The organism is Salinisphaera sp. T5B8 (assembly GCF_040361255.1).
Taxonomy (GTDB): domain Bacteria; phylum Pseudomonadota; class Gammaproteobacteria; order Nevskiales; family Salinisphaeraceae; genus Salinisphaera.
Window position 1 is genome coordinate 1 of record NZ_APNG01000019.1, and the last position, 83,685, is coordinate 83,685.

General features: G+C 61.9%; 73 protein-coding genes and 1 pseudogene. 37 read left to right on the forward strand and 37 right to left on the reverse strand.

Features of this window, described 5'->3' with window-relative positions:
- On the reverse strand, nucleotides 1–414 hold a 414-nt coding region (locus T5B8_RS15530), incomplete at its 3' end, for a GNAT family N-acetyltransferase (RefSeq protein ID WP_353180199.1).
- Here T5B8_RS15530 and T5B8_RS15535 point away from each other — a divergent pair.
- Nucleotides 413–610 (forward strand): hypothetical protein, encoded by a 198-nt coding sequence (locus T5B8_RS15535; protein WP_353180200.1) that lies wholly within the window; start codon nucleotides 413–415, stop codon nucleotides 608–610. The genes T5B8_RS15530 and T5B8_RS15535 overlap by 2 nt on opposite strands.
- Nucleotides 611–627: 17 nt before the next feature.
- On the opposite strand, the gene T5B8_RS15540 is transcribed toward T5B8_RS15535, so the two are convergent.
- The 7 genes from T5B8_RS15540 to T5B8_RS15570 form a co-directional block, all read right to left on the reverse strand.
- Complete coding sequence (locus tag T5B8_RS15540) at nucleotides 628–1,641, reverse strand: DUF302 domain-containing protein (RefSeq protein ID WP_353180202.1); 1,014 nt, start codon at nucleotides 1,639–1,641, stop codon at nucleotides 628–630.
- Between the two features lie 31 nt (nucleotides 1,642–1,672).
- Nucleotides 1,673–2,722, reverse strand: a complete 1,050-nt coding sequence (locus tag T5B8_RS15545; RefSeq protein ID WP_353180204.1) for an ion transporter — start codon at nucleotides 2,720–2,722, stop codon at nucleotides 1,673–1,675.
- Complete coding sequence (locus tag T5B8_RS15550) at nucleotides 2,719–4,209, reverse strand: patatin-like phospholipase family protein (RefSeq protein ID WP_353180206.1); 1,491 nt, start codon at nucleotides 4,207–4,209, stop codon at nucleotides 2,719–2,721. The genes T5B8_RS15545 and T5B8_RS15550 overlap by 4 nt, the downstream gene beginning before the upstream one ends.
- Before the next feature lie 291 nt (nucleotides 4,210–4,500).
- Nucleotides 4,501–5,547 carry a ligase-associated DNA damage response exonuclease gene (locus tag T5B8_RS15555; RefSeq protein WP_353180207.1) on the reverse strand — a complete coding sequence of 349 codons (1,047 nt, stop codon included), beginning with the start codon at nucleotides 5,545–5,547 and terminating at the stop codon, nucleotides 4,501–4,503.
- A 24-nt stretch (nucleotides 5,548–5,571) separates the two neighbouring features.
- Nucleotides 5,572–5,784: a hypothetical protein gene (locus T5B8_RS15560; protein WP_353180209.1), complete on the reverse strand. Its 213-nt coding sequence runs from the start codon at nucleotides 5,782–5,784 to the stop codon at nucleotides 5,572–5,574.
- A 63-nt stretch (nucleotides 5,785–5,847) separates the two neighbouring features.
- On the reverse strand, nucleotides 5,848–7,650 hold the full coding sequence (locus T5B8_RS15565) for a tetratricopeptide repeat-containing sulfotransferase family protein (protein WP_353180211.1): 1,803 nt from the start codon (nucleotides 7,648–7,650) through the stop codon (nucleotides 5,848–5,850).
- Nucleotides 7,651–7,779: 129 nt separating this feature from the next.
- Nucleotides 7,780–9,240, reverse strand: a complete 1,461-nt coding sequence (locus T5B8_RS15570; protein WP_006914381.1) for a DcaP family trimeric outer membrane transporter — start codon at nucleotides 9,238–9,240, stop codon at nucleotides 7,780–7,782.
- 375 nt (nucleotides 9,241–9,615) lie between these two features.
- Here T5B8_RS15570 and T5B8_RS15575 point away from each other — a divergent pair, with 375 nt between their 5' ends.
- On the forward strand, nucleotides 9,616–10,506 hold the full coding sequence (locus T5B8_RS15575) for a 5'-nucleotidase (RefSeq protein ID WP_006914382.1): 891 nt from the start codon (nucleotides 9,616–9,618) through the stop codon (nucleotides 10,504–10,506).
- 7 nt (nucleotides 10,507–10,513) lie between these two features.
- On the opposite strand, the gene T5B8_RS15580 is transcribed toward T5B8_RS15575, so the two are convergent.
- Entirely contained in the window at nucleotides 10,514–11,113 is a 600-nt protein-coding gene (locus tag T5B8_RS15580) for a hypothetical protein (protein ID WP_006914383.1), read from the reverse strand.
- 69 nt (nucleotides 11,114–11,182) lie between these two features.
- Between T5B8_RS15580 and T5B8_RS15585 the strand changes: the two genes are divergently transcribed.
- A complete protein-coding gene (locus T5B8_RS15585; RefSeq protein ID WP_006914384.1) occupies nucleotides 11,183–12,004 on the forward strand; it encodes a M90 family metallopeptidase in 822 nt (273 codons plus the stop codon).
- Here the strand turns inward: T5B8_RS15585 and T5B8_RS15590 are convergent.
- Both T5B8_RS15590 and T5B8_RS15595 read right to left on the reverse strand, forming a co-directional pair.
- The gene (locus T5B8_RS15590; protein ID WP_353180213.1) at nucleotides 11,991–13,052 is read right to left on the reverse strand and encodes a saccharopine dehydrogenase family protein; all 1,062 of its coding nucleotides are present in this window, start codon (nucleotides 13,050–13,052) and stop codon (nucleotides 11,991–11,993) included. The two genes, T5B8_RS15585 and T5B8_RS15590, sit on opposite strands and share 14 nt — an antisense overlap.
- Nucleotides 13,053–13,086: 34 nt before the next feature.
- Nucleotides 13,087–13,905, reverse strand: a complete 819-nt coding sequence (locus T5B8_RS15595) for an SDR family oxidoreductase (protein ID WP_006914386.1) — start codon at nucleotides 13,903–13,905, stop codon at nucleotides 13,087–13,089.
- 115 nt (nucleotides 13,906–14,020) lie between these two features.
- Between T5B8_RS15595 and T5B8_RS15600 the strand changes: the two genes are divergently transcribed.
- From T5B8_RS15600 to T5B8_RS15640, 9 genes are all read left to right on the forward strand, one after another.
- A complete protein-coding gene (locus T5B8_RS15600; RefSeq protein WP_353180215.1) occupies nucleotides 14,021–14,722 on the forward strand; it encodes a histidine phosphatase family protein in 702 nt (233 codons plus the stop codon).
- A gap of 16 nt (nucleotides 14,723–14,738) precedes the next feature.
- Nucleotides 14,739–15,458 (forward strand): TetR/AcrR family transcriptional regulator, encoded by a 720-nt coding sequence (locus tag T5B8_RS15605; RefSeq protein WP_353180216.1) that lies wholly within the window; start codon nucleotides 14,739–14,741, stop codon nucleotides 15,456–15,458.
- 10 nt (nucleotides 15,459–15,468) lie between these two features.
- The gene (locus T5B8_RS15610; RefSeq protein WP_353180218.1) at nucleotides 15,469–16,533 is read left to right on the forward strand and encodes a phosphotransferase family protein; all 1,065 of its coding nucleotides are present in this window, start codon (nucleotides 15,469–15,471) and stop codon (nucleotides 16,531–16,533) included.
- Nucleotides 16,534–16,574: 41 nt separating this feature from the next.
- A complete protein-coding gene (locus tag T5B8_RS15615; RefSeq protein ID WP_353180220.1) occupies nucleotides 16,575–17,192 on the forward strand; it encodes a glutathione S-transferase family protein in 618 nt (205 codons plus the stop codon).
- A gap of 614 nt (nucleotides 17,193–17,806) precedes the next feature.
- Nucleotides 17,807–18,430: a methylthioribulose 1-phosphate dehydratase gene (locus T5B8_RS15620; RefSeq protein WP_353180222.1), complete on the forward strand. Its 624-nt coding sequence runs from the start codon at nucleotides 17,807–17,809 to the stop codon at nucleotides 18,428–18,430.
- Nucleotides 18,427–19,173 (forward strand): acireductone synthase, encoded by a 747-nt coding sequence (gene mtnC, locus T5B8_RS15625; RefSeq protein ID WP_353180223.1) that lies wholly within the window; start codon nucleotides 18,427–18,429, stop codon nucleotides 19,171–19,173. Before T5B8_RS15620 ends, mtnC begins: the two co-directional genes overlap by 4 nt.
- Nucleotides 19,174–19,227: 54 nt before the next feature.
- A complete protein-coding gene (locus T5B8_RS15630) occupies nucleotides 19,228–19,791 on the forward strand; it encodes a 1,2-dihydroxy-3-keto-5-methylthiopentene dioxygenase (RefSeq protein WP_353180225.1) in 564 nt (187 codons plus the stop codon).
- Nucleotides 19,792–19,815: 24 nt separating this feature from the next.
- The gene (locus T5B8_RS15635) at nucleotides 19,816–20,172 is read left to right on the forward strand and encodes a MerR family transcriptional regulator (protein ID WP_353180227.1); all 357 of its coding nucleotides are present in this window, start codon (nucleotides 19,816–19,818) and stop codon (nucleotides 20,170–20,172) included.
- A gap of 70 nt (nucleotides 20,173–20,242) precedes the next feature.
- A complete protein-coding gene (locus T5B8_RS15640; RefSeq protein WP_353180228.1) occupies nucleotides 20,243–20,647 on the forward strand; it encodes a carboxymuconolactone decarboxylase family protein in 405 nt (134 codons plus the stop codon).
- Here the strand turns inward: T5B8_RS15640 and mtnA are convergent.
- The 4 genes from mtnA to T5B8_RS15660 are packed head-to-tail and all read right to left on the reverse strand — an operon-like array spanning nucleotide 20,637 to nucleotide 24,916.
- Complete coding sequence (mtnA, locus tag T5B8_RS15645) at nucleotides 20,637–21,680, reverse strand: S-methyl-5-thioribose-1-phosphate isomerase (protein WP_353180230.1); 1,044 nt, start codon at nucleotides 21,678–21,680, stop codon at nucleotides 20,637–20,639. The genes T5B8_RS15640 and mtnA overlap by 11 nt on opposite strands.
- Entirely contained in the window at nucleotides 21,677–22,012 is a 336-nt protein-coding gene (locus tag T5B8_RS15650; RefSeq protein WP_353180232.1) for an NIPSNAP family protein, read from the reverse strand. The genes mtnA and T5B8_RS15650 overlap by 4 nt, the downstream gene beginning before the upstream one ends.
- A gap of 59 nt (nucleotides 22,013–22,071) precedes the next feature.
- Nucleotides 22,072–23,427 carry a phosphohexomutase domain-containing protein gene (locus tag T5B8_RS15655; protein ID WP_353180234.1) on the reverse strand — a complete coding sequence of 452 codons (1,356 nt, stop codon included), beginning with the start codon at nucleotides 23,425–23,427 and terminating at the stop codon, nucleotides 22,072–22,074.
- Between the two features lie 4 nt (nucleotides 23,428–23,431).
- Entirely contained in the window at nucleotides 23,432–24,916 is a 1,485-nt protein-coding gene (locus tag T5B8_RS15660; RefSeq protein WP_353180236.1) for a mannose-1-phosphate guanylyltransferase/mannose-6-phosphate isomerase, read from the reverse strand.
- Nucleotides 24,917–25,131: 215 nt separating this feature from the next.
- Here T5B8_RS15660 and T5B8_RS15665 point away from each other — a divergent pair, with 215 nt between their 5' ends.
- Together T5B8_RS15665 and T5B8_RS15670 are read left to right on the forward strand one after the other, a co-directional pair.
- Nucleotides 25,132–26,076 (forward strand): L,D-transpeptidase Cds6 family protein, encoded by a 945-nt coding sequence (locus T5B8_RS15665; protein WP_353180237.1) that lies wholly within the window; start codon nucleotides 25,132–25,134, stop codon nucleotides 26,074–26,076.
- A gap of 5 nt (nucleotides 26,077–26,081) precedes the next feature.
- Nucleotides 26,082–27,299, forward strand: a complete 1,218-nt coding sequence (locus T5B8_RS15670) for a L,D-transpeptidase family protein (RefSeq protein WP_353180239.1) — start codon at nucleotides 26,082–26,084, stop codon at nucleotides 27,297–27,299.
- 567 nt (nucleotides 27,300–27,866) lie between these two features.
- On the opposite strand, the gene T5B8_RS15675 is transcribed toward T5B8_RS15670, so the two are convergent.
- Complete coding sequence (locus T5B8_RS15675; protein ID WP_353180241.1) at nucleotides 27,867–28,511, reverse strand: thiol:disulfide interchange protein DsbA/DsbL; 645 nt, start codon at nucleotides 28,509–28,511, stop codon at nucleotides 27,867–27,869.
- Nucleotides 28,512–28,550: 39 nt separating this feature from the next.
- Nucleotides 28,551–29,468 carry a c-type cytochrome gene (locus T5B8_RS15680; RefSeq protein WP_353180243.1) on the reverse strand — a complete coding sequence of 306 codons (918 nt, stop codon included), beginning with the start codon at nucleotides 29,466–29,468 and terminating at the stop codon, nucleotides 28,551–28,553.
- A 174-nt stretch (nucleotides 29,469–29,642) separates the two neighbouring features.
- Between T5B8_RS15680 and yihA the strand changes: the two genes are divergently transcribed.
- A complete protein-coding gene (gene yihA, locus T5B8_RS15685) occupies nucleotides 29,643–30,257 on the forward strand; it encodes a ribosome biogenesis GTP-binding protein YihA/YsxC (RefSeq protein WP_353180245.1) in 615 nt (204 codons plus the stop codon).
- A 233-nt stretch (nucleotides 30,258–30,490) separates the two neighbouring features.
- On the forward strand, nucleotides 30,491–30,691 hold the full coding sequence (locus tag T5B8_RS15690) for a hypothetical protein (protein ID WP_353180246.1): 201 nt from the start codon (nucleotides 30,491–30,493) through the stop codon (nucleotides 30,689–30,691).
- 786 nt (nucleotides 30,692–31,477) lie between these two features.
- On the opposite strand, the gene polA is transcribed toward T5B8_RS15690, so the two are convergent.
- The 5 genes and pseudogenes from polA to T5B8_RS15715 all read right to left on the reverse strand — a co-directional run bounded on the left by polA (nucleotide 31,478) and on the right by T5B8_RS15715 (nucleotide 38,825).
- Complete coding sequence (gene polA / locus T5B8_RS15695; RefSeq protein WP_353180248.1) at nucleotides 31,478–34,210, reverse strand: DNA polymerase I; 2,733 nt, start codon at nucleotides 34,208–34,210, stop codon at nucleotides 31,478–31,480.
- 948 nt (nucleotides 34,211–35,158) lie between these two features.
- Nucleotides 35,159–36,421, reverse strand: a complete 1,263-nt coding sequence (gene lysA / locus T5B8_RS15700; RefSeq protein WP_353180250.1) for a diaminopimelate decarboxylase — start codon at nucleotides 36,419–36,421, stop codon at nucleotides 35,159–35,161.
- Nucleotides 36,422–36,517: 96 nt separating this feature from the next.
- Nucleotides 36,518–36,625, reverse strand: a pseudogene (lptM, locus tag T5B8_RS15705) (LPS translocon maturation chaperone LptM); the annotation flags it as partial.
- A gap of 137 nt (nucleotides 36,626–36,762) precedes the next feature.
- Nucleotides 36,763–37,617, reverse strand: coding sequence for an S-formylglutathione hydrolase (fghA, locus tag T5B8_RS15710; protein ID WP_353180311.1), 855 nt, complete (start codon nucleotides 37,615–37,617; stop codon nucleotides 36,763–36,765).
- A 98-nt stretch (nucleotides 37,618–37,715) separates the two neighbouring features.
- Complete coding sequence (locus T5B8_RS15715; protein ID WP_353180252.1) at nucleotides 37,716–38,825, reverse strand: S-(hydroxymethyl)glutathione dehydrogenase/class III alcohol dehydrogenase; 1,110 nt, start codon at nucleotides 38,823–38,825, stop codon at nucleotides 37,716–37,718.
- A 168-nt stretch (nucleotides 38,826–38,993) separates the two neighbouring features.
- Here T5B8_RS15715 and T5B8_RS15720 point away from each other — a divergent pair, with 168 nt between their 5' ends.
- Together T5B8_RS15720 and T5B8_RS15725 are read left to right on the forward strand one after the other, a co-directional pair.
- Nucleotides 38,994–39,656, forward strand: a complete 663-nt coding sequence (locus tag T5B8_RS15720; protein ID WP_353180254.1) for an alpha/beta hydrolase — start codon at nucleotides 38,994–38,996, stop codon at nucleotides 39,654–39,656.
- Nucleotides 39,653–40,225 carry a DedA family protein gene (locus T5B8_RS15725; RefSeq protein ID WP_353180256.1) on the forward strand — a complete coding sequence of 191 codons (573 nt, stop codon included), beginning with the start codon at nucleotides 39,653–39,655 and terminating at the stop codon, nucleotides 40,223–40,225. The genes T5B8_RS15720 and T5B8_RS15725 overlap by 4 nt, the downstream gene beginning before the upstream one ends.
- 381 nt (nucleotides 40,226–40,606) lie before the next feature.
- Here the strand turns inward: T5B8_RS15725 and T5B8_RS15730 are convergent, their stop codons facing one another.
- The 8 genes from T5B8_RS15730 to glnA all read right to left on the reverse strand — a co-directional run bounded on the left by T5B8_RS15730 (nucleotide 40,607) and on the right by glnA (nucleotide 54,793).
- A complete protein-coding gene (locus tag T5B8_RS15730; RefSeq protein ID WP_353180258.1) occupies nucleotides 40,607–44,500 on the reverse strand; it encodes a translocation/assembly module TamB domain-containing protein in 3,894 nt (1,297 codons plus the stop codon).
- The gene (locus T5B8_RS15735; RefSeq protein WP_353180260.1) at nucleotides 44,497–46,320 is read right to left on the reverse strand and encodes an autotransporter assembly complex protein TamA; all 1,824 of its coding nucleotides are present in this window, start codon (nucleotides 46,318–46,320) and stop codon (nucleotides 44,497–44,499) included. Before T5B8_RS15735 ends, T5B8_RS15730 begins: the two co-directional genes overlap by 4 nt.
- Before the next feature lie 208 nt (nucleotides 46,321–46,528).
- Nucleotides 46,529–48,496: a S9 family peptidase gene (locus tag T5B8_RS15740; protein WP_353180261.1), complete on the reverse strand. Its 1,968-nt coding sequence runs from the start codon at nucleotides 48,494–48,496 to the stop codon at nucleotides 46,529–46,531.
- Between the two features lie 13 nt (nucleotides 48,497–48,509).
- Nucleotides 48,510–49,274 carry an NRDE family protein gene (locus tag T5B8_RS15745; protein WP_353180262.1) on the reverse strand — a complete coding sequence of 255 codons (765 nt, stop codon included), beginning with the start codon at nucleotides 49,272–49,274 and terminating at the stop codon, nucleotides 48,510–48,512.
- A gap of 237 nt (nucleotides 49,275–49,511) precedes the next feature.
- The gene (glnG, locus tag T5B8_RS15750) at nucleotides 49,512–51,041 is read right to left on the reverse strand and encodes a nitrogen regulation protein NR(I) (protein WP_353180264.1); all 1,530 of its coding nucleotides are present in this window, start codon (nucleotides 51,039–51,041) and stop codon (nucleotides 49,512–49,514) included.
- Between the two features lie 75 nt (nucleotides 51,042–51,116).
- Nucleotides 51,117–52,193: a nitrogen regulation protein NR(II) gene (gene glnL, locus T5B8_RS15755; protein WP_353180265.1), complete on the reverse strand. Its 1,077-nt coding sequence runs from the start codon at nucleotides 52,191–52,193 to the stop codon at nucleotides 51,117–51,119.
- A 383-nt stretch (nucleotides 52,194–52,576) separates the two neighbouring features.
- Nucleotides 52,577–53,254: a DUF4124 domain-containing protein gene (locus T5B8_RS15760; protein WP_353180266.1), complete on the reverse strand. Its 678-nt coding sequence runs from the start codon at nucleotides 53,252–53,254 to the stop codon at nucleotides 52,577–52,579.
- A 129-nt stretch (nucleotides 53,255–53,383) separates the two neighbouring features.
- Entirely contained in the window at nucleotides 53,384–54,793 is a 1,410-nt protein-coding gene (gene glnA / locus T5B8_RS15765) for a glutamate--ammonia ligase (protein ID WP_353180267.1), read from the reverse strand.
- Nucleotides 54,794–55,052: 259 nt separating this feature from the next.
- Between glnA and glyQ the strand changes: the two genes are divergently transcribed.
- From glyQ to gmhB, 3 genes are read left to right on the forward strand one after another with little or no spacing between them, the layout of a single operon-like run.
- The gene (glyQ, locus tag T5B8_RS15770; protein ID WP_353180269.1) at nucleotides 55,053–55,949 is read left to right on the forward strand and encodes a glycine--tRNA ligase subunit alpha; all 897 of its coding nucleotides are present in this window, start codon (nucleotides 55,053–55,055) and stop codon (nucleotides 55,947–55,949) included.
- Complete coding sequence (gene glyS / locus T5B8_RS15775) at nucleotides 55,946–58,024, forward strand: glycine--tRNA ligase subunit beta (RefSeq protein ID WP_353180271.1); 2,079 nt, start codon at nucleotides 55,946–55,948, stop codon at nucleotides 58,022–58,024. Before glyQ ends, glyS begins: the two co-directional genes overlap by 4 nt.
- 35 nt (nucleotides 58,025–58,059) lie before the next feature.
- Nucleotides 58,060–58,620 carry a D-glycero-beta-D-manno-heptose 1,7-bisphosphate 7-phosphatase gene (gene gmhB / locus T5B8_RS15780; RefSeq protein WP_353180272.1) on the forward strand — a complete coding sequence of 187 codons (561 nt, stop codon included), beginning with the start codon at nucleotides 58,060–58,062 and terminating at the stop codon, nucleotides 58,618–58,620.
- A gap of 52 nt (nucleotides 58,621–58,672) precedes the next feature.
- Here the strand turns inward: gmhB and gyrB are convergent, their stop codons facing one another.
- The 4 genes from gyrB to dnaA form a co-directional block, all read right to left on the reverse strand.
- Nucleotides 58,673–61,093 (reverse strand): DNA topoisomerase (ATP-hydrolyzing) subunit B, encoded by a 2,421-nt coding sequence (gene gyrB, locus T5B8_RS15785; RefSeq protein ID WP_353180274.1) that lies wholly within the window; start codon nucleotides 61,091–61,093, stop codon nucleotides 58,673–58,675.
- A gap of 65 nt (nucleotides 61,094–61,158) precedes the next feature.
- Entirely contained in the window at nucleotides 61,159–62,232 is a 1,074-nt protein-coding gene (gene recF / locus T5B8_RS15790; protein ID WP_353180275.1) for a DNA replication/repair protein RecF, read from the reverse strand.
- A gap of 15 nt (nucleotides 62,233–62,247) precedes the next feature.
- A complete protein-coding gene (gene dnaN / locus T5B8_RS15795; protein ID WP_353180277.1) occupies nucleotides 62,248–63,348 on the reverse strand; it encodes a DNA polymerase III subunit beta in 1,101 nt (366 codons plus the stop codon).
- Between the two features lie 251 nt (nucleotides 63,349–63,599).
- A complete protein-coding gene (gene dnaA, locus T5B8_RS15800) occupies nucleotides 63,600–64,913 on the reverse strand; it encodes a chromosomal replication initiator protein DnaA (protein ID WP_353180313.1) in 1,314 nt (437 codons plus the stop codon).
- Between the two features lie 177 nt (nucleotides 64,914–65,090).
- Here dnaA and rpmH point away from each other — a divergent pair, with 177 nt between their 5' ends.
- From rpmH to T5B8_RS15830, 6 genes are all read left to right on the forward strand, one after another.
- The gene (gene rpmH, locus T5B8_RS15805; protein ID WP_006914433.1) at nucleotides 65,091–65,225 is read left to right on the forward strand and encodes a 50S ribosomal protein L34; all 135 of its coding nucleotides are present in this window, start codon (nucleotides 65,091–65,093) and stop codon (nucleotides 65,223–65,225) included.
- A gap of 10 nt (nucleotides 65,226–65,235) precedes the next feature.
- Nucleotides 65,236–65,583, forward strand: a complete 348-nt coding sequence (gene rnpA, locus T5B8_RS15810; protein WP_353180279.1) for a ribonuclease P protein component — start codon at nucleotides 65,236–65,238, stop codon at nucleotides 65,581–65,583.
- A gap of 62 nt (nucleotides 65,584–65,645) precedes the next feature.
- Nucleotides 65,646–67,394, forward strand: a complete 1,749-nt coding sequence (gene yidC / locus T5B8_RS15815; protein ID WP_353180280.1) for a membrane protein insertase YidC — start codon at nucleotides 65,646–65,648, stop codon at nucleotides 67,392–67,394.
- Nucleotides 67,395–67,404: 10 nt separating this feature from the next.
- Nucleotides 67,405–68,763, forward strand: a complete 1,359-nt coding sequence (mnmE, locus tag T5B8_RS15820) for a tRNA uridine-5-carboxymethylaminomethyl(34) synthesis GTPase MnmE (RefSeq protein ID WP_353180282.1) — start codon at nucleotides 67,405–67,407, stop codon at nucleotides 68,761–68,763.
- Nucleotides 68,764–68,800: 37 nt separating this feature from the next.
- Nucleotides 68,801–70,417, forward strand: coding sequence for an FMN-binding glutamate synthase family protein (locus T5B8_RS15825; RefSeq protein ID WP_353180284.1), 1,617 nt, complete (start codon nucleotides 68,801–68,803; stop codon nucleotides 70,415–70,417).
- A gap of 88 nt (nucleotides 70,418–70,505) precedes the next feature.
- Nucleotides 70,506–70,907 carry an ectoine synthase gene (locus T5B8_RS15830; RefSeq protein ID WP_353180286.1) on the forward strand — a complete coding sequence of 134 codons (402 nt, stop codon included), beginning with the start codon at nucleotides 70,506–70,508 and terminating at the stop codon, nucleotides 70,905–70,907.
- Between the two features lie 6 nt (nucleotides 70,908–70,913).
- On the opposite strand, the gene T5B8_RS15835 is transcribed toward T5B8_RS15830, so the two are convergent.
- Nucleotides 70,914–71,681 carry a glutaminyl-peptide cyclotransferase gene (locus T5B8_RS15835; RefSeq protein WP_353180287.1) on the reverse strand — a complete coding sequence of 256 codons (768 nt, stop codon included), beginning with the start codon at nucleotides 71,679–71,681 and terminating at the stop codon, nucleotides 70,914–70,916.
- 129 nt (nucleotides 71,682–71,810) lie between these two features.
- Here T5B8_RS15835 and T5B8_RS15840 point away from each other — a divergent pair, with 129 nt between their 5' ends.
- Both T5B8_RS15840 and T5B8_RS15845 read left to right on the forward strand, forming a co-directional pair.
- Nucleotides 71,811–72,671 (forward strand): formate/nitrite transporter family protein, encoded by an 861-nt coding sequence (locus tag T5B8_RS15840; protein ID WP_353180289.1) that lies wholly within the window; start codon nucleotides 71,811–71,813, stop codon nucleotides 72,669–72,671.
- Nucleotides 72,672–72,746: 75 nt separating this feature from the next.
- Nucleotides 72,747–72,953, forward strand: a complete 207-nt coding sequence (locus T5B8_RS15845) for a CsbD family protein (RefSeq protein WP_353180291.1) — start codon at nucleotides 72,747–72,749, stop codon at nucleotides 72,951–72,953.
- A gap of 114 nt (nucleotides 72,954–73,067) precedes the next feature.
- Here T5B8_RS15845 and T5B8_RS15850 read toward each other — a convergent pair whose 3' ends face one another.
- Nucleotides 73,068–73,739: a gamma-glutamyl-gamma-aminobutyrate hydrolase family protein gene (locus T5B8_RS15850; RefSeq protein ID WP_353180292.1), complete on the reverse strand. Its 672-nt coding sequence runs from the start codon at nucleotides 73,737–73,739 to the stop codon at nucleotides 73,068–73,070.
- A gap of 8 nt (nucleotides 73,740–73,747) precedes the next feature.
- Nucleotides 73,748–74,755, reverse strand: a complete 1,008-nt coding sequence (locus T5B8_RS15855) for an amidoligase family protein (RefSeq protein ID WP_353180294.1) — start codon at nucleotides 74,753–74,755, stop codon at nucleotides 73,748–73,750.
- Between the two features lie 141 nt (nucleotides 74,756–74,896).
- Between T5B8_RS15855 and aceE the strand changes: the two genes are divergently transcribed.
- The 8 genes from aceE to T5B8_RS15895 all read left to right on the forward strand — a co-directional run bounded on the left by aceE (nucleotide 74,897) and on the right by T5B8_RS15895 (nucleotide 83,642).
- A complete protein-coding gene (aceE, locus tag T5B8_RS15860; protein ID WP_353180296.1) occupies nucleotides 74,897–77,587 on the forward strand; it encodes a pyruvate dehydrogenase (acetyl-transferring), homodimeric type in 2,691 nt (896 codons plus the stop codon).
- 81 nt (nucleotides 77,588–77,668) lie between these two features.
- Nucleotides 77,669–79,483, forward strand: a complete 1,815-nt coding sequence (gene aceF / locus T5B8_RS15865; RefSeq protein WP_353180298.1) for a dihydrolipoyllysine-residue acetyltransferase — start codon at nucleotides 77,669–77,671, stop codon at nucleotides 79,481–79,483.
- A 69-nt stretch (nucleotides 79,484–79,552) separates the two neighbouring features.
- Nucleotides 79,553–79,807 (forward strand): addiction module protein, encoded by a 255-nt coding sequence (locus tag T5B8_RS15870; RefSeq protein WP_353180300.1) that lies wholly within the window; start codon nucleotides 79,553–79,555, stop codon nucleotides 79,805–79,807.
- Nucleotides 79,797–80,117, forward strand: coding sequence for a type II toxin-antitoxin system RelE/ParE family toxin (locus T5B8_RS15875; RefSeq protein WP_353180301.1), 321 nt, complete (start codon nucleotides 79,797–79,799; stop codon nucleotides 80,115–80,117). The genes T5B8_RS15870 and T5B8_RS15875 overlap by 11 nt, the downstream gene beginning before the upstream one ends.
- Before the next feature lie 60 nt (nucleotides 80,118–80,177).
- Complete coding sequence (gene lpdA, locus T5B8_RS15880; RefSeq protein WP_353180303.1) at nucleotides 80,178–82,070, forward strand: dihydrolipoyl dehydrogenase; 1,893 nt, start codon at nucleotides 80,178–80,180, stop codon at nucleotides 82,068–82,070.
- Between the two features lie 150 nt (nucleotides 82,071–82,220).
- Complete coding sequence (locus T5B8_RS15885; RefSeq protein ID WP_353180305.1) at nucleotides 82,221–82,475, forward strand: hypothetical protein; 255 nt, start codon at nucleotides 82,221–82,223, stop codon at nucleotides 82,473–82,475.
- A gap of 147 nt (nucleotides 82,476–82,622) precedes the next feature.
- Nucleotides 82,623–82,892: a HigA family addiction module antitoxin gene (locus tag T5B8_RS15890; RefSeq protein WP_353180307.1), complete on the forward strand. Its 270-nt coding sequence runs from the start codon at nucleotides 82,623–82,625 to the stop codon at nucleotides 82,890–82,892.
- Between the two features lie 45 nt (nucleotides 82,893–82,937).
- The gene (locus T5B8_RS15895) at nucleotides 82,938–83,642 is read left to right on the forward strand and encodes a HipA domain-containing protein (protein WP_353180309.1); all 705 of its coding nucleotides are present in this window, start codon (nucleotides 82,938–82,940) and stop codon (nucleotides 83,640–83,642) included.
- The last annotated feature ends 43 nt before the right edge of the window (nucleotides 83,643–83,685 follow it).

An 83,685-nucleotide genomic window follows, 5' to 3' on the forward strand; every position in this document is an offset into this window, starting at 1 on the left:
CGCTCGGCTCGAATTATCAGGCAAATTGGCGGGGTTTTTCAGCAGCCCCCTAAAGCCCAGATGCTTGTAGAATCCCAGCGCCTGCGCGTTTTGTTCATTGACGTCCACTTTCGTGCCGCCTTCGGTGCTTATTGCATGCTGGGCAAGTAACGCCCCGACACCCTGGCCCCGCGCTTGCGGTGCAACGAAAAGCATCTCGATATTGCCATCGCTCACACCGCAGAACCCCAGAATTTGGCCGTCCTCGCGCTTTGCAACACTCAGGCTGACGGCCTTGAAATACTCATTCAGGATCAGTGGCTTCAGTTCAATAAGGTCACGCTCAGCCAGAAAATCATGCGTCGCCCGAACCGAGGCTTCCCATATCTCGATAAGCTGGTGATGCTCTGCACTTGCTGCGCTTTCGATCTTCATGAACCGCACTCTTGGTTCAGCCGATTTTTCGAATCCCACGGCTTTCATGCGCAAATGTATGAACCGGGCCGGCTTTTATCAAGCAGGCGGATTGTCCGCCAATGAACGCGAAGACACGCGAATAGAGCTGTGGATCGGCGGACTGTTTCCGCACGAAAAACCGACGCCGGCACATTTGACGGCGCCCGGTGCGTGACAGCGATTCTGACGTTATTAGTCGGGCGTGCTGTCCTCGCTCACGCGCACGGATGATCCGGCGGCCTCGTCTGCGATGTCGGCGAGTAATTCGGCGATCGTGTCGACTTCGTCGTCCCGGTCGTCGATATCGTGGCGATCGGCAATAAAACCCGGATCGTTGTAATAGATCCGCACAGCGCCGTCGCTGGCCTGCACGACCAGCATCTTCTGGGGCAGGTCGATACCCACCGTCTGGTTCGAACGCATGAGCGGCGTGCCCACGCGCGGATTGCCGAAGATGAACAGGCGGCTCGGGCCAATGCCCGTGCCGGTGTCCTGGAAATCGATCGTATCGACTCGTGTAAGCGCATCGCGGCTGTCGATCGCATTGGCCAGGCGATTGACCACGGTATTGAAATCGTCGTCGCTGGCCACGGTTCTGATGCCCTCGCCTTCGGCAATACCGGCCGCACTGGCACGAATATCCAGATCGGCATTAGCGGCGGCGCTTACCACGGCTTCGAGATCGTCGTCGACGCCGTCGAGGGTCGCGTTTTCGACATCGTCGAGATCGTAACGGGCGTCCAGATAGGCTGCGTTGGTGAACGCCACGCCGGTATCGTCGTCGCTATCGCGATAGACGAGCACCCGCAGGGGCAAATCCAGTGCAACGCGCGCATCGGCGGTGAGCAGCGCGCGTTCGCGGTTGCTATCGCGGATGAACAACACCGTGGTCGGGCGCAGGCTCAGATTGGCCTGATTGGCGTTGGCCTGGTGGTCGACTTCCGTACGCACGCTCAGATTGGCGCGATCGGCAATCGCATCGCGCAAGGCCGTACGCGTGGCATCGAAGCCGCGCCCGGAGACCGCCAGACTCAAGCCCGGAATATTGGTTTCGGCCGCCGGCGGGGTGTTGTCGTTTTCGTCGCTGTCGTCGTCGCCATCGAGCAGGTCGCTCCACTCACAGGCCGAAAGGGCCACGACCAGGACGAGCAGGCACAGCAACAACAGGCTGCGCCGGGTTTTGCCAAACGATATGAACGTCATCATGAACCCTCGAACGAACGACCAAGCCTCGATCCTACTCGAAATGCTCACGCCAGCGCTGTACCGCGACTTGTTCCTTGACCAGATCCAGGATTTCGATAACCGCATCGCGCAACTCGGAATTCTGGCCGATATCGTCGGCGAGCAGGCGCGTGATCACGCTGTCGGTGACATTCTGTACCAGCGCGTCGAAATCCGCCGACGACAATCCATCGACGGCCTCATCGAGAATATTGTTGACGGTTTCGGTAATGGCATCGTCCAGCGCATGGGTGACGAAGCTGCCGAGCATGGGCACACGCTCGAGATTGCGTAGCGCGGTGTTGTTATTGACCCCGCGGTTGACGACATTGGCCACATAGGCCTGCAATTCGTCGCGATTGGCCTTGTAGGCAGCCATGATCGCGTTTTCGATATGCGTGCTGGTGGCATTGACCAGCCGCTGCTGGCGCGGCTGGATGACTTCGCGCACCACCCGATGCGACAGCTCCTGGCCGCCGCTTTCCAGTTCTTCCTGGGCGCCGGCGAGCACCTTGATGACCACGCGATCGGAAATCTCTTCGACCACGATGTCGTAGTAGACCATGAAGGTCTTGTAGACCGCCCAGTTGCGGATATCGATCACGCCCAGGCGTTGCAGGCGCATGAGGATCGTGACCACGCGCAGTACGCGCAGAAACCGAAAACCCGCCACCGGAATACAGCCGAGCACGTCGTACCAGCGCGCGAACGGATAGAAATACCAGCGGTAATAACGCTGCTGCACGATGGCCAGCACCCAGCCGGCCAGCACATCAGCCACGAAGATGGCCACGAAGGCGAGGTCGATGGCCACGAAGTTTTCGTGCACCGCGCTTTCATACCAGCCATGCATGCCCGGCGCGACCGAGGCGAACACATCGGCCAGCGGGCCGATGGCAAACAGGGCATCGAAGAGAATCAGCGCGAGATTGAGCGATACCAGCACGATGATCGCCAGATCCCAGAGCAGAAACAGCCGCTCGCTGAGCGTACGATCGCCGGTGACAACGGCGAATGGCCGCGGCGGGTGTTCTTCTTGTGCCTGCGGATCGCGCTCGCTCACGAGGCACGCGCCTGGGCTGCGTCGGAGAACAGGCTCACCGCGCGCAGCATTTCACGCACCTCGGGCATACGGGCGTCCATTTCCTGATAACCCCAGCCGACCGACAGATCGAGTGCGTCGGGACTGGGCACGATATTCAACGGCGACAGGGTGCGATCGAAGCGCACCATGGTATCGGCATAGACCCGGTTGACCCGCATCTGCATCTGTACGGTCTGGGTGATCGGCCACAGCCACAGATTCTTGGCATCCACGCGCGGAAAGAAACAGTCGAAGGCCAGATAGTAGGCATTACGGGTAGCCGCGCGTCCGGCCGCCACGCCGCGCCAGGCGGCGCGCGCCGGCACATTGTCGGCCACGCCCCCGTCGACGATCGCAGCCAGTTCGCGGGTGGCCATGAGCTCGGCGAAGATCTCGCGGGTCACACCGGCGCCGGGGCCCGGTTCGTATTGCAGAATGCTGGGCACGGCCGCGGAAAACCCGGCGGCGTCCACGGCGTGCACCTGGCGGGTGTCGGTATCGCGCCCGAGCACGATGGGTTCCACCACGTCGGCACTGAAAAACTGGAGTAGCCGGGCGAAACGCGCGGCCACGCGCATCCACATCGGCAACCAGCGCTCGGCGCCCTCGTTGGGCGAACGGACATCCGATGGCAGACGTTCGTAGGGCCTGCGACGGATGCCGGCGACCACGAGATCCAGCGGGATCTCCATTTCATCCAGCCGCAGCGGTCGGCGCAGATCGCCGGTGGACATGCGCTGATGCAAGGCGCGCAGGTGCAGATGCAACAGCCCCGGCAGACAGAATTCACTGCGCCGGCGGGCGGCAGTGAAGATATCGCCGTTCTTGAGCTTGCGGGCGAAATCCAGATAGTCGCCCACATCGGCATGCCGGCGCTGGGCCCGAAACAGGCCCAGAATCGCGCCAATCGAGTTACCGACCATATAGTCGGGAATCAGCCCGTCTTCCATGAGGCGGGCGAACGCGCCGGCGTAGACATAGCCAGCACCACCGCCCCCACCTGCCACGATGACCAGCGAGCGCTTGCCCGCCTCGCGATCGAGCGCTGCCGCGTCGAAGTCGTCGGCATGGGTGGCCAGCAGTTCCCGACGCAACTCGATACAGCGTCGTCGTGCCTCGGGCACGGCTTCATGGCAATACAGCAATTTCTGTTCGGCCGTGGCCGAGCCGCGCAGGCGATCGTAGAGATGTTCGAGCAGCCAGGCGCGCAGCGGCATGATGCGCGCGGCATCGACCTCGATATCGCGCCGCGTGCCGGGAATACGAAACACATGCAAACGCGCCATCCCCAGGGCATAGCGCAGGCATTCATAGTCGGTCTGCGACACGCCCGAGGGCGCGGCCAGCCAGGCGCGCACGAGTGAACGTTCCATGCGCTGGAGCTGCAGGCGTTCGCGCTCGTCACGATCGGCCGCGGCGTTCTGCCCGACCGGACTCGAGACATCGGCGCCCACCGAAGCACTCATCCGCGGTCCGGCCCGGCCTGCGAGGTGCCGACAAGACCGCGCCGGGCCTTCGCCAATGCAGCGGCGCAAACATGGCCGGCGATGCCTGGATTATGTAGTGCGCCCACGCCGCCCGAGGCGCAAGCCAGCGCGTTATCGAATCCAGCGAGCGCAGCCACGCCGGGTTGCGGCGCGGCGCGCTGCCTCGCGGCGGCCGTGATATGCGACATGCGTCTCGCCTTTTCGATCCTGCCTGACAATCTGACCAGCATAACGTACCCACAGGACATATCGGCAGACCATTCGCGCAACTCAACCCTCGTCAGTTTCAAGGCTGTCGGCATATTCGGTGACCAGGGGTGCCGCATCGAGGCCCCGCTCACGCAGATAGGCCACCAGTACGTCGGTACGCCCATGTGTGGCCAGCACGCGGCGGGCGCCGGTCTGTTCGATGGTCCGAATCAGGCCCGGCCAGTCGACATGATCGGAGAGCACGAAGCCGCGATCGTAGCCACGCCGGCGGCGGTTGCCGCGAATCCGCATCCAGCCGGAGGCGAAGCCGGTTTCGTGTTGCTTGAAACGCCGCATCCAGCGCGAACCGGCTGCCGAGGGCGGCGCCATGACCAACGCGCCGGCAAAATCGGCTTTTCGGTCCTGGGCGCTGACCGGTTCGGTAGGCAGCATGGCGATGCCGGCATCGCGATAGATCTGGGTCAGCGGTACCAGCGCGCCGTGCAGATAGACCGTTTCGTCGGTCAGGCGCGCCAACTCCGCCAGCAGCCGCTGCGCCTTGCCCAGGGAATAGGAAAACAGCACGCTGGTCTTGCCGGCCGCGGCATTGGCCTGCCACCAGGCATGGATATCGGCCGCCACGTCCGCGGTATCCGCCCAGCGATAGACCGGCAATGCAAAGGTGGCCTCGGTGATGAAGGTGTCGCAGGGCACGACTTCGAAATCGGCACAGGTCGGATCCGCATCGCGCTTGTAGTCGCCGGATGCGACCCAGACCTCGCCATCGACCTCGACCCGGATCTGCGCCGACCCAAGCACATGCCCGGCCGGATGAAACGAGACCCGCGCCGTACCGAATGTCAGTTCCTGGCCATACGCGACACCGGTGAGCGCGATCGCGCTGCCCAGCCGCTTGTAGAGAATCGGCGCGCTTTGCGTGGTGGCCCAGTAGTGGCCGTGCCCGCTACGGGCATGGTCGGCATGGGCGTGGGTGATCAAGGCACGCTCGACCGGACGCCACGGGTCGATATGAAAATCGCCGGCCGCGCAGTAGAGGCCCTTGTCGGTGAGTTCGATCACAGCGGCCATGGCCGTCTCCGGGTCGTCGCGTGGCACGGTCTTGCGCATGGATGAGCGCCCGCCCGCTTCGCTTCAGCAAACCTTTTGGCCGCCGATGAACGCGAACAAACGCCAATGCGGGGAAGCCAGATCGCTTGAAACGTGCGTGATCAACGCTTCAAGCCCCATGCTGACATGGGTGCCTGATCCATCATACAGAAAGCCCCCTGGCGCCCGGTGCGATCCAGGCACGGTCCAGGCGACACCCGCAAACATCGTCTCCCATTCGCGTTTCTTGGCGTGCATTCGCAAACCGTTGCAAAACGCCGCTCGATTAGGCGAACGGCACAACCGCAACGACGTCAGCGTTTACGCCCCGTCGGCCAGACTTTCGCGCAGCGGCCCCAGCCACGGCTCGTAGGCCTTCCAGCGCGCCAGCGAGGATTGATACACGGGCTGGCGTACCTGCCAGACACTGGCGGTACGTACGTCGCGGGCATGGTGATGAAAATCCAGACAACGCGCATCCCAGTCGAGGCCGGTGAATTCGATCAGCCGCCGCGATTCGCGCTCGGGATCGGCTACCAGGGCTTCATAATCGACCGTGAGCATGGGTAGCGGAAGATGCGTCTGCCAGTGCGTCATCAAGCGTTCGTGCTGGCGATAGACATGGCCGACATCGCCCAGATCGTAGGCGAATCGCAGCCCGCGGCTGAACAGCTGGAAATAACAGGACAGGGCATTGTCCATGGCCTCACGGCGACAATAGATCACCCGCGCATTGGGCAGAATCAACGCGACAAGCCCCAACCAGAGCATATTGAAAGGCATCTTGTCGGTCACCCGTGTAGCATCCGGGGACCGGGCTTCGAGCCCGCCCAGATAGCGCGCGGCCAGCGTCGCGGCATCGGCTGGCGATAGTCGCTCGAGACATTCCGGATAGCGCCGATCGGACCCGGTGACGGCCGGCAGTTCGCGGGCCAAACGCGCGATATCACTGAGTTCGCCCGCGCCGTAGGCCTGCGGATGGCTGGCGATGATCTGCTCGACCAGGCTCGTGCCCGAGCGCGGCATACCCACGATCAGCAGCGGGCGCTCGCTGGCATCGCCCATGTTCTCACGCGCGTCGAAGAAATCCTGCGTACAGCAGGCCACGATACGCTCGATACGCCTGTCGAACACGCGCCGGTCGAACGGGTAACGGCGCGCATGCAGGCGGTTGCCCGCCTCGAAATGGCCAAAGGCCTGCTCGGGGAGCTGCTGGGCATCGAAATACTGGCCGAGCGCGAAATGCATATGGCTACGTGCGATATCGTCGAGCTTCGGATCGGCCATCGCGCGCTGCATTGCCGCGCGGCGTGTGTCGGACAACACGTAGCGGCGATTGGTCATCAAGGCCGCATAGACCCAGCCCAGACGGTCATCCAGATCGAGCGCCCGTTCGAAATGCCGTGTCGAGGCCTCGAACTGACCCAGGCTCTGATAGGCGCTGCCCAGTCCCGCCTCGGCACGGGCATTAGCCGGCGCCTGAGCCAGCACCGCCTCGTAGCCCGCAGCCGCCCGCTCGTAGGCGCCAATGCCCGCCCAGGCCGCAGCAAGGTCGCAGCGGGTGTCGATATCCGGATCGAGCGCTGCTTCGGCCTGGTGCAGGCACGTGGCGGCGGCGTCGGGGGCACCCCGTTCGAATAGCAGGCCCGCGCTCTGTAAATAGGGTGCCAGCAGCGATGGGGCGGCTTCGCGTAATTCATCATAAACCGCCAGTGCGGCCTCGCTGTGGCCGGCCGTGGCGAGGACATCGGCCAGATCGAGGCCATTCTGGACGCGCTCGGGCTGCAGCGCCCAGGCCCGCCGGTAGGCTGCGATCGCGCCCGCCAGATCGGCGCGCGCACGCAGCAAGCCGGCCAGGCTATGGTGATAGATCGGATTGGCCGGCTGCTGGTCGACCGCGCGGCGCAGCAGCTTGACCGCCGCTTCGCCGTCGCCGCGCTGGTGGGCGAGCAGCGCACGCATACGCAGCGCTTCGGCATAGTCGGGATCACGCCGCTTGATACGCCGGTAACAGGCCTCGGCTTCGTCGAAGCGCCCGGAACGATGCAGCGCAATACCGTCGGCCAGTGCCGCGGACGGCGCGTGTTGTGCGTTTCGAGTGCGGGATACAAAACGACGACTCATGCGCTCATCCTAACCTGTCACTCGTCCCGGCGCGCCGGGACGTGCCGAACCGCGCCCACAAAAAAGCCCCGGCGAACCGGGGCTTCAAGGCGCCCGGCGCGAACGCTGGGCGCGTCATACAGTCACGATCTAGAAGTTGTAGATCGTGGAGAACTGTACGTTCTGGGCATCGGCGTCGACGCCGCCCTGGGTTTCGTATTCCACGCGGTTGTACTCGATACCGAAGGTCAGCGGATCGACCGGCGTGTAGAGCAGGTTCACGTGCGCCGACGACGAGCTGTCATGCAGAGCGTCCGTGCTGCCGACGAAATCGTCGGGATTCTCGGAGTAGGCCTTGCCGTAGATCAGATTCGTGGTGAGCGTCGAGGTGAGCTCCTGCGAAATCGTGGCGATGAAGCCGTAGCGCTCGAGTGCTTCCAGGTCGCCGTCGCTGGTCACATAGGCGTCGGCGCCGCCGGCCGGTGCATAGACGTACTTACCAATGCCCTTGCCATACACGCTCGACAGCATGAACGTGGTATTGGTCGGCAGCGACAGCGAACCACCGAGGTTCAGACCGTAACCGACCACGGAATCCTCGTCGGAACCATCGCCGTCCAACTGGTTGATATCGGTAGTAAGGTAGCGTCCGATAGCGGCAGCCTGGAAGCTGAAGGGGCCACTGGAAGTCTTGAGACGAACCACAACGTCCGGCAGCGTATTTTCGGTATCGGAGCCATCCTCCAAGCCACGAAAATTCGGATCGGCAGGAGTAGCGGCGACGTCGTCGGCAGTGCCATCAAGGCCATCCGGCCCCGCAGAAGCAGCAGTGCCACCATCACCAGCGAGCACGCTGCCGCCACCCGGATTTTCCAAGGCGAAATCGACACTGGTGTTTTCGCCGGCGTCCATGGTGTAGCGCACCTGCGCCTGGCGCTCGAACAGCTGCGCCTGCGGGCCGTAGAAGTTGAGCGTGGTGCCGTAGTTGAAGTCCGAGAAGGTCGACCAGTCGCGACCGATCAGCCAGTTGCCAAACGTCAGATAGGCACGACGCACACGCGGAGAAGGGGCGCTGTCGAACGACTCATCGTAGGGCTTGCCATAGAAGTCCATCTCGATATAACCGCCCAGATCGCCAAACTCAGTGGGAGTGGTGGTCGCGATCTTGAGACGGGTTTGCTTGACGGTAACGCCAAAATCGCCGTCACCGGGCGAGTCGGTGCCCTTGGCGTTGAGGGTGCCAATCGCATCAGACGGGCCCAGCAAGGCGTCGTGATCGTCTTCGAAATCATAGATGGCGTCGAACTTGAAGTAACCGTTGATCTTCACGTTGGTATCGCCAACCATGAAGCCTTCGCCGTCTTCAGACTTCGAAACCAGACGTTCTTCCGAACGCGGCGACTCCTGCGCCTGCTTCATTTCTTCCTGCTGCGACTGCAGCTCGTCGAAACGCTGCTGCATCTGCTGAATCTGATCGCGCAGCTGCTGCATCTGCTCTTGCTGACTTTGTGCCATCGCCGGCATCGCCGAAAACAGCAGCGGTACCGCAACGGCCGTACCAATCGCGCCACGCACAGACGCACGAACCTTGTTCGATTTGAACGTACTCATCCCTTTTCTCCCTGAGATAAAAGCTGGATCCCCCTGACCGTGTCCCACCACGATCCGGCTTGCCCTGTACGTTACCCCAGAAGGCTGGGACATTGCCAAGGCCGTGCCGGACCTGCGGTAGCGCGGCGCAGATCCGGCGTATAAGCAAACAACCTGCCAAGCGAATGCCGGCCCCTAAAGAGAAACGGAAGGTTTTCTTTTTATTTTCGATGGAATCAAGGTTTTGCCATAAAAAAATCGCGCTCGCGGTGGGTAGCGAGACCACCTTTCCGGCGGCCAAGTTCAGCGCTCGAACTTTAGTCTCAAGCGGTTAGGCGCACCACTTAAGAACACGCATTGCGCGCTCATCGCGCGCAATGGCGCTACACTGTGCGCATGAATACCCGGCCCGAAAAACTGGTCATTGGCATTTCTTCGCGAGCACTGTTCGATCTCGAGGAAAGCCATCGGGTGTTCGAAACCGATGGCCGTGAGGCGTACTGCAACTATCAGATCGAGCACGAAGAAAACGTGCTCGAGCCCGGCGTGGCCTTCGGGCTGGTTCGCAAGCTGCTGGCGCTCAACGAGGCCGAAAGCGAACGCGTGGAAGTGATCCTGCTCTCGCGTAACAGTGCCGATACGGGTCTGCGCGTGTTCAACTCCATCGCCCATCACAAGCTACCGATTACCCGCGCCGCGTTTACCAGCGGCAGTTCGCCCTATCGCTATGTGAGCGCCTTTGGTGCCGATCTGTTTCTTTCTGCCGATCCGGACGACGTACGCGCCGCGCTCAAGGCCGGCTGTGCCGCCGCGACTATCGTGCCTGGCCACTCGCTGGCGCATGAAGACGGCGAACTCAAGATCGCTTTCGATGGTGACGCCGTCCTGTTTTCCGATGAAGCCGAACGCATCTTCAAGGAACAGGGGCTCGAAGCCTTCGCCGCCAGCGAAGTCAGCTCTGCCGGCAAACCGCTGCCGGGCGGGCCCTTTAAGGCGTTTCTGGAAGCACTGACGCGGATCCAGGCCGAGTTCGACCCGGCCCGGTGCCCGATTCGTACCGCGCTGGTGACTTCACGCAGTGCGCCCGCGCATGAACGCGTCATTCGCACCCTGCGCGCCTGGCATATCCGAATCGATGAAGCGTTGTTCCTCGGCGGCATGACCAAGGCCGAGTTTCTGGAAGCCTTCGGTGCGGATATTTTCTTCGACGATCAGGCGACCCATATCGGTAGCGCTTCTCAACGTGTAGCCGCCGGCCACGTGCCCCACGGCGTCGCGAACGAATAACCCAGGGTTAGCTTTCGTGCCGATGACGGCGGCGCGCATCGACGATATAACGATTGAAGTCCTCGTTGATGCTGTCGACGATCGACTGCTTTGCGTACACCACCATCAATTTGCGGGTGTTAAGCAGGGTCGGATAGTCGATCACCAGCAAGCATTCCACGAAGTGCCATTTTGAGCTTTCGACCTGATTGGCGGTCAGCGCCCACATGCCCGCGCTCTGCGCCGGCAACTCCACGAAGTTTCGCTCGATGAGGCCCGCCTTTTCGTGGCATGTGATCACCGGATTGCGCCGCCGGGCGATAATGTCGTTCGGCTTGCGCGGGCGAACCACATCGCCGGTATCGCCGATATAGGCCAGACTGACGTGAACGTCGTCGTCGGTGATCAGACGCACATCGCGCACGGTCACCCGAACGCCGGTCGCGTTGGCACATACGATATGCACGCGGTCCTCGTCGGGTACGCTGCGCTCGGGCTGGATCAACTGCTTGAGCTTATGCTCAAGACTGCGATTACGCAGCACATAAAACGCGTAGACCAGAAACGACCAGATAATGAACGACGTTACGGTCGAAAATATGCTTAGCGCGACTTGAGACCAACTCACCGGGATCTTTCCGTCCTTTTTTAATCGACAATTCGCCGGGCAAACGCCGGGCGCCGGGATCGATACGTTATGAATACGATTGCCGCGCTTACCGTTCTCGTCGGTAGCCTCGTCGCAGCGGCGGGTATTATCGCTTATCCGCGCCTGCGCCTGCTCGTGCGTGGCCCGGCACGATTAAGTGAAGCCGAGCGCCGCCGGCTTTGGGCATTGCTGCCCTGGCGGGGTTTGCTCGACGCACGCCAGCGCGCACGCATGCCACGACTGGCGGCACAGCTGATTGCCGATGTGCGTTTCATCGGCTGCCAGGGCCTTGAAATCACAGACGATATGCGCCTCGTTGTCGCCGGCCAGGCCAGCTTGCTGTGTCTGGGCGCCACGCCGGGGGCCTTCACGTTACCAAGCGAAGTGCTGATCTATCCCGATGCCTTTTATATCCCGCAGACGTGGCCCGACGAGCAGGGACTGATGGACGATCTGCCATTACTGGCGTCGGGCGAAGCCTGGGACGACAGCCGCGTGGTGCTTTCCTGGGCCGATATCGAAGCCGCGCTGGCCGGCGCCGAGCACAATGTCGTACTCCACGAATTCGCCCATCTGCTGGACTTTGCAGCCCCGTCGCAAGAAGGCGCACCGCCACTCGATGACGCAGACGATTGGACGCATGTATTCGGCGCAGCTTTCGAGACGCTGCGCGAGCGCGGCTCACCGGCCATCGATATTTACGGCGCCGAAAATCCTGCGGAGTTCTTTGCTGTCGCGGTCGAGGCCTTCTTTCAACGCGGCGCCGAACTCGCAGCCGCACACCGCGACCTGTATCGCCTGATGGCGGCCTATTTCGATATCGACACGGCGCTCCAGCCGCCCGAATTCAGCAACGCTATTCCGAGCTGAGCTCGACGTTCGAACTGCCAGGCAGACGCTCGACGAGTTCCTTGCCGGCCAGTCGCGAGGGCGTGTAGCTGCCGCCTGCAGGCGCCTCGGTCAAGAGTTGTTTCACGATCGCCAGACTGGCATGCACGGTCACATCGTAGCCATTGGCCACGTGCACACGCGCAACCCGATGCTCACCACGCGCGTTCACGACCTCGCCCCATACATGGGTCGTGGCTTGCTCGCGCCGCGATTCGTCAGGGCCCGCGACCTTGGCGGCACGTTTTTTCAAAAGCGACTGTACCGGCGACAACCCCAGCAACGGGCGCACCCAGTTCAGACGCTGCACCTGTTTGATGCGTTTCGGTGACATCGGCATATAGACTTCGATATCGTCGATGCTCGTCGTATGCCAAGCGGTCGAGATATCCCCCCAGGGGATGGTCATCGCCTGTTTCGGGCCGTCGCCAAAATCGATCTCGCGCACACTGGCGGCCAGCGGTACGGTGGTGATGCGGCCATTGCGACGAATCTTGCCGCCGTCGGCCAGACCTTCGACCGACGTCTTGGCCGTACCCGGCGAAAAACCCGAGCGTGAGTCGAAACCCAGGGCGAGTTCCACGGCATCGGGCATCGCTTCGGCCAGATAGGCCGCAATACAGTCGGTGGGCACCACGTCGAAGCCGACACCACAGCACAGCACGACGCCCGCCTTCGCCGCATGGTCGTGACGGCTGAACGAATGCTCGAAAATATTGATCTCGCCAGTGATATCGAGATAGTGCACGCCCGCCCTGATACAGGCCGCCATAGCCTGCGGCGCGGTCGCCGAAAACGGGCCGGCGCAATGCAGCAGCACATCGATACCGTCCAGATGGGGCGCGATATCGGCGGCCTCGTGCATGCCGAAATCGCGATAGTCCAGCCCCAGTTCCTGAGCCAGCGGCGCCAGCGCCTCGGCACGACGGCCTGCCAGTACGGGAGTCAAACCTTCGGCTACAGCCTGACGGGCGATCAGTTCACCGGTATAGCCATAGGCGCCGTAGATCATGAACGTCGGTTGGGTCATCGTGAGTCTCTTGAATGCGGACACAGGCCACAGATCAGCCAGTAAAGGAACGTGTGGCCTTGCGGACAGCAGTAAAGAATCGTTCCGGCGACAAACGCTTGAAGCGATACTGCCAACGCGAATCGCGGTGCGAAATCACGAGGAAACGATTTTCGCGCACGGCATCATAGATATCGTTGGCCACATCTTCAGCACTCACGCGAGCACGCCGCATGAGTTTTTCCACCATGGCCCGTTGGCGGTCGTTCGTGCCACGAAACGAATCCAGCAGATTGGTGGCGAAAAAGGCCGGACAGGCCACGGTAACGCCGACGCCGTGACCATATTCCTCGCCGCGGATCGATTCCGACAGCGACAACACGCCGGCCTTGGCGACGTTATAGGCGCTCATCCCGGGGGCACTGGCGATCGCGGCGAAGGAGGCGATATTGACCAGATGGCCCCGACTTTCACGCAGCATGGGCAGTGCGGCGCGGGCGCCGCGTACCGCGCCCATGAGATTGATATCCAGCATCCAGTCCCAGTCTTCGAGCGGCGTATCGACCACGCTGCCGGCATTGGACACGCCGGCGTTGTTCACGAACACGTCGAGCCCGCCCCATTCCTCTCGGATTCGATCGAGCAGCGCATCGAAATCCTCTGGCTTGCGGGTATCCAACGTTTGCGCGATCGCATCGCCACCGGCAGCATTGACCTCGCCGGCCACGCGCTTCGCCCGCCCGCTCTGAAGATCAGTTACCGCCACACGCCAGCCTTCCCGGGCATAGCGCAGCGCAAGCTCGCGGCCGAGGCCGCTGCCGGCGCCCGTAATGGCAATACGTGACGTATTGGAATTCGGAGTTTTCTGGGTCATGAGTAGCCTGCAAGCTGTGGCGCACCGAGCGTGCGCGCGCGCACAGCATAGCGAAAATAGAACGAACGTCCGTTTTACATTGACCGTTCAAACATCGCCTGCCTATAGTCGCGCCATGACCCAGCTCGTACTCATCCGTCATGGCCAGGCCAGTTTCGGCACGGCCAACTACGACCGTCTGTCCGAAATCGGCGAACGTCAGGCCCGGCTGGTCGGCCGTCATTTGGCTGCCTCCGGCCAACGCTTCGACGTTCTAATCGCCGGCACCATGCAACGCCAGCAGCGTACCGCGGAACTCGTTAATGAAGCGTTCGACGACGCGCCCACGATACACACCGAGGCTGCGTTCAACGAGTATGACGCCGACGCGATCTTTGCCGCCTATACGCCGCGCGTTTTCGCCGACAACCCCGAACTGGGCGCCGCGCGCGATCAATTGAAGACCGATCGCCGCCTGTTCCAGAAGGTATTCGAACAGGTGACCCGGCACTGGCTCGCCGGCACACCACACGAACATGACAGCTGCGAATCCTGGCTGGATTTCAAAGCGCGTGTACAAACCGCGCTGGAAAAGCTGCGCGGCGAATACCCGAAGGATGCACGGATCGGCCTATGCAGCTCCGGTGGGCCGATAGCCATCTCGATCGCGACCGCGACCGGTGCACCCGACGCCAAAGCGATCGAGATCAACTGGAGCGTCTACAACGCAGCGGTTGCGGAACTGCGCTCGACCCGAGATGGCTGGCGCATGCTCGCCTTCAACGATATCGCCGCCCTGCACGCCGCCGGCGACGACAGCCTGGTGACGTTCCGCTAGCGCGGATCGCTTCGACATGGAACGGCGCAGCCTCGAAAGCTTTACCGCACGGCACCATCTGGATAGCCGCAGCCTGTGCGCGCAGATCCTCGAAGCGCGTGAAGGCGCAATTGCGGTACGCAGCGCCGAGGCGGCCACCGACAATCTCACCCGCATCATCGAAGCCACGCTCAGGCTGGCCAACCGCAAGGGCTTCGCGGCGATGACGCTACGCGAGCTGGCCCGCGAGAGCGGCCTCTCGCTGGGCGGCCTGTATGCCTATATCGGCAGCAAGGACGAGCTGGCACGGCTGATCCAGTCCTGGGTTTCGCGCACGCTGCGCCGTGTCATGGCCCATGTGCTGGAAGATATCCACGACAGCCACGCGCGTCTGGCAAGCGCCATCGAAGCCCATCTGCTGACTACCGAAGCGCTGCGCGAATGGTTCTTCTTTTTGTACATGGAAGCCCACCACCTGGCCGCCGATGAACGCCGCCAGGCCGTGGCGGCCGAGCGTAACTCCGAACAGATATTCGCCGACATCATCCGTCAGGGCCAGGCCGAAGGCCGCTACGGCGGGATGGATGCCGATATCGCCGCCGGGCTGCTCAAGGCCATGCTCCAGGACTGGTATCTCAAACGCCACAAGCACGGCGAACGCGGCCTCGACGTGAGCGCCTATGCCGATATCGTCACCGCGGCCGCCGAAGCCCTGCTCCAGGCAAGCGACAAAACGAAAACGACGACCCACGGTTGAGGAGACTTCCATGACTGCCATCGATCAGGCCCGCGATATTCGCGAGGGCGAAGGCATCGACGCCGCCGCGCTGACCGAGTGGTGTCGTACACACGCGCCGGTACTCGTGCCCGAACAGGGCGACATGACCATTCGCCAGTTCCCGGGCGGGGCGTCCAATCTCACCTATCTGCTCGCGGTCGACGACAAGGAATACGTGCTGCGCCGTCCGCCCTTCGGCAGTCAGGTGAAATCCGCCCATGACATGGGCCGCGAGTACGGCGTGCTGTCGCGCCTGCATGGCGTGTACGACTACGCCCCCGAGCCGATCGTGCACTGTACCGACGAGTCTGTGATCGGCGCCGAATTCTATGTGATGCAACGCCTGCGCGGCGTGATCGTACGCCGGGACCTGCCCGAGGGCGTGGACCTGTCCGAGGCCGAGGCCGGGCGTCTTTGCGAACAGCTGCTCGACGTACAGGCGGCGTTGCATACCACCGATATCGATGCCGCCGGCATGGCCGATTTCGGCAAACCCGAAGGCTATATCGAGCGCCAGATCACCGGCTGGAACAAGCGCTATCGCAATGCCCGCACCGATGACGTGCCCGACTGCGAAGCCCTCATGCAATGGCTTGAAGCGCGTATACCCGATGTGACCCGGCGCGCGATCATCCATAACGACTACAAGCTCGATAACGTCGTCTTCGATGAAAAGCTCAACGACATTATCGGCGTGCTCGACTGGGAAATGGCCACGCTCGGCGACCCGGTGATGGATTTCGCCTGTTCGATGGCCTACTGGGTGCAGGCCGACGATCCCCAGCCGATGCGCGCGATCCGCATGGGCCCGACCCATCTGCCGGGCATGCTCACCCGCGACGAAATGCTGGCCCGCTATCGTGAAAAGACCGGGCACACGATAGACGACTGGCCCTTCTACCAGGTCTTCGGCCTGTTCCGGCTGGCCGTGATCCTGCAACAGATTTACAAGCGCTATGTCGAAGGCAAGACCCGCGACAAACGCTTCGCCAGCTTTGGCCATGCCGTGAACGTATTGCATGATCAATGCGAGCGCGTGATCCGCTCGGCCTGAGCCCACGCCCGTATAACGACGAACCCACCGCGAGTATCGATATGAAGCTTTACCAGAGCGACCGTGCCCCCAACCCGCGCCGCGTACGCGTTTTCATGGCCGAAAAAGGCATCGATTTCAACGACATCGAGATCATCAATCTCGATCTCATGGCCGCGGAAAACCTGACCGACGAATACAAGCGCAAGAACCCGCTGGGCGGCGTGCCGACGCTCGAGCTCGACAACGGCACCTGTATCGCCGAGTCGATGGCGATCAGCCGTTATTTCGAGGAGATTTATCCCGAACCGCCGTTGATGGGCACCAGCGCCGAAGACAAGGCGATCGTGGAAATGTGGAATCGGCGCATGGAACTGGCCTTCCTGTTCCCGGTGGCCATGGCATTTCGCAATATCAGCGGTGCCTTCTCGGACCGCGAGAAATGCTCGCGCGAGTTCGGCGAGATCAGCCTCGAACGGGCCGGCAAGATGTTCGGCTTTCTCAACGAGCATCTGGCCAACAACGAATACATCGCCGGCGATTCCTATTCGGTGGCCGATATCACCGCCCTGTGCACCGTCGACTTCGCGCGCGTGGTCAAGCTGCGCATCGGCGAGGACCATACCCACCTCAAGCGCTGGCACGATGCGGTGTCGGCGCGCGAGAGTGCAAAAGCCTGAAACGGGTTGGCCACGTTCTTGTCGGCTTACGCTTCGCTAAGCCGACCTACAAAAAGAGCGACCTTGAGCAAGCGCCAGCGAGCTTGTCTGTATTCGGGCCCCTTGGGCGCAGCGCCGAGCAGCGCAGCCGGCAAGCGGCCTTGTTAATTGCCTAGGGACGGCCGGATGTTTGAGCGCAGCGAGTTTCCGGCCGTCCCGCTTGCCGGCTGCGATGGGAGGGAACCGATGCGCAGCATCGGCGCAAGACAGGGTGTCCTTTGCTTTGGTTACTTTCATTTGGACAAGCAAATGAAAGTCACTCGCGCAGCAGCGCGAAACCCCGGGCTCAAAGTTGCCCCAGCATTGGTTCTGAACCCGGGAGCCCGAGCTATCAGACTTTCGGCACTCCCGAGTTTGTCCAACCTCAGGTTTCGCACTGCTGTGTCCTTGTCGGCTTAATGCCGATGAAACGCACTTGCACGACAGAGCAAAACCCCAGATCTAATTCATCGCTTCCATTAGCTCAGAACGCGAGAAAGCGCGAGCACGGAGTTAATCGGCACGGCCCGGCATTGGCGAGGCCGCAGCCACAGCGCTAGCATGCGCGAATCAGGCCCGAATCGAGACGCCGACGAATGGATGACGCCGCTACCACCGCTGCCGCGCAGGCGCTGTGCGAAACCGTGCGCTGGTTTGCGTCGCGCGGCTATTGCCCGGCCACCGGCGGCAATTTCTCGCGCCGGCTGGATAGCGAGCGCGTACTGATTACGGCCTCGGGCGTGGACAAGACCGCGCTCACGCCCGCCGATCTACTGCCCATGACGACTCATGGGGAACTGCTTGCCGAGGGCAAACCGTCGGCCGAAACCGGACTGCATCTGGCACTGTACCGGCGCGATCCGGCGATCGGCGCAGTCCTGCATGTGCATTCGGTCGCCAATACGCTGCTTTCGCGTATCGACAAGCCGAAGCGGCTGGTCTTCGAAGGCTACGAAATGCAAAAGAGCATCACCGGCAACCCCACCCACGATGCGCGCATCGAACTGCCCGTGCTCGACAACAGCCAGGATATGGACACGCTCGCCGCCGCGCTGGAAGCACGCTTCGACGAAGCCGCGCCCGCGTTCGGTTTTCTGGTACGTGGCCACGGTATCTATGCCTGGGGCGCCGACCTTGTGACAGCACGGCGTCATCTGGAAGGCTGGGAATTTCTGCTGGCCTGCGAACTGCAGCGCCGGCAACTGGAGAACATGCAATGAGCGAATTCATGGGCGATCACGATCGCCTGCGCCTGGAAGAACCCACGCCGGACGTGCGTGCCGTGATTACCGATATCGAAGGTACGACCTCCGATATCGCCTTCGTGCACGAGGTGCTGTTCCCCTACGCACGCGAGTATTTGCCGCCGTTCGTACGCGCCCATGCCCAGGAGCCCACGGTCGCGGCCCTGATCGAAGACGTGCGCACCGAAGCCGAGGAACCGGACGCCGACCTCGATCGCGTGATCACCATTCTCGAAAAATGGATGGACGAGGACCGCAAGGCCACCCCGCTCAAGACCTTGCAGGGCTTGGTCTGGGAAAAAGGCTACACGGACGGCGATTTCACCGGCCATGTCTACGACGACGCGGTGGCCACGCTGCAGGCCTGGGCCGATGACCGGCGCGCGCTGTATGTCTATTCCTCCGGTTCCGTCGCGGCCCAGAAGCTGCTGTTCACCTACAGCGATCACGGCGATCTGAGCGATCTGTTTTCGGGCTATTTCGATACCCGTATCGGTGGCAAGAAAAAGATGCGCAGCTACAAGACGATCGCGGCCGAACTCGGCGAGCTGCCGGCCTCTTTGCTGTTTCTGTCCGATGTGGGTGAAGAGCTGGATGCCGCGGCCAACGCCGGCCTGCAGACCTGCTGGGTTGCCCGCGATGAAAACACCCAGGAAAAAGCTAGAATGAGCGAAAGACACCCGGTGGTGACCTCGTTCGAGGATATCGAACTCGTCTGAGACCGGGCCGCGTGCCGCGATGGGCCGGCGCGCCAGTGCACACAGGAGCCAAGCATGAGCCGACTGACCGTCTACAACGAAAACGATACCGACAACCCGTTGCTCGATACCGACGACGCTGAACGCATCGCCGCCGAAATGGACAAGGTCGGCGTATTGTTCGAGCGCTGGCCCGCCGAGCACGCGCTGCCGGCCGACGCGACAGCCGAACAGATTGGCGAGGCCTATGCCAGCGATATCGAGCGGTTGCAGGCCCAGTTCGGCTATGCGACCTGGGACGTCATCGGCCTGCACCCCGAGCATCCGCAGAAAGATGCCATGCGGGCCAAGTTTCTCGACGAACACACGCACAGCGAAGACGAAGTCCGGTTCTTCGTCGATGGCGCCGGCCTGTTCACATTGCATATCGGCGATCGCGTCTATGCCACGCTCTGCGAAGCCGATGATCTGATCAGCGTACCCGCCGGCACGCCGCATTGGTTCGACATGGGCGACAAACCGCATTTCAAGGTGATTCGTCTGTTCAACAACCAGGAAGGCTGGGTGGCCAATTTCACCGGCACCGATATCGCCAAGGATTTCCGTCCCGCGGGCGAGCAGATGCTGGGCCAGGGCTGAACGCACGCATACACGGTTCGCGTTTTGAATATCGGCGAATTCGCGGCGCGCACGGGCGTGTCGGCCGATACGCTGCGCTACTACGAAAAAGTGGGCGTACTGCGCCGGATTACACGCGATGCCAGCGGGCATCGCGTGTTCGACGACCGCGATCTGGACTGGATTGGTTTTGTGCTGCGCCTCAAGGCCACGGCCATGCCGCTAGCCGATATCCGCCGCTATGCCCAGCTTCGCGCCGAGGGCGCGGCCACCTTCGCCGAGCGCCGTCGCATGCTGGAACGCCATGCCCGGCATCTGCAAGACAAACTCGCGCGCGATCGCGACCATCTTGCCGGTATTCGCGCCAAGATCGCGTATTACGCGCAACACGATCCGACCTGAGCAAACGCTTGACTTGGAGTGTACTCCAAGCCGTAGGTTGCTAGCTCTCGTTTTTCTTCAGGAGCAGCGCATGGCAACCACACGTTACGAATCCGGTCTGGCGAAACTCAAGGAAATCGATGGGGCGGCAGGCGAAGCCGTCATCGACAATCTGCGTGAGATCGCGCCCGATCTGGCGCGTTACACCATCGAATTTCCGTTTGGCGATATCTATCAACGTCCGGGCCTGGATCTGCAAAGCCGCGAAATAGCCACGGTCGCCGCGCTGACCGCGCTTGGCCACTGCGCGCCCCAGCTCAAGGTCCATATTCATGGCGCGCTGAATGTGGGCGTGGCCCCCGAGCAGGTCGTGGAAGTCATTATTCAGATGGCGGTCTATGCCGGCTTTCCGGCTGCGCTCAACGGTATGACGGCGGCCCGAGACGTCTTCACCGAGCGCGGGCTTATCGAAACCGATGGCCCGGCTAGCCGTTGATCACCGCCGCGCCGCCGAACTGGAATACGCCGGCCTCGACTTCGAGCCGATCGAATACACCGCTATCCAGTATCCAGTGATCGATCAACGCCGCGGGCGTGACATCGAAGGCCGGGTTGGCCACCGCCGCATCGGCCGGCGCCCAGGCCAATTCGCCTGCGGCGCCGGTCACGCCGCGCACTTCGGCAGCGGCGCGTTGTTCGATAGGAATATCGGCGCCGCGGGCACAGCCGGCATCCACGCTCGTACGCGGTGCGACCACGCCAAAGGGGATGTCGTGATACTGCGCGAGCACGGCCAGCGAATAGGTGCCGATCTTGTTGGCAAAATCGCCATTGGCGGCGATGCGATCCGCGCCGACCAGCACCCGGTCGACTTCGCCGGCGGCCATGAAGCTGGCGGCCATGCTGTCGGTGATCAGTCGGTAATCGATGCCCAACGTGGCCAGCTCCCAGGCCGTGAGCCGGCCGCCCTGCAATAACGGACGGGTTTCATCCACCCACACGGAAATATTCTTGTCCTGTTCGTGGGCACGGCGGATCACGCCGAGCGCGGTTCCGATGCCGGCCGTGGCCAGACCACCGGTGTTGCAGTGGGTGAGAATCCGTTCGCCGGACGAAATCAGCGCCGCGCCGTGTTCCGCCATGGCATCGCAGAGCGCGCGATCGTCGTCGAACAACGCTTCGGCCGTTTCGACCACCGCCGTGCGCCAGTCGTCGTCTTCGAGCGCGCGGGCCAGGGCATCCATCGCATGCATGAGATTTACCGCCGTCGGGCGCGCCGCGCGCAGCCGGGCGATCGCCTCACCCACCGCGGCGTGATCGTCGCCGGCTTCGACGCGTACCGCCACGAGCAAGGCAGCGGCAATCGCGATCATCGGCGCACCGCGGGTTTGCAGGGCATGGATCGCCGCGATGAGCGTATTCACATCGTCCACCGCGAACCAATCCTGGCGATGCGGCAGACGTGACTGATCCAGCAGACTCAGCCGCCCGTCGCGTACGCACAGGGCAAGACACTCACGATCTTTCATACGACAAACGATTCCTGTGGCGCGGGCGCGTCGAACACCGGCCGCATGAAGCTGCGTTCATAGCGACGGATGCAACGCGTACGCTCGGCATAGGCGAAGGCGGCCTGGCACTCGGCATCATTCGCCGCGCGTTCGCGATAGCGTTCGTAAGCGGCGAGGTTGTCGAAGCTGAACAGGGCCACCGCAATATCACTGGCGCCTTCATGCGGCAGAAAATAGCCGTGATGCGTCCCGCCGAAGCGCTCGACCAGGGGGATCCACAAACGCGCATAGTGTTCGAATTCGCCGATCTTGGTCGGGTCGATCTCGTAGCGCAGATAGCAGGTGATCATGACAATCCTCCTGTTATTGAACGCGCGAACACGTCGAATACACGCCTGGACGCCCCCGGTCAGTGTTGCGCGAGACGCGCCAGCAATTCGTCGGTCTTGTCGCGCATGAGCTGGATATCGCCGCGCGCTTCCACGTTCAAGCGCACCACGGGTTCGGTATTGGATTTGCGCAGGTTGAAGCGCCAGTCGCCGAAGTCCATCGATAGCCCGTCGACATGTTCCACGGCCTTGGCGGTCGCCCCGTAATGCGCTTCCAGATCGGCCAGGGCGGCATCGGGATCGCCGATCTCACGGTTGATTTCGCCCGAGGCCGGGAACGCCGCGATGCGTTCTTCGACCAGGGTCGATAGCGGTTTGCCGGTTTCCGAAATCAGCTGCGCGAGCAGCAGCCAGGGCAGATGGCCGTTGTCGGCATAGGAAAAGTCGCGGAAATAATGATGCGCGCTCATCTCGCCGCCATAGATCGCATCGACCTCGCGCATGGTCTGTTTCATGAACGAATGTCCGGATTTGGACTGCACCGGCCGGCCGCCGTTTTCCTCGACCTGGGCGAGCGTGTTCCAGGTCAAACGCGGGTCGTGCACGATGGCCTCGCCCGGGTTCATCTTGAGCAGCGTTTGGGCGATCAGGCCGACGATGTAATAGCCCTCGATGAACTCGCCGCGCTCGTCGAAGAAGAAGCAGCGATCGAAATCGCCGTCCCAGGCCACGCCGAAGTCGGCGTTGTTCTCACGTACGGCAGCGGCGGTGGCGTCCCGGTTTTCGGGTAGCAGCGGGTTGGGAATGCCGTTGGGCAGCTGGCCATCGGGTTCGAAATGCACGCGCACGATATCGAACGGCAGATGCCCTTCCAGGGCCGCCGCGACCAGCCCGGCGCAGCCGTTGCCGGGATTGGCCACGATCTTGAGCGGTTTCATCTGCTCGGGTTTGATCTGGTCGAGCAGAAAACGCACATAATCGTCGCGCTGGTCCAGCGGCTTGCGCTCGCCGCACCGCGCGGGCTCGGGGAAGTCGTTGTCATAGGCCATCTTTTCGATATCGAACAGGCCGGTATCGCTGGAAATGGGCTTGGCCTGCTCGCGCACGAACTTCAAGCCATTGTAATCCTTTGGGTTATGGCTGGCGGTGACCATGATCCCGCCATCCGCATTCTGCGAAAACGTGCCGTAATAGACTTCCTCGGTACCGCACAGGCCGATATCCAGCACGTCGGCCCCGGCGGTGGTCAGCCCGTCGATAAGGGCGTCGGCGAGTTCTTCGCTGGACAGCCGCATATCGCGGCCGACCACGACCGTGCCCGCGCCCAGTTCGGCCACGAAGGCCCGGCCGATACGCCGCGCCAGATCGGCGTCGAGTTCGTCCGGCACCTTCGCACGTACGTCGTAGGCCTTGAAGAACGGATAATACTGGCCCATCGGGTTACTCCTTGGTTGAATCCGGACTTGCGCCGGCGGCGCCCGCCATCGGCTGCGGGTTGTCGGTGGCGGGTTCGTTGTCGCTGCGGCCGTAGACATCGTCCAGGCGCACGATATCGTCTTCGCCGAGATAGCTGCCGGACTGCACTTCGATCAGATCGAGATCGACCTTGCCCGGGTTTTCCAGCCGGTGCACCGCCCCCAGCGGAATGAAGGTGGATTCGTTTTCGGTGAGCAGGCTTTCACGCCCGTCGCAGGTGACCTTGGCGGTGCCATGGACCACCACCCAGTGTTCTGCCCGGTGGTGATGCTTTTGCAGCGACAGCCGGCCGCCGGGGGTCACACGAATATGCTTGACCTGGAAACGCTCACCCACGGCGATCTGTTCGTAGCTGCCCCAGGGCCGATAGGCCTTGCGATAGGCTTTCGCCTCGTCGCGGCCGTTTTCCACCAGTCGCGCGACCAGCTGGCGAATCTGCTGTTCGCTGTCACGATGCGCTACGAGCACGGCATCGGCGGTTTCGATGACGATGGTATCGCGCAAACCAATGGTGGTGACCAGTCGATCCTCGCTACGCACGATACAGCCCTGACTGTCCTCGAGCACGACATCGCCCTGTACGCTGTTGCCCCGGGCATCCGCGCCCTGGGCCTCGGCCACGGCCGACCAGCTGCCCAGATCGGTCCAGCCGGCATCCAGCTCGACCATCACCGCATCATCCGCGCCTTCCATGACGGCATAGTCGATGGATTTCGACGGGCTTTGTTCAAAGGCGGTTTCGTCCAGACGCAGGAAATCGATATCGATATGCGCGCCGGCATGCGCAGCACGCGCCGCGGCATGAATCGCCGGCGCCTGGCGCTTGAGTGAGGCCAGGTAGTCGCGCGCCCGAAACAGGAACATGCCGCTGTTCCAGTAGTAGTCCGGGTCGGCCAGATAAACGGCCGCGCGCGCCTTGTCCGGTTTTTCCACGAAGCTGCGTACCCGCCGGACGCCATCGGCAACGTTCGCACCGGCCTGGATATAGCCAAAGCCCGGCTCGGCGCGCGCCGGACGCACGCCGAACAGGGTCAGCCCGCCATCGGCAGCGCGTGCCCGTGCGCGCGCGATCGCCTGCTCGAAGGCCGATTCGTCGGCCACTGCATGGTCGGTGGGCAGCACCAGCAGTTCGGCATCCTCGCCGTGGCGTGCCAGGGCTTCGAAAGCCGCGGCAGCGACCGCAGGCGCGGTATCACGGCGCGCGGGCTCGATCACCACCTGCCCGGCCATCGTCGATGTACGCAGCTGTTCGGCCATGACGAAGCGATGTTCGGCATTGCCAATCAACAGCGCCGGCGCCACATCGGCCAGGCGCGACACACGCGCAAGCGTTTGTTCCAGTAAGCTGGACTGACCGTTAAGTGCGAGGAACTGCTTGGGCCGGCTTTCTCGCGACAACGGCCACAAGCGTGTGCCGACGCCGCCTGCGAGCAAGACCGGTACCAGCATCAGGTTTCTCCAAGTGCGCCGTAATAGGAATGAGATACTGCGATATCGTCTATCGTATCGCGGCTTTTATAACAAAAATGATGCCTTATCCGCGCCCGATGCGAGGGCAGGCTCGGCGTCTAGTATAATTTCTTGTAGTCGGGACCACGACCGGGCGATTCAACACGCAACGGCGTGCGCTCTCACGCTTACTCGCAGGACAGGACGATGCACCCGTGACACGACGCATAGCGACAAAGCCGTTCGCCGCCCTGCTGGGCGCGCTGCTTTTCGTGTCGTCGGTGGCCTCGGCGGTGACCCTCGACGAACTGCAGCACGAAATCGATACCGGCAAGTTCGATGCCGCCGCGCGTCTGTCCCAGACCTATCTGGAGGCCCACCCGGGCAATCGCGATGCGCGTTTCTTTCATGCGCGCGCGCTGGCTGGCCAGGGTCATGTCGACGAATCGATCGCCGAGTACGAAAAACTCGCCGCGGACTACCCGTTGCGCGTGGAGCCGGCGAATAACCTGGCCGTGCTCTACGCCGATCAGGGCGAATACGACAAGGCACGCAAATGGCTGGAAAAGGCGCTGGCGACCCAGCCGGCCTATGCGACCGCACACCGCAATCTGGGCGATGTGTATACCGCGCTCGCGGAACTGGCCTATCGCAAGGCGCTCGGTAGCGAGGACAACGACAGCAAACTACCGTTGACCATGCTCGATCGTCTATATTATGCACAGGAGTCGGTCGCGCCGGGGAACGCGCCGACGCCGGCGCCGGCGAAACGACCCGCCACGCCGGATTCGAACAACAATACGATCAGCGACCAGGCCAGTCGCAGCATTGTCCAGACCGTTCGTGCCTGGGCACTGGCGTGGTCCGCGCAGGATTTCGATGCGTACACCGATTTCTATGCCGATGGCTACGACCCGGGGGATGGCATGAGCCGTGCCGAATGGCTGGATTTGCGTAAGGCCCGCCTGGCCAAGCCCGAAGATATCCATATCCGGATCGAGGATCCCTCGATCACGCGGCTGGCCAATGGCGCCGTGCAGGTCGATTTCACCCAGGAATACGAGTCGCCGCGTTATAGCGACCGGGTCGACAAACAGCTGATTCTCACCCGTACGCCAGCCGGCTGGCGCATTTTGCGCGAAACCACCGGTACGAACTAGTTTCCATGGGTATGCGCCACGCCATTCAGTGCTTTTTGCTGGTCGCCTGCTGGGCGATGGGCGCGATGGCGTTCGCGGCCGGCACGGAAACCCAGGCGCCGGGGGCCGGCAAGGTCCATTCCAGCGCCGAGGCACAGCTGCTGGCCGTGCTCAATCTCGCCCAGAAGGGCGATTACGACAGCGCGATCAATGACCTCACCGACCTGATCGAGGCGCGCCCGAATTTCCGTCTCGCCCAGCTGGTCTACGGCGAACTCATGGTCGCGCGCACCGGCCGCAGCATCGACCCGGCCATCAGCGAAAAAATGCGCGATCAGCGCGATGCCCTGCTCGACGAGGCCAAAAGCCGCTGGGCACACCGCGTGTCGGCCGCCACCGACGGCAAGGTGCCGGATGTCATCCTGCAGCTGGGCCCGGAATACGAAAACGCGGTGGTGGTCGATCTGTCCAACAATCGCCTGTATCTTTTCGAAAACGAACAGGGCGTACCGCGGCTGGTGTCGGATTTCTATACCACCATCGGCCGGGGCGGCGCGGGCAAGCAGGTGGAGGGCGATATGCGTACGCCCATCGGCATCTATCACATCACCCGCTATATCGACGACAACCAGCTGCCCGAACTCTACGGCGTGGGCGCCCTGCCGGTGAACTATCCCAACGCGCTGGATCGGCTACGCGGGCGCACCGGCTATGGTATCTGGTTGCATGGCGTGCCCCGCACCACCTATTCGCGTACGCCGCGTGCCAGCGAAGGCTGCGTGGTCATCGCCAACGACGATTTCCAGTCGATTCGCGAGCACGTGAGCATCGGCAAGACGCCGGTGATCATGACCAGCGGCCTTAACTGGGTGTCGGCGGCCGAGATCGAGGCACAACGCAGCGCCATGCTCGCCGCGATCGAATCCTGGCGCCACAGCTGGCAGGCGATCGATACGAAATCCTATCTGGCCTATTACGCGCCCAGCTTCGTCAGCGACAAAGGGCTCGACAAGCAGGATTTCGCGATCGAAAAGAAGCGTATCAACGCGACCAAGACCAAGATCGAAGTCGATTTGAGCAATATCAGCATCATGCGCTATCCCGGCGAGAACAACATGATGAAGGTGATGTTCAACCAGGACTACACCAGTAATAACTACCACGCCGAAGATCGCAAGGTGCAGTACTGGCAACAGAACGACGACGGCGAGTGGCAGATCGTGCTGGAGACCGAACAGGACTGATCGCGCCTTTTCAGGCCTGCGCCCAACGCGCTCGCAGCGCCCCCTGCAGGCACCCCTCGGCGCGCAGCGCGCCCATCCAAGATAAGTCAGGCGCGCCTGTCGGTGCGCCGGCCGCAGCGCATCAACACCGGGGCGCACGCATGGCTTGCGCGGCCCATGCGTGCAGCACGGCCGTCTCGGACGCTGGCGCGAAGCCGGCGCCTGACCTATAACGCGTGGCCAGTGACTGCGTCCGTGCTTGGAAACCGGTTCGAACCGGCGTGCGGAGTATCTGTCTAAGCAAGATCTGTATAGCCTGTCAGGGTCGCGCTGGCGTGCTCTTTGCGCGCGATCGACAGACAGTGAGCGCATAGCGTGCCCAAGCCAATAACAGGTTGCACGGTAGCGAACACGGATGCCGATTAGGCGCGTGCAAAGCCCCGGCCGCTCAGCGGTTCGGCCTCACTGGAGGCTGCGGCTACGTTGCCGAACTTGACCTGCCAATGCGCCAGGCGCTGCGACCGGACGCTTTGGCGCAACGCATTCGAGCACTCGAACACGGCCCACGACAGGTTATGCAGCGTTTTCCTAAGGTTTGCGAGCGCGCTGTTGGGCGATGAGGTAGTCGGCCACCTCGAGCATCCGATCGTTGCTGCCAGCGGTACGGCCGGTGACATAGTAACGCCCGGCCACGGTGATACTCGGCGTCGCGGTCACCGGATACGCCTGCATGGCCTGGGCGGCTTCACGCAGCTTCGCGGTGATCTCGTCGCTTTCATAGATCTCGCTGAAGCGATCGCCGTCCACGCCTTGGGCCACCATGAAGTCGCGCATGGCCGACTCGCTGAGCAGGCGTCGGCCCTGTTCATGAATGGCCGCGAAGATCTTGTCGTGCACCTTGGCGAGCACACCCAGGGCTTCGGCCGTGTAGTAGAGCCGCGCATAGGGTTCGCCGCCGGCGCTGAACAATACCGGCACGCGTGAGAACACGACATCATCGCCCAGCGTCTCGCGCCAGGCGTTGAGATCGGGCTCCATGTGATAGCAGTGCGGGCAGCTGTAGAGGAAGAACTCGGTGACGTGAATCTTGCCGTCATCGGGTTGTTCGAGGGGCTGGCGCGCATCGAGATAATGCTCGCCTTCGACATAGCGCGAAATCATCAGTCCCTGCGCCTGGACCAATCCGGCCATCAGCAGCAGCAACAGACCCGTTGCGATGCGCCATGTCTTCATACGTTGCCTCGCCCTCGTTCGCGTGCAGCCCGCTCGCTACTACTGCGCCTCGGTGGTCTGCTGGTCTGCCCCGGCATCCATCTGATCATCGTCTTCGCCGTTCTCGGCGGCGTCGTTATCCGGGCTGCTGTCCTGGCCGGCCGCAGCGTCGGCTTCCTGCTTCGCGGCGGCATCGGCCGCCTGCGACTGCTGGGCGTTTTCCTCAGCATCTTCCGGCGCCGGCTGGCCTTCGCCATCGCTCGCGCCGTTCTGATCGCCTGCGCCTGCCGCGGCGCCGCCCGGTCCACCCGCATGCTGCATCAAGGCGCCGTAGTCCTCGCCATTGGTTTCGCCGGTGGCCGGACGCAGACCGGCCACATAGGATGCCAGGGCCTGAATATCGGCATCGGTGAGATTTTCGGCCACGCCGTTCATGATGGTGGCGTTGCGATAGCCCGAACGATCGCCGCTACGATAGGCCTTGAGCTGGGTGGCGATATATTGCGGCGACTGGCCCGACAGGCGCGGGAACTTGGCCGCGGCATTGCCCAGACCACTCGGCCCGTGGCAGCCGGAACACGCCGGTACGCCCTTGTCCGCGTTGCCACCGTGATAGAGCACCGCGCCCGCGGGGGCGACCGACACATCCGCCGCGCCGGGACGCGTTTGCTGGGCGGCGAAATAGACCGCCAGATTTTTCATGTCTTCGTCGCTCAGACCGGCGGCCTGGCCGGCCATGATCGCGTTCTGGCGCTCGCCCGACTTGAACAGCTTGAGCTGCTCGTAGATATAGGGCGCGCCCTGGCCGGCGAGCTTGGGAAACTGCTCGGACTGCATATTGCCCTGCGGGCCATGGCAGGCCGCGCACTGGGCCGATCGCGTCTTGCCGGCCTCGACGTCACCGTCCACCAATGGCTCGGCAGCGACGGCCCCGGCACAAATCATCAAGCCGAACAACACAAAAAAGCGCTTGGTCATGTCGTAGTCGTCTCCGACGCAAAACGGCAGCACAATGACGCTATCCGATGCCTACCGGATTTTGGCTGCCCACTGGATATAGCCTTTATTGTATACCACCCGCCAGCTGCGCCACAGTCTTGCACACGCGAGAGCCTGTTGCCCTGCGCCTGTGTCCCCGACGGTTCGTTGACCATGACAAGCATCACCCCTGCCGATTTCAAAGCCATGCGCTTTGTGTGCTCCGCGCCCAATGCGCGCGCCTTTCCCGAGCCGGACGGCGCGGAGATCGCGTTTGCCGGGCGCTCCAATGCCGGCAAGTCAAGCGCACTCAATGCCTTATGCGAGCGTACCGGACTGGCACGCACGAGCAAGACACCGGGTCGCACGCAGGCGATCAATTTCTTCAGCAGCGATCGGCTGCGCTTTGCCGACCTGCCCGGCTACGGCTTCGCCCGCGTGCCGCCGGCGGTCAAGGCCGCCTGGCAGTCGCTCATCGAAGGCTATCTGGCCACGCGCGCGCCACTGGCCGGGATCGTGCTGATCATGGATTCACGCCGGCCGCTGCTGGATTTCGACCGCCAGCTCATCGATTGGGGCATGCAGCAGGGGCTGGGTTTTCATCTGCTGCTGACCAAGGCCGACAAACTTTCACGCAATCAGCAGGTCAATACCTTACGACGCGTCGAGCGCGAGATGCCCGAGGCAAGCGCGCAGTTGTTCTCGGCGACCAAGCGCCAGGGCATCGACGAGGCACGCGCTGCGATCGCGGCGTTTGCCGACGGCGTGAACGAACAAGTGGTGGAATAGATGTAAATGAGAATTATTCTCATGTATGATCGAGCGACGTCCTTATCCACAGTGCATTGAAGAGCGCTTCATGTCCGGTTGATAAGGGCGTAGGCAAGCCTGTGCTCGCCGCGGCCATGGGTCGTGAAGTCTTCTAGAATAAAGACGGCCAAGCGCCGACCTTGATTCCTGAAGGCGTGGAAAGCAGCCGAGCAGCAGCTGTCTTATGCCTGGTTAACAAGGAGGGCCGACACATGGGATATGACATACGGGCCTGGCTCGATCGCCAGGGCCGCCCCCAGCTAGAGATCATCGACATCGATTCCGGCGACGTGCAGCTATCCTGGGATTGCGGCGGCGAACGCTCTCCCGCGATCAAGTCGCTGTTTCATGAGCTCATCCTGTTGAGCGTGCGCGAAGACCTCAACCGCCGCATGTCCGCGCATCCAAACTGACCGATCGTGATCGCCTGCACTACGCGGTCATCGACCGCTCATCGGAAAACCGGCCGTTTTAATCGACGCGCCGGTTTTTCTATGGCATAAAGTCTGCACGACAACGAATTGATTGCTCAGGGAATAAAAAAGCCCCGGCAGCAGGGGGAATACCGCCGGGGCGCCCGATCCGGCCTTGGGGGGAAACCGGATCGAAGTTACCGCTCAGGGAGAAAAGCGGGCAAGCATTGCGCTTGCATAAGGTCAGACCGGCATCGAATCGGTTTGTTCCAGAAATTTCGAAAAAAATTTTCGCGGACTTTTTTACGGTCGGTTCTGGGGAGAACGGACCAGGAAAACGCGCGGAATCGAGGCAAAAAAAAACCCCGATGGCTGGGGGAAAGCCGATCGGGGCAAGAGACCGGTTCTTGGGGGAAAACCGGATTCGGTTACCGCTCAGGGAGAAAAGCGGTCAAGCATCGCGCTTGTAACAGGTCAGACCAACGGCGGTGGCGCCAGGTTCCCGAACCGGGCAATTATTTTTTACGTTCCGCCAAACGCCTGTTTTAATGGCTATTATTGATACGGTACGGATGCGTCCGAAGCTGGGTCGAGCACAAAGAAAAAACCCCGACGGCGCGGGGGAACGCCGTCGGGGCAAGCAGTCCGGTTCTTGGGGGGAAAACCGGACTTCGGTTACCGCTCAGGGAGAAAAGCGGTCGAGCGTCGTAACGCTCATGGTAGGTCAGACCGGGCGTTGCGCGCCGAGTTCCCGTTATTCGAAAAAAATTTTCTCCCGGCCGGGTATCAATGTGCCTGTTGCCAATTCGCCGCGATGCCGGCTTCTGCGAGCAACGGCACATCGAGTTCGGCCACCGCGCCCATGCGCTGGCTGATGGCCTTGCCCAATCGCTCGGCCTCGTCGGTGGGCACTTCGAAGACCAGTTCGTCGTGTACCTGCATGATCATGCGCGCCGGCTCGCCGGTATCGCGCAGCCAGGCATCGACATCGATCATGGCTTTCTTGATCAGATCGGCCGCCGTGCCTTGTAGCGGCGCATTGATGGCGGCGCGCTCGGCACCTTGCCGACGCGCGCCATTGCGCGAATTGATTTCCGGTAGATACAGCCGGCGTCCGTACAACGTTTCCACGTAGCCATCGGCCTTGGCGAGCTTGCGTGTTTCGTCCATGTAGCGGCGAACCCCGGCAAACCGTTCGAAAAAGCGATCGATATAGGCACCGGCTTCTTCGCGCGAGGTTTCCAGCTGCTTGGCCAGCCCGAAGGCCGACATGCCGTACATCAGCCCGAAGTTGATCGCCTTGGCCGCGCGCCGCTGATTGGTGGTCACGTCGGCCAACGGCGTATCGAAGACTTCCGAGGCCGTGGCCGCATGAATATCGCGCGCTTCGTTAAAGGCATCGAGCAGGCCGCGATCGCCGGACAGATGCGCCATGATGCGCAGCTCGATCTGCGAATAGTCCACCGCGAGAATCTGCTGGCCTTGCGGCGCGATGAACGCTTCGCGAATACGCCGGCCGGACTCGGTGCGGATCGGAATATTCTGCAGGTTGGGATCGGAAGACGACAGGCGGCCGGTCGCGGCCACTGCCTGGTGATAGGAGGTATGGATGCGACCGGTCTGCGGGTTGATCTGGGTGGGCAGCTTTTCGGCATAAGTCGAACGCAGCTTGGAGAGTTCGCGCCAGGACACGATCAACGCCGGCAGCTCGTGCTGATCGGCCAATTCGCGCAGCACGTCTTCGGCCGTCGACGGCGCACCCTTGGGTGTTTTGCGAATGACCGGCAGGGCCAGCCGATCGAAGAGAATATCCTTGAGCTGGGCCGGGGAGCCGAGATTGAACTCGCCGCCCGCGGCCTCGAATGCCTGGGTCTGGATCTCGGCCATGCGCTCGGCCATTTGCTGGCTCACCCGCCCGAGCAGGTCGCGATCAACCAGCACGCCGTTGGCCTCGACCCGTGCGAGCACCGGCATGAGCGGCATTTCGATATCTTCGTACAGGGCTTTCAGGCGCGGGCTTTCGGCCAGTTCGCCATACAGCCGATGATGCAGCTGCAGGGTGATATCGGCATCTTCGGCCGCATAGGGCGTCGCCTGTTCCAGCGATACCTGATTGAAGGTGATCTGCTTGGCCCCCTTGCCGGCCACCTCTTCGAATTTCGTAGTACTGCGTTCGAGGTACTTCTGGGCCAGCGAATCCATATCGTGGCGGGTGGCGGTGCTGTTGAGCACATAGGATTCGAGCATGGTGTCGTGATCGGCCCCGCGCACATCGATACCGTGGCGGCGCAGCACATTGATGTCGTATTTGATGTGCTGACCGAGCTTGGCGATGGCCGGGTTTTCCAGCACGCCGCGCACGCGCTCGATGACGGTTTTCATCGGTAGCTGTTTCGGCGCGCCCATATAGTCGTGGCCCACCGGTACATACCAGGCCTCGCCCGGCGCGACCGCGAACGACAGCCCCACCAGATTGGATTGCATCGCCGACAGGGCATCGGTTTCGGTGTCCACGCAGATCAGTTCCGCGGCCTCGAGTTTGGCCATCATCGCCTCGAGCGCACCTTCGTCGAGTACTTCGTGATACTGCGTATGTTGCGGTGCAGCCGGCACATCGGCATGCGTATCTTCGGCCGGCGCATCCAGCTCGTCGAGAAACTTGTGGAATTCGTAGCCGCGGTACAGATCGGACAGCGCCTGGATGTCGGCTTCGCGACGCGTAAGCGCTTCGCCGACCGCGCCCAGTTCGAGATCACAACGGATCGTGGCCAGATCCTTGTACAGCGGCAGATCGTCGAGCGCGGCACGCAGATTGTCCGCCACCTTGCCGCCGATTTCGTCGGCATGGGCGATCACCCCGTCGAGGCCGTCGTATTGCAACAGCCATTTCGCGGCCGTCTTGGGCCCGACCTTGGCCACGCCCGGAATATTGTCGGAACTATCCCCCACCAGGGCCAGATAATCGGTGATCAGCTCAGGGCCGACGCCGAATTTCTCGTGCACACGGGCCACGTCGGTACGCTTGTCCTGCATGGTATCGAGCAGGTTCACACGCTCGTTGACCAGCTGCGCCATATCCTTGTCGCCGGTCACGATCAACACCTCGCCGGCATCACGCGTGGCGAGTGTGCCAATCACATCGTCGGCTTCGACGCCGTCGACCTGCAACAGCGGCAGGCCGAGTGCGACGACCACATCACGAATCCCCGCAAACTGGGCGGATAATTCTTCGGGCACGGGCGGGCGGTTGGCCTTGTAGTCGGCAAACAGCTCGTTGCGAAAGGTCGGCCCGCGCGGATCGAAGACCACCACGATGCGATCGGCGTCGTACTCGCGCAGGAACTTGCGCAACATGTTGGTCATGCCATAGATGGCACCGGTGGGCTCGCCGGCCGCATTGGTCAGCGGTGGCAGCACGTGATACGCGCGATACAACCAGGACGACCCGTCAATGAGAATCAACGGCCCGCGCGGCGTGGCGGGGTCTTTCGTGGCAGAAGTGTTGGCAGAATCGGACATGGCATTAACCGGCAAACGAGCGGCCCCACGCATGAATCGCGTGGCGGCCACAAACAAGAATCGATCCGCAGATTAACGCAGATGGCAATGGATTAAGACCCATCCGGCTCGGTGTACCCAAAGCCGGCACTTGGAACATGATCACAACGCGCATCGCGCCGCGTTCTTCGAAGACGTAACCGCAGATCGGCGCAGATTCACGCAGATCAAAGGCGGGCAGCTCAGCTTATGCGTTACCCAAGCCACCCAACATTGTGTTCTTGTCTGCGTTGATCTGTGTCGATCTGCGGACAAATACGCGCTAACGCCGCCGCGGCCGTCTTCAGTGTCTTTTAACCTGCGTAATCCGTTTTCAAGGAACCAAGGCATTTGAAGTCGACGTATCGGTTTACGCCGGGCGCTGTGTTTATCGAAGAAGTATCCGCAGATCGACGCAGATTCACACAGATCAAAAGATCGGTCGCGCAGCGCAGGCACCACTGTAGCGCGGATAGCGCACCGATCAATCGTTTGCCCTTGTCTGCGCCGATCTGCCGATCAAGCAAGCGCTAATACCGCCACGCCCGTTTTCAGTGCCTTCGAATCTGCGTAATCGGCGTCATCTGCGGATAACCGATTTCAAGGAACACGCCGCCGAGCATTTGAAGTCGAGGTATCCATTCCGGACGGGTGCCACGTTCCTCGAAGAGTAGTCCGCAGATCAACGCAGATTCACGCAGATGAAAAGCGCACAGAGCCGTCAGTGCTCGGCCAGGCACGCAGACACCATGCACAGCCGGCGCCAGCCCCCCCCCCTGTTCAGATCTGCGTTGATCTGTGCCGATCTGCGGACAAAATACCCGCTCGTGCCACCACGTCGACGTATGCCTTTTCGGCGCCTTTTAATCTGCGCAATCGGCGTAATCTGCGGATAACCGCCTTTAACGGAGGCGAAGATACGCCTGAATATCAGGCAAACGGCAGGCGTTTTTCGCCGCGCATGAGGTCGGCGACGGTTTCGCGGGCACGGACTTCATGGGGCGTATCGCCGTCGACCATGATTTCGGCCACGCGCGGGCGGGCGTTGTAGCTCGATGCCATGGTAAAACCATAGGCACCGGCGCTGCGGACCGCCAGCAGATCGTCCGCGGCCAGGGCCAGTTCGCGGTCATGGCCGAGGAAGTCGCCGGTCTCGCAAATCGGCCCGACGATTTCCCAACGCTGGGCGGGCATATCGCGGCGCGGCTCGACGGCCACGATTTCGTGCCAGCCGCCATAGAGCGCCGGTCTGAGCAGATCGTTCATCGCCGCATCGACGATGGCAAAGTGCTTTTCGTCCGTGGCCTGGCCGGGCTTGAGCAGTTCCACCCGGGTGAGCAGCACGCCAGCGTTGCCGACCAGCACCCGGCCCGGCTCGAACACGAGTTTGAGATCGCGCCCTTCGACCAGATCGCGGATGTTTTCCGCGTACGCAGCCGGCGAGGGCGGGGTTTCGTCGTGATAGCGAATGCCCAGGCCACCGCCCACGTCCAGATGATCGATCATGATACCGCGCTCGGCCAGCCGGTCGATGAGCGCCAGTACGCGCGTTACGGCATCGCGAAACGGCGCCAGCTGAGTCAGCTGGGAACCGATATGACAATCCACGCCGCGAATGGTCAGGCCCGGCATTTTGGCGGCCTGTGCATACAGTGCCTCGGCGCGGGCGATATCGACGCCGAACTTGTTTTCTTTCAGGCCCGTGGCGATATAGGGGTGGGTCTGAGCATCCACATCCGGGTTCACGCGCAGCGAAATCGGTGCCGTAGTACCCAGGCGTTGCGCGATCGCATCGATACGCGCGAGCTCGACTTCGGATTCCACATTGAAGCAGGCAATGCCCACTTCCAGCGCGCGCTCGATTTCGTCCGTGCGCTTGCCCACACCGGAGAACACCACCTTGGCCGGGTCGCCGCCAGCGGTGATGACCCGTTCGAGCTCGCCGACCGAGACGATATCGAAACCGCTGCCCAGATCGGCCAGCAGGCCGAGCACGCCGATATTGCCGTTGGCTTTGACCGCAAAACAGATCTCGTGGTCGATACCGGCCAGCGCTTCGTCGAACACCCGGTAGTGGCGTGCGATCGTCGCCGCGCTATAGACATAGCAGGGGGTACCAAAGCGTGCAGCGATGTCGGACAGCGCTACGCCTTCGGCGTGCAGGACGCCGTTGCGGTATTCGAAATGATCCATCTAATCGGCGGTATTGTCGGTGGCTTCAGACGTCTGGTCAGACGCGCCCTCGTCGTCGGTCGCGGTGTCGTCGTCCATACCGAAGGGCCCGTCGGTCTGCGACTCGGGCGCATCGCCCGGCAGATACAACGGCCCGGTCTGGCCGCAACCCGCCAGCGCGAGCGTTACGAATAGCCCCACCAATGCAGTCGAAAGCGCCTTCATCATCCGCTCGCCACCGTGAATTGAGCGCCTAGTCTAGGGCCTGTTGACGTTTCATACGAGCCCGGCCAACGCTACCAGCCTTTCGTACGACACCGCCGCCACGCCCCCGTGACCGGGGGAATAGACCCTGCGCTTTACTAGTTCGACGCGCCCATATGCTCGGCCAAAAACCGCAGATGATCTTCGATGAAGCTGGCGATGAAGAAATAGCTGTGGTCGTAGCCTTCGCGGCGATGCACCGTGACATCGGCGCCCACCTCGTCTGCGGCCTGCTCGATACGATGCGGGTGCAGCTGTTCTTCGAGGAAATTGTCGGCCAGGCCCTGCTCGATACGAATCGGCGGCAGCGCTTCGGGGTTGTCGGCATTGGCCAGCAGGTAGGTGGCATCGTAGGCATGCCAGTCCTGCTTGTCGTCGCCGATATATTTCGAAAACGCCTTGTGGCCCCAGGGCACCTCACTGGGCGCACAGATCGGCGAGAACGCCGAGATGGCAGCGAATCGGTCGATATTGCGCAAACCGATCACCAAGGCGCCGTGGCCGCCCATGGAATGGCCGCAGATTGCCTCGCGCGACAGGTCCAGTGTGGTGCCGAACTCGTCGGCAAGCAGACCGGGCAACTCGCTGACCACGTAGTCGTACATCTGATAGTGCCGTGCCCAGGGCTGCTCGGTGGCATTCACATAGAAGCCGGCGCCCTTGCCCATGTCGTAGCTGTCCTCGTCGGGCACATCCTCGCCACGGGGGCTGGTGTCGGGTGCCACGATGGCAATGCCCAGCTCTGCGGCCACGCGCTGGGCGCCGGCCTTGGTGACGAAGTTTTCATCGGTACAGGTCAGCCCCGACAGCCAGTAGACCACCGGCACGCGACGGGTATCGGCCAGCGGCGGCAGATACAGCGCAAAGGTCATATCGCAATTGCAGACCTTCGAGGCGTGGGTATAGCGACGTTGTACGCCGCCGAACGATCGGTGTTCGTCAATCTTTTCCATCATGGGCTCCGCGCAAATCGAGACAGTCGTTCCAGTGTGCACGACATCGCCGTGATGTCATGTGCGACACCACGGCGACGCCGTTTCATGCACCGAATCTAGAAGTGCAGCACCGAACGAATGGCCTTGCCTTCATGCAACAGGTCGAATGCTTCGTTGATCTTCTCGAACGGCAGATCGTGGGTGACGAAGTCGTCGATATTGATCTCGCCGTTCATGTAGCGGTTGACGTAATCCGGCAGCTGGGTGCGGCCCTTGACGCCACCGAAGGCGGACCCGCGCCACACACGGCCGGTCACCAGCTGGAACGGACGGGTAGAAATCTCTTCGCCCGCGCCGGCGACGCCAATGATGGTGGATTCGCCCCAGCCCTTGTGGGCACATTCCAGCGCTGCGCGCATGATGTTGACGTTACCGATGCACTCGAAGGAATAATCCACGCCGCCATCGGTGAGTTCGATGATCACCTGCTGGATCGGATCGTCATAGTCCTTCGGGTTCACGCACTCGGTCGCGCCCAGCTGCTTGGCGAAATCGAACTTCGACGGGTTGATATCGATGGCGATGATACGGCTGGCATTGGCCATGCGCGCGCCCTGAATCACCGACAGGCCGATCGCACCAAGACCGAATACGGCCACGGTCGACCCTTCTTCCACCTTGGCGGTATTGAATACCGCACCGATACCAGTGGTCACGCCACAGCCGAGCAGACAGACCTTGTCCAGCGGCGCTTCCTTGTTGACCTTGGCCAGCGACACTTCCGGCACGACCGTATATTCGGAGAACGTCGACGTCCCCATATAGTGATAGAGCTCGGTGCCGTCCTTGGAAAACCGGGTGGTGCCATCCGGCATCAGGCCCTGGCCCTGGGTTTCGCGGACCGCGCCACAGAGATTGGTCTTGCCGGATTTACAGAACTTGCACTCGCCGCATTCGGCGGTATACAGCGGGATCACGTGATCGCCCGGCGATACGCTGGTCACGCCTTCGCCGACTTCCTCGACCACACCCCCGCCTTCATGGCCGAGAATGCGCGGAAAGAACCCTTCCGGGTCGGCGCCCGAGAGGGTGAATGCGTCGGTATGGCAGACCCCGGTCGCCACGATCCGCACCAGTACTTCGCCGGCTTTCGGCGGCGCGACTTCAATTTCCTCGAGTGTCAGCGGCTTGCCTGCTTCCCAGGCCACGGCGGCACGACTTTTCATGGCATCTCCTCGCTATGAGATGAATCCGTCGGACTCATCCTTGTATAAAACACAGATCTGGGAGTCTAGCGCATTGCTCCTGCGCGTACGCAAGCGAAGAATTGCTTGCGCCCACGGCCGTGGCTGGCCAGACTTCGCCTTCTCGTTTGCTCATCTTCGCGATCAAGCATGCTCGACTGTATCGAGATCGAACCCAAAACCAGCGCCCGCGCCAGCGTGATCTGGCTGCACGGGCTCGGCGCCGACGGTAACGACTTCGTACCCATCGTCGACGAGCTCGGCCTGGGCGCGGACCACGGTATTCGGTTCGTGTTTCCCAATGCCAAGACCCGGCCGGTGACCATCAACAACGGCATGGCCATGCGTGCCTGGTACGACATCAAGGGTATGGCGATCGCCGACAAGCAGGACGCCGAAGGCATTCGCGACAGCGCCAGCGAAATCGAACAATTGATCGCGCGCGAAGCCGAACGGGGCATCGCGGCCGAGTCGATCGTGATCGCAGGCTTTTCCCAGGGCGGGGCGATCGCGCTGCATACCGGCGTGCGCCATGCCGAGCGCCTGGCCGGCATCATGGGCCTGTCGACCTATCTGCCGCTGGCCGAGACGCTGGCGAACGAGGCCAGCCAAGCGAACCGGCAAACACCCATCCTGATGGCCCACGGCAGTCAGGATCCCGTGGTGCCGGTCCAGCTCGGCCAGGCCAGCCGTGATCACCTGCTGGATGCCGGTTACGACGTGGCCTGGCACGAATACCCCATGCAGCATCAGGTGTGCATGCCCGAGATCGCGACCATCGGCCGCTGGTTGGGCGAGCGTTTGCTGCGATGATCGAAACGCTACAGGGGCTGATCGCCGATTTCGGCGCGTTCGCGGTCGCCATCGGCTGCCTGTTCGAAGGCGAAACCGCAATTCTTCTCGGCGTGTTCGGCGCACACCGCGGCTGGTTTTCGCTGGAAAGCGTCATGATCGCGGCCGCGATCGCCACCATCATTGGCGATAATCTGTGCTTTCATATCGGCCGGCGCATGGGCCGCCCGGCCCTGGAGCGACGCCCTGGCTGGCAGCCCAAGATCGCCCGTATCGAACGCCTGCTCGAGCGCTACGGAGCGCCGGTGATGATCGGTTTTCGGTTTCTCTACGGGTTGCGCTACGTCACCCCGTTCCTGCTCGGCTCGCTGGGCGTTTCGCCGGTACGCTTCTTCGTGCTGGCCAGCATCGGCACCGTGCTGTGGGTGGGCACCGTTACGTTCATCGGTGTGCATCTGGCCGGCGCGATCGAACATGCCCTGGCCCATATTCACGACGCAGAACAGATTCTGGTCGCCGCCGTGCTCGTGGCGGCCGGGCTGGGTATTGCCATCTACTGGATGCGCCGCCACACCACCGCCCAGCGCTGACGATCCCCGTAGCGCTTCGGCCGATCCATCATCTGCGCGAACCGCTACGGTGGCCTCGAACGCCCGGGTGGCGCGTTCTTTAAAAGACGGTTAACCACAGATTTACACAGATTAAAGCGCTATTAGGATAGTGTTACGCGGCCACCATTTTGTCCGCAGATCGACACACATCAGCGCAGATCAAGACAAGTTATTGGATGTGTCGGGTTCGCTTGCTGCCCACGCCTCGGCGAGTGCCCGCAGCGCGCCCCAGTTTTTCATCTGCGTGAATCTGTGGAATCTGCGGATACTTCTTCGAGAAACATAGCCCCCAGCTCAAGCCGATACATCAGCGCATCGAAGCCGCACTGCTCTTCGCGGCAGTTTCGAGATAGATCGCGCTTAGCGGTCGATCGAGTAGATCAGATCGCCACCGGTTGCCACACTGCTGGACTCGGTTTCCAGGCGCCAGCGAGAACTGAGCGTATAGCGCAGCGACAGCGTCGATACCGGGTTGAACAGACCGATGCCGTAGCTAACATATAGCTTGGGCGACAGATACTTACCGACGGTAAAGGCGGCATTGTCGCTGGACTCACCGGCGCCTGCGCCGATACCGATTTCATCCAGGCCCAGTCGATCGCCCACGTTTTCCAGCGTCTGATTGGCGCGATTGTTACCCAACGCGAGCGCCGCGCGTGCGACCAGGCTGGACTGCTGGCTGTTTGCGCCGTTGAGCGGCCGGCCGAGCAGCAGCCACGACAATTGTTCGGACTGGCTCATGGCCGGTTCGGAAAACAGCGTCAGCTGCGGTTTGTCGATATTGCCGCGCACTTGCACGCCGACCGTGATGTCTTCGGCCGGGTAACGTGCCGCACGGATATCCAGCCCCGGCTCGCTGACCGGCCCGCCGGCAAACAGAATCCGGCCTTCCTGGATATCCAGGTTCTGACCATACGCCCGATAGGCACCATCGACGATCTGAATCTCGCCGGTGCCGGTGGTGACATCGCCGGGCTGCTGAACCACGCGCAGATCGCCGGTGAGATTGGCTTTCAACCCGAAACCTTCGATACGCACCTTGTCGCCCAGCACGACCTGCACATCGGCATGAATGGCCCGGCTGATCGCCTCGGCAGCCGGGGTGGATTCGTCGTCGGTCACGATCACCTGATCGCCGGACACCGTGGTCACCCCCGACGCCGGCAGATCGCGCGGCGTGATTGCGGCCTGGGGCACATTGACACGCCCGCGCACATCGACCCGTGTGGGGGTAACCGCCACCTGCAGATCCGGGCTGACATAGGCCGTGGCATCGGGAATATTGACGACCTGAAAACGCTCGCCGCGAATCGCCAGATCCACATCCTGGCCGTCGTCGTTGAGGGCGATCGCACCATTGGCGGATAGCGTACCGCCTCCAGATTTCGCGCTCGCATCGATATCGATGGCATCGCCGCGCCCAGTCGCCGCCAGACGCACATCGGTGAGCACCAACCCGGGTGTGACCAGCACCAACCGTGACGCATTCAAGGCAATATCACCGCGCACGGTCGGGCGCGCGATCGTGCCGCCCAGATCGAGCTGGCCGGCGATCGTGCCGTCGAACTCGTCGACTTCCGGCGAGAGTTTCTCGATCATCGCCAGACGTTGAATATCCAGGTTCAGCGAACCGCTGAGCGCACGCTCGGTCAGTGGCGCCGCGCCCGGGGCGACCGCAACATCGGCCTTGATCGCGCCGGTGCGCCCGAGCGGCAGATCGATGGCCCCGTCCAGGGCCGAACGCTGCATGCGCAGGGTAATCGTGCCCGGCTGCATATCCACGATCCGCACCACGCTTTCGTCGGCCTGGGTCATCGACACGCTGCCGGCACTGGTATTCAGACGCGCATCCACATCCGGATCACCGCCGGTCGGCAATCGCGCATCGATGGTGCCGGATACCGTGCCGTCGATATCCAGGCCCTCGGGGAAATAGATGCGCGCATAGTCGTAGGCAAAATCCGACAGTTCGACATGCGCGACACTGGCTTTGGCGTCGTGTTGACCGCGCAGACATACGCGCGCCTCGCCCGAGGCGAGACAGGCATTGTCGATCGACTGGCGGCGCGCCGAAACCGAACCACGTGCGGTGGTGGTCAACGTCCAGGGGGCGAGTTCACCGTAGGCGGCCTTGAGCTGCTTGAGCGAATAACGCCAGTCCATGTTGTTCTTGTCGAGCGCGCCGTCTAGGCCGATGTCGGCGGTGGCGATTTCGGAATCCACGTTCGCGCTGATCGAATGCGCTTTGGGCGTGCCGTTCATGCGCAGCGCCACGCTATCGATCGTCTGGCCGGCAGCGTTCACACCGGCGATATCGAGCACCACATTGGAACGGCTGTTGCCCGACCAGTCGACCTTCGCATTCAGATCGGCACGGGCAACGCGATTGTCGTCGAAGGCGATATTGCGCGCAGTGAGCGTGGCATCGACATCGGGCGCAGCCACCCGACCCTTGACCGTGCCGCGGCTTTTCAAGCGGCCGGCCAGCGTCGGCCAGGCCGTGGACAGGTCGCTGGAATCGATCGTCCAGCGCCCGTCGAGCGCAGCATCGGGCGTCCAGCCGAAGCGGCCACTGATCTTGGCGTCGGTCGCCCCGGAGACCAGATCGAAACGATCCACCAAGACGTGATCGCCCAGATACTCGGCCTTGGCATCCAGACGTAGCGGTTGGCCACGCAGCCTGCCGCGGGCGGTGAGGGTATCGATATTCGCGATGACCCGCTCGCCGTCCTGTTTGGCGCGGATATCGGCCACGAGATTGAAATCGCCCGGTACGTCGGCGACAACCGCGCCCGGATTGATATGTTCGCCGTCCAGATGCGCCGTTACATCCAGCGCCGGCGCCCAGCGAATCGCGGCATTGCCCTTGATATCGCCGGGCCCGCCGGTAATAGCGAACTTGGCCAGCTCGAAGGCCTGCATACTGCCGTGGCCGTCGAGGCTGAGCTTGCCGGCGGTCTGGCCCACCACCTGCCAGGCGAGATTCGTGGCCAGTTGATAGTCGCTGATCTGGCCGGTCAGGCGCACCGTGCCGTTTTGCGAACGGTAGGCCGGCGTGCCGGACAGTGGCCATTGCAGATCGGCCCAGTCGACCGACAGATCCATGGCATTGCCTTGGGCCAACGCCACCTGGCCCTTGGCGTCGAGCGTGCCGGGCATGTCCGGGCTGGACAGGTTCAGTCGTTCGACAACGACCGTATCGCCGGTATAGCGCAACGCGCCCGCCAGCGCCGCGCGCCCATACTCGGCGCTATCCGCATCGACATCGATAGCGACCGCCAGCGCATCGATCGGCCCCTTGGCGCCGATCGTCGCCGTGAAGCCGGCCGCGGGCAGATCCGCGCGGATCGCCTGCAGGCGCGTATTGTCGAGCTTGAGCGTCGCATCGACGGCGGGCTTGTCCAGCGCATCGGTGACCTGGCCATCGACGGCAAGGTTATAGGGCGCGGCTACGCGTGCACGCAGGCCGAGATCGGCCAGATCGCCCTCGATCTCGGCATCGGCGCTAATCGGAGCCAGATCGGGCAGGCGCAGGTCTGCATTGAGCGATAGATTGGTGGCATAACCGCCACGCGGGTCAAGCTGGGCCTGGGCATCGACATCGAACATCGGCCCGTGGCCGGTCAACGATTCGATACGCCAGTATTCATCGTCGAGACGCGCGTTTTTCAGGCGCGCAGTATCGACCACGAACGCCTCGGCCTCGGGGGCGGTGATCGCCGAAATATTGTCGAGGGCAACGTTATCGATTTGCACCGTCACCGGCAGATCGATCGCATCCGGCAGGCTGAAAGGCTCGGATGGCTGTTCGGGCTCGGGCGTGTCCACCACTTTCGTGACTTCGTAATCCACGCCGCGCACGCCCAGATTGCGTACATGCACGGTGGCCGAGAACAGTTCGCTGGCCACCCAGTCGAGATCGACAGCATCGACCGAGAGCTTCATGGTCTCGGTTTCGACGTTCACCCCGCGTACTTCCAGCGGGCCGATCAACCGGCCTTCGACGCTGGCGACTTCAATACCCTCGGGCAGGCGCGGGCCGATCTGGCCCCAGGCGAAGTCCAGACCGCTGCGCGTGGTCGCGACCCAGGCGATCAGGCCCACCAGCACGAGTACCACCACCAACAACACGAGCAGCGTCCATTTGACGATACGCCAGGCGCGCGAACGTTTTTTGGGGGCCGGTTTGTCTGGCGCCGTCGGTGCCCGATTGTGTTCAGGCTGGGCGTTGGGGGCGTCGTCGCGTTCGCTCACAGATCGGGGCCAAGACTGAAGTGGATACGAAAATCGCTGTCCGGATCGTCCAGCGGATGCGCCAGATCGAGCCGAATCTGGCCGACCGGCGAAGCCCAGCGAAAGCCGATGCCCACGCCGCGCTTGAGATCGAAGCTCGTGGTATTGGCCACGTCACCGGCGTCGAAGAAGGCCGCGATGCCGTAGTCCTTGTAGACCTTGTAATCGGCTTCGATGCTGCCCACCACCAGATAGCGCCCGCCGATATTGTCGCCATCGGCGTTTTCCGGGCTGATCTGCTGATAGCCGTAGCCACGCACGGTCCGATCGCCGCCGGTAAAAAACCGCTGCGAGGGCGGCAGTTCCTCGAAATCGTCGACTTCGATCGCACCGAACTGGCTACGCAGCAACAGCCGTGATTTCGCGGTCAGCGGCAGTACCGCATTGCCGCTGACCTTGGCCTGGAAAAAATCCACACTCGAGGCCAGCGATTCGCTGCCGCCATGTACATCCAGCGATGCACTCACGCCCTTGCGCGTATTGAGCAGGTCATCGGCTTTCTGCAACGTAATGGTATAGCCCGGATACAGCAGCGTGGCGGTCCGGTCGCCCACGTCGTCGCCCAGATCGTAGGTTTCGCGCTCGAGATTGATATAGGCCCGCTTGCGCCCGAGCGACCAGGCGGTATCGCGTACCGCGCCGATACCGTAGTTGATCGAGGTGATATCGCCGAAATCCTCGTTGGAGACATTGGCGGTAAAGCTGAGCTTGTCGCTGGCGACATTGGCGATGGGAATATCGTAGGAGGCTTGCAGCGCCTGCTGCACCGCCGACAGGCGCAGGTCGCTACGAAACTGATGCCCGCGCTTGTTCAGATGCCGGAACTTCACGCCGAAACCCACCCGCGGGCCGGTATCGGTCCCGTAGCCACCGGAGATTTCGTAGCTCTGGGGTTTGCTGGCCTCGGCGTTGACCATAACCGGTACCTCCAGGCGACCAATACTGATCAACGGGTCGTCCGGCGGGTAGAGAATATCGAACAGCCAGTCTTCGATGGGGGCCTGGCGTTCGGCCTCGCCGCGCTGGGCCTGAATCGCGATCTTGTTGAAATAATCGGTATCCGAGAGGATCAGCTGCAGATCCACCAACCGATCGGCATTGAACGGCTCGCCTGCCTTGAACGGCACAAAACGTTGCACGAAGTTGTCGTTGAGCACGTCCTGATCGAAGGTCACATCGCCAAAGTAGTAGCGCTCGCCGGTATCGAGTACCAGATCGATCGCGGCGGTATTGTCATCCGGACGTACCCGAATCGCCGACTGGCTGAAACGCGCATCGAGATAACCCGCATCGTAGGCCGCGGTATACAGCGCATTCTTGGTCGCGGTGTACTGCGAATGGATCAGGCGCTTGCCCGTGGCCAGGTTGGTCGCGCGCAACGCTTCGCGGATTTCAGGCAGTTCGTCACCCGGCCCGCGTACGGCCAGATTGAGCGCGGTTACGGTTGTCTGCGGCCCGTGGTCGATACGAAAACGCACCTGCCAGGTATCGCTGTCGTGCGCCGGCTCCTTGAGCGTCTGCTTGATGCTCGGGTTGTAATACCCGTACGGCGCAAGCGCGCTCTTGATCTCGTTGGGCGCCAGCCGATACAGGCGGCGAATCTTGCCGGCCGACCAGGGCGCTTCGTGCTCGGCGGCCACCGACAACGAATTGCGTACGTTGGCAAGCAACGGCTCGTCGATGCCGTCGATACGGATATTGACCGTGTCGGCCGCGGCCGGGCGTACGAGCACACCGGCGAGCGCGATCACCAACACCAGCGGCAGATGCCGCCGTTTCAAGACTCTGCGATAGCGCCCGATCACGATACTCGAATACCCACCCGAAAATTCGCTTGTCCCAGCAGGGCCATTGCCCACGCTTGCCCTGCCGAACCCTGTAGCCCTTGCCAACTAGGTTACCGCAAACGCCTGATGGGCCACGCCAACAACATCACGGCCCATGCGTTCGTCCTAGTACGTCGCCGACGCAACTCGCGATGCCGGGTTGTTAATCGGCCGGGGGCGCGGCTTCGAAATTGTCGATCGCCAGCTGCATACAGTTGTCAACGCCGGCGATACCGAGTACGCGCGTATAAAACGCCCGCTCGGATTCGATCGCGGTGCGGATGTTGGCCGCATCGCGAAAACCGTGGCGCTCTTCGGCAAACACGACATAGGCCACCGGCACGCCGCGATCGCGCAATGCCGCAGCCATGGTTTCGGCCTGATCGGGCGGCACCACCTTGTCCTTGAGCCCCTGCAGGAACAGCACCGGACAACGCAGCTGCTCGGCATGGGCCAGCGGCGAGCGCTGGGTGCGCAGCGCATCGTCGGCGCCGATGAGCCGGTGCAGATAGCGCGACTCGAACTTGTGCGTCGAGGCCATTAACCGGCGCAGATCGCCGATGCCGTAATAGCTCGCGCCGGCGGCCGCGATATCGGTGAACGTGAGTACGCACAGCACGGTATAACCCCCTGCGCTGCTGCCGGATATGAGTACACGCTGGCCGTCGACCAGCCCGCGTTCGGCCAGATACCGGGCCCCGTATTCGCAGTCGGCGACATCGGCCACGCCCCAGGCCCCGGTGAGTTTCTGGCGATAGCTGCGCCCGTAGCCGGTACTGCCGCGATAGTTCACATCGAGTACCGCATAGCCGCGCGAGGTCCAGTACTGAATCCGGGCATCCAGTGCCGTGCTGGTCGCCCCGGTCGGCCCGCCGTGGCATTTGAGAATCAGCGGCGGGCGCTCGTTGGCGGGCGCCCGGCAGCTATGGCTGGTGGGCGCATAGTAGAGCCCGTGCGCGTTATCGCCATCGGCAGTGGGCCAGCTCACCGGCTCCGGCATGGCAAGCGCCGCATCGGCAGGCAGGCCGTCGGTCGCACGCAAGACCCGCGACACGCCCTCGCGATCGATCGCCACGAGCTGCTTGGGCGTGCGGGCATCGGCGGCCACCACCACGATGTCATCACCCAGCGCCTGGATCTGTTCGTAGAAATCCCAGGCCAGCGGCCAGGGCCTGAACTCACCACTGTCTTGATCGACTTCGCCGATACGCCAGACGCCCGCCGCGCTGGCGAGCGCGATTAGCCGGCCATCGTCGGTAAAGGCATAGGTACTCTGGCCGAACACCCATTGCGGCACACCGAATTCGGCGCGTTCGTGGGTCAGTGCTTCGAAGCCGGTCGTATCGCGACGTTCACGATAGATATTCCACCATTCGTTTTCGTCGCAGACGATATGCAGCCGCCCGCGGCGATCGAACCGTGGGCCGAACAACGACGCATCGGCCGGCGCCCACAGACGGTGGGGAGAGCCGAAACAGCCATCGGCCGCGATGTCGGCCTGCCAGAGTTCGCTGGCATCCCAGGGCATATCGGGATGATTCCAGGCAAGCCAGACCAGTCGCTTGCCATCCGGGGCCAGCCGCGGGCTGGCATAGAAATCGTGGCCCTCGGCAACGACCTGGCGGGTGCCGTCGGCGGCGATGGTTTCGATGGTGGCCTTCGGCTCGGCATCGGCGCGCGGTGTTTCGGCCACCACGAACAGCCGGGCATGGTGCGGATCGTATTGCAGATCGGCAAAACGCGCGGCGTCATCCGGCGCACTGACCGGCGTGATCGTGCCATCGACAGCGCGACGATAAATGACCTGATCGGCCGCGTTGACGAACCAGAGTATGCCGTCATGCACGGTAAACGCCGCGCCGCCGTATTCGTGTACCGCGCTACGCGCGCTCAGCGGCGCGTCGAGCAGCGAGACGGCCGCGCCCTGGGCATCCAGCGCCATGATCGTATTGCGCCCGGCTTCTTCCGGGCGGCTTTCAATCCAGTACAGCCCGGGCGTTGCACGGGCGCGATCGATACAGACATCGCTGAGCTTGCGCCCGGCGGCGGCGACATCATCGGCGGTAATCGCCGATGGCCAGCTGCCGTAGGGTCGTATGTCGCGTTCACCGGATGGTTGTGATTGGGTCATGACTACAAGATTCTCAAAAGCTGCGCCAGTGTTCGTCGATCGTATGCGTCGGCTGCGCATCGGCATCGAAACCGCGTTCGTGGAAGGCCACCGCGCCGTCGTAGCCGCGTTTGATCACAGTCGATGCACGCGTGCCGTAGTGTCCGCTGCGAATGAAAAGCGGGGAGAGAAAATGTTCACGCTCCGTGTCGATGCCGGTATCCGGCAGGGCATCACGCGGCGCCGTATCGGTATCGGCCAGCAGGGTGAACAACGACTCGACCTGAAGATCGCCGGCTTCGATACGCGTACGCAGCCGGGCTTGCGCGGCTTCGGTCTTGGGCCAGTGATCGCCCCAGCTGCCGTTGGAGATGGCATGCACGCCGGGGCGTAGTGACAACTTGCGCACCGGCCCACGGTTGGAGACGAACCAAAGCTGTTCGCGATCGCCAACCAACAGATTGAACGGCCCGTATTCGGCGCCGGTTTCATGCACGCGCGCCGCCCATTCGCCGGCATCGCGCCGAGCGGCGAAATAATCGCGTACCAGCAAACCACGCGAGCGGGCCGGGCCTTCACGCGTGGGCTCGCGCACATTGGTCACCGCGGCAAACCGTCCCTGGCGATCGGCCGCGCACCAGGCCCCACCGGCCTGCAGGTCGCGCCCGCCGAATACGTCGGCCGGTGGTTGCCACCAGTGCGCGGGCTCGGTCGGCCGGGCATGAAACTCATCGCGGTTGGCGGCGACGATCAGATCGAATTCGGCATGGGCTTGCCAGGCAAAGGCGATCAGACACATCGCATGCATTCCGATGCGGCGCGCCGACAGGTAGACGCGCGATAGCCGACCGGCGGGCGTTCCTGCATGGTTTTAAGCTTCGACATGACCTTGAGCGCAGGGTGTTTGGCGGTCGTCGAGCTTAACAGTGATGGCTGAGCCGCAAAGTGCTACGGACCGGAGATGGATCGCAGTACCGGCCACGATTCACGTGAAACCCGCGCGCCGCCAGCGCGGTCGCGCGGTCAGCGCCCGCGATCAGGCCGTTTCGGACTCCATGCCCAGCTCCTTGATCTTGCGGGTGAGGGTATTGCGCCCCCAGCCGAGCAGCCGTGCGGCTTCCTGGCGATGACCATCGGTGCGCGCCAATGCTGCGCGAATCATCACCCGTTCGAGGCTGGGGATGGCTTCATCGAGCAGATGGTCGGCGCCCTCGGCCAGACGGGCTTCGGCCCACTGAGCAAGCTGATCGTCCCAGCCGGTGGCCGTCGCTAGGGCCTCGACGCTGGCCGTGGCCGGTGGCGTATCCGTCGATGGCATGGCCGGCTCGGGCTCGGCGGCCGTCGCGGGGCTCACCATTGGCGTGGCTGCGCCGGCGGCTGGCATGGCGCTGCCGTCGCGTAATTCCTGGGGCAGGTCCTCGAGTACCACTTCACGCCCCGGCGCCATCACCGTGAGCCAGCGGCACAGGTTTTCCAGCTGGCGCACATTGCCGGCCCAGTCGAGCGCGCTCAAAAACTGGCTGGCCTGCTTGCTCAGGGTCTTGAGCTCCATATTGAGTTCGCGCGCAGCACGGCCGAGAAAGAATTCCAGCAATAGCGGAATATCCTCACGGCGTTCGCGCAGCGGCGGCACACGCAGACGGATGACATTGAGCCGGTGAAACAGATCCTCACGGAAACGGCCCTTGCGCACCTCTTTTTCCAGTTCCTGGTTGGTGGCGGCGATAATGCGCACATCCACCGACACCGGCGTGTGCCCACCCACGCGGTAGAACTGGCCGTCCTGGAGTACGCGCAACAAGCGCGTTTGCAGATCGGCCGGCATATCGCCGATTTCGTCGAGAAACAGCGTACCGCCGTGGGCCTGTTCGAAACGCCCGCGCCGCTGCGCGGCCGCGCCGGTGAACGCGCCTTTCTCGTGCCCGAAGAACTCGGACTCCATCAGATCCTTCGGGATCGCGGCCGTATTCACGGCGATGAAGGGCCGACTCGCGCGCGGACTGTGCTCGTGCAGGGCATGGGCGACCAGTTCCTTGCCGGTGCCCGATTCGCCGGTGATCAGCACCGTGATATTCGATGCCGACAGGCGCCCGATCGCACGAAACACCTCCTGCATCGCCGGCGCTTCGCCAATGATGATCGAAGCCTGCGGTTTGGCGGCTTCGCTTTCGGGTTCGTCTTCACGGGCCAGGCGCGCCGCGCGCGTGACCAGCTCGACGGCTTCATCCAGATCGAACGGCTTGGGCAGGTATTCGAACGCACCGCCGCGATAGGCCGATACCGCGCTGTCCAGATCGGAATGCGCGGTCATGATGATGATCGGCAGATCGGGCTTGATCGCGCGGACACGATCGAGCAGATCCAGGCCGGAAATACCCGGCATACGGATATCCGTGAGCAATACGTCGGGGGTGTTTTCCTCGATGGCATCGAGCAGTTCCGCGCCGCCGGGAAAACTGCGTACATCGATATCGGCACTCTTGAGGGCGCGTTCGAGCACCCAGCGAATGGATTCATCGTCGTCGACGATCCAGGCCGTCAGTGTGCCGGTGTTGGCAATACTCATCGCAGGCTCGCCGGGGTGGCCGTAATGGGCGCTGCCGCATACACGGCAGGCGGTCGCATGCACAGGAAAACTCGCCTAGTCATCACTGGCCTCCAGGGGCAGGATTACGCTGAATACGGTCTGACCCGGGCGGCTTTCGCATTCGATGAGCCCGTGATGCAGATGAATGAGATATTGCGCGATCGGCAATCCCATGCCGGTACCTTCGGCACGCGAACTGACCATCGGATGAAAAATGCGCGGCAATAGCTCGCGGGCAATACCCGGGCCGTTGTCGATGACATCCACGCGCACGACCAGCCGATGCTGGGTGCCGCCGATGGTGAACAGACGCTGGGTGCGTGTACGCAGTACGATGTCGCCGCTGCCTTCGAGCGCGGTGACCGCATTGCCGACCAGATTGAAAAACGTCTGAATGAGCTGCTCGCGATCGGCCTTGATTTCGGGAATGCTGGGGTCGAAATCGCGCTTGAGGGTAATATCCGGCGGCAGATCGGAATTGATCAATGCCCGCACATGCTCGAGCGGCTCGTGGATATTGAGCGGCTGCTTGTTGGGTGGTCGCCGCGGGCCGAGCAGACCATCGACGAGGTTCTGCAGCCGATCGGCTTCACGGATGATGACCGTGGTGAATTCCTTGAGCTCCTCGTCGTCGATTTCGCGCTCGAGCAGCTGGGCTGCCCCGCGCAAACCGCCGAGCGGGTTCTTGATCTCGTGGGCGAGGCCGCGAATCATTTCGCGGTTGGCCAGATTCTGAACCCGCATCTGATCGTCGCGCGAAATACGCAACTGACGATCGAGCGAGAGAAACTCCAGCAGCAGGGCCGCCGCGCCGTTGCGGTCGGTAAACGGGGTCACCGTGCAGTCGACGGTCAGCGGATCGCCGCCGCCGGCGCGCAGATACAGTTCGCGCTCGGTGAACGCCGCGCCTTCCATCAGGGCCGATTCGAGTTTTTCACGATGGTCGGCCAGATAGGGCAGCGCCCGATCGAACGGCTCGCTGCCGCAATGACGTGCCGACACACCAAACAGCATTTCGCTGGCCGTATTCAGATACGTCACCCGCAGGCGCGAATCCAGACACACCACCGCGGTTTTGAGGTTGTCGAGAATGGTGTCGGGGCGAACGCCGATACTGTCGCGTGAACTCATGAGGCAGCTAAAAGCAAGACTCGGGCCAGTGCCGGGCGCGCGTACACGCACAGACCCGGCGACGTCTATGCACCAGCATAGTGCACAACGCGGTAAAACGGGTCGTGACTTTTATCGCCGCCGACCGACGGGCCATGCACGGTCTTCACTCGTGCGGCTATGCCGCTTTCAGCCGTACGTTCGGCAAGGCCACGCTTGCGTATGTATGAAACTCAGTTGGCTCTTCTCAAGCAGGCAGCTTGGGCACACATGAACGTCAAAACACGCGAATAACGCGAAAGACAGACGGTGCGAAGCACAGGGACTCTGATGCGCACGCGTCATGCTGAACTTTGTACCTAATCGAGAGGCGCTTGCCCCCATACTCGCCCGTGCGGGCCACTTCAGCTCGGTGGCGGGGCGCTCGGGGTGGCGTTGAGCTTGGGCGTGCCGGGCGCGCCGCCGACATTGCCGGCCGATGGCGCGGCCGTTGTGGTGCCGGAGGGCTCGCCGGCATCGCCATCCGTGTTCTGATTATTGTTGACCGGTGAAATCGCCGAGGGCGGTTTCATGTAGAAGGTCACCGGGTCGGTACGCCGGATTTCGGTGCCCTGATAGAGCAAGGCGGCGCTGAGCGTATGCATGCCACGCGGGACGTTGCCAAGCTCGAGCTGGGTCGCATCGGTGGGCGACTGCGGGATCGGGCTACCATCAAGATAGTAGGTGATCTGCTCGCCATCGCGCAGCTCACCCGTGCCGCTGATGCTTACCGACACCGGCACGATACCGCGCGCATCGCGAAAGGTCTGTTCCGGCTCGGGGCTGATCAGCTCGGGCATGCGCGAGCCTGCGGTCTGTTTCTTCGCGCGTGCTCGATCCGAAGCGGCCTGAAGCTGCTGGAGCGCATCGGGATTACCATCGACTGACTGCAAGCCGGGCAGGTTGGCGCGTTTGGCACCGGTTCCTGCCGCACTGTCGCTGTAATGGCGCACGCCCTGAGCATCCACCCAGGTATAGACATCGGCCTGTGCACTACCCACGGCGGCAAACAGGAACAATAACGGCGTAAGAAAGATTTTCATGGGTTCAATCTAGCGCGAAGCGCGGCCATAAAAAAGGGCGCATCCGATAAACGGACGCGCCCTGCCGGCCAGAGGCGTCGCGCGGCTATGCACGCAAGCCCCGGCCTCCCCTGAAGCGGGGGTCCTGCCTTAGCAGGAGTAGTACATGTCGAACTCGGCCGGATGCGTGCTCATCTTCATGCGCAGCACTTCTTCCATCTTGAGTTCGATATAACCGTCGATCAGGTCGTCGGTGAACACGTCGCCCTTCTTGAGGAAGTCGCGGTCGTCGGAGAGCGCCTGCAGCGCTTCTTCCAGCGACTGGGCGACGGTCGGGATCGCTTTTTCCTCTTCCGGCGGCAGGTCGTAGAGATCCTTGTCCATGGCTTCGCCCGGATGGATCTTGTTCTGGATGCCGTCGAGACCGGCCATCATCATCACCGCGAAGGCGAGATAGGGGTTGGCGGTCGGATCCGGGAAACGCACTTCGATACGACGTGCCTTCGGGCTGGAGACCCACGGAATACGGATCGAAGCCGAACGGTTACGGGCCGAATAAGCCAGCAGTACCGGCGCTTCAAAGCCTTTGACCAGACGCTTGTAGCTGTTGGTCGAGGCATTGGCAAAGGCGTTGATCGCCTTGGCGTGCTTGATGATGCCGCCGATGTAGTACAGCGCTTCCTCGGACAGGCCGCCGTATTCTTCACCCGAGAAGATGTTCTTGCCATCCTTGGACAGCGACTGATGCACATGCATGCCGGAGCCGTTGTCGCCGACCAGCGGCTTGGGCATGAACGTCGCCGTGCGGCCGAAGCTGTGGGCCACGTTGTGCACGCAGTACTTGTAGATCAGCGTCTCGTCGGCTTTCTTGACCAGCGTATTGAACAGCATGCCGATCTCGCCCTGACCCGCGGTGCCCACTTCGTGGTGATGCACTTCCACGGTCAGGCCCATTTCTTCCATGGCCAGACACATGGCCGAGCGCATGTCCTGATGACTGTCCACCGGGGGAACCGGGAAATAACCGCCCTTGATGCCGGGGCGATGACCCATGTTGCCTTCCGGATACTGCTTGGCGCTGTTCCAGTAGCCTTCTTCGGAGTCGATGGCGAAACCGGCGCCCTTCATTTCGTTCTGCCAGGTGACCGAATCGAACACGAAGAATTCGGCTTCCGGGCCAAAGTAGGCGGTATCCGCGATACCGGTCGAAGCCAGATAGGCCTCGGCACGCTTGGCGACGGTACGCGGATCGCGCTCGTAACCCATCATGGTGTTGGGTTCGAGTACGTCGCAGCGGATGATGACCGTGGGTTCTTCGAAGAACGGATCCAGCACGGCGGTGCTGTCATCAGGCATGAGCACCATGTCGGACTCGTTGATGCCCTTCCAGCCGTCGATCGACGAGCCGTCGAACATCTTGCCTTCTTCCATGAACTCTTCGTCGACCACATGCGCCGGCATGGTGACGTGCTGTTCCTTACCGCGCGTATCGCAGAAGCGGAAGTCAACGAACTTCGCCTCGGTTTCCTTGATCAGCTTGAGCGCTTCGCTACTCGCCATTGATGACTCCTTGTATGTAGAACCCGGTTGAACTGTCTGGTGCAGAGCAACGAGGATAGCCACTATAAAGGCAGAATCCGTGCCACGTCATCTTTGCCTGTTTTCGGGTCACTGCGGCGCTCAGCGCACTAAAACAGGACGTATACCGCACTCAAATAGTGCAATTGAAGATCTATGCACTTTGATTGGGCGGTGGCGCGCAAGACCCGGTGGCTGGCCTGTTTCGTTATACTCCGCGCTCGAACACAGGACAGTTTGCATGGATTTCCAACAGCTCATCTTTAGGCTGCAGCAGTTCTGGGCCGAGCAGGGGTGCGCCATCGTGCAGCCCTTGGATATGCCCGTCGGTGCCGGCACCTTCCATCCGGCGACGTTTTTACGCGCGATCGGCCCGGAGCCGTGGCGCGCGGCCTACGTACAGCCCTCGCGCCGGCCGACCGACGGCCGCTACGGCGACAACCCGAACCGCCTGCAGCATTACTATCAGTTTCAGGTACTGCTCAAGCCGTCACCGGACAATATCCAGTCGCTCTATCTGCAGTCGCTGGAAGCGCTCGGCCTGGATATGTCGATTCACGACGTACGCTTCGTGGAAGACAACTGGGAGTCGCCGACACTTGGCGCCTGGGGGCTGGGCTGGGAAATCTGGCTCAACGGCATGGAGATCACCCAGTTCACCTATTTCCAGCAGGCCGGCGGTCTGGATTGTCGGCCGGTATCGGGCGAGATCACCTACGGGCTGGAGCGTATCGCCATGTATATCCAGAACGTGGAGAGCGTCTACGATCTGGTCTGGTCGGACTCGGCAGCCGGCACGCTCTATTACGGCGATGTGTTTCACCAGAACGAAGTCGAACAGTCGCGCTACAACTTCGAACAGGCCGATGTCGCCGCGCTGTTCACGCATTTCGATGCCCTTGAGGCCGAGTGCCAGCGCCTGGTCGCTGCCGAACTAGCCCTGCCGGCCTACGAACGCATGCTCGAGTGCTCGCACACCTTCAACCTGCTGGACGCACGTCACGCCATATCGGTGACCGAGCGCCAGGGTTACATCCTGCGTGTACGCACACTTGCCCGCGCCTGTGCCCAGGCCTATTACGCCGCGCGCGAGGCGCTTGGTTTTCCGCTGCTCAAGAACGACGACGAGGCTGCATGACCGCTACGCTACTCATCGAAATCGGCGTCGAAGAACTGCCGCCCAAGGCGATGCGCAGCCTCGCCGATGCGTTTGCGCAGGGTGTCACCGATGCCCTGTCGCAAGCCGGACTCGCGCTTGGCGCGAGCACGCGTTTTGCCACGCCGCGACGCCTGGCGGTCGCGATTGCCGATGTCGCCGCAGCCACCGAACCCAGTGCAGTCGAAAAGGCGGGGCCAACGCTGGCCATCGCCTACGACGACGCCGGTAAGCCGACCAAGGCAGCCGAGGGTTTTGCCCGCTCGCTGGGCACCACGGTGGACGCGCTGGAAACCCAGGATAGCGACAAGGGCGAGCGACTGGTCTACCGAGCCACCGAACCGGGCCAGCCGATCGCGACGCTCGTGCAGCCTGCGGTCGACCAGGCGCTCAAACGCCTGCCCATTCCCAAGCTCATGCGCTGGGGCAACAGCGAGGCCGCATTCGTACGCCCTGTGCACTGGGTCACGGCGCTGCACGGCGCGGATATCCTGCCGCTGCAGGTGTTCGGACACGGTGCCGGTCGTCAGACGTACGGCCATCGTTTTCACCACCCGGGGCCGGTCGAGCTGACCCAGGCCGACGACTATGCCCAGGCACTATATAAAGCCCAGGTCGTGGTCGACCCGGATGCGCGCAAGCAGCGCATCGTCGAACAGGTCGAACAGGTCGCGGCCGACTTTGGCGGGCACGCGTTGATCGACGATGCACTGGTCGAAGAAGTGACCGCGCTGGCGGAATGGCCGGTGGGTATTGCCGGTCGCTTCGACGAGCGCTTTCTGGTGCTGCCGCGCGAGGTCTTGATTTCGACGTTGCAGGAACACCAACGCTATTTCCCGATCGAGAACGACGCGCACGAACTGCTGGCCGGTTTTATTACCGTCGCGAATATCGAAAGCCGCGATGTGGCCCAGGTAATCGCGGGTAACGAACGCGTAGTCCGCCCGCGCCTGTCCGATGCGCTGTTCTTCTGGGATCAGGACCGTGGCCAGGGCCTGGCGCATCATGTCGACGGGCTGGCCCGAGTAACCTTTCAGCAGTCGCTGGGTTCGCTGGCCGACAAGAGCGCGCGTATTGCAGCACTCGGCAAGCGTCTGGTCGAACCCACGGGTGCGAAATCAGACATCATCGAACGTGCAGCGGTTCTGGCGAAGACGGATCTGCTCACCGAGATGGTGGGCGAGTTCCCCGATCTGCAGGGCCTGATGGGCTATTACTACGCCCGCGAAGACGGCGAGCCCGCTGCCGTGGCGGATGCGATTGCCGAACAGTATGCGCCCGCGCGTGCCGGCGCAGATATCGCCGCGACGCCTGCTGGGCGCGCACTCGCCCTGGCCGACCGACTCGACACGCTTAGCGGCATTTTCGCCATCGGTCGGCGCCCGAGTGGCGACAAGGACCCATTCGGCCTGCGTCGTGCCGCCCTTGGCGTGCTGCGTACGGTCATCGAGGCCGGCCTCGTTCTCGATCTGCGCGCAGAACTGGGGGCGGCGCTGGCCAACCAGCCGGTCGATGCCGACCCCGATACGCTCGATGCCTTATGGATGTTCCACATGGAACGTTTGCGCGGTTACTACGCCGAGCAGGGCATCGCCGGCGATCGCTTCGACGCTGTGGCCGATCTTGGCCTGACCGATCTGGTGGATTTTGATCGGCGTATCCGCGCGGTTGATGACTTCGGCCGCGATGCCGACGCGCAGATCGTATGCGGCGCGCACAAGCGTATTCGTAACATTCTGCGCCGCAACGCCGATGAAGCCGACGACCGTCGCTTCGACAGCAACACTCTCCAGGAGTCGGCCGAACGCGAGCTCGCCGAAGCCTACCGCACACAACGCGAAGCGGTCGCCGAGGCGATGGCCGCGAACGATCCGGCCGGGGCGTTGCGTGCGCTATCCGCGCTGGCTCGGCCGCTGGACGGCTTTTTCGACCAGGTCATGGTCATGGCCGAGGACGAGACGCTACGCCGTAACCGGCTTGCCTTGCTGGGCGCGCTGGATCGGCTCTGCCGGCAGGTCGCGGATATTTCCTGCCTATCGCTCGAACACAGCGATTAGACTGAAAGACCCGACACACGGTCCGGCTGGGCAGCATGAAACTCATCATTCTCGATCGCGACGGCGTCATCAACGAGGACAGCGACGACTACATCAAGTCGCCGGCCGAGTGGCGCCCGATCCCCGGCAGCCTTGAGGCTATCCTCAAGCTCAAGAACGCGGGTTTTCGGGTCGTGGTGGCAAGCAACCAGTCCGGGTTGGCCCGAGGCCTGTTCGATTACGACACGCTGTTTGCCATCCACGACAAGATGACCCGAATGCTGGCCGATATCGGCACCCATCTGGACGGCATCTTCTTCTGTCCCCACGGACCCGACGACAACTGCCACTGCCGCAAGCCGGCGACCGGCCTGCTCGACGATATCGGCAAGCGCTTTGGCCGCTCGCTGACCGACACGCCCTTGGTGGGCGACAGCGCGTCCGATATCGAGGCCGCACGTGCCGCGGGTGCGACACCGATGTTGGTACGGACCGGCAAGCCGGTCGACCCGACCGATCCCGCACTGGAAACAGTGGCCGTCTACGACGATCTGGCAAGCGCGGCCGAGTCCATCATTGCCCGGGACACTGCCCGCCGACATAAAAAAGGCGGCTAGCAAGCCGCCTTTTTCTTCGCCCGCGGCCGAGATGCCCCGGCCTTGTCCAAAGCTAGATATCCAGATTGGACACCATCAGCGCATTGCGCTCGATGAATTCGCGCCGTGGTTCGACGTGATCGCCCATAAGCGTGGTAAAGATCTGATCGGCACCAACCGCGTCGTCGATCTTGACCTGCATCAGGCGCCGCGTGTTCGGATCCATCGTGGTTTCCCAAAGCTGGTCCGGGTTCATCTCGCCCAGGCCCTTGTAGCGCTGTACATGCTGACCGCGCTTGGCCTCGGCCAACAGCCACTCATACGCCTGTTCGAAGGTCTCGACCGCCTCGGAACGCTCGCCACGGCTGACCTGTGCGCCGTCGCCCATCAGCGCGAGCAACTCGTTACCGAGTTTCGCCATGCGCTGGTATTCCTCACCGGTGAAGAAATCCTCGTGCCAGACAAAGGTATGCGGAATGCCGTGGCTATAACGAGTCACCTGCAGGTGCAACGGGCGTTGTTCGTCGGCGGGCTTGATCTGGACTTCGTAGCGATGACGCGCTTCGTTGCGCGCATCCAGGCGGCTCTGTAGCTGGGCCGCCCAATCCTGCATATAACTCGCGTCGGAAAAGGTTTCCGGGGTGACCGGGGGAAGATAGGTCATTTCCTTGAGGGTGGCCGGATCGAAGCGACGGGTCAGCCGGTCGATATCCTCGAGCATGCCCATATAGCGATGCGCCAGGCTCGCCAGCGCATCGTCGGACACCGGCGGCGTGTCGGCCTCGACCCGTAACTCGGCCTTGCTCAGCGCCAGACGCAGCAGATAGTTGCCCAGTTCCTTGTCGTCCTTGACGTAGTACTCCTGCTTGCCGCTTTTCACCTTGTACAACGGCGGCTGCGCGATATAGACATAACCCGCTTCGATCAACTCGAACATCTGCCGATAGAAGAACGTCAACAGCAGCGTTCGGATATGCGAGCCGTCCACGTCGGCGTCGGTCATGATGATGATGCGGTGATAACGCAGCTTGGCCGGATCGAACTCGTCGCGACCAATACCGCAGCCCAACGCGGTGATCAAGGTACCGACCTCGACCGACGACAGCATCTTGTCGAAGCGCGCTTTCTCGACGTTCAGAATCTTGCCCTTGAGCGGCAGGATGGCCTGATTGTGACGATCGCGCCCCTGTTTGGCCGAGCCACCGGCCGAGTCGCCCTCCACCAGGAACAGTTCGGAACGCGAGGGATCCTTTTCCTGGCAGTCGGCGAGTTTACCGGGCAGACCGGCCACATCCAGCGCGCCCTTGCGACGGGTCATGTCGCGCGCACGGCGTGCCGCGTCGCGGGCGCGTGCGGCTTCGATCACCTTGCTGGCGATGACCTTGGCATCCTTCGGATTTTCAAGAAGAAAATCGCTCAGATGCTCATTGACCGTCGATTCGACCACGGCGCGCACTTCGGAAGAGACCAGCTTTTCCTTGGTCTGGGAAGAGAATTTCGGGTCCGGAACCTTGACCGAGACAACCGCCGTGAGACCTTCGCGCGCGTCGTCCCCCGCCGGCGCGACCTTTTCCTTCTTGGCCAGGCCTTCGGATTCGATATAGCCATTCAGCGTGCGCGTAAGCGCGCCACGAAAACCCGCCAGATGGGTACCGCCATCGCGCTGCGGGATATTGTTGGTATAGCAGAACACGCTCTCCTGATAGGAGTCGTTCCACTGCATGGCGACCTCGACGACGATATCGTCGCGTTCGGCCGTGAAATAGCACACGGTTTCGTGCAGCTGTGTCTTGTTCTCGTTCAAGTTCTCGACGAAGGCACGAATACCGCCTTCATACTCGAACACGACATCGCGCTCGCTGGCCTCTTCCCGCAGCCGAATACGCACGCCGGAGTTCAGAAACGACAGCTCACGGAGCCGCTTGGCAAGAATGTCGTAGCTGTACGCGATATTGGCGAATACATCGGCACTGGGATGGAAATGGATCGAGGTGCCGGTACGGTTGGTTTTCTCCGTTGCGGTCAACTCGTCCAATGGCTCGCCCATGGAGTACGTCTGGCGATAACGCTGACCATCGCGATGGATATCCAGTTCGAGACGATCGGAAAGGGCATTGACCACGGACACACCCACGCCATGCAGGCCGCCCGACACCTTGTACGAATTGGCATCGAACTTCCCGCCGGCATGCAGCACGGTCATGATCACTTCTGCCGCGGGCTTGCCCTCGCCCTCGTGCATATCGACCGGAATCCCGCGACCATCATCGGTGACGGTAATACTCTGGTCGCGATGGATGATGACCTGAATTTCGTTGCAATAACCGGCCAGGGCTTCGTCGATCGCATTGTCTACGACCTCGAAGACCATATGATGCAAACCGGTACCGTCGTCGGTATCACCGATATACATGCCAGGGCGTTTACGAACTGCCTCAAGGCCCTTGAGTACCTTGATACTGCTGGAATTGTAATCGCCGTTAGATTCCGCCATGAGTCACCGCGTCGTAGGCTGTAGAGGTGCGAGTCAACCTATGGATTCTAGCATGTCCGGCGCGATCAGCCGCGGGTGACTACCCCATGTTCCACGTGGAACATGGCACCGCCGCGTACGGCCTCGGGTACGAGGCCGGGCTCGAGAAAAGTCAGAAAACACTGGCCGCCGAGGGCGGCGATTTCTTCGGCGAGCACCTCACGATAACGCCTGCCCAATTCGGCGGCCATATCATCGATCAACAATACCGGCCGCACATGGCGCCGAACATAAAGCAGCTGCGCCTGCGTAAGCAGCATTGCTGTAGTCAGTATTTTCTGTTGCCCGCGGGAAACCCAATCCCGTGCGGACGCACTTGCAATAGAGACGCGCAAATCTGCGCGATGTGGCCCCTGTTGGGTAAACCCTGCCCGTAGATCCTGATCGAGTCCAGCTGCCAGGGCCGCGCCATAGCCGTGATCACCACGCCAGCCGCAGTCGTAATCCAATATGACTGGTTCGTTGCCGAGTAAACGTGCCGTGCGGCTTGGCAGGTTTTCGTACAAGTGGTCGATATAAGCCCGGCGCGAGGCGTCCACGATTTCCGCCGCGCGTACCAGCTCCGCATCCCAGACGATGATATCCGGCTTCGGGAGCCTTGCTTTGAGGGCGCGGTTGCGTTGTTTCAGTGCGCGCCGGAAACGACGCCATGCTGGAAAAAACGCGTGTTCCACGTGAAACACACCCCAGTCCAGAAAATGACGGCGATAACGTGGGCCCTGTTCGAGCAGCCGATGGACGTTCGGGTCGACCATCTGTAATGGGAGCGTGTTGATTAAATCGATACGGCTCGTATCGGCTTCGCCGTCCTTGCGATAGCGAATACCTCGCTTGTCGCGGCTTACGCCCAGACGGTGGGCGCGTCCGTCGGGTACAGCGATTTCCCCGGTAACAGTGAACGCATCCGCGCCCGCTCGAATCGCCGGGCGGGGTCCGGATTGCCGAAAGGATTGTCCGCGCCCTAAAAAATAGATCGCCTCGAGCAAGGTTGTTTTGCCCGAGGCATTGTCACCGGTAATGACGTTGATTGTTGGCTCAGGCTGTATTTCCGCAGCCTCGAAACAACGAAAATCATGCAAGCGTAAACGCGTTAGATGCATTCCGTGCCGATCGGCCTACAGCCGCATCGGCATCACGACATACCGTGTAGCCGGGTCGTTTACGCTCTGTAGTAGGCCGCTGCTATCAGGCCCGGATAAGGACAGCGTGAATTCACCGCTATCCATGGCCCCGAGTGCCTCGAGCAGGTAATTGACATTGAACCCGATTTCGATCGGGTCGTTGTCGTAGGTGACCTGTATTTCGTCTTCGGCTTCTTCACGTTCAACGTTCTGGGCCTGCAAGCGAAGACTATGTTGTTGTAAACCCAGTCGTACACCGCCGAATTTTTCGTTCGAAAGAATTGCGGTGCGTGAGAGTGCCTGCCGGATGGTGTCGCGATCGGCATGCATTTGCTTGTCTGCCTGATCGGGAATCACCCGCTCATAATCCGGGAAGCGGCCGTCAATAAGTTTGGTCGTGAATACGAGGCCCGGCAATTGCAGACGCAAATGCTTGGTCGACAGTTGCAATGTGATTTCCGCCTCGCTGGTATCCAGCAATCGAACAAGTTCGGTAATCGCCTTTCGCGGAACGATCGCCTGGATTGGTTCGTCGATTTCGATATCGAGTGCTGTATCGCTCAACGCGAGCCGATGGCCATCGGTAGCCACGCAACGTGCGCGGTCGTTGCGCAGTGCCAATAACAAACCGTTCAGGTAATAGCGTACGTCCTGATGCGCCATGGCGAAGTGGGTGCGATCGAGTAGGCCCTTGAGTACGCGTTCCGGAATTGCGATCTGCTGACCGGTTTCGACTTCATCCAGATAGGGCCAATCCTGGGCTGCCATGGTCGATAGCGTGAAACGAGAGCGTCCGGACTGAACACGTGTTTGCTGACCATCGTGCTCAAGCGTTATCTCAGCGTCGTCGGGCAGACCACGACAAATATCGAGCAACTTGCGTGCAGGAATAGCTGCTGCCCCGGGTTGGCTGATGACCGCGGGTGTATCGGTAATCAGTTCGAGCTCGAGATCCGTTGCAGTAATCACGATGCGATCGTTTTCTGCCTTGATCAGAACGTTCGACAGGATCGGCATGGTCTGACGGCGTTCGACAACGCCGATAACGGTCTGAAGGGCAGTGAGCAAATCCTTGCGCTGCACAGTGAATTGCATGGCGGTCTCCCGAAGCAGTCAGCCTTGTTGTCTTTTAAGGCTTAAAAAAGTTAGTCGTAGTAGTAACTACGGTGGTCAAAATCTGTTAAGAAAGTCTTTTATTTCTTTTAAATCAATTGCTTGCGACAATGACAACCTTGTTGCGAAGCGTGCTGGCATGCTGTGACTGGTATGTGGATAACATGTGGCATGTTTTTGCTCCGACGAGGCGTTTTCGCGTTGACATAATGTCGCCCCCAGCTTATCCACAGTTAGGTTGTGAGTATCCGGCTCAAGTTCGCATAGTCTTCTTCCATGCGGGCGTCGGTTTCGCGTAGTTCCTTGACCTTGCGACAGGCGTGCAGAACGGTCGTATGATCGCGTCCACCGAAGCCCTGGCCGATTTCCGGCAGGCTGTGATTGGTCAGTTCCTTGGCAAGCGCCATGGCGATCTGGCGCGGACGGGCGACCGAGCGTGTGCGTTTTTTGCCCAGCAGGTCGGCCAGTCGCATCTTGTAATATTCGGCGACCGTGCGCTGAATGTTCTCCAGCGTGACCAGACGATCGTAGACCGCCAGCATGTCGTAGAGCGCCTGCTTGGCGAAGTCGACCGTGATCGGGGTGCCGGTAATCTGGGCGGAGGCTTTGAGTCGGTGCAGTGCGCCTTCCAGATCGCGTACGTTCGAACGCACCCGCTTGGCGATGAAAAAGGCGACCTCCTGCGGCAGGGTAATGCCGTGGTAGTCGGCCTTCGATAACAGGATGGCCACCCGTGTTTCCAGTTCCGGCGGTTCGACCGCAACCGACAGCCCCCACGAGAAACGCGACTTGAGCCGATCCTCCAGGCCTTCGACTTCCTTGGGAAACCGATCGCAGGTGATTACGATCCGTTGATTGGATTCCAGCAGGGAGTTGAAGGTATGAAAGAACTCCTCCTGGGAGCGATCCTTGTTCGCGAAGAACTGGATATCGTCGATCAGCAGCGCATCCAGCGAGCGATAGTGGGCCTTGAACCGGTCCATCCGGTTATGGCGAATGGCGGTGATCATTTCGTTGACGAAATGTTCCGAACGCACATAGGCCACCTTGGCGCGCGGGTTGGTGTCGAGTAGCCGATTACCCACGCTCTGCATCAAATGGGTCTTGCCCAGGCCAACACCGCCGTAGATAAGCAACGGGTTGTAGGCCATGTTGTCCGGATTGGCGGCCTGCTCGGCGGCCGCGCGCGCGATCTGGTTCGATTTGCCTTGAACGAAGCTTTCGAAGGTGTAGCGGCTATCCAGATTGTGTCGTGAGGTGGGTGCCGGCGCCGGGGCTTCGCTGGTCGTGGCGCGGGGTTTCTGGCCCCCACCCACGAGTACGCGTATGCGTTTGGGCACCGCGCCCAGATCGTTGAGCGCATTGGCGATGGGGGTACGCAGTTCGCGTTCGACCTGGTCGCGCACCACCTCGTTGGGTGCCATCAGGTCCAGACCCTCATCGGTAAAATCCGCTTCGAGGGGGCGCAGCCAGAGGTTGATGTCCTTTTCGGGCAGCCGCGCCTCGATGTGCGTCAGACAACGTTGCCAGAGCGTGTCAGCCAAGATTGCGTTACTCCGTAGCGAAAAAAGCGTGGCATCAGCCAGCGCTGGCGCCTTACCCTAGCGTACGGGCCACAAGTTATCCACAGCATTTTTCATGCTTGCAAGAGGGGGGCGCAGGCGACTAGAATCCGCGCTCTTTAGCGTGAAGTGCGCCCTGTGTGGCGCCAGAACGAGATCGTCATGAAACGTACCTATCAGCCCAGTAATCTGCACCGCAAGCGCACCCACGGCTTTCGTGCGCGCATGGCCACCAAGAACGGTCGTGCCGTGTTGTCCGCCCGTCGTGCCAAGGGCCGCAAGCGCCTGACGCCGTAAGGAAAAAGCCGTGCCGCAGGCAGCGTTCCCCGCGACTGCGCGCCTGAGGCAATCGGCAGAATTTCGCGCCGTGTTCGCACATGGGCGCAAGTTCGTCAGTCCGGGATTCGTCGTCATCGCCGCCGAAGGTTCAGCCGATCAGGCCCGCCTCGGACTGGCCCTGGCCAAGCGCCGCATTGCGCGCGCTGTCGACCGTAACCGGGTCAAACGTGTATTGCGCGAGTCGTTTCGTTTGCATCGTGATCGGCTGGCGACGGTCGATATCGTGGTGCTGGCGCGTAGCCGTACCGCGACCATGAGCAACGCCGTGCTGTTCGACCAACTCGCCGCGTTGTGGCCCCAGCTCGAGCGCGTATGATCGCGCGCATCGCTTGCCCGCCCGTCGAGTGGCAGCCGTTAACCGAAGGACATTAACCGCGCATGGAAAATATTCGCTTCGGACTGCTCTGCGCTGTCGCCGTCATCTGCTTTTTCCTGTATCAGGCCTGGCAGAACGACTACGCGCCCACCGAGGCCGACGCCACGTCGGCAAGTAATCAGACCAGCGCCCAGCAGGATTACGCGGCCGGGGATGACGACGTGCCGTCGCTGGATTCCGCGCCCACGGCCGAAAACGATGGCGGCCCCGAGCAGGGCGCCCGCCAGGCCAGTGCCGAGCAGCGCGGCGCCGATAATGCACCGGTGGTCAGTCAGGGCGACCAGGTCCATGTGGTCACCGACAAGCTCGATGTGATCATCGATACCCGGGGCGGCGATCTACGCAAGGTGGAACTGCGTGGCGTGCCGGTATCTTCGGAAAAGCCGGATACCAACCTGCGCCTGATCAACGATAGCGCGCCCAATTTCTTCATCGCCCAGAGCGGGCTCGTGGCGGCCGGGGCCAAGGCGCCCGATCATCGCTCGCGGTATCGCGCCGAGCGCAAGGAATACAAGCTCGCCGACGGTCAGGATACGATCGAGGTGCCGCTGACCTGGACCAACGACGCCGGCCACGAAGTCACCAAGGTTTATACCTTCTATCGCGACAGCTACCGCATTGGCTTGCGCCACGACGTGGTCAACAACGCCGGCGACGACTGGAAGCTGTCCCAGTACGTACGGTTCTGGCGTGCCCCCTACGAAATTACCGGCGACGTGCCCTTCGCCCAGGCGTTTTTCGGTATCGGTTGGTACGACCGCAAGGATGGCGGCGACAGCTATCGCTACGAAACCGAAAACCACGATGACCTGGCCGAGAACCCGCTCGAGCTGACCCAGCAGGGTGGCTGGGTCGCCATGATCCAGCATTATTTCATCGGTGCGGCCATTCCGCCGCAGGATGCCAAGGTGCGTTTCTTCGGCCAGCCCAAGGACGTGCCCAATGCTGCTGGCGGTTTTGCGACCGGCTTCATCGGCGCCCAGCAGTCGATTGCCGCAGGCACGCAGACCACGCTGGAAACCACCCTGTTCATCGGTCCGAAACTCCAGGATCAGCTCGACGCCGTGGCCCCTGGCCTGGGTCTGACCGTCGACTACGGCTGGCTGACCGTGCTCGCCAAGCCGATCTTCTGGGTGCTCGAGCACCTGCATGCTCTGGTGGGCAACTGGGGCGTGGCGATCATCCTGCTGACGTTCTTGATCAAGCTGTGCTTCTACAAGCTTTCGGAAACCCAGTACCGGGCCATGGCGCGCATGCGCAAGTTCGCGCCGCGCATGCAGCAGCTCAAGGAGCAATACGGCGACGACCGCCAGAAGCTGCAGGCCAAGATGATGGAGCTCTACAAGAAAGAGGGCTTCAATCCGCTGGCCGGCTGCTGGCCGATGCTCGTGCAGATGCCGGTATTCATCTCGCTGTACTGGGTGCTGCGTGAATCCGTGGAGCTGCGGCATGCGCCGTTCATGCTGTGGATTCAGGACCTGTCGGCGCCGGACCCCTACTACATTCTGCCGGTGATCTTCGGGCTGACCATGTTCCTGCAGCAAAAGCTGACTGCGAACGTGACCATGGACCCGATGCAGCAGCGCATCATGCAGATCATGCCGGTGGGCCTGGCCGTGTTCTTTGCCTTCTTCCCGGCGGGTCTGGTGCTGTACTGGTGTACCAACAACATGCTGTCGATCGGCCAGCAGTGGTACATCTACCGCAAGCTCGACGCCGAAGGCCTGGGCCACAAGGCCGCCAACAGCTAATCGATAACCTGTGACCGGCGTGCCCGGCGACACCATCGCCGCGCTGGCCAGTGGTGCGGGCCGTGCGGGTGTGGCCGTGGTGCGTATTTCCGGGCCGCGCGTGCCCGCCGTGGCCGAGGCGTTGATCGGCGGCCTGCCCCGCCCGCGACAGGCGCGGGTTTGCGCCTTTGTCGATGCCGATGGCCTGGCCATCGACCGCGGTGTAGCGCTCTATTTTGCTGCCCCGGCCTCGTTTACAGGCGAGCATGTGCTCGAGCTGCAAGGCCACGGCAGTCCCGTGCTGGTCGATATGCTGCTCGCGCGCCTGCTCGAGCTGGGCGTACGTCTGGCCGAGCCGGGCGAGTTCTCGCGGCGGGCCTTTCTCAACGACAAGCTCAGCCTCGATCAGGCCGAAGCCATCGCCGATACCATCGAGGCCGGCAGCAGCGCGGCCGCGCGTGCGGCCATGCGCTCCCTCGAGGGCGTGTTCTCGCGCGAGATCGATACGCTGGTCGAAGCGCTCATCGCGCTGCGTGTGTATACCGAAGGCGCGATCGATTTCCCCGACGAGGATGATGTCGACTTTCTCGGCGACGGCGAAATCGAGCGGCGCCTGAATACGATCACCGAACGCCTGGCGCGCCTGCGCGCCCAGGCGGCGCAGGGCGCGAGCCTGCGCGAAGGCCTGCGTCTGGTCATCCTCGGCTCGCCCAACGTCGGCAAATCCAGCCTGCTCAATCGGCTCGCGCGCCGGGATACGGCGATCGTGACCGATATCGCCGGCACCACCCGCGATGTCCTGCACGAACAACTCTCTATCGATGGTCTGCCGCTCACACTCGTGGATACGGCCGGCCTGCGCGAAACCGATGACCCGATCGAGGCCGAGGGCGTACGCCGCGCGAAGGCCGAAATCCAGCATGCCGATCGGGTGCTGCTGGTCATCGACGACCGCCACGGCCTGGGGCGCGACGAGCAGGCGGTGCTGACCGAGATCGATGCGCGCTGCCCGGTGACGGTCATCGCGAACAAGATCGACCTCAGCGGTGGCGAAGCCGGCCTCAGAGCCGGGTTCGACGGCGACTGGATCGGCGTGTGCGCAACCACCGGCGCCGGCTTCGATGCGCTGGCCGCCCATCTGAAACAGGCCGCCGGACTAAACGCCGACACGACCCCTGCCTTCGTTGCACGGCGTCGACATCTGGATGCGCTGGCACGCGCTGCCAACGCCCTGGAAACCGGCCGCGAACGGCTTGTGGTCGATGCGGCAGGAGAACTGCTGGCCGAGGAACTGCGCCTCGCACAGCACGCTCTGGGCGAAATTACCGGCACGTTCACCAGCGACGACCTGCTCGGTGCGATCTTTTCGAGCTTCTGTATCGGCAAGTAGGTAACCGTGCTTATTGAGTCGCCGCGATCGGCGATGCATGCTGCATGCACGGTGGCAATCAGGTGTGTGGATGTTCGGTTACCCGAGACTCATTTATTTCGGCTTCGTTGTGTTGACCGCTGTGCTGGGTATCGTGCTCGCGCTGTGGTGGCCACCTGGGTTATGGGCCTCGCTCGTGCTGGCAGCGCTGGTGGTCGTGGGTGCACTGGATCTGCGTTCGCGCCACAACGTATTGCGCAACTTTCCGGTCATCGGCCATTTGCGCTACATGCTCGAATTCATGCGTCCGGAGTTGCGCCAGTACTTCTTCGAGTCTGAAACCAGCGGCCGGCCGTTCAATCGCGAACAGCGCGAAATCGTCTACAAGCGCAGCGCCGGCGCGCCGGATACCGCCCCGTTCGGCACCATGCGTGACTTCGAGGATGCCGGGTTCAATTTCGCCCAGCATTCGATGGCGCCCAAGGACGTCGATGAGCGCCATGCCCGCCTGATCATCGGCGGCTCGCAGTGCCGCCAGCCCTACGATTCCTCGCGCCTGAATATTTCGGCGATGAGCTTCGGCTCGCTGTCGGGCAATGCCGTGGCCGCGATGAATCGCGGCGCGAAGCTCGGCAATTTCGCCCAGGACACCGGCGAGGGCGCGATCAGCGACTATCACCGCGAACACGGCGGAGACCTGATCTGGGAAATCGCCTCGGCCTATTTCGGCTGCCGCACGAAAGAAGGCCGTTTCGATGCCGACGAATTCGCGAAAAAAGCCAATACCGATCAGGTCAAGATGATCGAAATCAAGATCTCGCAGGGCGCCAAGCCCGGTCATGGCGGCCTGTTGCCGGGCTCGAAGGTCACCGAAGAGATTGCCCGGGTACGCGAGATCGAGGTCGGCGAGGACTGTGCCTCGCCAGCGTCACACCCGGAATTCGATACGCCGCGGGGCCTGCTCGCGTTCGTCGACCGGTTACGCCAGCTCACCCATGGCAAACCGGTGGGCTTCAAGCTGTGTCTGGGGCGCCAGGACGAATTCATGGGCATCTGCAAGGCGATGATCGAAACCGGCATCTATCCGGATTTCATCACCGTTGATGGCGCCGAGGGCGGTACCGGGGCCGCGCCCACCGAGTTTCAGGATTCGCTGGGCACCTATATCAACGAGGCGTTGCCGTTTGTCGACAACTGCCTGCGCGGAATTGGCCTGCGCGACGAAATCCGTGTGATTGCCAGCGGCAAGGTGGTGATGGGTTTCGATATGGTGGTCAAGATCGCGCTCGGTGCGGATATGTGCAATGCCGCGCGGCCATTCATGTTTTCGGTGGGGTGTATCCAGGCGCGTCGCTGTCATACCGATACCTGCCCCACGGGTGTGGCGACCCAGAACCCGCGCCGCTCGGCGGCGATCGACGTACTGGGTAAGTCGCTGGCGGTGCGTAACTTCCACGACGCCACCATTCGCTCGTTTCTCGATATCACGGGCGCCATGGGCTGCGATTCCCCGGAACAACTCGGGCGCGGGCTGATCTTTCATCGCCCCGAGCATGGGCCGGCGTGCACCTTTGCCGAGGTGCATCCGGTGGTCAAAAGCGGCGCGTTCCTCAATGGCGACCTGCCCGAAGCCTATGCCGGCGCCTGGGCGCGGGCCAGTGCGCAGGCCTTTTAGTCCGTAATCGGCCGGATTCGCGCAAGGCTCGACATCGTTACCGTGCGCGCCAAGTCACGCATTGGTATCGACACACAGGAGCAAGCCCATGATCGTAAGAGATCACGAAGACGCCAAGAACAACGCCGTCGACGAAGACAAATTCATCAGCCGCCGCTATACGCTGCGCGCCGACGGCATGGGGCATTCGTTTCACGAAACCTATGTGAAGCCGGGTTGCGCGCTGCATATGTGGTACAAGAACCACAAGGAAACGGTGATCTGTATCGAAGGCGAAGGCCAGATCGAGGATCTCACCGAAGGCGGCAAATGGGACCTCAAGCCAGGCGTGCTCTATGCGCTGGACAAGCACCAGCAGCATATTCTCTCCAGCGAAAAAGGCATGACCGTGCTGTGCTGTTTTTCGCCGTCGCTGGTCGGCCCGGAAGACCACGACGAACAGGGCAGCTATGCGTTGCTGGATGACGACGGCAGCGTGCTGCAGCGCTAAGCGGCCCTATCGCGGGCTCGCGGTCTGCGCGATGTCGGCCGGTGCGGCCACGCTGAACAGCCTCGGCCAGTACTTGCCGGTGAGATAGATCCGCCTGTGCTCGCCATCCCAGGCGATGCCGTTGAGCACGTTCGCGTTCGCGCCCCGCTCGCCAAGGGCCGTGCGTAGATTGCGGGCATCAAGCCAGGCCCGTACGGCCCCCGTGGCCGGGTCGATACGCGCGATACGGTCCGAATACCAGATATTGGCCCAGATCTCGCCGTCGATATATTCCAGCTCGTTGAGCTTGTCGATGGCGTGATCGCCGTCGTGTACGGCGATACGGCGGACCACGCAAAAATCGGCCGGGTCGAGCACACGCAGGGTGGCGCTGCCGTCGCTCATGATCAGATGGGCGCCGTCGTAGGTCAGCCCCCAGCCCTCGCCTTCGTAGGTGCGTGTGCCCACGCGCTCGAACGTGTCGATATCGAATACGAACGCCTGCTGTGCCTGCCAGGTCAGCCAGAACAGCCGATTGCCGACACGGGCCAGCCCTTCCCCGAAATAGCGCTGCGGCAGCTGTATCTGGCGGGTGATTTCACCGCTGGTCGGATCCACCCGTCGCAGGCGCGAATGGCCGCGCTTGCCGGTGGTCTCGAACAGTGCGCCGTCGTAGTAGAGCAGGCCCTGGGTAAAGGCAGATTCGTCGTGCGGCAGCTCGCCGGTGATCTGTGCAAGGGGGGTGGGTTGCTCGGCACAGGCGCAGGAACCCAACAGCAGTAACGCCGCGGCCACAAGCGAAAAAAAGCGGCGCAACCCTCGATGATATGGCGCACAATTCAATCGTGCGAAACCGTCTCGACTGCGTCGTTGCAGGCTAGCGCATATCATCATCGATCATCACCGCTACGGAACACGCCAAGTATGGCCGAACAGCAACATACAGAACATGATCTCGATTCCAGCCAGAAACGGGATGCGCGCCGACGCGAAGCGCCGAGCGCGGCGGTGGTCTATGAAGCGATCCGCCGCGAGGCCGAATCCGAACTCACCCGGCCGTTGCCGGGCTTGGCTTTCTCTGGCCTGGCTGCCGGGCTGTCCATGGGGTTTTCCTTCATCGCCCAGGCGCTGCTTTACAGCTACACGCCGGAATCCGCCTGGCGGCCGATCATCGCCAGTTTCGGCTATTCCATCGGTTTTCTGTTCGTCATCCTCGGGCGCCAGCAGCTGTTTACCGAGAATACGTTGACGCCGGTACTCGAGGTCTTGCGCGTACGGCGTATTTCTACCGTCTTGCGTACGTTCAATCTCTGGATCGTGGTATTGATCGCCAATATCGTCGGTACCGCGATATTCGCCTTCATGATGTCGCACTTCGATGTGCTCGACCCCAAGATCAACGGGGCCCTGGCATCGATCGCCGCCAAGGAGTACGAAAACGGTTTTGCCACCATGTTCGTACGCGCCATCTTCGCCGGGTGGCTGGTCGCGCTCATGCTCTGGCTGATGCCGTTTGCCGAAACGGCGCGCGTGGCGGTGATCATTCTCGTGACCTATGTCATCGGCCTGGCCCATTTCCCGCACATCATCGCCGGCTCGGTCGCGGCCCTTTACGGGGTGTTTACCGGCGGGCACGGGGTGATGGAGTTCTTCAGCGTTTTCTTCGTGCCCACCATTCTCGGCAACGTACTGGGCGGCGTGGCCATGGTGGCGGCGGTCAACTATGCCCAGGTCGCTTATAGCGATTCCGACCGCGACGACAGCGATGTCGATCGCGGCGACTGAAACGCTATCAGCGTTGGCTGGCAAAGTTTTTCCAATACGGTATAGTCAGATCACCACTCAAACGGAAAATCTGTCATGGCAGAATCCGACGACAAATGGGAAGGCCGCTGGGATCGCGTCAAGGGCAAGGCTCGCGAGCATTTCGGGCGTCTGACCGACGACGAGGTCGAAGAAACCAAGGGTAAACGCCAGAACATGCTGGGTAAGATCCAGGAAAAGTACGGCGAAACCAAGGAAAAGGCCGAAGAGATGCTCAAGGAATTCGAGCACAAATATCTCTAGCGTCATGGCATGAGGAAAAAGCCGCCCGCTCGGGCGGCTTTTTTTTATCGCGCGACCGAGTGAACCAAAGCGCAGTTGAACGTCACGTGATAGTCGCGTCGTCTGCTGGCCCGATCAGTCGCCCCGACAGGCAGCAACCAGGGCACGAAAAAGCCGACGCTGCGAGCTCTGGTAGCACAGATATTCCGGGTGCCACTGCACACCGATGACAAAGCCCTGCGTTCTTGCCTCGATTGCCTGCACGAAGCCGTCAGCATCGCGTGCGGTGGCGCCGATGCCCTCGCCCAGGGTGAGTACCGCTTGATGGTGCAGGCTGTTCACACGCAGCCGTAACCGGCCAAAAATCGTGGCCAGCCGACTCCTGCGTTTGATGGCAACCGGCTTGCACGCAAAGATATTCACGCGATTCGATGTCGAGCGCCGCAACGAACTGATATCGCTATACAGCGTGCCGCCCGCGGCTACATTGATCAGCTGGGCGCCACGGCAGATGCCGAGTATGGGCTTGTTTTGCGCCAGCGCTTGCTTGATCGCGGTCAGTTCGAAGGCGTCGCGGGCACGGTCGGCCGTATTGTCGTAGGCCGCGCTCGCGCCGTAGAGGTCGGTGGCGATATCGTCACCGCCGCCGATCAGCAGACCGTCGATAGGCGCCGGCATGGCATGGCGCGGCGTCGCCCGCACCGCCCGCCCGCCGGCCAGGGCGATGGCAAGCCATGCAGCCCACCAGCCCGGCGCCCAGCGGCTGGCCTTGCCGGTGACGGCGATGATCGGACGAACGCGCGCCATGCGGGCGTTCAGCGCTGCAGGTATTGTTCGAACACATGGCTCCAGCGGCCGAACCAGTCGCCGAAGGGCCGGTCGAGCGCTTCGCAGTAGTCACGACAGATTTCGTTGAGCCGCTCGGGCTCGGCCGCGAGCTCCTCGATCACCAGCCAGTGATTCCAGGCCGGGTGCAGATCCCAGCCGGGTTGCTCGATTTCGCAGTTGGGCAGTCGGTAATGCAGCGTCGGCCGGGCCTTGATCAGGCCATCGGATACGGCCGCGCGTACGCGCGCCTCGTCGAGATGGGCGAATACGGGCAGCATGTCCAGCGCCCGGTTGCGGCTGGCGTTTTCGGCCAGGTAATCATCGATGAGCTGATCCCGCGTGGGCGCATACGCCGGGTCGCATACCTTTCGGACATACGCCTTGGTATACGGCTGGATATACGGAAATACGCGCCGGCTGATATCGATTTCGCTGACCCGCTTGAGCCAGTCGAAGGCGACCGCGAACGCGCGGATGTAGCCCAGCAACGTGTCGGTTTCCAGATCCGGCAGTTCCGGGTTCAAATGTAGCCCGAAGGCGTAGATCGCCGATTGGCTGGTGCCGCGCGCGCCTGCTTCACGCAGGGCCGCGATGAGCGGGTTGACCGCATGCAGTTCGCTAATGGGAATCGGCGGGCCGACGATTTCGAAAGGCACCACGCGTTTGGCCACCGCGCCCAGCACATCTTCGGAAACGCGCTCGATCTCGTCGAGCAGTCCGGGCTGGCTTTCGCGCCGGCCACGTTCCTTGAGAAAGGCATAGTCGAGTTCGATGGCGAAATCGCCCAGCGGCGTGTTCGCAACGGTATATTCATACGCGCTATGCGGGCGGATTTCGCCGCCCAGCGCATGCCGCACGATTTCGCCGATGCGCTCGATCGAAAGCCCGGTAAATTCAAGTTCCACGCCGACACGACGCTCACCGTTCGATACCGTATGGCGGCGTGATGGCAGGCGCAACGGGGCCTTGGCCGCAGCGGCGTCGGTAGTGGTCATTGTATAGTGCAACGCAACATAATCGAGATAGGGGCCAAGCATGCCACTCACGCGTGGCCGCGGCCAGTTGTCTAGCCTCGAAATGCGGGCGTAGTATCGCTTGCAGACAGTATTCAACCGACCTGTTTCAAGGAGCGCCTTATGGCCCAGGCGAGCCCGCACCCCGAGCACGCCGACGACGTCGAAGACGTCGATCCGCAAGAATCCGCCGAGTGGCGTGACGCGCTCGATGCCGTCATCGAGATCGAAGGGCCCGAACGGGCTCACTACCTGCTGGAAATGCTCATCGAGCGTTCGCGCCGATCGGGCGCGTATATTCCGTATTCGCCGAATACGGCCTATATCAATACCATTCCGCCGCATCTGGAAGAGCGCTCGCCGGGCGATCCCGCCATCGAGTGGCGGATTCGTTCGATTATCCGCTGGAACGCGATGGCCATGGTCGTACAGGCCAATCGCCACCACGAAGGCGTGGGCGGGCATATCGCCAGCTATGCCTCGGCGGCCACGCTCTATGAAGTGGGCTTCAACCACTTCTGGCATGCGCCCAGTGAAGATCACGGCGGCGATCTGGTTTATATCCAGGGCCATTCCGCGCCGGGGATTTATGCGCGTTCCTATCTCGAAGGGCGCATCAACGAAGATCAGCTCTACAACTTCCGTGCCGAATCCACCGGCAAGGGTCTGTCGAGCTATCCGCATGCCTGGTTGATGCCGGATTACTGGCAGTTCGCGACCGTGTCGATGGGTATCGGCCCGATCAACGCGATCTACCAGGCGCGCTTCATGCGCTACATGCAGAACCGCGGCGTACAGGACAACGAAGGCCGCCACGTGTGGTGCTTCTGCGGCGACGGCGAAATGGACGAGCCCGAATCCATGGGCGCCATCGATATCGCCGCCCGCGAAGGCCTGGACAACCTGATTTTCGTGGTCAACTGCAACCTGCAGCGCCTGGACGGCCCGGTACGCGGCGACTCCAAGATCATCAACGAACTCGAAGGCGCCTTCCGCGGCGCCGGCTGGAACGTGATCAAGGTCATCTGGGGTGCACTCTGGGACGGTCTGCTCGCCCAGGATCACGACGGCAAGCTCATCGAGCTGATGAACGAAACCGTCGACGGTGAATACCAGGCCTTCAAGGCCAACGGCGGCGACTACACCCGCGAGAACTTCTTCGGCAAGTATCCGGAGCTCAAGGAAATGGTCGCCTCCATGTCCGACGAGGACATCCGCCGCCTCAACCGCGGCGGCCACGACCCGCACAAGGTGTTTGCCGCTTATCACGCAGCGGTGAACCAGAAGAACGGGCGCCCGACCGTGATCCTGGCCAAGACGGTCAAGGGTTATGGCATGGGCGAGGCCGGCGAAGGCCAGAACATCACCCATCAGCAGAAGAAGATGGGCGAGGACGCGCTCAAGGAATTCCGCGATCGCTTCGAAATTCCGGTCGACGACGACAAGATCGCCGATGCGCCCTTCTACAAGCCGGACGAAGACTCCGAGGAGATGAAGTATCTCCAGGCGCGTCGCAAGGAACTCGGCGGTTATCTGCCGCAGCGACGCAAGCAGGGCGATGCGCTCGAGATTCCCAAGCTCGAAGCCTTCGATAAGCTGCTGCAAGGCTCCGGCGATCGCGAAATGGCCACCACCATGGTGTTCACGCGCATCCTGCAGATCCTCACCCGCGACAAGAACATCAAGGACCGCATCGTCCCGATCATTCCGGACGAGGCGCGTACCTTCGGCATGGAAGGCATGTTCCGCAGCCTGGGCATCTACTCGCCGGTGGGCCAGCTGTTCGTGCCCGAGGATTCGGACCAGCTCGCTTTCTACAAGGAATCGGTCAAGGGTCAGATCCTCGAGGAAGGCATTACCGAAGCCGGCGCCATGTCGTCGTTCATCGCGGCGGCCACGGCCTACTCGAATCACGGCAAGACGATGATCCCGTTCTATGCCTTCTATTCGATGTTCGGCTTCCAGCGCGTGGGCGACTTCTGCTGGGCGGCCGGCGACATGCGTGCCCGCGGGTTCCTGCTGGGCGGTACCGCCGGGCGTACCACCATCAACGGCGAAGGCCTGCAGCATCAAGACGGCCATTCGCATGTGCTGTTCGACTGCGTGCCCAACTGCCGTGCGTATGATCCGACCTTCTCCTACGAGATGGCCGTGATCATGCATCGCGGGCTGGTAGAGATGTTCGAAGAACAGCGCGACGTCTACTACTACCTCACGATGATGAACGAAAACTACGCGCATCCGCCGATGCCGGAAGGCGTGGAAGACGACATCATCGCCGGCATGTACCAGTTCTCGCAGTCGGGCGCCGACAAGAACCTGCAGGTCAATCTGCTCGGTTCCGGCACCATTCTCAACGAAGTGATTGCCGCAGCCGAAATGCTCGAAAACGAGTTCGAGGTGGGCACCACGGTCTGGAGTGCGCCGAGCTTCACCCAGCTCAAGCGTGACGGCGCCTCCGTGGAGCGCTGGAACATGCTGCATCCGGAGGAAGAGCCGAAGCAGAGCTTCGTGGCGAAGAAGTTCGCCGATGCCAAGGGCCCGGCCATCGCCGCCACCGACTATGTCCGCGGCCTGCCGGAAATGATCCGCCCCTATTTGCCGGTCGCGTATCACACGCTTGGCACCGACGGGTATGGCCGCTCGGATACGCGCGAAGCGCTGCGCGAGTTCTTCGAGGTGGACCGGCGCTGGATCACCGTCTGTGCCCTCAAGGCCCTGGCCGACGAAGGCAAGATCGAACGCAAGGTCGTTGGCGAAGCCATCCGCAAGTACGGCATCGACCCCGACAAGCCGGAGCCGATCACGCACTGATCGGTTTCACGGCCGGGTAGGCAGCAACGATAGACACGGCGCAGCGGCGAGCCGCTGCGCGAGCAGCCAAGGAAACGCTTTATGGCGGCGCAGGAAATCAAGGTCCCGGATATCGGCGACTTCGACTCGGTCGAAGTCATCGAGGTACTGGTATCCAAGGGCGACACGATCGAGCAGGAACAGCCGATCATCACCCTCGAATCCGACAAGGCGACCCTCGAGGTGCCTTCCACCATTGCCGGCAAGATCACCGAAATGAAGGTTTCGGAAGGCGATACCGTCTCCGAAGGCGACGTGATCGCGCTCGTGGAAGCCGCTGAAGAAGGCGACGACGACGACTCGGATGACGAGGGCGAGGACGACGCCTCCGACGAAGGCAAGAGCGACGAAGCTGATGCCGAAGAGGACGACTCGGAGGCGGATGACGACGACAGCGAAGACGCCGACGAGGATGACGAGGACGACGGCGAAGAAGACGATGCCGACGATGAAGACGTCGGCGGTCAGACCATCGAGGTGAAAGTCCCCGATATCGGCGATTTCGACTCGGTCGAAGTCATCGAAGTGCTGGTCTCCGAGGGCGATGAGGTCGAGGAAGAACAGCCGCTCATTACGCTGGAATCCGACAAGGCCACGCTGGAAGTGCCCTCGTCCGCGGCCGGCAAGATCACCGAAATGAAGGTTTCGGAAGGCGATACCGTCTCCGAAGGCGACGTGATCGCCCTGCTGCAAGGCGCAGGCGGCAAGTCCGGCGGCGACAAGAAGAAGTCGTCCAAGCAGGACAAGGCGTCGAGCAAGCAATCCGGCGACGACGACCGCGCCAAGAAGGATAAGAAGTCGGACAAGAAAGACGACAAGGCCGACAAGAAAAAGGCCGAAGACAAGTCGTCGAAGAAAGAGCCGGCATCGAACAAGCAGATGCCCAAGGACAGCGGCGATTCCTCCAAGCTCGACAAGGTCGACGAAGAACGCTTCGGCAAGGCCCACGCCTCGCCCAGCGTGCGCAAATATGCGCGTGAACTCGGCGCCGATCTCGGCCGCGTGGAAGGCTCGGGCCGTAAGGGCCGGATCACCTTCGAGGACGTCCAGTCCTATGTGAAGCAGGCCCTGTCGCAGAGCCAGAGCGGCGCGTCAGCCGCGGCCCCGGCCGGCGGTGGCGGCGGCGTGCCCGCCCAGCCGGATATCGACTTCAGCCAGTTCGGCGAAGTCGAAACGGTCGAGCTCGAGCGTATCCGCAAGATCTCGGCCAAGGCCGTCCACAAGAACTGGCTGCTCATTCCGCATGTCACCCAGTTCGACAACGCCGATATCACCGATCTGGAAGAATTCCGCCAGGCGAACAAGGAAAAAGCCAAGGCCGAGGGCGTCAAGCTCACGCCGCTGGCCTTCCTGCTCAAGGCCTCGGCGGCCGCGCTCAAGGCCTTCCCGGACCTCAACAGCTCGCTCACGGCCGACGGCGAGTCGCTGGTGCACAAGAAGTACGTGAACATCGCCGTCGCGGTGGATACACCCAACGGCCTGCTCATGCCGGTGATCAAGGATGTCGACAAGAAAGGCATCTACGACATCGCCCGAGACCTCGACGACGTGTCGTCGCGTGCCCGCGAAGGCAAGATCAAGGGCGACGACATGAAAGGCGCCTGTTTCTCGATCTCCAGTCTCGGCGGCGTCGGCGGTACGGCCTTCACGCCCATCGTGAACTCGCCGGAAGTCGGCATTCTGGGCGTGTCCAAGCACAGCTGGCAGCCGGTCTGGAACGGGTCCGAGTTCGTACCGCGGCTGATCCTGCCGCTGTCGTTCTCCTACGATCACCGCGTGATCGACGGGGCCAAGGCGGCACGGATTACCGGCTTTATTAGCGAGAAGTTGTCGGATCTGCGAACGCTTCTGCTATAGGTCGGCAAACCGGCGGAATGCCAGCGGAATGCTATAGATTAGAGAACGCTTTCGAGGCAGGAGTGCGTAATGGCGCGGTCGGTAGAGCAAATCGAGCACGATATCGAGGGGCTTAGCAGAGCCGATAAGGAGCGTGTGTTCAAGCACCTCTTGGCCGACTTTGATCGCGGTGACGAATCCAGCGCAACCGCGGCCGAGATCGAAGCCGAATGGGTCGCGGTCGCTGAACGGAGGCTAGCAGAGCTTGAAAAAGGCACCGTAGAGGCGGTGCCGCTCGAAGACGTGATGCAGCGGCTGCGTCAGCGCCTGGATCGTGAACGTTAAGCTTCATCCGGGCGCTGAAGACGAGTTTGTGGCGCAGGTTGATTTCTACGAGTCTCGACAACCCGGGCTTGGCGAGCGGTTTGCCCGCGCCATTTACGCGACGTTTGAGCGTTTGATCGAAAACCCGGGCCTCGGTAAACCGGCGGGTGAAAGAATGCGCCAGCTGTCGCTTCAGCAGTTTCCGCACTCGGTGATTTATCAGCATGGCCAGCACGGACTCTTCGTACTGGCAATCGCGCATCAAAAGCGCAGAAGTGGCTACTGGCGCAACCGGTCGTCAGATGAACACAGCGGTTCCGTCTCGGCTTGAGACGAACCGACAATCGAAATTGGCAGCTGCCCACAGGGCGGTTCAAAGGTAGGTAAGACGATGGCACAAGAAATAAAAGTCCCCGACATCGGCGATTTCGACTCCGTCGAGATCATCGAAGTGCTCGTCGCCGAGGGCGACACGGTCGAGGAAGAACAGCCGCTCATTACGCTGGAATCCGACAAGGCCACCCTCGAAGTGCCGTCCACGGTCGCCGGCAAGATCACTGAACTGAAAGTCTCGGAAGGCGATACCGTCTCCGAAGGTGACGTGATCGCGCTCATCGACGCCGCCGACGAAGATGGTGGCGACGATGAAGGCGACGACGATTCGGACGACGCTGAGGCGGATGACAGCAACGCAGAATCCGAAAGCGACGACGACAAGGACGAGGACGCCAAGTCGGCCAAATCCGACAAGTCCGACGACAAGAAATCGTCTTCAAAATCCGATAAGCAGTCCGCGTCCAAGGACAAATCGGCCGACAAGAAACAGTCGTCCGACGCCAATCAGTCGAAAGACAAGGCCAAAAAGCCCGCCGGCGGCGATCACGACTACGATTGCGACGTGCTGGTGCTCGGCTCCGGCCCCGGCGGCTACACCGCCGCTTTCCGTGCGGCCGACATGGGCCTCAACGTCACTCTGGTCGAGCGCCACAGCGTGCTGGGCGGTGTGTGCCTCAACGTCGGCTGTATCCCGTCCAAGGCGTTGCTGCACTCAGCCAAGGTGATTGAAGACGCCGCCAATATGGCCAACCACGGCGTTACCTTCGGCAAGCCCGAGATCGATCTGCCCAAGCTGCTCGACTACAAGCAGTCCGTCATCGACCAGCTCACCGGCGGCCTCAAGTCCATGGCCTCCAAGCGCAAGGTGAATATCGTTAACGGCACCGGCACCTTCGCCGGTGCCCACACGCTGAAGGTCGAGGGCAACGACGATACCGACCAGATCACCTTCAACAACGCTATCATCGCCGTCGGCTCCGAGCCGGTCATGCTGCCCGGCTGGCCCGAGGACGAGCGCATCTGGACCTCGGAAGAAGCCCTCTCTCCCGACGAAATCCCCGGCTCGCTGCTGGTCGTCGGCGGCGGCATCATCGGCTGCGAAATCGCCAACGTCTATGCCGCCCACGGCACCGATGTTGACGTGGTCGAAATGACCGACAGTCTCATCCCCGGCGCCGACAAGGACCTCATCAAGCCGCTCACCAAGCGCATGAAAAAGCGCTGCGGCAATATCTGGGTGTCCACCAAGGTCACGGGCCTGGAAGCCGGCGACAAGCTCACGGCGAGCTTCGAAGGCGACGATGCGCCCAAGTCCAAGGACTACGACCGCGTACTGGTCGCCATTGGCCGTAAGCCCAACGGCGCCAAGATCGGCGCGGATGCCGCCGGCGTAAAGGTCGACGACCGCGGCTTCATCGCCATCGACAAGCAATGCCGCACCAACGTCGACAACATCTTCGCCATCGGCGACGTCTCCGGCGAACCCCAGCTCGCCCACCGTGCCACGCACCAGGGCAAGGTCGCCGCCGAATGCTGCGCCGGCGAGAAATCTGCGTTTGACGCCAAGGTCATCCCCTCCGTCGTCTATACCGACCCGGAAGTCGCCTGGACAGGCGTCACCGAAACCCAGGCCAAAAAAGACGGCATCGAATACACCAAGGGCGCCTTCCCCTGGGCCGCCAACGGCCGGGCCATCGGCCTGGACGCCACCGACGGCAACACCAAGCTGCTGTTCGGCTCGGATGGGCGCATCATCGGTGCCGGTGCGGTGGGTTCGGGCGCCGGCGACCTCATCGCCGAAACCTGTCTCGCCATCGAAATGGGCGCGAATGCCGACGACATCGGCCTGACCATCCACCCGCACCCGACGCTCGCCGAAACGGTCGGCATGGCCGCCGAGGCCGAAGCCGGGACGCTGACGGATTTGTATATTCCGAAGAAAAAGTGACGTTGTTCCCTGTGGAACATTCGGAAAGGCCGGCCGCTGTGCCGGCCTTTTTATGCCTGTCGGTCTTCGTCTTCTGTACGGCCGGTTGCGCTAATATAAGTTTCGTCGTACCCAAAGGTTCGATATGAGCCAATCGGTTTTAAATGTGCAATGAGCGTAGCGCGCTTCTTCCCGACCATCATCAAAACGCTTATCGCTGTACTCGTCGTATTTACGCTCAATGTTTTGAGAATCCTCCTACAGGCGTTTCATGCCGGAGCAGCGGGCCTTAGCTTGGCTAACGTCGATGCAGTGTTTGTGATAGCCCTTCAAGATACGGTGATGCTGATCATCTACCTCGTTCCATTGCTCCTGTTGGCCTACATCATCTGGGCGAATCGCTCAAGGAAACCGCGCGACAGCTAGCTTAATGTTTGAGGCAGCAGCGCAGACTCTCGCACGCCGAGCAGCATATCGGTTGGACCATTAGCAACGGCGGGTCTTTTTTGTATGCCATGACTGTCGGGCTGCCGCCCCGGTTTAGATCGTCGACTACCACTAGCGGGTGCACCGATGACCGAAATAGCAAACATTCACCCCGGCGAAATTCTCCTTGAGGAGTTTCTCAAGCCGATGGAACTGAGCCAAAACCGTCTGGCCCGAGCGATTGACGTACCGCCGCGTCGTATCAACGAGATCGTGCTGGGAAAGCGCGCGATCAGCGCGGATACCGCGGTACGGTTGGCATGGTATTTTGGGACGAGCGAAAAATTCTGGATGGGTTTACAGGCCGATTATGATCTGGAAGAAGTACATCGAGCCCAAGTCGCCTGGTCAGCATAGATAAGTATACTGTCCCAGGGTGCCGGGTGCCGACTGACTAGAATCGTGAGACAAGAAAAAAATTTTCCCATAACGGCTGTCCATTCGGAATGGATAATAGATGATGAGCCTATGGGGTCAAAAAACAAGTTTTGGATCGAGATTCCAGGGGACCGCCACCCGTGGCTATTTAAATATACCCGTACAAATGATGATCGATCTACTGGGGAGCATTGGGCAGAGAAAGTCGCCGCAGAAATTGCCGGAAAGCTTCAATTACCTCATGCTGAAGTTGAACTAGCGGAGTTCAATGGGTGCTTCGGTAGTCTGTCACGGAGATTTGAGAGGTTGGCGGACGATGGGGTAGAGCTTGTTCATGGCAATGATTTGCTGTCGGGACTACTCCAAAATTACGACAGTCAATTAGTAAGGGGGCAGCAGGAGCACACTCTTAAAAACATTTTGAACGCGATCGGGAACGCCATAGGCCGGGACGATGGAGCACGGGAAGAGGCATTCTTAAACTTAGGTGGATATGTCCTCCTTGATGCTTTGATTTTGAATACCGATCGACACCATGAGAACTGGGCGCTACTTCGTCAGACCCTACCAGCGAAGGAAACTTCGCATCATATAGCTCCTACATTCGATCACGCGTCATCGCTGGGAAGAGAGCATACTGACTCGAAACTACGTCAGTGGCTTACTGAAGAGCAATGGCGTGTCGCTTGGTACGCTGAGCGTGGCAAGGGTGGCATCTTTCTTGAATAAGCAACACCCTTTCTGTAAATTCGCGATCCTAACGCTGGCGTAA

Coding starts and splice junctions, on each gene's coding strand:
- T5B8_RS15535 (WP_353180200.1), top strand. CDS start 413: ATGAACCGCACTCTTGGTTCAGCCGATTTTTCGAATCCCACGGCTTTC.
- T5B8_RS15540 (WP_353180202.1), bottom strand. CDS start 1,641: ATGATGACGTTCATATCGTTTGGCAAAACCCGGCGCAGCCTGTTGTTG.
- T5B8_RS15550 (WP_353180206.1), bottom strand. CDS start 4,209: ATGAGTGCTTCGGTGGGCGCCGATGTCTCGAGTCCGGTCGGGCAGAAC.
- T5B8_RS15555 (WP_353180207.1), bottom strand. CDS start 5,547: ATGCGCAAGACCGTGCCACGCGACGACCCGGAGACGGCCATGGCCGCT.
- T5B8_RS15560 (WP_353180209.1), bottom strand. CDS start 5,784: ATGCACGCCAAGAAACGCGAATGGGAGACGATGTTTGCGGGTGTCGCC.
- T5B8_RS15565 (WP_353180211.1), bottom strand. CDS start 7,650: ATGAGTCGTCGTTTTGTATCCCGCACTCGAAACGCACAACACGCGCCG.
- T5B8_RS15570 (WP_006914381.1), bottom strand. CDS start 9,240: ATGAGTACGTTCAAATCGAACAAGGTTCGTGCGTCTGTGCGTGGCGCG.
- T5B8_RS15575 (WP_006914382.1), top strand. CDS start 9,616: ATGAATACCCGGCCCGAAAAACTGGTCATTGGCATTTCTTCGCGAGCA.
- T5B8_RS15585 (WP_006914384.1), top strand. CDS start 11,183: ATGAATACGATTGCCGCGCTTACCGTTCTCGTCGGTAGCCTCGTCGCA.
- T5B8_RS15590 (WP_353180213.1), bottom strand. CDS start 13,052: ATGACCCAACCGACGTTCATGATCTACGGCGCCTATGGCTATACCGGT.
- T5B8_RS15595 (WP_006914386.1), bottom strand. CDS start 13,905: ATGACCCAGAAAACTCCGAATTCCAATACGTCACGTATTGCCATTACG.
- T5B8_RS15600 (WP_353180215.1), top strand. CDS start 14,021: ATGACCCAGCTCGTACTCATCCGTCATGGCCAGGCCAGTTTCGGCACG.
- T5B8_RS15605 (WP_353180216.1), top strand. CDS start 14,739: ATGGAACGGCGCAGCCTCGAAAGCTTTACCGCACGGCACCATCTGGAT.
- T5B8_RS15610 (WP_353180218.1), top strand. CDS start 15,469: ATGACTGCCATCGATCAGGCCCGCGATATTCGCGAGGGCGAAGGCATC.
- T5B8_RS15615 (WP_353180220.1), top strand. CDS start 16,575: ATGAAGCTTTACCAGAGCGACCGTGCCCCCAACCCGCGCCGCGTACGC.
- T5B8_RS15620 (WP_353180222.1), top strand. CDS start 17,807: ATGGATGACGCCGCTACCACCGCTGCCGCGCAGGCGCTGTGCGAAACC.
- mtnC (WP_353180223.1), top strand. CDS start 18,427: ATGAGCGAATTCATGGGCGATCACGATCGCCTGCGCCTGGAAGAACCC.
- T5B8_RS15630 (WP_353180225.1), top strand. CDS start 19,228: ATGAGCCGACTGACCGTCTACAACGAAAACGATACCGACAACCCGTTG.
- T5B8_RS15640 (WP_353180228.1), top strand. CDS start 20,243: ATGGCAACCACACGTTACGAATCCGGTCTGGCGAAACTCAAGGAAATC.
- mtnA (WP_353180230.1), bottom strand. CDS start 21,680: ATGAAAGATCGTGAGTGTCTTGCCCTGTGCGTACGCGACGGGCGGCTG.
- T5B8_RS15650 (WP_353180232.1), bottom strand. CDS start 22,012: ATGATCACCTGCTATCTGCGCTACGAGATCGACCCGACCAAGATCGGC.
- T5B8_RS15655 (WP_353180234.1), bottom strand. CDS start 23,427: ATGGGCCAGTATTATCCGTTCTTCAAGGCCTACGACGTACGTGCGAAG.
- T5B8_RS15660 (WP_353180236.1), bottom strand. CDS start 24,916: ATGCTGGTACCGGTCTTGCTCGCAGGCGGCGTCGGCACACGCTTGTGG.
- T5B8_RS15670 (WP_353180239.1), top strand. CDS start 26,082: ATGGGTATGCGCCACGCCATTCAGTGCTTTTTGCTGGTCGCCTGCTGG.
- T5B8_RS15675 (WP_353180241.1), bottom strand. CDS start 28,511: ATGAAGACATGGCGCATCGCAACGGGTCTGTTGCTGCTGCTGATGGCC.
- T5B8_RS15680 (WP_353180243.1), bottom strand. CDS start 29,468: ATGACCAAGCGCTTTTTTGTGTTGTTCGGCTTGATGATTTGTGCCGGG.
- yihA (WP_353180245.1), top strand. CDS start 29,643: ATGACAAGCATCACCCCTGCCGATTTCAAAGCCATGCGCTTTGTGTGC.
- T5B8_RS15690 (WP_353180246.1), top strand. CDS start 30,491: ATGGGATATGACATACGGGCCTGGCTCGATCGCCAGGGCCGCCCCCAG.
- polA (WP_353180248.1), bottom strand. CDS start 34,210: ATGTCCGATTCTGCCAACACTTCTGCCACGAAAGACCCCGCCACGCCG.
- lysA (WP_353180250.1), bottom strand. CDS start 36,421: ATGGATCATTTCGAATACCGCAACGGCGTCCTGCACGCCGAAGGCGTA.
- fghA (WP_353180311.1), bottom strand. CDS start 37,617: ATGGAAAAGATTGACGAACACCGATCGTTCGGCGGCGTACAACGTCGC.
- T5B8_RS15715 (WP_353180252.1), bottom strand. CDS start 38,825: ATGAAAAGTCGTGCCGCCGTGGCCTGGGAAGCAGGCAAGCCGCTGACA.
- T5B8_RS15720 (WP_353180254.1), top strand. CDS start 38,994: ATGCTCGACTGTATCGAGATCGAACCCAAAACCAGCGCCCGCGCCAGC.
- T5B8_RS15725 (WP_353180256.1), top strand. CDS start 39,653: ATGATCGAAACGCTACAGGGGCTGATCGCCGATTTCGGCGCGTTCGCG.
- T5B8_RS15740 (WP_353180261.1), bottom strand. CDS start 48,496: ATGACCCAATCACAACCATCCGGTGAACGCGACATACGACCCTACGGC.
- T5B8_RS15745 (WP_353180262.1), bottom strand. CDS start 49,274: ATGTGTCTGATCGCCTTTGCCTGGCAAGCCCATGCCGAATTCGATCTG.
- glnG (WP_353180264.1), bottom strand. CDS start 51,041: ATGAGTATTGCCAACACCGGCACACTGACGGCCTGGATCGTCGACGAC.
- glnL (WP_353180265.1), bottom strand. CDS start 52,193: ATGAGTTCACGCGACAGTATCGGCGTTCGCCCCGACACCATTCTCGAC.
- T5B8_RS15760 (WP_353180266.1), bottom strand. CDS start 53,254: ATGAAAATCTTTCTTACGCCGTTATTGTTCCTGTTTGCCGCCGTGGGT.
- glnA (WP_353180267.1), bottom strand. CDS start 54,793: ATGGCGAGTAGCGAAGCGCTCAAGCTGATCAAGGAAACCGAGGCGAAG.
- glyQ (WP_353180269.1), top strand. CDS start 55,053: ATGGATTTCCAACAGCTCATCTTTAGGCTGCAGCAGTTCTGGGCCGAG.
- glyS (WP_353180271.1), top strand. CDS start 55,946: ATGACCGCTACGCTACTCATCGAAATCGGCGTCGAAGAACTGCCGCCC.
- gmhB (WP_353180272.1), top strand. CDS start 58,060: ATGAAACTCATCATTCTCGATCGCGACGGCGTCATCAACGAGGACAGC.
- gyrB (WP_353180274.1), bottom strand. CDS start 61,093: ATGGCGGAATCTAACGGCGATTACAATTCCAGCAGTATCAAGGTACTC.
- recF (WP_353180275.1), bottom strand. CDS start 62,232: ATGCATCTAACGCGTTTACGCTTGCATGATTTTCGTTGTTTCGAGGCT.
- dnaN (WP_353180277.1), bottom strand. CDS start 63,348: ATGCAATTCACTGTGCAGCGCAAGGATTTGCTCACTGCCCTTCAGACC.
- rpmH (WP_006914433.1), top strand. CDS start 65,091: ATGAAACGTACCTATCAGCCCAGTAATCTGCACCGCAAGCGCACCCAC.
- yidC (WP_353180280.1), top strand. CDS start 65,646: ATGGAAAATATTCGCTTCGGACTGCTCTGCGCTGTCGCCGTCATCTGC.
- T5B8_RS15825 (WP_353180284.1), top strand. CDS start 68,801: ATGCTGCATGCACGGTGGCAATCAGGTGTGTGGATGTTCGGTTACCCG.
- T5B8_RS15830 (WP_353180286.1), top strand. CDS start 70,506: ATGATCGTAAGAGATCACGAAGACGCCAAGAACAACGCCGTCGACGAA.
- T5B8_RS15840 (WP_353180289.1), top strand. CDS start 71,811: ATGGCCGAACAGCAACATACAGAACATGATCTCGATTCCAGCCAGAAA.
- T5B8_RS15845 (WP_353180291.1), top strand. CDS start 72,747: ATGGCAGAATCCGACGACAAATGGGAAGGCCGCTGGGATCGCGTCAAG.
- T5B8_RS15850 (WP_353180292.1), bottom strand. CDS start 73,739: ATGGCGCGCGTTCGTCCGATCATCGCCGTCACCGGCAAGGCCAGCCGC.
- T5B8_RS15855 (WP_353180294.1), bottom strand. CDS start 74,755: ATGACCACTACCGACGCCGCTGCGGCCAAGGCCCCGTTGCGCCTGCCA.
- aceE (WP_353180296.1), top strand. CDS start 74,897: ATGGCCCAGGCGAGCCCGCACCCCGAGCACGCCGACGACGTCGAAGAC.
- aceF (WP_353180298.1), top strand. CDS start 77,669: ATGGCGGCGCAGGAAATCAAGGTCCCGGATATCGGCGACTTCGACTCG.
- T5B8_RS15870 (WP_353180300.1), top strand. CDS start 79,553: ATGGCGCGGTCGGTAGAGCAAATCGAGCACGATATCGAGGGGCTTAGC.
- lpdA (WP_353180303.1), top strand. CDS start 80,178: ATGGCACAAGAAATAAAAGTCCCCGACATCGGCGATTTCGACTCCGTC.
- T5B8_RS15885 (WP_353180305.1), top strand. CDS start 82,221: ATGAGCGTAGCGCGCTTCTTCCCGACCATCATCAAAACGCTTATCGCT.
- T5B8_RS15890 (WP_353180307.1), top strand. CDS start 82,623: ATGACCGAAATAGCAAACATTCACCCCGGCGAAATTCTCCTTGAGGAG.